Below are 113,167 nucleotides of genomic sequence, written 5' to 3' on the forward strand. Positions count from 1 at the left end.
AGCGCTGCGAGTCACACAGAGTTTGGGGAAGACACCGGCCGAGCGTGTCAGCGTCAAGTGTGTCAGCCTAAAGAAGTGCCGCGCCCGGTAGGTGTGGGGCGCGGCCGGCGGCTGTAACTGCTCTGGGGAGAGACAGTGGATCGTCATCCTGGCGAACGCGCCGCCGGCTGTACTCAGGGAAACCGGTGGAAACCCTGGACGACGAACCCTTACGCTTCAGGGAGTTAGCTCTGCCGCTGATTCGTAGCCAGCATGTTCAAGGCACCCATGCACAGGTTGGAGTGCGCGCCTATGGCCCGGCCGCCCAATGACGATGCCTCACCGGTATGAACCCGCATCCAGCACCGGATACGAATCGCGGAACGGGGCTGGCCCTGCGGCAAAGTAACACCGCAGGGCAACCCACCTCTCCATAGCGGGCCTCCCAATAACGCGGCGGTAACGCCGTGGGCGTCTACTGGAAACACTGCATGAGCCCATCCGAGTGAGGCGATATGACCTGCGTGAGCGCTTGGCGCGTCCCACTTCCTGAACCGGGCGATTCGAACCTCCGGACCGGGCCGGACCCACTTAACCCCCGCTGCTCGAGGCTGCTTACCGCCTCGAAGCCGGCCCCGAGCGCTGCCGGCGTTGTTGGAAAACCAAGCAAATGAGACAGGAAATCCAATGACTGAAACCACGCCTACGCTGAACCTTCTGGATCGACCGGAGATTCCCGAGGACGTCAAGATGCTGCTCAGGGTGATTCCGGGACAAGAACAGACCGAACAGGGTCCCCCTGAAACGGCGCCTGATGAAGGGCAAACGACGGAGCCGTACTGTCCACCGTGGGCTACCGTCACCGACCCGGCTTCTGATGAGTCATTCTCGGTGGAGGGGCAGCGGTTCATCGCGCCTGCGGTGCACGAAGAGCCTAATCCCATGCTGTACCCGATGTGCACTGTCGGAATCGTCTATAACAGCAACGGCCGCCGGGGGAGTGGCGTACTCGTGGGACCGAATCTGCTGTTGACGGCCGGTCACGTTGCGCCGCGGGGAGCCGCCAGTTGGAGCATGGAGTTCGTTCCCGCCTACCGAAACGGCGCCCGGCCCTTCGGCAGCTCATTCGTTCAGACCTATCACGGCTATAACACGAACGGAAGCGTCACCGGGTACGACTACATCATCTGCAAGCTGTTCAACCCGCTGGGCAGGGCTTTGGGGTGGATGGGGGCGGCGTCGTTCGGCAACGAAGACGAGTACTACAATAAGCGGTTCGTCTCTTCCGGTTACCCTGGCACCTACGGTGATAGGCCCGCGGTGGAACTCGACATGGGTGTTCGCGACATCGACAACGACAGCCCCGGCAAAGAGATTGAATTCGCCCTGCGTGCTGATCTCGGTCCAGGTTGGTCCGGTGGTCCGTTGTGGCACCACACCGCTAACCCCTACTGCGTCGGGGTTCTGAGCGGTCAGGAAAAGGACGGCTTGGACCCTACGCGCCTGGTTTACGCGGGCGGTGGAGCGCTCGTGGACCTGGTCCGACACGGCCAAAGCAACTGGCCCGGGTGACCCATTATTGGAAGGAACGTGTTCGCATATCTGAGGAGTCCCGCACGTGGATGAAGATGCGATCCTGGACACCATCCGTCATCATGCGGCAGAGGCGGCCGGCGCCCTCCTCGCGGTCCAGTCCGGAGACAGCCCGCTGACTGTCGAGGCGATCAATGTCGTGGCTGCCCGCGTGAACAAGGATCCAGCCAAGTTCTGGCTGGAACAACTTGAGGCCATGGGACTCGTGGCGTCATTCGTCGGTGCCCTTCGCGCCCGGGGCCTTCAGCTCGAAGACACCGTCCTGGACGATCCCGTCGGCGTCATACCCACTGAGGAGCTGCGTCGGTTCCTCGCCCAGGCCCAGGCCTTCCGCTGCAGGGTACTTAAGAATAATCGTGTGGCCGGTAGCGGCGTGCTCGTTGGACCGAGCCTGGTCCTTACGTCCTGGCATGTCATCGCCGTCGCTGGACCGGGGAAACCGCAGGAGCCCGCACCGAACTTGGAGGTCCTGCTTGCCGACAACATGAAGTTCGCCATTAAGGTCCCCACAATATTTCAGTCAGAATGCGGCGATGCTGAGTATGAGAGCCGCGCACCCCTCAAGGACTCGGATGTCAATGACCGCTACGATGTAGCCCTGCTGAAGATGGTTCTGCCTGCTGCGACCCACCTCGGGCACGTAAGACTCATGTCGCCCCCGCCCCTGCCCAGAAACAGGGGCCGCGTTGTCCTGATCCACTTCCCGGGTGGGACGGACCATGTCATCGACTTCGGCTTCGCGGCCAAGATCAGTAACGTCACAGCCCGATGGCGTCACAACGTCCCTACGGCAGGTGGCTCGTCGGGCGGAGCGTGCTTTGACAAAGACCTCCAGTTCATTGGGATCCATCAAGGTGAGTTCGACGCCAGGGCACGATTTATCCCCGCCGGGAGCTTCATCAATTCGATTGTGGACCACATCCGTAACGATGTAGCACCACCGACGCTCTGGTCGCTGGATGGGACGGTCAGCGGACCTCTCGTCATCGGCCGCAACCAGTTCTTCCAAGCCATCGCCGAGGCCGGCCACGCCGCCGGTCGCGTCCGCGGCGTGCGGATCAAGCGGGCCGTCATCGAATCCACCTCGACGGGTCTCGGATTCAGCCACGACATCCTTCAACAACTCCTCGTCCGCCGAGGCCCCGAGCATTGCCTGGTCCGCATCATGCAGGATCAGATCGTGGATGACCTGGTGGCCGACATCCGCCGCAGAGTGCGGCTCGGAGGACTGGACCTTCCCGAACCCCTTCCCGAACAAGCCAGCGCGGCAGCAGGTCAGGCGCCACCGGAAGCGGCTGCCAGGGAACGGGCAGAGAATCTTGCTGCAGCAATAGAAGCGGCAGCGGCCAAGGCAGGAAGGACAGTGTGGTTATTTATCGACAATCCCACGGTGCCATTGACGGAAGCTGCCCGCGTCACAATCGAAGGCCTCGTCGGCGCATCCCTCACCAAACCCCGGCTGCGGCTCGTCATCGCAGGACTCGAGACGCTTACCCTTCCAGGTCCCGAATTCGCAGGTTTGCCGGCCACTGAGACCGACCGTTCGCCCGGCCTCGTCGTCGAGTTCATCGGAGACTTCCGCCGCGCCGACATCCTCGATCTGCTCACCGTCGCATCGATGGATTTGACCGGCGCCGTCGAGGAGGGCCGGGTCGCGTACGCGACCGATCGTGCATTGTTTGACCTCCCTCACGTCAACGGTCTCTACGCTCAGGAACTGCTCGCTACCGTCAGCGAACGCCTTAGGGCCGACCTGCGACTCATCGCGGGCGGCGGCGGATGAGCATCGAAGAGGGCCGCCCATTCATCGAACGCGCCCGGAGGCTTGCTGCGCTCTCCGGTCCCTTCGATCCGGGAGCGCTGCTGAACATGCTCGGTGATGTCTCAGCAGACGCCGCCCTGGCTGTCACCGTCAACCTGGCCAACGCGTGTGACACGAGCAAACCGAGCGGGTGGTTGATGCGCGGCACCGTGCGCCGTCGCGAACTTGCGGCGTTGGAAGCCGGAGGGACCCTCGACTCGGAGATCCGTTTGCGGCGCCAATATCCGCGGGATCCCGCTACCGAGGCACTACTCGACGCCCTCGCGGGAGTCTCCCCCTACACTGGAGCAGGAATCACACACCTGCTGGAGCCACCGCTGGACCGTGACTCGCTCGCGCGTGTGGCCACGGCGCTTGATCGCGCTGGCCCGCAGGCGGCCGCCCACCAGGCCCTGGCATCCGTCCGCTCTGCGCTGGGGCGTTTTGATGCGGACGCCCGTGCGCAGCTGATGCAGGACAGAGGTTTCTACGGCCGGCACGCCGAGATTGCGCAGGCCGAACGCTGGCTCAGCCGACCGTTCACAGATGGGCCGGTAGCCGCCCTTTACATCACCGGACTTCCCGGAATCGGGAAATCGACGCTCATCGACGAGACGGCCCGCCGCGCAGGCATCCAGGCCCCGCCGTGGCTGGTCGTCCGGCTCGACTTCGACCGTGGGGGACTGGACATTCAGGACCAGGTCGGTCTCACTGTAGAGATAAGCCGCCAAGTCGCGCTTGAGTCGGGTCCGACCACGTCGCCGCTTCGTCAAGCCCGCTTGGCAGCGGCGGGAGCCGGGTCGTCTCCGGACGGAAACATCAAGGGTTCCGGGCGCCAGCACATTCCCCAGGAACTGTCGCGGGTGCTCGGCGAGACCGTCCGCGCCGTCGGCCGCCCGGTCCTGCTGATCCTCGACACGGTTGAGGTGCTTGGGGGCCGGGGAGAGACGCACCCGCTTCGCCTATTCGAGACTATCGACGAATTGTGCAGACAAGGGCTGCGCCCGCTGGCGGTCATCGCGGCCGGCCGGGGGCCAGCACTCGAGAGTGTGCCGGAACGAGTGGGCGAACGGATCGAGCTGGGCGGACTCGACGACGAGAACGCCGACCGCCTGCTCAGCCGCTACGACGCGGGGTCCGACATGTTCCAGCGCATACGTGAAGTATCCGATGGAATCCCGCTCCTGCTCCGGCTGGCTGCCTTGGCTGTCCGCCAGTCCGGACCGATGGCGCTAGAGGGCGTCTCCGGACAAGGAGACCTCGCGGCCGTCTATCTCTACCGCTTCCTGCTGTCCCGAACCGGTGATGAGAACCTGCGCCTACTCGCGCAGCCCGGCCTCCTGATACGCAGGCTCAACCCCGACGTCATCGCCGAGGTGCTGGCGCCGCACGTAGGGCTGGATGACATGCGGGCGCCCGATGCAGTCGCCGCTTTCGAGGCGCTGGCCACTCAGCACTGGCTGGTTGAGCCTGACGCCGTGCCAGGCTGGGTCCGCCACCGGCCGGACGTGCGGGCCTCCTTGCTCGAACTGCTGTACAACGCCGGGGAACCTTCCACAACGGCCGGCCTGAACCTGAGGGCCGCGAGATGGTTTGAGCGACGCCCCGAACCGTTCGCGCAGCTCGAGGCCGCCTACCACCGCCTTCAAGCGATGCGCTCGGGCGGACGGCCTCCTCGTATCGCACCGGAGATTCTTCAACAGCTGGACCGCCAATCCGTCTCGGAACTGCCCGCGGCCGCACAGGACCTCGTACGGGACTCCATCGGCCTGCGAACGTCGAAGTTCCGGCGCGGCTCGAAATCTGCTCTCTCTGTGGACCACGAGGGTGCCGCCCGCGAACTCGAAGCGACCCTTGAGCGTGGGGATGTCCGGGAAGCCGCCTATGTTTACGGGAGGTCCTTCGGCCAAAGCCCTGGTGCCCCTCACTCACCGGCCTTAGACGTGGCCCGCTCCTTCTTGTGGCGCGCGGGCCGCTGGTCAGATGCCCTGCACGGGTTCGATCCGCACCGGTACTTCGATGGCCGCTTTCGCGAGAGGGCGCCGACAACTACCCTTGCCCACCTCGAGATGTGGGCCGAGTCGGGATTCGCAGCCCTCGAGAGTGCATTCACGGCGGACCCGGGGCTGGCTGAACTCGCCACCGAGCTGCGTGAACGGGGGTTCAACGGTTCGCTGGCCAACGGAGCCCTCGGGTTCGCACTGGTGCATACCGGCGCACCAGAACTGCGATCTTCATGGGGTGTGAGCGATCCCGTCGATGCCGCGGCCGTGGTTTGGTCGCCGACGACGACGTGGGTGTCCGGCGTGCAGTCACCGCAAGTGCTCGATTCGCTGGCGGTGCAGGCCAGCCGGTTCGCGGCGAACGTGTCTTCACCGACCACCACGGTCAGGGAGACGAACTTGCCGGTCCCAAGGGCACCCGACCTTGCCACGCCGGCCGGGGCAGCACGTGTCCTCGCCAGTGCGACGCCCTACGGTCCGGTCACAGAGACGATGCAGCAGTTGGATCCGGGCGATGCCATGCTCCGTCATCTCGCGCGCACGGACTTTGAGCTGGCCGAGGCCGGCGGCCTGCCGCCCAGGGGTGCGGGGGACTGGAGTATCTCTCCTGCGGCTTCCCCGGGCGGGTCAATCCAGAACCTTGCCGCGCTCGGTCTGCTCGCCGAGTGGCTAGGGGCAGCCGCCGTCGCGCTCCGTCGTCCAGACCTCCGGCTGCTCGCTCGAAGTTCCGAACGATGGCGACGCACGTCAGCGGGCCAATGGGCCTATCCATCACGGCTGACCAGCCACCCTCCGTCTTGGACGCGACGCCCGGACGAAACAATGGTGGACCGTATCGCCCAGCTCGACTCGGAAGAGGCCTGCCTCGAACAAATCCGGATCTGGTCAGGCGCAGTGAACCCTGGGAAAGCCTGGGAAGAGTTCCAACGCCTGCGCCGGCGCTACCCGGCCGCCGATCGAGAAGCGCGACGCTCGGCGCCGGACGATGCCGCGGCGGCTCTGCTCGCGCGCCATGTCCCCTCTGCATTCGTGCCACCCATGGCGGTTCTCTATTCGTTCGAAAGGAAATGGTCACTATGACAACGGCGCAACAGCGGCTGCAGGAATCCCCAATGCTGAGGGCCGCCCTCGAAAAACAGGTCGCCGGCGGCCTCCTCGCACGAATGGGGCTCTCTAGCCTCGCCGTAACCGGCCTTGGCAGCCACCCGGCCAGAAGCACGGCCGACCAACTCGAAAACGTCAGCTCAATGGACGACCTCGAAGCGATTGTGCAGCGCGTGGGCCGTCCACCCCTGCTGATCAAGAACAACCAAGTGGTCCTCGGCGCGGGGCAGGACGACAGCCTGGACGATTTCCCGCCCGGAACGGACGCCCGGATCCGCGGCACGGAGAAGACCATCCCATCGGTCGGCCGGGTTGAGTTCGCCAATTTCCGCTTGGCCTGGGGCGGAACAGGTTGGGTCATTGCGGCGGAAGGCGCCGATCGGATCGTGGTCACCAACCGTCATGTGGCCGCGCTTGTGGCACGTCGCACGGCCGACGGGCAGGGGATCTTCATGCGCGACCCATCCCAGATTCGCTATGGAGCGTCGCTCGACTTCAACGAAGAGTTCGGCAGCCTCGCCAGCGAGGCGACGCCCTTCACTGTTGTCGACGTCCCCTACCTCGCCGACACAACGTCTCCCGATGTGGCGTTCCTGCGGATCACGGGGAAGAACCTGCCATCACCGTTGGCGCTCGCGGACAGTGATGCCGCCGTCGGCGATCTCGTTGCACTTGTTGGCTACCCTGCGTATGACGACCGCAATGACGCCTCTGACATGGCGAGGTATTTCCGCGATCTGTACGACGTTACGCGATATGCACCCGGGAAGATCCTGCAGGCCCTGGCGCCCGGGGTTGCCTTGCGTTACGACTGCACCAGCCTCGGGGGCAACTCAGGCTCGCCGCTGATCCGTCTGGTGGATGGCAAGGTGGTGGGCCTGCACTACTCCGGAATTTATGGGCGCTTCAACAGCGCGGTGGGGGTTGGGACGCTGCGGGACCTGCTCGACGGCAGGCGTCCCATTTCGATCACTGCCGCCGACGCGGGGACTGCCGAGGCACGCCGGGACGGAATCCATAACCCAACAGACCTTGCGGGTCGCGCCGGCTACGATCCCCATTTCCTGGGTACGGGTGACCTCGCGGCTCCGTGGCCGGTCATATCGAGTACCCTCGCCGCCGATCTGGCAACGCCGAGCGACGAACTCCCGAGCCAGCCGTCCGAGATCCGTTACACACACTTCGGGGTGAAGTTCTCCCGCAGCCGCAGCCAGCCGGCAATGACGGCGGTCAACATCGACGGACAGCATCACGTTGCCATCAAGCGCGGGGACGATAGATGGTTCCAGGACGGGCGGATCCCCCTCACCATCCAGCTTCGCAAGGAGGATTACGCCCACCCGGACATTGACCGCGGTCATCTGGTCCGGCGCGAGGATCCGAACTGGGACGACACACCGCCGGCCGGTGGCCCCGGGGAGGAAGCGAACGGGCTCGCCCGGAGGGCCAACGACGACACTTTCCACTATACGAACGCCGCCGTCCAGCACGGTGACTTCAATTCCAGTTCCCAGCTTTGGCTCGGACTTGAAAATTACATCCTGACGAGCATCAAGACGCACGGCTTCAAGGCGTGCGTCTTCACAGGGCCGGTGATGCGGGAAGACGACCAACAGATCGCACCGGGCGTGATCGCGCCACGGGAGTTCTGGAAGCTTGTGGTCATGGAGGCCTCCGGGACGCGCGCGCTGCATGCGACGGCCTACGTGATCAGCCAAGGAGAAATGATTCGGGAGTTGCTCGAACGTCGCGCGCGGACGGAGGCCGTGGAGGGATTCGTCCTTGGCGCGTACCGCACGTTCCAAATCGCGATCGCCGACCTCGCCGAATCGACCGGACACGACTTCTCCCGGTATGTGCCGTTTGATCCGTTAGGAGCGGTGGCCGCCCAAGAAGAAGCAGCCCACGTCGAGCCGCGCTACCTCCCGCTCGACGCAGTCCACCAAATAGTGCTGTGACCCTGCTCAGTCGGCGACTGCCGAGTGGGCTGTAAGGAGTTCTACGAGCCGATCGTTGAACACGGAAGCGGAGTTACGCTGGCTTTCCGAATTGACGATCTCCAGTCCACGGAGCGACTGCTCAGCCATCTTGGCTACCTCTTCGGCGGCCTCCGGGTAGAGCAAATGAAGCCCTCGTTTGTCGCCCGCCGACAGATCATTCCCGGGGCCAGCGGGAGCGCACGCGCTGGGACTCGACTTGTAGAAGAACGGAGCGAAGCGATAGAGCATCACCGAAGAGGAATCGAATTCGCCCATCACCGAATTTGGGTCATTCGTTGTGCGAAGGTTGTGGTCCACCTTGGCCTTCGACCACCTGTTGGGCGGTCCGGCGAGGTAGGTGTAGATACCTGGCCTTTTGCCTGCAACATCGGGGACGAACACGCCCCTTGGGTCGGTCGTCGGTACGTATCCGGGGTCGTTTTCCCAGCGGAAGTCCGCCTCGCAGGGGCCGCGGAAGTTCTGGTGTTCGTGCTTGAACGCCAGAGCGTGCATGAACTCGTGCCGGACGGTTCCCTCCCAGCCCTGGGGCTTGGACACCTTATAGCCGCCCAGGTTCAGGCTTCGCTGATTCGGCATGCCGCCGATCGGCCCACCGGACGGGTCTATCGTGCTGTCAGTGCTGTCGGTGCCCACCAGCGACCAGTAGCCGTTCGTGTCGAAGCTCACTCTGATCTCAGCCTTCAGCTGGGTATCGCTCAGCGTCCATCGTCTGTACGTTCCGGCGTCGAACCCGAAATCGAGTGTGAGATTCATGGCGGCGGAAAGTTGTTCTGTCGCTGTTGCGACATCGGCGTGGAGTGCGGAGTCTCCGTCGAGGAACGCGACCCGCACCACCGATCCCACCGGCCACCTCTGCAGATCTGCAACTATGAACTCAAGAGCTTCGATGTTCTCTGCCAATTCCCGACGCCAGGCATCCCGGACTTCAAGGGCAGCCACCACCCCGTCCGGAAGCGCTTCGAGCGTCTCGCCCAGCCTGCGAGTGTCAATGTCGAGGCCCTCGCTGAGGCGGTCTGCTACGCCATCTTTGGCTACCGCTGTGCGTCCGTCCCGTGGTCCAGCCATCATGCACCATCCGTTTCCTGGTTGAGTCTTCGCATCATTAAGGGCGATGAATCGTATCCGCCTTCGGCCGCAGTATGGTCCGGGAGGCGTTACGGAGCCGTTACTGCGTCGTGGTGCTTCTCAACCATCAGCTCACGCTCGTCCCGCCAACGCGCCGGGCGTAAGGGGTAGTCGCGGGGGCGGATGACCATCGATGAGGGAGCGTCTTCCTCGTGGCAGTTCAGCCAGATACCGGTGATTTCAGCTGAAGGACCGGTCATGGCTCTCACCGCCCGGCTGGAGTCATCATCCACCCGTAGTGTTGACGCTGTCACCGTTGAGCGCGGCCCGGATGTCATCCAGCATCAACATCGCGTTGTGTTTGTCTTGGCGGAGCCGTTCGACCGTGCCGGAGACGGAGCAACTCCCTTTCCCCGTGGGGCTTAGGCGAAGCAGCCGCGGCCCGGCAGCCAGTTCCGGCGTGGAAGGGTGCGGGGACGGCGTTACTGTGGGGGCCGCCGTGGTTGATGCGGGAGCAGGCCCTGTTCCGGCGCGCGTCAGCGCGAAGGCCGGTGCGGCCAGGAAGGAAGCCCGGGCACGCTCCATGCATGCGTCCATCCGCCTCGACTGGCCCTTGGTGAACATCAACATGGCAACGTCGTCGGGGTAGTCCATGTAGTTCAAGAACCCAACGCATGAAGCATTCGCCGTCGGCTGCTCCGTCCTCAATCTCGGGCATCGCGCGTTACCCGGGCGTTACTGCTGTCCCGAAGTGGCAGGTAGGCGCCCCGTCGCAGGGGACTGCTGATCCGCCGTCGGACTTTCAAGAGGGTGCGGTAATAATAGACCGCTAACGCATCGGCCGGCGTTCGCGAACCTATTTGCGTGAGCGGATTAGGCGTCGCCTGCATTGGATGTATATATCCAGAACGGATTCCCAGCCGTTAGGCCCCTTGGCGACCGCGGGACATCATCCATTTCCGTTGACTGGCTTGAAGATGGTTTTTTCGGATAGTCAGCTCTCGACAATAAAAATTGGAAGCCAAGCATATTGACATTATCCAGCGTTTTGGGGATCCTCGTTTTACCTGCTCTAAACACTTCAGACCGAACCGGAATCAGGCTTCCATGGGCGACGACGGCTATGGAGAATTGAAATTGGATCTACTTGGGTCGTGGCGGCTTCGCCGGGGCGCGGTGGTCCTCCATGTTGCAACACGTCAGCAACGCCTTATCGCGGCGCTGGCCATCCGGGGTCCGAGCCTCCGCAGTTATCTCGTTGGTCAGTTGTGGCCGGAGTATCCTGATGCCCGGGCGCTGGAGAGTCTGCGTGTGACTGTTCACCTGATTTCACGGCAGGTGCCCGGTTTGATGGTCAATGCGGGCGCGATGCTGTCCCTGACCGATCACGTTGAGGTGGACCTGCATCGGATCCGCGCCCGGATCCGTGCCCTGGGCCAGGCCGGGTTTGACGGCGACGTTGCCTCCTCGTTGCATGAGTTGCGTGATGCGGAGGTGCTTCCGGGCTGGTATGAGGACTGGGTGATTTTTGAACAGAGCAGGCTGCGGCAAGATCGGCTTCGCGCTTTCACGGCAATTTCGCGTCTGTCACTCGCCCGGGGTAATTCTGAGGTGGCAGGGGCAGCTGCAGAAGCCGCGTTGGAAATTGAGCCGCTATATGAGAAAGCGGTAGGGCTTCTCATCGCTGCGGAGATGCGGCAGGGCAATCCCGCCGCTGCGCTTAGCGCCTACGAACGGTACCGGGGGAAACTTGAGGAGGACATGGGTCTCCTGCCTTCCGATTCCGTCAAAAGTCTCATAGCTGGCGCCCTTGACCGCCAAGCCCGGGCAAGGGAGGAGCGCCTACCGGCCAGCGTTTCCTGGCTGACCGGCGAGCCAGCCTTGCACCACTCGTAGGACCTCGTCGGGGTCAGCGGTGGACACCGCGCTTTGGGCAATACCCGGAGTTTCTCTGTAAGTTATTCTCGCCCGGAAACTCTTAGTGTGACCGGACTCAAGCCATTTGCTGATGATCATCGTTTGTACTTCCGGCATATCGGGGTAGGGGTCACCAGCTTCATCAGCGGAGCCTGACCATCGGTCGTCTTTGATCATGATAGCCATCCACTCCCCGTCTTTACCCTCATCCATTTGGAGCGTCCGGACTTTCAGGCACCCAAACCAATCCCTACCAGCCTGCGAGATGCCTGACCGGTTCAAAGTAGTGCACTTCTTCTGGTTGTTACGATCCTGCTGCAGAAGTATCAGGAGTTGGCCCACCTTTACGAAATAATGGCTCAAGATTCAGCTGAGCTCACCCTTGAACCCAGTACAGCGTGACCTCGTTATTGCTGCGTTACGACCCTGAGCTGGAGACACGTCTTGTGGCAGGGTTCACGGTTCATTAACGCTGCCCCCAAGGTCTGCCGGTAACGCCGCCGTAACGCCTCCATGATCGACTCACCACATAAGCGTGCACCTCAGTGCTTCCTGGCAGGTGCATCCGTTTTTGGATAAGGAATACAAGATGGGCTACCCGGGCGACGACGGCAGGCTCCCAGTGATTTATGTCCGGGGCTTCGCAGGCAGCGGATCGGCTATAAACAGCGCCGTGGACGATCCCTTTTATGGCTTCAGCCAGGGATCGGTACACGTCCGTGCTGACAGCAACGGAAGGGCGAAATTCCACCAGTTTGAATCCCCGATGCTGCGGCTGGTAACGGACCACAAATATGAGGTACCCGTTCACGGGGATCAGTGGGCTTTCCTGAACAGCGTGGAAGCCGGCACTGTGAATTCGGCGTCCGTGTGGATCCATCGTTTTTATGATGGATCCGCCGATTCGTTTTCTGAAGAGCCGGAGAGTTTTTCATTCGAGAACGCCGCCCGCAGCCTGTTCAACCTGATCAAACTCGTGTTGGAGAAGACGGGTGCGCCAAAGGTCTTTCTTGTTGCGCACTCCATGGGTGGGCTGATCTGCCGCTCACTCCTGCAGCGGGTCATCCCAGAAGCCCTCGTAGACGTAGGCGGGGAGATCGACCCCGCCGCAGGGAACAGGTATGTGGCAAGGGTGTTCACGTACGCCACGCCGCATGGGGGAATCCGCTTCGCAATAGGTTTCGGGATTTTTGAGCGCATCCGCGACGCCACAGGAATCCAGGGGACAGACGTCTTCGGCCCCGACCGGATGTATGACTACCTCACACCGGCAGCATTGAGACTGGCGCGGACGCGCGACGACTTCAAACCGACTGAGCTCCCAGATGACGGGTTTCCGGTGGACGAACTGTTCTGTCTGGTCGGTTCGAATCCAGAGGACTATGACGTGGCGTTCGGTCTGTCCTCTAAGGCGGTAGGAGCCCGCAGCGACGGCCTCGTCCAGATCGACAACGCCGCCGTTCGCGGGGCACCGCTGGCCGTGGTGCATCGCAGCCACAGCGGACGCTACGGCATCGTTAACTCAGAGGAGGGCTACCAGAACCTTCAGCGGTTCCTCTTCGGGGACCTCAAAATCCAGGTGGAGCTCGTGGGCTTTACTGTCGGCAGGGCCGCCCCACCCGAGGTCGAGTTCCAGCTCGACGTCGGACTGGCCATAAGGGGTCTACCCGTCCTGGTCCATGAGCAAAGCGCCGCCCACTTCTGTCCCGTCCAGATCGAGCACTGGAAAGAAGGGGACCCCATAGACTCACCCGTGCCGCTGCTGACGACCTTCCTTTCGTCGAAAGCACCCCGTCCGCGCGTGGGAGGCAAGGAAGTGCCCCGGTTGCGTCATGCGCTCAAACTCCGGCTGATGTCCATCACCGAAAAGGAAGGACGCTTCTTCTTTGACGACCATATGGAACAGACCGAGGACTGGCAGGACACCCTGCTAGTTGACATCGAAGCGCCCTCGGCAGGCCGGCCGCTGCCCAAAGCATGGGCCGCGTGGAACAGTACCATTCCTACCGCTCTCCGTGACTGGGACCCCGGCCACGATGATCAGCTGAAGGACACCGACAGCACACCCGAACGCTGGCAAGGACGCATCGACGTCCCGGAATTCGCTAAAGCCCTGCTTGGAGTCCACGCAGGCATCCGCCTCACCGTTACCCCACGGAAGCTCATCCTCTCAAAGTAGCTGGCGAGTTTGAGTGGGTGGCGGGTTCAAAACCCCGGGGGTTGGTCAGCGGCTAAAAGCCGATGCCTGCCTAATGTCGCGGAGTTCCGTTTGCATGGCGTCGATCGCCGCGCCCGCCGCTTTGCGCCAATCTTCGATTTGTTGGGATGTTGTCCCCTGGGGTGGACTATCGGAGCTGCCGGATGGGGCAAGAATGTTCATCAGTTCATACAACCTGTCCAGAGGCCGGCTGCGGCGGTCCGGCGTCATTGTCGATGTGTAGCTCGACAGCCGCCCAAGAGTGTCCTTCACCTGCACAGCGGTATCGCGGGCGCTTGCAGAGCCGAATATCAGGCCAGAGTCGAGGTCTCTGACATGCGCTCTTAGTAATCCGACGTCGCGCATTGCATCAGTAATCCACGGCGCAGTACTCCTGGTTGTTTCCATCAACGACAGGTAGCGTCCTAAATCGGGTGTATCCGACAGAGTCTGCGCCTCGCCGGACCGAAGGAAACTAGAGAATTCATGGGGTAATACTCCGACGTCGGGCCAGATGTCTTCGAAAGCGGTATCCTCACCTGATCGGAACCTCTTCAGCGTGTCGACAAATACATCTGGTTCAGCCAGTACCACCTCTTCATAGATCTGCTCCCAGTCGCCGCGGAAGTCAATTGTCTGAAGTGCGAGCATCGTGTCGGGCTCCAGATCCGGGCGGACCATTCGGTTGAGCGTGTAGGCATTGATGTAGCGCTTGACTTCTCGGGGATTGATTCGACCTTCTGTGGCTACATACCTCAGATATTTGCGTACCCGTACGTTGAGGTCGATCTGTTGCTCAGGAGCCAGCTTGCCGTGAACGATGAGCCACTGCAGAAGGTCGTCCAGCTGGCCAGCCATCAAAGGGGGAAGTGTGTATGGGACTTGGAACATTTTCTTCAGGTAGTCCCGCTCCAGCTGTCGATCAATGTTCAGTCCTCCAGGTTGCCCTGCGAACTTTGTCCTGACCGCCGATTCGACCACGCGTTCATCAAGCCCAACGACAAAGATGAAGCCTGGCATGTCGAAGAATAGCTTCATCGACTCCAAGACAGTTAGTGATTGCTGCGGGAGGCAGCGGTCGAGGTCATCGACAAACACGACAATCCGCGACAGCCCAGCTTCCCGCACTTCAGAAAAAGCCGACGTCAGCTGTTGAAAGGCTCCAAAGTAGAGGGACTGTGCGGTGGCGCCAATATCGTCAGGATGAGTCACGAACTCGTCTAGGGCTTTTCCCGGATCAAGGGAGAACGTGGGTCCACTGGGAACGCCAATTTCAATTCTTGTTGAGCGAACGAGGGCCCTCACAACCTGCCCGATCTGCCGCGTAATTTCCCTCATTTTGGTTTGCTGCGCTGCGTGCTCCACCTGGGTTGCCCATTCAGCGAGAGATGACCTTATCGTGTCGAGGAGCGGAACGATGAGATGCGATTCGCGTTCATATCGCCAGGCGTTGAATCGGACGATGATCGCAGTCTCATCTTGCGCAATGAGCTGTTCGATCTCATCCATAAGCGTGCTCTTACCAGAACCCCAGCCGCCGAAGATGCCAACGGCGAAACGAGGCTCACTGGTTTGAACGATCTGGGAAAGTGCCTGCGCAATCTGAGTGAATCCGAGGGATGGATTCTTCGCGGGCACATCGAGGAGGATGTGGCCGACGTATGTCATCGCGACTCCATTGGTCAAGTGGAAGCGGAAATCGTCGGGGCCACGAAATTCAGCAGCGATTCTGAAATCGCAGCGACCCCAGCACTATCCCGATCACTCCATCTTTGGGATAGGGGTCCTGCCACGTTGGCCGTCCAGCCTCCGTTGTCGATAGCCCCAGGGCCAGAAGCGAGAGCGACGTCCCGCCTGAAGCGACGGAGCCGCGCGGTGGACCGGACGGCCCAGACGCGCCTGTTGTCCTGAGCATGACGACCGCGGTTCTCATACTGACGAAGGCTCCTGAGCTTACTTTCTACAGTGTTTGCTGACTCGATTCTGCTACCGCAGCGTTATCAGCGCGTTACAGGGCCACGAGGCTGGCTGGACTGGCGATGTGACCAATACCTCCCGATCGCGGTGACAACACCGAACTGATCTTCGTCCGGCATGCCTGGACGCCGGTGGCCGTCCCACTGGCGGCCACCGGTCGATCACGCCGGAGGGTCGTGGAGGTCGTTGGCTGCAAAGGAAACCGTTCCGGAATGATGAGTTACATAGCTGCTGCTACGGCATCCATTTCAATGCGCTTTTCCCCACGGAACCGCGAAACCTCCACGGTGGTGCGTGGCGGGAGCGTGCAATCGCCGAAACGTTCCAGATAGGCCGCGTTGTATTCATCAAATTCGTCCAAATCCGCAAGGAAGACTGTGATCTTCAGGATGCTGGACAGATTGGCCCCGGCATCGGCGAGGACCCTTTCCAAGTTGTCGAACACTACGTTCACTTGGTCACGCAGGGACTCGGGAGTAGATCCGTCGGCCTTGGTGGGGACCTGTCCGCAGGCCCAGACGATTCCTCCGTAGGTTGCGGTTGCCGTGTAGGGGCGTGGTTTTCCGTCTTCGTGCCAACGACGCTGTATCCCGCTCATGCGTCGGCCACCAGGTAGGCTGCCGCCACGGTGCGGACTTCTGCCCAGGTTTTGGCGTTTACGTGTATCCCGTCCCGGGCCGTTTCGGTCCTCTTCAGGGTCCGTTCGGATGCTGTCGACACGATAAATACGCCCTCGGGCGCGTTATTGGCCGTGTAGAAGCGCGAACCATACCCGGTCGCCGGTGCTGTGTGGGGCGCGGATTGGCCGGGCGTGCTGAATCCGATGCCCAGGTCTCCTGCGGGCGTGGCAAACGTGGTCTGGTTCCGGTCCCCAGCGGTACGGTGCACCACGGTGAGGCCGGAGCCCAGGGCGGCGTTGAGCAGGGCCTCGTCAAGCAGGTGGGATTCGTTTTCCACGGCGTTGCACAACACTTCGCTGCCGGCTCCGGTGCTGGCGACGTCGACCAGCAGGACCCCGTGTACCAGAGCATTGCAGGGTGCACCGGGGCCTACCAGATAGCTCAGCCCGGCCGGAGTGGTGGACTTGGTGTAGTCGAGGGGTTTCGGCGCCCAGGACTTGTCACGCAGCCACGAGGACAGGGCTTGCAGCCCGGTGCCATGGTGCATCTCGGCGAAAAGCACCTGCCTGGCGGCGGCTTGGGCCTCGGAATTACTTGCTCCGCGGGCCATCAGTGCGCGGTATGCGGCCTCACGCACTTCCCGCATAGCCAGACGCACCACGGGCGTCGAACCCCTGCTTTCCATGTTTGCTACTTTCTCGGTGATAACGGTCATCAGATTTTCCTTCCGGGGAATACATCGTCGAAGAGGCTCAGCCAGTTCTCGCCGAGCACACCGCGGATGGTTTTTTCGTCGAGTCCTACCTTGACCAGGCCATCGGTCAAGCGGGGGAAGTCCTCGGGTCCCACAAACCACTCGGGCCACTCGGGCCAAGCGGCCTTGTGCTCCCCCGGTGGTTGCCAGCGGCCGTTGCGTAACCAGCCAACATACTCGTTGTCCCAGTTGCGCGTGCAGTCACTGCCCAAACCAACCCGCCCGGGTCCGAGGTCATCAACCAGGCGCGCGATCATCTGGCAGAACTGTTCCAGGGTCGTCTTCTTCCCGCCGATGACCAGCGGGTAAAGGCAGCAGCCCAGCATCCCGCCCTTGTCGGTAACCGCACGGATAACCTCGTCGGGCTTGTTGCGCGGATTCTCCACAAACCAGGTGGGGTTCGAGTGGGTGATTGCCACTGGGGCAATCGAAGCCTCGACCGCGTCCAGGGAGGTCCGGTTACCCACGTGTGAGAGGTCGATGAGCATGCCCACACGGTTCATTTCGGACACGATGGTTCGACCGAACCGAGTCAGCCCGGAATCCTCGGGTTCATAGCAGGCTCCACCGACCAGGTTCTGGATGTTGTAGGTCAGTTGGGCAACCTTCACTCCCAGCTTGTGGAAGACCTCCACCAGGCGGAAGTCGTCCCCGAAGGAGCTCGTGTTCTGGAATCCCAGCAGCACCGCGACACGCTGGTCCAGTTTCGCCTGGCGGATATCCTGGCTGTTCTGCGCCAGCACCATCAGGTCGGGATTCTGTACGGCAAGCTGATACCAGTCCCCGATGGCCTTCAGGGTATCGGCCGGCCCTTCCCAGACCGCGCAGGTGGCGTTGACGCCGCTGATCCCGCCAGCGCGCAATTCCTCCAGGACGCCTCGGTCCCAATTGTTAATCTGTAGGCCGTCGACGATGGTGGCCGCGGCATGGAGTTCAGCAACGTTCTGCCCGCTCCCCGGGTTCAACGCCGAAGAGCTCTGAACCGTTTCGATTTGTGGCCCGTCAACGACAGTGGCCGGACCTTGGAAGCTAGACATGATCTGCCGCCCCCCGAGGACGACGGGTGAACATCCACGAATCATCGGCAGTCCCGGAAGCCAGGTCTGCGATGCGCGGAGCCCCGGCCATCAATGTCACGCGCAGCCAGTCGGTGGACTGGGGGGTGTAATTCTCCATGCCGTAGACCGCCAGCTGGAATCGCTGGAGATTCAGCGGCAGGAATTCGGCGGCCAACAGGTTGTCCCGCACCTCACCATAGGTCAGCTTGCCGACCTTCTGCACGCGAGCCACGGTGGCACGATGCCAAGGATGGGACAGCAGGAACTCGCCCACGCTGATGGTTCCATCGGCACCGGCCAAATCCGCGCGCAGTTTGGCGACGGCCCGGGCAATATCCACGGGGTGTTGGACGTTTTCTCCCGGGGCCGCTCCCAGCCGTGCGCGCCGGGGCTCCTCGTTGTCCGCTGAGGAGAACCAGAAGTGCTGCTGCGCCGAAGGGTCTGAGAAGTCGAACGAACCGGTCCAGGAGTATTCGTCCTCCATCCTCTCGATCAGGCGGGCGCAGGTGTCACCCGCGGCGATGCAGCGGGACTCATCGCAGCGCAGCAGCGCTTCTACTGTTTCATCCAGGTCCTCGCTGAGTTCGGTAAGCACGGAGGCCACCATGCCGCGGCACCCCGGTCCACGCAGGGCCGCCGCATCATGCAGATCTCTCCAAATGTGGCTGGTTTTGTTCCCCGCGAAGCGCCCTGTCAGGGCCCATGAGCGCAGCTCAACCAGCAGTTCCTCAAGCTGTACGGCCAACTCGGGGCCGGCCGCGAAGGGCGCGCTCTGAATGTCTGCCTGCTCGGCCAGATAGTCGATTGACTCGCGCAGTAGGTCCACGACGCGCTGTACCGCCGCCTCGGCGGGTGCCACGGTCCGGGAGATGACCGAAGCCAACGGGAGCTCCCGCAGCAGCGCCCAGGAGTTGATGACCTCGGGGTGATTGATGGCGTAGGGCACCATGCCCAGTCCGGTGGCATTGCCCATGCCCAGGTAGCGGCGCCAGGGTCCGCTGAGCCTTGCCGCCTTCGGGTTGCGGGCCGCGGCGCAGGCCTCCACCAAGTCATAGCTGAATTCGCGCATCAGCCAGGCCGTGAGCATGTGTGCCCGGTAGGGAACCGCCAGCGGGTGGCCGTCCGCAAAACCTTCGTAGTCGGCCAGTCCGCATTTACCGTTGCTGTAGAACGCCGTGCTGCGAATGATGTAAGGCGATCCGCCGAACTTTTCGCTCTCGGGTTGCTCTCCCCGGGCCAAGCGGTCCGTGACGTATTCAAAGAAACGTTCGCTCCGGTTGGCGCGCGTCCAGATCAGGGATCCCTGCTCGGCGCGGCCGGCTTCCTGCAGCGGCACCTGGGTCCGCATCCGGGCCAGACGATCCGCATCCACGCTGCCTTCGACCAGTGCAGCGGTGATGTCCCAGGCCTTCGCGATCACCCGGTCGGTGCGCTCTGCCTCGCTCAGACGCTGCGAGAATGCCACAAAGCTCCACAGGTGGGTTTCTGCACGGACCTCATAGATTGCCTCGCCGCGGCCTTGGACGTCGACATCAAAGTAGGTGCGCTCGATCTGCCAGCCGGCACGCACCGCACGGCGGATCATCGAACGGATGAAGCTGTGCCGGGTTGCCCGGGCACCGCCCATGTCCGCCGGATCCATCACGGTGTTTGGCGGGCGCAACATCGATTGCGTGGTCATCTCAATGCCTTTGGTCATTGCAGGTGCGCTCACGAGACACGCCCCTGCGGTGCGACGCGTACGTAGGCGGTCTTGGTCTCGGTAAAGAAGTCCGCGACAACATCGCTGTTTTGTTCGCGCGGGGCCGGGAAGGAGGAATCGCGAAGTCCGCCAAACGGCGCATGGACCTCTGAACCGGTGGAAGGTGCGTTGACCTTGATCAATCCGGCGACCACTTCGTTGAGGCAGCGGCGGATGGCGTGCTCGTCGCGGGTGAAGACCGATGCGGTCAGGCCGAAGTCGGTGGCATTGGCCAAAGTGATGGCCTCATCGAGGTCCGCGACGCGCATCAGCGTCACGATCGGACCGAACACTTCTTCGTGGGTGATGGTCAAGGCATCGGTTCCGGCGAGCAGCGTGGGCAGGACGTAGTGCCCCGGAGCGTCCGACTTTGATCCTTGCGCCAAAACCGTTGCACCCTCGGCTTGGGCCTGGGACAGTGCGGCTTCGATGTCGCTTCGGGCGCGGTCTGAGACAACCGGGCCCATGTCCGATGTTGCTTCGGTTCCCGGGCCGGCGACCAGGGCGTTGACCAGCGGCACCAGGGCTTCGACCAGACGGTCGTGGACGTCCCCGACGGCGATGATGCGGCGGGTGGCAGTGCATTTCTGGCCGGTGCTGCTCATGGCGGCCGCCACAATGGCGGCCGCGGCACTGGCGACGTCCGCATCCGGCATGACGATGGCGGCATTGTGCCCGCCCAGTTCCATCTGCAGCTTCGCGCCACGAAGCACCACTCGTTCGCGGATCTGGTGGCCCACCGGAACGGAGCCCGTAAAGGTCACTGCGGCGATTCCCTCGTGTTCGACCAGACTCGATCCCAAGGAGCCCGGGCCCAGGACCAGGTTCAGGACACCGGCGGGAACGCCGGCTTCAACAAGGATCTCGGCGAAGGCCAGGGCGACGGCGGGGGTATCGCTGGCCGGCTTCCACACGACTGTGTTGCCCCAGAGCAGCGCCGGTGCGATTTTCCAGGCCGGAATCTGCAGCGGGAAGTTCCAGGGGGTGATGACCCCGACCACGCCTACCGGGCGGCGGATGGTACGGACGAGTTCATCGGCATTGCCCGACGGGTAGGTGACGCCGTCGGCGCGGCGGGCCGAGCCGGCCTGGTAGTACAGGGTCTCCACGGTGGCACCGACTTCGCCTCGGGAGTCGGCCAGGGTCTTGCCCTGTTCGCGGGTCATCAGCACAGCAATGTCTTCGCCGCGCTCCTCCAGGAGCTGTGCAGCACGCCGCAGCACGCGTCCGCGGCCCAGGATTCCCACCCGGTCCCAGCCGGCCAGCGCGGCACGGCCGGCGGCGATGGCTGCTTCCAGCGTTTGAGTGGTGGCTGTGGCGTAGCGGGCAACCACTTCGCCGGGGTCGGCCGGGTTGAAACTTTGGGCTTCGGCTCCGGTTGCGCTGTCCCACTGGCCGTTGATGAGCTGTTTGAGTTCCAGGGTTTGGGTGGTTGTGGTGTTCACGGTGTGGTTCCTGCTTTCTAGCTGCGGTGTATCGAATCTGTGATCCACGATACGGGGGTCGCTTATCATAGAGAAGTATTTATTGCCTATTGATTCATAAGCAGAGACACTTAGTATTTATGGAACTGAGACAGCTTCGCTACTTCATCGCGGTCGCCGAGGAAATGCATTTCAACCGGGCCGCTGCGCGCCTGCACATCGCCCAACCGGCGCTGAGCCAGCAGATCCAGCGCCTGGAAAGAAACCTGAAAACCCAGCTCTTCGTCCGCACCACCCGATCGGTGGAGATCACGGACACAGGCCGCGTGCTCCTCGAGGCAGCCCGTCGGGTCATCTCCGAAGCGGAGCGCGCAGAAAGCCAAGTGGAACTGGCCACCCGTGGCAGCACGGGGCTTCTCAGGGTTGGATTTGTCAGCTCCGCTGCCCTGTTCTTGTTGCCGGGCATGGTCAACAGCATGCATGAGCAGTGGCCGCAGGTGCAGTTCCAGCTCCAGGAAAACACCACCGAACGGCAAATCCAGGGGGTACTCGAGGGCCAGCTGGATGTCGGCATCGTTCGGGAAATCGAGCCCATCGAAGGAATTCATGTCACCGCGCTGAGGCGTGAACCGCTGATCGTTGCGGTGCCGCATTCCCATCCTCTGGCCCAGCGGGCAAGCGTCCCGTTGAAGGAACTCGCGGGGCAGGATTTCGTGGTTTTCCCGCGCCATCAGGTCTCGCGGCTTTACGACCTGATTTCCGCCCTGTGCATCCAGGCGGGGTTTCATATCAGGGTCGCCCAGGAAGCCATTCAGTTCCCCACCATCCTGGGGCTCGTGGCGGCCCGCACAGGGATCGCTATCGTCCCGGAGTCGCTGCGCGCGCTGCAGATCCCCGGCGTGGCCTATCTCGACCTAACCGACGCCGCTGCCTATTCACGGGTATCGCTGATTTGTGCCGAGGGCCGGCAGGATTCGGCGCTCGTGGAACGATTCATGGAAGCCGGCGGCGTGTGAGACTGCCACGCGCCGAGACAGGCGATGGGGCCCCGGCACCGATGCCGGGGCCCCATCGCCTGCTCACAGGAAAGGGCGTGTCGGGTACCGCCTTTAGGGCCTCACTCCACGGGGCTTCCGGTCGAGGACTCCCTGCTCCAGCGCCATGCGCCGGACGAACACCGGGGCCGCGAACAAGGACGGCAGGATGATGAAGCCCACGGGAACCGCAGTGATGACAATGAATGATTGCAGCGCGCTGATTCCACCGTCGCCAATGGAGATCAGCACCGCGGCTGCCACGCCCATGGTCACAGCCCAGGCGGCACGCAGCTTCGTCGAAGGCTCGCCCTCAATGGTGCACGATTGGGCAATGCTGAAGGACATCGAGTCCGCCGTGGTCGCCACAAACATGATGGTCAGGACCAGGAACGCTGTGGCAATGATTCCGGAGAAGGGCAACTGCTCGGCGATGGTCATCACCACGGCCGGCAGGCCGTCACTGGCCAGAGGCCCGGAAATGGAGCCAGGATTCTGCTGCTCGAACATAATGCCGGTGCCACCGAGCACGGTAAACCAGAAGCAAGTGACGATCGGCGGCAGGACCGCCGTAAACAGGATGAGTTCACGAACTGTGCGGCCGCGGGAAATGGTGGCCACGAAGATGGCCATCAACGGCGCGTAGCCCAGGAACCAGGCGAAGAAGAAGACCGTCCAGCCTGAGACCCACCCCTGGTCCCCCTGGTAGAGCGAGGTGCCCACAAAGTTCTGAAGGTACACGCCGAAACCGCCGACGAAGGACTTGAATATGTAGGCGGCCGAGCCCAATACCAACACGGCGGCCATGAGACCCAGGGCCAGCCAGACATTGAGCCGGCTCATCAGCTGGATGCCCTTGCTCAAGCCGGAGGAGACCGAAAGGGCGGCAAGTCCGGTGAGCACCGCGATGATGATCAGCTGCGTGCCGTAGTTGTTGGGAACCCCGAAGAGCCTGGAAAGTCCGTAGGAGACCTGGAGCCCCAGGAAGCCGATCGGACCAACCGTCCCGGCCACCACGGCGATGATGCAGACCACGTCGGCCACGGTGCCGATCCAGCTTTTGAGTACCCTGCGCCCCATGACGGGGTAGAGCAGCGTTCGCGGCCGCAGCGGCATGCCTTTGGATACGGCATGGGTCATAACAATGGCCCCAAGCGAACCCAAAATGGCCCAGGCCAGGAAGCCCCAGTGCACAAAAGTCTGTCCCAGCGCGATGTGTGCCGCTTCGGTCGGATCTCCACTGGGCTCACCGTAATACGGTGGACTGGCGATGTAGTGGGAGATCGGCTCCGCAGCGGCCCAGAAGACGCCGCCGCCGGCCAGGAGGGTGCACATGATCATCGCAACCCACTTGAAGCGACCGTAGTCCGGAGAAACGTGTCCTCCAAGCCTGGCCTTTGCATAAGGCGTCAACGCCAGCGCAATGGAACACACGAAGGTTGCCAGCAAAAGCGCTTGCCAGTAGAAGCCCACCCATTTCGCGGAGAAGGAAAATCCCTCGCTGATTGCGTCGGATGACTGCTTCGGGAAGATGAGGGTGGCGAGCACGAAGACGGCCAGTATCCCGAGGCTGGCAATCGTGACCTTTCGATCTGCGACGGGCTTGAATTGTTCGCCGACTGCGCGGCTGGGGGTTTCCTCGGAAGCCATGGGGAGGCGTTCTTCCTGCTCCAGAGATTGGATTCGGTTCTTCATCGTGTGCTCGACAACTTTCCTGTTAGCCGGATCACGCAGACTGCGTAGAAATGAGATTAGCCTCACATCATTCACGGGGTCCAAGACTTAGTTGATCATTATTGATAACCTGTTGATATAGATGCTCGCGATGAACTACATACTCTGACCGGCCTGTCTCGAGCCGCGGCCCACGCGGGGGAGACCGGCACCGGCTAACTCGCGGATCATCTCTTGTGTGTTCCGGATCGCAGAACCCGGACGAGCATCGCACCTAGAGTCGTGGGGACAACGGTTTCACCACGAAAGGGTCGCCCTCATGAAGGCAGTACTTAACGGCACCGTGCTTGCGGAAGCACCGCGGGACGAGCTGATCAAGATCGAAGGGAACTGGTACTTCCCGCCCCAGAGCGTCGACTCCGCACTGCTTATTGCCAGTGCAACACCGTATACCTGCGGGTGGAAGGGCCGGTGCCAGTACTTCAGTGTCAAGGACAGCGGCGGGAACCTGCTGCCGGACCGCGCTTTCAGTTACCCAGACCCGTATCCCACGTCGCTGGAGCGGGTAGGCCGGGATTACAGCAACTACGTCGCCTTCTGGAGAGAAATCCACATCACCGAATAGCAATGGCCGAGGTCCTCCGCCGGTATGGTCCCCTCCTCTGAGGGGATCCCGGCCAGAGGCCGGGCTGCGCGCCCGCTTGGGAGGTAGCGGTCAGATCTGGCCTACCGGTGAGCGTCCACCCGGCCGGAGGCACAGGGTCCCAGCGCTCCCGGGCCTGGCAGGGGCCAGACTTTTCAGAAGGATCGGATTGATGATGGTAAGGAGATTTCGTGGCTGAAGAAGTTGATGTTGTTGTTATTGGGATGGGTCCGGGAGGTGAGGCCGCCGCCGGCGAGCTCGCCGAAGGGGGTCTCTCGGTCGTGGGAATCGAAGGGCGCCTGGTCGGTGGGGAGTGTCCCTACTACGGCTGCATTCCGAGCAAGATGATGATCCGGGCCGGTAACTCCCTGGCGGAGGGCCGAAGGATCCACGGCCTCGCCGGAGATGCCGATGTCCGCCCGGACTGGGCGCCGGTGGCGGACCGGATCCGCTCGGAAGCCACCGATGACTGGGACGACACCGTCGCCGTGGACCGTTTCACCGGCAAAGGCGGCCGCTTTGTCCGTGGCCGGGGCAGAATTACGGGGCCGCGGACGGTCAGCGCCGCCGGCCGGGAGTTCACCGCCCGCCGCGCCATCGTGATCAATACCGGGACGGAACCAATGCTTCCCCCGATCCCGGGTCTGGCCGACGTGCCGTACTGGACCAACAGGGAGGCCATAGCCGCGACCGAGGTCCCGGAATCCCTGATTATCATCGGGGGAGGTGCGATCGGCGCGGAACTGGCGCAGGCCTTCGCGCGCTTCGGCACCCGGGTTACCGTACTGGAAGCGGCGCCGGGCCTGCTGCCTCCGGAAGAGCCGGAGGCCGGCAGGCTCCTTGAGAGCGTGCTGCGCGGAGAGGGCATTGACGTCCACGCCGGGGCACGAATTGAAAGGATCCAGCACTCCATGGGCACCTTCACGGTAGACCTCGGCGGTTCAACCCTTCGTGCCGGACGGCTTCTGGTCGCGGCGGGACGAACCACCAACCTCGAGCCTCTCGGCGTTGCCGCCCTGGGCCTGGATCCTGCCGCCCGCTTCCTGGACCCCGATGGGCACATGCGGATCGCCGACGGCGTCTACGCCGTCGGCGATATCACCGGCAAGGGCGCCTTTACCCACGTGTCCATGTACCAGGCATCCATCGCCGCCGCGCACATCCTGGGCCAGGACCCGGCCCCGGCCGAATACCATGCGGTTCCGCGGGTGACGTTCACCGACCCCGAGATCGGTTCCGTCGGCATCACCGAGGCCCAGGCCCGTGGGAAAGGCCTGAACGTGCGTGTCGGTCTCACCGACCTGGCCACGTCCGCCCGCGGCTGGCTCCACAAGTCCGGCAATCAGGGATTCATCAAACTCGTCGAAGACGCCGATCAAGGGGTGCTGGTCGGTGCGACATCCGCCGGGCCCGCCGGGGGAGAGGTGCTCTCTGCCCTGGCTCTTGCCGTCCACGCCAGGATTCCGGTCAGCACACTGCGGCGGATGATCTACGCTTATCCGACGTTCCACCGCGCCATTGAAGACGCACTGGACCGTCTTGAGTGAATCAGGCAGGTGTCCCGATGACCAGTGAGCCCATCGCCAACTACGCCATGCTCTCCGATTGCCGCTCAGCCGCGCTCGTGAGCGCCGCAGGTTCCGTGGACTGGCTGTGTTTCCCCCGTTTTGATAGCCCCTCGGTGTTCGGACGGATCCTGGGCGAGGACGCGGGTTATTGGTCGATCCGGCCCGCGGGCCCGCACACTTCGAAGCGGAGGTACCTCGGGCCGACGATGGTGTTGGAAACACTCCACACCACAGCCGGCGGGACCGTGAAAGTCACCGACGCCCTGGTGTTGGGAGACGGGAACCGGGGCCACGAACTCGGCGCCGGGGCTCCAGGCACGCTGCTGCGGCAGGTGGACTGTGTCGACGGCGAAGTCGAGATGGAGGTGGTCTTCGCGCCGCGGCCGGACTACGGCCTCGTCCTGCCGCTCCTTGAGGACACCGCCGGCGGAGTCCTCGTCCACGGCGGGGCCGACATGCTGGCCTTCTCCACCCCGGTCCCCTTCGAATTCGAGGATGGCGAAGCGCGTGCGAAGCCGGTTCTCCAGGCCGGAGACGTTCTGGGATTCGCGCTTCACCACCGCAACGCCGGGCCGGTACCGCCAGCGTTCTGGAGCCAGGCGGACATCGCGCGCCGGCTTGAGGACACGCTGGAGGGCTGGGGCAGCTGGTCCCGGATGCATCAAAGCTACGACGGACCCTGGCAGGAGCTGGTCGCTTCCAGCGGCAGGATCCTGCAGGCGTTGACTTTCTATCCGACCGGCGCGATCGTCGCCGCCCCGACGACCTCCCTGCCCGAGGTCGCCGGCGGCACCCGGAACTGGGACTACCGGTACACCTGGATCCGGGACGCCAGCATGACCCTACAGGCCCTGTGGGTGGCCGCCTGCCCGGATGAGGCCGGAAAGTTTTTCCAGTTCCTCGCCTCGGCAGCCGCTGGCCGGCTGAGCAGCGGCGACGAACTGCAGATCATGTACGGCGTCGGCGGGGAACGCGACCTGTCCGAACGCGAACTGGCCCACCTTCCGGGCTGGCGCGACAGCGCCCCGGTCCGGGTGGGCAACGGCGCTTGGGACCAGCGCCAGCTCGATGTCTACGGCGAACTCCTCGACGCCGCCGCCACCCTCCCGGAGTATCTGAACGATCTGGAGCCCGGGACGCGGCAGTTCCTTGCCGACGCGGCCGACGCGGCAGCATCACGCTGGCAGTCCACGGACCAGGGCATCTGGGAGGTCCGCGGTGCTCCCCGGCACTACCTTCACTCAAAGCTGATGTGCTGGGTGGCCGTGGATCGGGCCATCGGCCTCGCCGGGGTCCTGAACGCCGAAGACCGGGTTCCCCGCTGGGAACAGACCCGGGCACAGCTCGCCAACTCGATCCGGATGAACGGTTGGAACGAAACAGTCAACGCCTACACCCAGGCCTACGGCTCCGAAGACCTCGACGCGTCGGTCCTGGTGCTTTCCATCGTGGGGTTCGTGCCCGCCGATGATCCCCGGATGCTCGCGACGATCGATGCCATCGAAGAAAGGCTCACCGACAGCCGGGGCCTGGTGTACCGGTACCTGGCCGACGACGGGCTCTCGGGTGAGGAAGGGACCTTCCTGCTGTGCACGTTCTGGCTGGCCCACGCCCTGGCCCTGGCCGGGCGGACTGAGCGCGCCCGCGCTGTCTTCGAGCATGCCGCAGGCTACGCCACGGACCTGGGACTGCTGGCCGAAGAGGTTGCCCCGGACAGCAACGAGCTGCTCGGCAACTTTCCGCAGGCCTTCAGCCACATCGGCCTCGTCAATGCCGCCTGGGCCATCCGCACCGCCGAGGACAAAACCCGGGCCACTGCCGCCGTCGGGGGTAACGCCCCGTGACGGGTTCTGTCCCGGGCAGCAGACGCAGGGCCGTGATTCGGCTCGGAATCCTGCTGGTTCTCGTCGTCGCCGCCGCCGTGGTGGCGCTGGTTTTTCCGCTTCCGCCGGTCGAGGACATCCGGAGCTATTTCGGAACCGCCGGCGGGTGGGGGCTGGCGGCCTTCATCCTGGGCTACGCCGTGCTGACGCTGGCGCCGGTGCCCAAAAACGTCCTCTCAGTAGCCGCGGGGCTGGTCTTTGGGTTCGCCGGCGGCATCGCCGTCGTCTTTATCGCCGCGATCCTGGGGTCTGTCGCCGCGTTCTGGCTGGGCCGCTGGCTGGGCCGGGAGGCGGTGGAGAAATTCACCGGGGCGCGGGTGGAGAAAGTCGATGAGCTGCTGCGGCGCCGCGGCCTGGCGGCCATGATCGGTGTCCGGCTGGTACCCGTGCTGCCGTTTACGGCCATCAACTATACCGCCGGGCTGACCTCCATCCGGTGGTGGCCCTACTTCCTCGGGACCGCCATCGGCATCCTTCCGGGAACGGTGAGTTTCGTGACCCTGGGTGCGTTCGGCCTGCAGCCGGGATGGCAGCTCAACCTTGCCCTCGTGGCACTCGGCATTCTCACGGTGGCCGGGCTGGCGGTCGCGGTCCGGCGACGCCGGAAGGGCAGGGCCACCGATGTTTGATGCCCGGTTGCGGCGGGTCATGGAGCCAGCTCTGGGGCGGACCGCCGGCTGGCTGGACCGGCCGTGGATCACTCCGGACCGGCTGACGGGCCTGAACCTGGTTCTTGGCCTTGCCAGCGCGGTCCTTGCGGCGGTGCAATGGTGGCTGCCGGCCCTGGCCGCGTGGCTGCTCTGCCGGGTGGCCGACGGCCTCGACGGCCCCCTGGCCCGGCGCCGGAACGCCCGCGCGGGGACTGAAGACAACGGGCGGGGCGGATTCTGGGACATCTGCGCCGATTTCATCGTCTACGGCGCCACGGTGGTCGGCGTCGGGATCGGCGCGACCGCGGGCTTCAGTGCCCCGTGGCTGCCGTTCCTGCTGGTCCTTTTCGCCTACTACATCAACGGTACGGCGTTCCTGGCCTTCTCCTCCATCGCCGAAAAGACCGGCCGCCAGCTCCGGGACGGCCGGTCCTTGTCGTTCCTGGGCGGCCTGACCGAAGGCGCCGAGACCGTGGCCGTGCACAGCCTCTGGCTGGTCTTGCCGGGTGCCGCCTGGGAAATCGCGGCTGTCTGGGCGCTTTTCGTGACCGCCAGCGGCGTCCAGCGGATCATCGCCGGCTACCGGTCCCTAGGCGAGGTACGGGCCGGTCCAGCCAGCGGCGCCGGAACCAGACCAGCCCCGCCATTGCCCCGCGCATGATTGGCGAGGCCAGACGCTCCCTGACGTCGGCGACGGCGGCATTCCACACCCCGTCCGAAAAGGTCGGATAGGGGTGGGTCGTTCCGGCAATGTCAGACGTCGTCATCCCCCTTTGGACGGCCAGGGTCAGTTCAGCAAGGGATTCCCCCGCCCGCGGGCCGACGATCGTGCCGCCCAGGATTTTTCCCCGCCGGTCCACGATCAGCCGGGTGAACCCGCCCGTCGAGTCCTCCGTGACGGCCCGGTCGACATGGGTATGGCGGACAGTCCGGGCGCGGTGCTGCAGACCGCCGTCGGGGGTGGTGAGCCCGACGGCGGCCACCTCCGGGGAGGTGAACGTCACCCGGGGCACGGTGCTGCTGACCTGGCGTTTGAGCCCGAGCACCGCGTTCGACGCCGCCACAGACGCGTGGACTCCGGCCAGGTGGGTGAACTGGGGGTTCGCGGTTACATCTCCCGCGGCCCAGATGTGCGGGTTGGAGGTCATCATCCGGGTGTCCGTGATCACCTGGCCGTCCTTGTCCAGGCCTACCCCGATCCGTTCCAGGCCCAGACCCGCGGTGCGGGGCGCGCGTCCGGTTGCCAGCAGGACCGTGTCGGTGTCAACGGAAGCGCCGTCCGCCAGCAGGAGCCGGGATCCGCTGTCCGTGGTGACCGCGTTCTCGACGGTGGCGTTCTCCAGGATGCGGACACCGTCGGATGCCAGGCTCTCCCGGACGAGGTCGGCGGCGTCGGGATCTTCCTTGGAGAGGATCCGGGAGCGGACGATCATGGTGACCTCGGATCCGAGGCGGGCAAAGGCTTGTCCGAGTTCGCAGGCGATCGGGCCGCCGCCAACAATCGCCAGCCGCCCCGGAAGAGTGTCGAGTTCCCAGATCGTGTCCGAGGTCACGGCGGCCCCCGGGTCCAGGCCCGGGATGCCGGTGTTGACCGGGGCCCCGCCGGTGGCGATCAGTGCTTGCCGGAAGCGGATCATCCTGCCATCAACCTCGGCCACCCCGGGCGAGCGGAACGTCAGCGCGCCCTTGAGGACTTCAACGCCGGCGGCTTCGAGTGCCTCCGGGGAGTCGACAGGTTCGATGGTGTTGATCGCGGCAAAGATGCGCTTGCGCACCGCGGCGAATTCCGGGGGGCGGCCGGTCAGTGCGCGGGCTGTCGTGGCGTGTTCGGCTGCCGAGAGGAGGGTCTTGGACGGCACACATCCGGTCCACAGGCAGTCACCGCCGGTGCGGGCCTGTTCGACCAGCAGGGTTTGCGCTCCGAACCCGGCCGCCGTTTTGGCGCCCACGATTCCCGCGGTTCCCCCGCCCACGACCAGGAGGTCAACGATCGTGTTCTCGACTGCCATGATGGACTCCTCGTAAGTGATGTTCAATGCCGAACAAAAGCGCCCGGCGGTGCGGTCTACCGGGACCGTGCCGGCGGATCGAACCAGAAGGAGCCCGCCATCCGCGATAAATACACGCTGTTCGCCCCGTTTTATGATCTGTTCTCGGGCGAATACCCTGTCTATCATGCCGGACGGGTGCTGGGCATCGACGCCCTGGCCCCCACAACGGGCCAGCAGGTGCTGGACATCGGCTGCGGAACCGGGTTGAATTTTTCCCTGCTGCAGGAGCGCGTTGGTTCTTCCGGGACCATCGTCGGCATCGACCGCAGCGCCGAAATGCTCCACCAGGCGCGGCGCCGCGCCCAGGCCCGCGGCTGGGAGAACGTGATCCTGCTCCAGGCCGACATGGTGCTGCTCGATCCCGGGACCATCGCTGCCCGCATTGAAGAAGGCGGGGGAGCCGAGGTTTCGGATGCAGCCCTGGCGACCTATTCGTTGTCCCTGATGGGGGACTGGGAGCAGGCGTGGACGAACATGACAAGGCTGCTGGCCACACACGCGCGCGTCGGTGTTGTGGACCTGCAGGAACCGGAGGGATGGGCGCGGTGGTTGACTCCGCTGGCGCGGCTGGCGTGCGCGGTCGGCGGATCCGACATCACCGCCGCCCCCTGGCAGGCCGTGGAGGAACGGTGCGTCGACGTCGTGCGCGCCTCCGCCCGGGGCGGACACCTCCAGATCCGGGCAGGGAAGACGACACGCGACAAATAAGGGCAGCTGCCGCCCACGATCCCATCCCGGCTTTGCAGGGCGCAATGCACCGCTGCCGCCATTAGTTTCTGCTGTGTAGTTCAGATTACTGAACGGTGTCCCGGCCCGGGCCTACCTTGAAGACGTCAGCAAAACCTCTTCCATGGAAGGTCGCCGTCATGGCTTCTGCATCAGCTATTTCCCGTCCCACCTCAGCTACCGGCATTGGACGGCGCGTCCTCGCCGGGGTCGCCGGAGGCATCGCCGGCGGTATCGTCTTCGGCATGCTCATGGCCGTGATGGGCATGCTGCCCGTCATCGCGTCCATGGTCGGCTCCACCTCCGCGGTGATCGGGTTCGGCGTCCATCTGATGATTTCGGTGATGATCGGCCTCGGCCTGACGGTGCTCTTCGGCAACCGGTTTCTCACCGGGTACGGCCGCGGCGCCCTCGTCGGACTCGGCTACGGGGCCATCTGGTGGGTCCTGGGCCCGCTGATGATCATGCCGGCCATGATGGGCATGCCCCTTTTTGCTATTGATCTCACCGCCCTGATGAGTCTCATGGGCCACATGATTTATGGCGTTATTCTGGGAGTGGTGGCGGTCCGCGTCCTCAAGAGCCGGGCATGACCGATTCCTGCCGGGTCGATGTGGGGGCCACCGTCTCCGGAGACCTGCGACCGTGGGCCCCGCGGCAACGAGAGGCCGACCCCCTCATGGCAGGACCCACTGACCCGTTCAGTTGTTTGAATGAAGTTGATCTGTTCGCTGACCTCAGTGCACAGGAGATCGAGGCCATGGACCTTATGGCCCCGGCCCGGCTGTTCCGCCGCGGCGAGTTGTTGTTCAGCCAAAGTCAGCCCGTCACGGCCCTGTTCATCCTCAAGTCCGGCCGGGTGCGTGTTTTCCGGGTGGCCGAGGATGGCAAGGCCCTGACCATGGCCATCCTGGAGCCGGGCGCGGTGTTCGGGGAAATGATGCTCGTGGGCCAGCGGATGTATGACAACTACGCCGAGGCCATCGAAGACGCAGCGATCTGCCAGCTCAGCGTGGACGAGGTGGAACGGTTCCTGCTCTCGGATCCGCGCATCGCTATCCGGATCTCGCGGCTCCTGGGCGAACAGGTCGCCCGCCTTGAAGAACGCCTCACCGACCTGGCATTGCGGCCGCTCTCGGCCCAAGTGGCGTCCACCCTGCTCAAACTCGGTGACGCCGCGGGGCCGCCGCGCTTCGGGCAGGCCCGGACCATCCACCTGACCCACGAACAGCTCGCCGGCCTCCTCGGCGCCTCACGGGAGGCCACCAGCAAGATCATGGGTGACCTCACAGCTAAAAAAGCCATCCGCCAGGGCCGCGGACGCATCGTCATCCAGGACCGCGACGTCCTGCGCACACTGGCCCGGAGCTCCTCATGATCACCGCCACGTTTTACGGCCAGGTGATCGCCCGCTCCGGCCAGACGGTGTATCTGGAGGGCAACCATTACTTCCCCCGGGAGTCGCTGGTGCCGGGCACGCTGGAAAACAGCTGGGTCCGCACCCTGTGCTTCTGGAAGGGGGTTGCCCGCTACCACCACGTCCGCGCGGGGGACCACCGGGCACCGAACGCCGCCTGGTCCTACCCGCGGCCGACGCCCCTGGCCCGGATGATCAAAGGCCATGTGGCCTTCGCCCCCGGCGGGGGCGTCATCGTCAGCGGCGCCCGGCCCTGACCGGTCGCCTCTGCCGCTTCCTCCGCCCTGCATTTTTGTCCTGTCAGTCCCAATAGATAAGAGAGTTTCCGCATGCCACGCATTCCCGCCCACACCGTTGCCACGGCCCCCGAAGCGTCCCAAGGCAACGCCCGGAAACTGGAGCAGAAGATGGGCAAACTGCTCAACATCCACGCCGGGATGGCCCACTCACCGGCCGTGATCGCCTCCTACATGGGGATGTCCGCCGCTATCGCCGAACACGGCAGCTATGACGCCCGCACCCGCGAAGCGATTGCCCTGGCCGTCGGAAACCAGAACGGCTGCGACTACTGCCAGGCCGCCCACACCCTCGCGGCACGCCGGGCAGGGCTGGACGATGAGCAAATCATCGCGATCCGCGCCGGCGAAGTGAACTTCGACGACAAACTCGAAGCGATCTCCTCGGTCGCCCGCGAAGCCGCGGCCAGGACCGGGAACGTCTCCGACGCGACCTGGCAGGCCGCCCTAAACGCCGGCTGGAGCGCCGAGGAACTCTCGGAGGCGTTCGCCCACATCGCGGCCAATCTGTTCACCAACTATTTCAACCACTACGCCGGAACCGAACTGGACCTGCCAGCCGTCCCGGAACTGACCGCCTAAGACACCTCACACCAGCACAGCAGGAGAACCATGAAGATCGCAGCCCTCCTCCGGAGCGTCGAGCTCCTCACACGCCCGGTCCACCCGGAGAGCAGGGCCGCGATGGATCAGCGCTGGGCCGGGCTCCCCGGACACGTGAAGACACCGGCGCAGCTGCTGGGACGAAGCGCCGTCGGGTGCGAAGGCACCCACGGCGTGTTTCCCAAATGCAATCTGACCTGCTCACCGTGCTACCACTCAGCGGACGCGAACAAAGTCCGGATCGACGGCGAACACACCATCACAGCCGTCACACAACAAATGGAGTTCCTGCGCCGGGTCCGCGGCCCCCGCGCCCACGCCCAGCTGATCGGCGGAGAAGTCAGCCTGCTCCCGGCCAACGACCACGCCGCAGCACTGCAAGCCATGCACGCTAACGGCCGCGAACCCATGTCCATGACCCACGGCGATTTCGACTACGACTACCTCCTGGACGTCGTCCTGGACGACGAGGGCCGCCCCCGGTTCCGGAAAGTGTCCTTTGCCGCCCACTTCGATTCCCTGATGCGGGGACGTCGCGGGGCCGTACGCCCCCGTAATGAAGCCGAACTGAACCCGTTCCGTGCCCGGTTCGCGGAAATGTTCGTTGCCCTTAAACACGACCACGGCGTCAGCTCCTATATTGCCCACAACATGACCGTTACCCCCGCCAATGTCGACCAGGTCGCCGAGGTGACCCACGCGGTGCTGGGCATGCCGTACGACATGCTCTCCTTCCAGCCGGCTGCTTACATCGGGGATGACCGGAGATGGTCCGAGGACTTCGAGGAGATCACCATCGACGCCGTCTGGTCCCGCATCGAAGCAGGCGCCGGCCAACCCATTCCCTGGCAGGGAACCCAGTTCGGGGACACCCGGTGCAACCGGACCGCCGTCGCCCTCAGCACCGGATCCGTGCTCACCCCACTGCTGGACCCGGACGATCCCCGGGACCTCGCCGCGCGCGACAGGCTCCTGAATCACCACGGCGGCATGTATTTCGGCGGCACCCCTGCGTGGATCGTCGGCACCAAAATCCTCCGGGCACTCCTGGCCCACCCGGACGACCTTCCCGTCATCGTGTCCTTTGCCCGCCGCCTCGTGCGCCGGGCCGGCGGCCTGGGTGCGGTGGCGTCCGCTGCCTGGAGCCGCCGGCTGTCGTTCAAAACGTTCGTGGTGCACAACTTCATGGACGCCGCAGACGTCGCACCGGCATGGGCGCTAATGGAGCGCGGCGTGACCAGCGCTGACCCGAAGATCCGGGAAACCCAGGAACGCCTCGGCTCCTGCATGTACGCGATGAGCCACCCCGAAACCGGGCGCCTCGTCCCGGCCTGCGTCCAGCATTCGAGCCTGGACGCGGCAGAAAACGCCGGGCTGCGAAAAATGCTCCCTCTCCGCCCCGTCACACCGGCGGCCGCGGAGCCGCAGCCGTGAGAACAGCCAACACCCGGCGAAGAGGCCCCGCCGTAGCCGATCACCACCCTGACAGGACCGTCACACCGCCCATGACTTTTACCCTCCGCGCCAGAAATATGCTCACCGGTGCGGCCGCGATCGCGGTCGCTGCGCTGGCCCTGGCCGGCTGCGCCGCCCCACCGGCGGCGCAGACCGACTTCACAGGCTGGGACCAGGTCACCGCAGCTGCCCAGGGCCAGACCGTGCGCCTTTGGATGTATGGCGGCGACGAGCAGGCCAATTCCTACGTCGATAACACCCTGACACCCGCGGCGGCGAAAGAAGGGGTCACGCTTCAACGCGTCCCGGTCGCCGACACGAAAGATGCCCTGAACCGTGTCCTGACCGAAGTGCAGGCCGGAACAAGAGAGGGCGGCGTCGACCTTGTCTGGGTCAACGGCGATAACTTCGGCACCGGCAAGCAGGCCGGGGCATGGTGGTGCGGCTGGACCCCGATGCTGCCCAATATGAAACTCACCGCGCCGTCGGATCCGCTGCTGGCCAACGATTTCGGGACACCGGTTGAGGGCTGCGAAGCGCCGTGGAGCAAGGCCCAGTTCAGCTTCGCGTACAACTCCGCCACCGTCACCGACCCGCCGAAGACCCTGGCAGGGCTGCTGGACTGGGCCCGGACGCACCCGGGCCGCTTCACGTACCCGGCACCGCCGGACTTCACCGGCTCCGTCTTCACCCGGCAGGTGCTTTACAGCGTCTCCGGCGGATACACCAACGTGCCGCTGGGCTTCGACCGGGCCTCATTCGACAGGCTCACCCCGGCCCTGTTCGACACGCTCACCGGCCTTGCCCCGTCGCTGTGGCGCGAAGGGAAGACATACCCGAAAACATCCGGGGAACTGAACGCCCTGTTCGCCGGCGGACAGGTCGATTTCACCATGACCTACGGCCCGGCCACCCTGACCAAACTCGTCGCCGACGGCACCTACCCGGCGGCCACGAAAGTCCTCACCCTGGACGAAGGTACGGTGGGGAACGCGAGCTTCCTGGCGATCCCGTCAACCTCCGGGCACCAGGCGGGGGCAATGGTCGTCGCGAACCTGGCGCTCTCCCCGGAACAGCAGGCCGCCAAAGCGGACCCGCGAGTCTGGGGGCAGTTCCCGGTTCTTGACCCGGCCGCGCTCAGCGCTCCTCAGCGGGCCATGTTCGATGCCCTGCCGCCATCGCCGGTGGTTCCCGCCTACGATGTGCTGTCGAAAAGCGCCAACCCGGAACTTTCGGCCGCATGGGTGCCGGAACTCGACGAGGCCTGGCGGCGTCAGATCCTCACGGGCCGGTGACGCAGTGGTCTCCAGCCGTGCCCCGCTGAGCCCGCGCAGACCCCTGCCGCCGGCGCTGATGACTGCCCCGGCGGTGCTGATGGCATCCTTCGTCGTTTTGGGCGGGCTGCTGACCGCAGCCGCCCAAAGCCTGGGCCTGCTGCCCCTGGCCGGCAGCCCGTCACTGACCCTCGGGGCATACACCGCGGTGGCCCCGGACCTTCCAGCCGCTATCGGCCTGTCCCTGGCCATCGCGTCGGCGTCAACCATCGCCGCTTCCGTCGTGGGGTTCACGGCGGCCCTGGTCATGGTCCAGGGCCGCTGGTGCGGCCGGGTCGTTGCCGCCGTCAGTACCCTCACGATCCCTTTTCCGCACATCGTCGGGGCCGCGTCCGTCGGGTTGCTGCTCTCGGACTCCGGCCTGCTGTCCCGGCTGACCGGGGCGGGGGAGGCCTGGCCGCGGCTGGTCGGAGGCCCCTGGTGGATCGCGGTCATTGCCGACTACAGCTGGAAGGAATCAGCCTTCGTCGCCCTGGTCGTCACCGGCGCCCTGATCACCCGCTCAACGGGCTATGACGAAACGGCGGCCCTCCTGGGAGCCGGCCGCATCCGGCGCATCCGGCACGTCTTGGTGCCGCTGAGCCTTCCGGCGCTGACTGTTTCCGCAACGATCGTCTTCGTTTACACCTTCGGCTCCTACGAGGTCGCCTGGCTCCTCGGCCGGCCCTATCCCGAACCTCTTCCGGTGATGGCGCTGCGGGTTTTCGGCTCCGCGTCGTTGACGTCCCGGCCCGAGGCCGCAGCCCTCGCGATGGTGACCACGATCGTGTCCTTCGGGGCCGCCACCGCAGCGTTCGCCCTCCTGAGGAGGATTCCGCTATGGCGGTGACGCTTCCTGCGGGCCCGCGGACACCCTGGACGCCGCCGCGCGGGGACGGCTCGGCCCTGAGGGCCTCCCGCGCCCCGGGCCGGGCGGGACGCACAGTGCTGACCCTGGCGCTGGCGTCGTGGTTCCTCCTTCCCCTGGCACCGCTGGGACTGTGGCTCTTCGCGGACCGCTGGTCCTATCCGGCCGCCATGCCCGATGTCTGGGGCTTCGACGGCGTCCGGTCGGCCTTGGCCCAGGGCGCGGTCCCGGCCTGCGCCCGTTCCCTGGGCCTGGGACTGGCGGTCAGCGCCGTCGCCACCCCGCTCGGCGCGCTGGCCGCCCGGGCCCTGGCCTACCACCGGGTCCCCTTCCCCGCGGCCGTCAACGCCGTGCTGTTTGCACCGTTGGCGCTCCCGGCGTTCGCGGCGGCCTTCGGGCTCAACGTGCTGCTCCTGAGGCTGCAGGTCCCGCCCCTGGCCGGGGTGATCCTCATCCTCAGCGCCTACGCCCTGCCGTACACGACGTACACCATGCGTGTGGCCTACGGGGCGCATGACCGTGGCTTTGAAGACGAGGCCCGCACCCTGGGAGCCACCCGGTGGCAGGTCCTTACCCGGGTGCAGGTGCCGCTGCTGGCCCCGGCACTGGCACGCAGTGCGTTCCTGGCCTTCCTGGTCGGCTGGAGCGACTACCTCATCACGCTTCTGGTCGGCGGCGGCGCATTTACCACCGTTCCGCTTCTCGTCGCTTCGGCCGCCTCGGGCACGGGCAACGATTCCGTCGTTGCGGTGCTGTCAGCGACGGCAGTCCTTCCACCGCTGATCGTGCTGCTGGGTCTTGGCTTCTTCGCACGCAAACCCCCGGGAGATCTATCATGAGCGACACGTTGGTTATCGAAGGACTTTCGAAGTCTTTCAGTAGCTCATCAGCGCAGGTCCTGAAGGACGTGCACCTCACTCTGGAGGGCGGTTCATGCACTGCCGTCCTGGGGCCGTCCGGGTCAGGGAAAAGTACGCTGCTGCGCGCCGTGGCCGGACTCGAAGCCACGGACGCCGGACGGATCGTTCTTCGTGGCACCGATCTGGCCCGGGTCAGCCCCGAACACCGCGGCATGGCCCTGGTCTCCCAGCGCCCGCTGCTGTTCCCCCACCTGAGCGTCCTGGACAATGTGGCCTTCGCTGCTGCCGTCCGCGGTGTCCGCCGCCGGGCCGCCCGCGCCGATGCCGCCCATTTCCTGGACCTGGTGCAGCTTGAAGGGTACGGCAGCCGTCCCGTGACGGCCCTCTCCGGCGGGCAAGCCCAGCGGGTGGCCATCGCACGGGCCCTGGCCGCCCGGCCTGCCATCCTGCTCCTGGACGAGCCGTTCAGCGCCCTTGACCAGGAACTGCGCTCCACCATGCACGAGCTGCTGGCACAGCTGCGGGAGCGGCTGGCCCCCACCATCCTCATGGTCACCCATGACCGCGACGAAGCGGCCGCCGTCGCCGACCACATCGCGCTCCTCAGCCGCGGCAGGCTGCTCCAGCACGACCGCGTCGACCTCGTATACTCCCGGCCCGCGTCCCTGGAAGTCCACCGGCTCATGGGCGGCACAAACGAAGTTACAGGAACTGTCCGGGACGGAGTCCACTACTCGGCCCTGGGCGACCTTGACCTGCCGGCGGACACCGACTGGCCCGACGGCCCTGGCGTGATGGTCATCCGCCAGGAAAGCATCGGCATCCAGGAGAATGCCCGGGGCCCCGCAGGGCACGGCGTGCCCGCGATCGTGACGGACATCCGGGTGCTGGGACCCCGCCGGCTGGTCACCGTCGATGTGTCCGGTATCGCCCTCCAGGCAGAGGCGCCCTGGGGCCGTCTGCTGGGCGTCGGTGATGCCATTCGTCTCACGATCCCGATCTCCGCGCGGGCGTTCATCCCCGACCCGCCGGGCACCAACGGACCCACCACGGGCGACACCGCCGCCGCAGTCATGGCCACCGGGAGAACCTGACGGTCCGGCGCCCACGGTCGACGTCTCCGAACATCCCGCCCGGGAACTGCCGGGGTAAGAAAACGAACATGACCATGAGACCTCCCCTGACACGGACCGTTGCCCCGGCAGCAGGGACCCTACTCACGCTCGGGCTGGCCGCCCGCGGCGCCGGCGCGGACCCCGCTGAACAACCCTCTGCCCTCCGGCCAGCCCAGCTCCGGAGGCGCCCTGGTCATCGGCTCGGCCTGCTTCCCCGAGCGCGAGACGCTGGCCGAGATCCGAGCCGGCAGGGGAGGCAGCAGCGTCCACGCCAGGCCGCACGAACGGCGAACACACAATAGAGGGACAGGTCCTGAGCAGATTCATCTTTATCAAGAGGGGCCGGCCATTCCTTCGTGGCAGCCGAGGACCTCACTGCGGCTCAAGCCCTGGACTACGGCACCGGTTCCTGTCCGACGAGGACGGGAAGTTCACCCTCCCGGATGTGCATCGACTTGAGCTCGCGGCAGAGCGTACGTCGATGCCCATATGGTCCTGATGCTCGGCGTGCCAGCAGCGCAAGGTCTCCGGGGCCAGTGCGTTATGCGGTGGAGGGGGAATGGGAAGTCCTGGGGGCCTCTCGAAAAGGTCGTCGGTGTATAACCTGCTGAGTATTATAGATACCCCAGTGGGTATGCGAAACACCCGAGGGGGTATATAGTGAATGGCAACATGCTCACGTTATTGGAGACTTCATGCAACTCGATTCGACTGAACTGACCCCAGTGGTCAACCGCCTCAAGCGCGCCCAGGGCCAGCTCGCTGCTGTCACGCGCATGCTGGAGGAGGGGAAGGACTGCAAGGACATCGTCACGCAACTGGCTGCCGTCTCGAAGGCCCTGGACAGGGCCGGCTTCGCGATCATCGCCAGCGGGCTGGAGCAGTGCATCGTCCGCGAAGACACCACCATGGACAAAAAAGAACTGGAAAAGCTCTTCCTCTCCCTCGCCTGACAGGCAGGACCCCAAGACCCCGGTGCCGGGGAGTTCCCCCAAACTGTCACGGCCACGGACTGGCCCGGACCCGAACATGTCACGACACATTAGGAGCAAACCGATGAGCTACACGCATACCGTTACCGTCCCGCTGTCCTGGGAGGACGCAGTCCAGCGCACGCGTGCGGTGCTCGGTGAACAGGGCTTTGGCATCCTTACCGAAATTGATGTCCGCTCCACTTTTGAGTCCAAACTCGGGATCGACGCCGGGGATGCCGTCGGTGACTACATAATCCTCGGGGCCTGCAACCCCATGCTGGCGAGCCGTGCCCTCGCAGCCGATCCGGCGCTCGGAGCATTGCTGCCGTGCAATGTCGTTGTCCGGCGAGGCAAGGACGCGCGCGAAACCACCGTCGAAGCCATAGACCCACAAACCATGGTCCAGCTCAGCGACAGCCTCGTCGTCCGCGCCGTCGCCGACGAAGCCGACGCCAAACTCCGCGAAGCCCTCCACAGGCTGGCCGATGCCGCGGGCGCAAGGCCAGCGACCCTCTAAAACCGCCCCGACACCGTCCGCGCCGGAAAATCACTGTTCCCGCCGCTGCACGTCGAAGCGGCGGCGAAATCTTACGGTACGGGTCTAGTAGTACTTAGTTTGGTCGGCGTGGCGGCTTTTAATCCTGATCGATCCTCATATTTTTCGAGGCATGAAACCCGATGAGTTTGCCGAGACCAGGACTGAGACTGCCCCGTGCTGCCAACCACAAGGCACGACCTAATTAAGTCCTACTAGGTCCGGGCTGCCCGGTTGTTCCCGGTCCCGGCACGGCCTGCGGCTGGCTGTGACGGTGGCGGGACTGGCTTCTCAGCTGGAGGATCCGCGCTTCTCCGGCAACGGCCACCAGAATCCCGCCAGCCACCGCGGCGATGAACAGCGACATGCCCACGGAAAGCTCCCCGGCCACGCCAAGGTAGTGTACGGTCACTCGGTCCTGGTTCTGCAGGATGAAGATGATCAGCAATATCAGAAGGATCAGCCCGGTGCTGACCGCAACCCAGATCGTCCCGGCCCGCGCCTCGGACCCGGGCCGAGGACGGGGAATGGACTCCGAGGGGCACGCTTCGGCTTGGAAGGTACGGATCTGTTGATCGCGTGCGGGAGGTGGTCTGGGCCGGTTGAAGGATTCGACGCTGGGTTAGCAGCCACGGCTTCATCCCCTTAAATCCGGAGTAGTCCGTCCCGTACCTGACGGATATCTCACACCGTACTCCTTCCGCAGACACTCGTCCTCTATGCCGGCACTCTCACGGCCAGCGGGTATGCGGGTATAAAAGCGTTGGTGGCCGCGGCGCGGTCCCGGGTACGGCCGGTCCCTACATGGTTCCCGTATACCGTTGGAGGCCGGCCAAGGTCCAGTGTGCGTCAGTGACCATTACAAAATGTGTAGACTTACTGGAGGTGAGCCGGGAAGTCTGGTCGGCACGTTCTTTGTCGCCCCAAAGTTTAGGACACCTTCATGAGTAAAAACCCTTCTGCTCCTCCGCGTTCCTCCGTTTTGGGACGGGGGAGCTACGGCGAAGTGCTGCGAATCGGTGAAATCCTGCGGAAGGAAACCGTTGGCGGGATCTTACTGGTCGCCGCAGCAGTCATTGCCCTGATCTGGGCCAATTCCCCGGTCTCCGATAGCTATTTCGCGTTGCGGGACTTCCGCGTCGGGTTCGAGCCCTGGCATCTGGAACTCAGCTTGGGGGCCTGGGCTTCAGACGGGTTGTTGGCGATCTTTTTCTTTCTTGTGGGGCTGGAACTCAAACGTGAGTTCGTGGCCGGAGACCTTCGCCAGTTCAGTAAATCCGTGGTGCCCATCGCAGCGGCTGTCGGCGGTGTAGCAGTTCCTGCCGTTATTTATGCGCTGATCAATCTGGCCAGTCCTGAGACCCTGCGGGGCTGGGCCATCCCTACGGCAACCGACATTGCTTTCGCAGTGGCTGTGCTGGCGATCATCGGGTCGCACCTGCCCAGTGCGCTGCGGATCTTCCTGCTGACTTTGGCCGTGGTCGATGACCTTCTGGCCATCAGCATCATCGCGGTGTTCTACTCCTCCGATATCCAGGTCGGGCCGCTGCTGCTGGCCCTCCTTCCGCTGGCGGTTTACACGTTCCTGGCTCAGAAGTACCGCCGGTTCTTTGGCACCAGACCCGCCGCGGCGTGGGTAATCCTTCTCCCTCTGGGCGTAATCACCTGGGCGTTGGTGCATGCCTCCGGTATCCACGCCACCGTCGCCGGTGTACTCCTGGGGTTCGCTATCCCTGTCATCCGGTCCCAGGCCAGCGGCGGCCCCGCTGCCGGACCTGGCCTCTCTGAGATCTTCGAACACCGGTTCCGGCCTATTTCCGCCGGCATCGCAGTCCCGGTTTTCGCTTTCTTCGCCGCCGGTGTCGCCGTGGGTGGCTGGGACGGTCTGATCTCGGCTCTGACCGATCCTGTAGCCATCGGCATCATCGTGGCGTTGGTGCTGGGCAAACCAATCGGAATCCTGGGCACCACCTGGCTCCTCACCAAGGCCACCCGCGCGTCTCTGGACAAGTCCCTGAAGTGGATCGATGTATTCGGAGTCTCGCTTTTGGCTGGGATCGGCTTCACGGTTTCACTCCTCGTGGCCGAGCTGAGCTTCGGACAGGGCAGCGCCCACGATGACCACGCCAAGGTCGGAATCCTAGCCGCGTCGCTGCTGGCCGCCCTCCTGGCGGCGGCAGTACTGGTCACGCGGAACCGTCAGTACCGAGCCGTGCAGGCCGAGGAAGCCATCGATACAGACCAAGACGGCATCCCGGACGTTTACCAGGAAGACAGCCACCGGTGACCTGACCCGATCCACGCACCTGAAGGGTCCCCTACCGGCTATGCGGTAGGGGACCCTGCACGTAAGGGCGGCCGTGAGGGGTCAGTGGCCGCCGAGTTTGCCTCCGAGGCGTTCACGCATCAGGATGCTGGCATCGTTGAGTCCGATGATTTTCACGTCAATAGCGTGGTGGCGGTACTTCTCGGTGATCGCGTCCAGGGCCGCAATCGTGGACGCGTCCCAGAGATGGGAGGCGTGCATATCGATGATCACGTGTGCCGGGTCCAGAGCGTATTCGAACTGAGTGTAGAGGTCGTTCGAGGAGGCAAAGAACAGCTCCCCGTCCACCACATAGGTCGCGGTTTCGTGCCCGCCAACGGAGCTGACGGTGCGCTCGACTGTGACGAGGTGTGCGACCCTGCGGGCGAAGAGCACCATCGCCACAAGGACACCGACGCCGACGCCGATGGCTAGGTTGTGGGTGGCGACGACCACGATGACAGTGGCGACCATGACCAGGGTTTCGCTCTTGGGCATCATCTTTAGGGTCCGGGGGTGGATGCTGTGCCAGTCGAAGGTGGCCCAGGAAACGAAGATCATGACCGCGACGAGGGCGGCCATCGGTATTACGGAGACGAAATCCCCGAGGGCGACGACGAGGATGAGCAGGAAAACGCCGGCGAGGAAGGTGGAGATCCGGGTACGGGCGCCGGAGGCTTTGACGTTGATCATGGTCTGGCCGATCATCGCGCAGCCGCCCATGCCGCCGGTGAACCCGGTGACGATGTTTGCCACGCCCTGGCCCCAGGCCTCGCGGGTCTTGTGCGAGCGGGTATCGGTTACGTCGTCAACCAGTTTGGCGGTCATCAGGGATTCGAGCAGGCCCACGAAGGCCATGGCGAGGGCGAAGGGGAAGATGATCTGTAGGGTCTCCAGGTTGATCGGCACGTTCGGGATGAACAGGGTCGGCAACGACTCGGGGAGTTCTCCCTTATCTCCCACGGTCGGGACACCCACGGAGACGAAAACCGTGATGAGTGTCAGCACGACGATGGCGACCAACGGGGCCGGCACAGCCTTGGTCAGCTTCGGCAGGCCGAACACGATCACGAGCGCCAACACAACGAGGGGGTAGACCAGCCACGGAACATTGATGAGTTCGGGAACCTGGGACATGAAGATCAGGATGGCCAGGGCGTTGACGAAGCCCACCATCACCGAGCGGGGAATAAAGCGCATCAGCTTCGCCACACCTGATAGACCGAGAATGATCTGGAAGACTCCGGCCAGGATGACGGCGGCGACGAAATAGTCCAGGCCGTGGGACTTCACCAGCGGCGCGATCACCAAAGCAATCGCTCCGGTCGCCGCCGAGATCATGGCCGGACGGCCGCCGACGAAGGCAATCGTCACGGCCATGGTGAAGGAGGCAAAGAGCCCGATCCGCGGATCGACGCCGGCGATGATCGAGAAGGCGATCGCTTCAGGGATCAGCGCGAGGGCGACGACCAGTCCGGCGAGGACTTCGGTCTTTAGCCGGCGCGGAGACTTGAGGGTTTCCCGGACAGACTGCAGTTGTTCAGGGGTAAAGGCCGGGTTATCCCCGGCGGTCTTGACGGCCATTGCTGGCTCCGTTCATGGTCAGGAAGACGCGCGCATGCGGCTTCGCTTTGTCGAAGAATGTAGGGGCGCAACGCCGCGCCGGGAAGAGCGGGAACTGCCCTTGCAGGTCTCACCACTCACCAGAAACTCTACCCTAACGTGATGGTAGGGTTTGAAATCAGAACAGGACGGAGGCCCCTGATGACGGCAAAAACAAGCACGGGCACGATGCACATTGGTGAACTGGCAGAACGGACGGGTCTGTCCCTGCGGACCATTCGCCACTACGACGACGTCGGTCTGTTGCCGGCCACTGCGCGGACCGACGGGGGCTTCCGGGTCTATTCGGAGGCTGATTTCGAGCGCCTCATGGTCATCAAGCAGATGAAGCCGCTGGGGTTTTCGCTGGAGGAAATGGCCGGGATCCTCGGCATCCTGGCCCCGGACGAGGCCATGGGCGCCACGGAGGAGGCGCACGCCCGACTCTGCGGGTTCTTGGAGAAAGCGGTCCATCAACGGGCCAAGATAGCCCGGAACCTGGCCCAAGCGGACGAGTTCATCCAGAGGCTCAGCGCACGGCCCTAGACAATATGAAGTGTGGTGCTGAACTTGCCCGTCCGGGCCGGCCATTATCGCCGGGCGGTCCCTCAGCGCCGGCTTGGTGTGATCCGTTTCCTGTCTCAGGAATGCGGCGCTGCGGGGCCTGATCCCCGGCGGTGATGTCCTTTATCCCGGACGGGCAGGTGACGTCAGGGAGAAGTGTGAGGGGGGCGGGGCCTTCTGTTTCACAGAGGTCCGTGGGTTGCCATTGACGGTTCCCTTGGCTCGACGGCTCGTCGGGGGTGCAATGGTAGTGCCACATGTGAAGTTTGGGAGGTCCCGGCTATGTATCAGCATACTTTCATCGGTCTGGATGTTCACGCGGTCAACGTCGTGGGCCCTCCACTGAACCCGGCCACCGGCGAAATCAGCAACTGCACCATGCCCGCTGACCCGGCCATGGTGCTGGAGTGGGTCCGCCGGTTTAAGCCGCCGGTCACGGTCGTCTACGAATCCGGTCCCACCGGGTTCGTCCTGGCCCGATACCTGCAGACCGCAGGTATCAACTGCGTGATCACGGCGTCCTCGAAACTGCTCCGCGCACCCGGGGACCGGATTAAAACCGACCGGCGCGACGCCCGGGTGCTGGCCGAAATGCTCGCGGTCGGCACGGTCACCGAGGTGCGGATCCCTGACCCCGAGGAAGAAGCCCTCCGGGACCTGTCCCGGCTGCGTTCCGGCACGGCCAGGGACCTCGCGCACGCCCGCCGGCACCTGAACGCCATCTTGCTGCGCCACGGCATCCGCTACCCCAAAGAGACCAGATGGACGAAAGAACACAGCCTGTGGCTGCACCGCCAGCGCTTTGAAGAACCGGCGCTGCAGTTCACCCATCAGGCCGATCTCGAGCAGGCCGAACTGCTCGCCGGGCACCTTAAGCGGATCGACAAGCAGGTCGCCGCCAAAGAAGTCCATCATGTAGCCATCGGGGCGCGGAGCGGCCGATTTCTCGAGGAGCTCGACATCCCAACCGGCCACGCCGAGCTGGCGGGCAGCGACCAGGCCCGCAATGCCTGCCCCGGCAACCACCGCCTTCATGTCCTGCCTCCACCGATCAGATATGGCAGGCTGAAGAGGGCCGGGAGCAAGCTCAGGAGCACCGCCAACACCCGGCGGATCATTCCTTACTCCTTCCCCGCGGGCGGTCCCGCCCGAACGTCACACCATCAGCGACCGGGCAGGAGCCTCCTGCAACCATGGCCGCTGAACACCGGCCCGGTCAGTCCCGCCGTTGATCGAATCTAAACCCGCACACGCACCTGTACGTCAGCAGGCCGCCGTCATTCCTTCCTGGGGACCCAATAGGCAGGCCCGGGTCCACGGTTACCGGCTGCATGGGCTCACCGCAGTGGATGTGTGTGATCAGCATCCGGCGCAGTTGCGGATCCTCTGAGAGCCCGCCCCGCGCTGCGGTGCTTGGCCGCGCCTTCTGCCGGGCACCACGATCCGCCCGGGAAATCTGTGAATGTGTCATTATTACCCCCTCAGCCCAAAGAGGTGAGCAGATCAGCGCACGCCTGCTCGCAGCGGCGACAGACTTCGGCGCACACCTCGCAGTGGCGGTGCATCGACGCATGCTGCCCGCATTCATCGGCGCACGCCTTGCAGACGGTACGGCACGCTTCCAGCACTGCGCGGGTGATGTCAGCGTCGTAGCTGCCGTGGCGCGAGAGAATCTTCCCGGTCGCCACGCAGATATCGACGCAGTCAAGATTGGTGCGGATGCACATGGTCAGCTCGGCGACCATCTCTTCACTGAGGCAGGCGTCGGCGCACGCGGTGCACGTCTGAGCGCACTCAAAGCACGCCTGGATGCATTCCACGAGCTTGGCTTTATCAATGTTTCCGAGGTCCTCAGGATGGGCGTCCAGCATGGACTGTACATGTGTCATTGGTTTCTCTTTCCGGATCTGAACAGCGGGTCGTGACGGAGTGGAACAGCGAACCGTTTCTACGTCCTGCTGATGGAAAGCTTGACCACCGTCAGCGCCGGCAAAGCCGGTTCCGAAGGTACAACGCTATAAAGAATTCCGTCACCGGGCTCCTGGTGCGTCAAGGACGGCGGGTCCACTGCGCCAGTCCTCACCGGTGCCGGTTCGCTCCGGGGAGCCAGACGCCGTTCACAGCATTCCTGATCCAGATCCTCAGGCTCAACGGACGGGCCGGCCTCGAGGACGACGCTGACGGGCTGGGACGCCGATGCCGAAGCGCCGGCATGGCTGGCTGCGGTTTCCGGCGGCATTGCCTCAACGTCCCGTTTCTCCATTGACTGTAAGGAACTGTGACCCGGGACGATGGCGTACCGGCTGCCGTGAGTGTAGGAGGCAGCCCCCGCGAGGAGGAGGGCCAGAAGGAACCACACGAATACGCCCCGCACCGGGAACGGGCAGCGAAGCATTCCTCGTGAAGACCAACTCAGCGCGGCCATTTCCACTTCCTGGTGGACACCATCTGTCCAGACTAATCTCCGGCCACCGTTCAAACCATCACACGTGCATTACTTTTTGCGTCGGCTTGGAAGGCCACGCTGCGGGACGCGCCTTGCCAGCATGCCAAGGCTGCGACGAGTACCGCTGCCGCCTTCGCAATCTCAAGCGCAGGGCACCAAGCCCCGGCCGGGCACTGATTGTCCCGTTCCGGGCCGGGAATCTCACGGGCTCTCCTTTTTGCCGGGGTGCAGGTTCTCTGTCTGCAAGAGGTTTATGGAGTCTGCCTGCTCCAGCAGGCTCCGCCGTTCTCCCGGCGAATAGTCAGCGGCACCGATCGCGTTGCGCATTCGGCCCAGATGCTCTCGGATAGCCATCCGGTATTTGTCCTTCCGGTCGCACCAGGTGAGTTCCCGAAGCAAGCCCAGGAGCCGGCCTGCAACGGCCGGATCTGCCGCTCCGTATTGCCTGGGCTGGTTCATCGCCATGTCGAGAAGGTCCTCGAGTTCCGGAAGCGAAACCACAACCCTCACCCGCCCGTCGTCGTCACTGAGATGCTCAGGGCCAGGGTTTCGCTCCGCCAGCCGGCACAGGAGAACGGAAAGGTGCCCGATGACGTGCACTGCGGTGGTGGGGTCGTTGATACCTGGGGAGAGTGCACGGGCAGCGACGTCGACCAGCTGGCGGAATCCGAATCCGACGTCCTGGACGTTGGTGCGTTCAAACCCGGTGGCCACAGCGGCGTTAACCGCCTCAGTCAGCCTTTCCCGGGCTGAGGATGTGAGCGTTGCGCCCGGTTGAACGGGCCAGGCAGTGGCGAAGGGAACACCAGCCACCAGGGAACTGCCAGGTTCCCGGTCAATCCTTATCACTGCCCCCGCATCTTCGGCGGCCCGCTTCAGTGCGCCCTTGTCAACGGAGGTCAGGAATCCGGAACTGGTGGAGTTGATAAGGATCTTCCCCTCTGCCGGGACCGGATCCGGTGCCGGCAGGGAGCGGTCCGCCGGGAAGACACGGTCGATGGTCTCCTGGGTTTCCACGTTGACCCTGCGCATCATGGTTTCCACCCGGATCTCCCGGGTGAGATGCGCCAAAAAGAGCACCAGCCCGATAACACTGCCTATGGCGAGAACGAACGCGACAGTGACGGAAATTTCAGGTACGAACGGGCTGCTTCCGCTGCCTTCGCCGCGGACGCTTCGAAGGACGGTCAACGCGAAAGCAAAGGCAGCCAGAAAGAGGGCCAGCGTCCCGTGGACGAACCGATCCGAGGTAAAAGTCCGCAGCAGCCGCGGGGAAAACTGGCTGCTGGCCAGCTGCAACGTGACCACGGTGAGTGAAAACGTCAGGGACGTCACCGTGATCAGGGAACCCGAGATCGCCTGCAATACAGACCTGGCCGCCTCCGGCCCTCCACTGAAGAGAACAACTGTGACACTTTCTGGCAACTTGCCGTCAACTGCAGCATCCAGGGCAGGCACCGCCGTCCCGAGACCCACAGCCAGCGCAACCGCTAACACCGGAAGAGGCCACAGCTGTGTCCGCAACGCATCCATCCAATGATCGACACGCCCAGTCATCGGGAACATGCCCCCAGCCTTACAGGTGCTTCAGTCATTGTCTTCACTCCCATCAGAGGATCAGATACGGAGAGTCCTTTTCTTCGTTACCAGTACCCTGGGTACTGGCTCGAAGCTCGCCGAACCGTAAATATTAAGCGTACTGTCCGCTACGTCCCGGTGTCCGTATAAAGCACCCCAAAACCCTCCAACGCCACAGGAGTACCCATGCCATTAGAAGCCCGAACAGTGCTGGAGACCGGGCAGGAAGCGCATGTGGCTTGACTCCCGGGCGGAGATCTTGCGGGTCATGATCATCGGCTCGGTGTAGTACGGGGCCTTGGTGGCCCTCCTGGGGGCCTCGGGCAAGAGGACCCTGGGGCAGCTGAACGCTTTCGACTTCATCGTCACCGTCGCCTTCTTTGAAGGGTCGGCGGCGCATAACCAGCTGCGCAGGAACCGCCTCAGCGAGTCCGAGGTGCTGCAGGCCACGGCACCACCGGCACGGTCCCGAAGCGTCGCTACGTGCCAAATGTATCCAAACATCGCAGCAGCGATTTCCCGCCGCGAACCTTCCTGACTATGTGTTGCGGCCGAAACCCTCCAGTAGGCGCGTCGGGTCAGGTCACGGGTGGCGGTCTTCCCGGTAAACATCCGGGATGCCAGATTGATCAGCGCATACATAACGGCAGGAACTGCTACGCCGCCGACAGACGCTTCGATGGGCACCATAGATTTACTGAACTGCCACATCCGCGCCCATCCGGTCCGCGTGTTGCTCCGAAGTACCCGTGCCCCCTTCTTCGGGGGCACCAACATCACACTCGCGTGTATGAGGAGATCTTCCAATGAATAAGACACTTCGCTTTATGGCCGTCCCCACCCTGGCTTTGGCCGCACTGGCCCTTTCCAGTTCCCCCGCGATGGCAGCGGACCAGTCCTACCAGTCGACCCTGGGCCAGATCAACGGCAGCACAGGTTCGGGCACCGTCACGGTTGATGTCACCGGCAATCAGGCCCACGTTGTCCTGAACGTTTCGGGCCTGGCCTCGACGTTTATGGACGCACCGTACCCGCACGTCCAGCATATCCACGGCGGAGCCCAGGGCACCTGCCCGGCACCGTCGGCGGATAAGGACGGCGACCAGGTCATCTCCACCACCGAAGGTGCCCCGTTCTACGGCGGTATCGTGACCACTCTCTCCACCAGCGGGGACACCAGCCCGGCAGCGGGCTTGGACCTTAAGGTCGCCGGGCAGGGCGCCTCCTACACTGTTGACCGCACGTTCGAGCTGAACGCCGAGACCAAGACCGCCCTGGCTGCCGGTACGGCCGTTGTTGTGGTCCACGGCCTTGACCCCGCCACCCTCAGCGCGGCCGGCCAGGCTGCCAAGTCAGACCTGGCACCGACCCTGCCGCTGGCCGCGACGTCCCCTGCCCTGTGCGGGACCTTGACGGCCGGGCAGATGAAGATGCCCGCCGGCGGCGCTGACACCGGTGTCAGCCAGGAGACAGGGAACGACGCCGGAGCCCTCGCCCTGGGCGGTGGCCTGGTCCTGGTCGCTCTCGCCGGCGGAGCCTACGCAGTGCGCCGCCGCAACGCCAACGCAGCAGCCTAAGCCCAGGCTGAGCGGATCAATACTGTGAGAACCACGGACCACGGCCGCCGCGGGGGCTTCCTGGCCCCCGCGGCGGCCGGGGTTCTGCTCCTGCTGGCCCTGGCCGGCTGCGCCGCCGGAACATCGGGAACTCCCGACGCCGGCGCCATGCCTTCGGCCTCTGCCTCGTCTTCGGTGCCGGCCAGCCCGCCGTCGGCCCCGTCCCCACCCACCGCGCCTCCAGCGGCTGCCCCGGCGGCGGCCGCCCAACAGCTTCCGGTGTTGGGTGCGTCAGCTCCGGTCACCCTGAGCATTGCCTCGATCGGGGTCCGGACCGACCTGCTCCACCTGGGCCTGCGGGAGAACGGCTCCCTGGAAGTCCCGCAGGACACCGGCAGCGGCGCACCAGCGAGCTGGTACAACGGCTCACCAACCCCCGGGGAACGCGGGCCCTCCGTGATGCTGGGCCACGTCAACGCGCTCGGCAGCAACCAGGGTGTTTTCGCGGACCTCCGCAAACTCACACCCGGTACCGAGATCAACGTCTCCCGAACCGACGGCAGCACAGCCGTGTTCACCGTTGACCGCGGAGCCCTCTACAGCAAAAACGGGTTCCCCACCCTCGAGGTCTACGGCAACACCCCAGGCGCCGAACTCCGCCTGATCACCTGCGACGGCTACGACCCCGCCACCGGGCTCTTCGACGACAACTACGTCATCTACGCCAAACTCAAAGCCTGAAATAGACCTCTCCTACGGAGCGGAAAACAATCAAGGATGGACAAAAAATGAAACACCGAGCCCACGCGCTGGCAGCCTTGGCCATCGCATCCGTGCTGCTCTCCGGCTGCGCTGCTGCGGCGGGATCGGTGGACGCGGTGTCCGCCCCGCCGTCGGACGTTTCAGCGCCGGCCTCACCGGGAACTACGCCGAGCGTTGGACATTCCGGCAGCGCCAACGGACACCATGGCGGCGCAACGGCAACGTCCGGCGCAAGCCCGGCCGGACCCAGCGACGCCGCCCTGATGGTGTGCGGGGATCAGCCGATGGCCAGGCTCACCTCCATCCTTGACCTGAAGGAGGACCCGCACACCGTCAACCACTGGGCGGACAGCACCTTCACCTGCACCTACCACCTGCAGGAAGGTGGGCTGGACATTTCCGTGCAGGAAGCTACAGACCCAGCGTCCGCACGCAAATACTTCGACGCCATGCAGGCCCTCGCAAAGGACGCCACCCCCATCAAAGGCCTGGCCAACCTGGGATTCCCCGCTTATGAAACCGCAGACGGCTCGGCCGTGTTCCAGAAAGACAACTTCGTCCTGCACGTCGATGCCTCGGACCTGCCGGATACCTTGGGCCCGGAAAGCATCAGCCGAAACGCCTTGGCCTACCAGCTCTCCACCACCATCCTCGCCTGCTGGGTCGAGCACCCATGACATAACGCATTTCTTGTTGCTGTCGCTATCGTTCGTCGTGGCGGAAACAGCCATGTGGCCGCGTTTCCAAGCCATGAAGGTCCCACCACCTCAGCCCGTGGAACGCCGTTGTCTCACGACTGTGGCAACCACAATAAGTGCGACGGCGGCGCCCAGTCCCAGCCGGGCCACCAGCTGGCCGTATGGTTCGGCGCCCGTAAAATACATCATTGCCAGCACGGGGGCGATGGCGGTGAACTCGTAGCGCCGGCTGAGGACCACGAACGGCAGGAGCAGCAAGGCGTACCAGGGGTAGCTGGGCGAGACGAGCAGCAGCGTCCCGCCGACCATGAAAACCTGCCCGTCCCACGGCCGGGCGGCGTTGGTGGTCCGCCAGACATACACGGCCAAACCCAGCAGCAGCACCAGGGCCGCCGGCATCGCCCAGCTGGCCGGGAGCACCAGCTTCAACAGTGTGAAGCGCGGGCTGTCCTGCCCGTCGTACCCCTCCGATTTGAGGTAGGTGGGCAGATAGCCCAGTACCGTCCAGCCGCTGGCGAGGACATACGGAACGTACGCCGCGGCGAAAGTGGCAGCTGCCGCAGCGACGAAGCGGACCGGCTGGCGGTAGAGCAGTGCCGGGGCGCTGATGGCGGGAATAAGCTTGGTGGCCACCGCCGCCCCGAAGGCCATCCCGGAACCCAGCGTGCGCTGGCCCACCAGCAGCAGCGCAGCGGCCAGCGCCAACGCCGCGCAGAGGGTGTCCACGTGGGCGCCGTTGATGGCTTCGAAGGCCACCAGCGGGGACCACGCCCACCACACTGCCTGGTGTGCCGGACGGCCTGTGCGGCGCAGGAACGTCAGCAACAGCACCGTCACGGCCAGGCTCAGCAGCAGCCCGACCAGCTGAAAGGCAATGAACCCAACGTCTGCGCCGGGAATGAGCCGGACGGCGAGGAAATACAGCTCCGCCACTGCCGGATAGACAGTGGGAACGGAGGGCCGGTTGATGGCCGTGCACAGGGTGCCGCCGCCGGGAATGCTGGTGGTGGTCTCCGTACCGGACGAAAAGGGGTTGGTGTGGCAGGTTCCGTCCGGTCCGGCGTCCTGGAACAGCCATTCCGGTCGCAGCTGCCGAAGCGCCTCATCGGCCGGCACATATCGGTAGGGGCTAATTCCCTCCTTCTGGACGATGCCGTCCCAGGCGTAACGGGCGGAGTCATTGCTCGTGGCAGGCGCTGCAGAAATTGCCGCGGTGCCCAGCAGTAAGGAGCCCAGCAGCACGACGGCGGCCGCATGCCGGGCGGGCATCCGGCGCGCCATCAGGGCGGCCGGGAGAAAGAATACCCATGCCGCCAGCGCGCCAAGGGGGGACACCCACTCCGCTGACGGATCGGTGGTGACGGTCCACCAGACGGAGCCGGCCAACAATGCCACCAGAGCCAACGCCGCCATGGTGGCGCCAGCGTGCCGCGGCCCGCTTCCCGCCGAGCTGTTCCCCGCTGGCCCGGGCGCCTGGCCGGCCCGCGCGCGGCGGGGGGTTAATTCATTCACCCCTTGATCCTGCACCGCGTGCAGGCCCGCTGGCCATGGAACCAAAGGAGCGTTCGAGTTTTGTAAGGTCTGGCCCGGGACTGGGTACGGGCCTCAGTGGTCTGATGTGAGTATGGACAGATTGACCACCCTCCTCCAGCAGCGGATGGATGCGGTGAACGGACGGTTTTCCTCCCGCTTGCGGAGCAAACGCCTGACGGTGGTGCTGGGCCGCTGGCTCGGCATGGCGTTCACGGTCTGCTTCTTGACCGGACTCTTCAGCCACCTCCTGCAGGATCCGCCCGGCTGGATGTTATTCCCGACCCGTCCAGTGTGGGTGTACGCTGCCACGCAGGGCATTCACGTCACCACCGGGATTGCTTCCATCCCGCTGCTGGCAGCCAAGCTTTGGTCCGCATTTCCAGAACTCTTGCGTTGGCCGCCGCTGAAATCCGTGGTGCACGCCCTCGAGCGGGCCTCGATTGCGCTCTTCGTGTCCGCCTCCCTGGTGGAAGTCACCATCGGATTGCTCAACACCTTCCAGTGGTATCCCTGGCCGTTTTCCTTCAAGGACGTCCACTACTGGCTGGGCTGGGTGATCATTGGGTCGCTGGCCTTGCACATCGCAGTCAAGCTGCCGCTCATCCGGGCGCACTGGAGCCGCCGGTCGGAGGCTTCCGCCATCGCGGGTGAGGCTGCTGAAGCAGCGCCGGAGCGCGAAACGGTTCCGGCTGCCATGGCGCCTGCCACCAGGCCCGGGTGGAGCCGCAGGGGGTTCCTGGCGGCAATGACCGCCGGCACCGGCGTCGTCGTTCTGACGACGGCGGGCCAGTCGTTCGCGTGGCTGGCGGGCCTGAACCTCTTCGCACCGCGCCGGATGGACGCGGGGCCGCAGGGGGTACCGATCAACCGGACAGCGGCCCAGGCCGGTGTCGAGGGCGCTGCGCTGGCCCCCGACTGGGTGCTGACCGTGGCCTCGGGATCGGTGCACAAGACGTTGACGCTGTCCCAGCTGACCGCCCTGCCCCAGCACAGCTACGGACTTCCCATCGCCTGCGTGGAGGGGTGGAGCCAGGGCGCCCAATGGCGCGGTGTCCGGATCCGGGACCTGATGGCCCTGGTGGGCGCGCCAGCGGATGCCGGTCTGCAGATTTCCAGTCTGGAGCAGGGCGGCGTCTACGGGCGCTCCTTCATGCCCGCCGCGTACAGCCAGGACGAGAAGACATTGCTAGCGCTCGAACTCAACGGCGCGCCGCTGGACCTTGACCACGGTTATCCGGCACGGATCATCGCTCCCGGCCGGCCGGGGGTACTGCAGACCAAATGGGTCCACAGGGTGGAGGTGATCTGATGCGGCTGCCATTGATGGGTCCCCCGGTTACCGTGGAGCGCGGACCGTTTTGGTGGATGCGGGCAGCTCTGGGGGCCCTGGGCACGGCGGCCCTCGGCTATGCCGTCTTCGGATTCCTGGCCAATGTGCCGCTGGCCCAGTTGATCGGCGTGGCAGCCTGGCTTGCGGCAGCACTGGTGGTGCACGACGGCGTGCTGGTCCCCTTGACAACGCTGGCCGGCGGCGGACTGTCGCGGCTTACGTACGGGCTGCGCCCCGTCCAGCAGGGGATAGTGCGCGGCGCCCTGCTGGTAGGGGCGGTGGTGACCTTGCTGGCAGCCCCGCTGATTCGCGCCCAGCAGGTGCTCCAGCCAAGCGGCCCGGGAAGCGGGGCCAACCATACAGTCCTGCAGGGGGACTATGTGCAGGCCTTGGGCATCCTCTGGCTGGTTCTGGTGGTGGCCGCTGCGGGGTTCGTGGCCGCCGTCGGACTTTACACCCGACGTTCCAGCGTCAAAAAGACCCGGCCCTGAACAGTCCGGGTGGCGACGGAGACCAGCCCCGCCCGGGCCGCATGGGCGGCCAGCGCTTTCGCACCGGCGCGGGCCCAGGGAAAGGCAGCGCTGGCCCGTCCGGCCGAATCCTCCAACACGGCCAGATACGCCACATCAAGGGAATCGGAGATTTCGGCCTCTGCCAACGCCTGCCCGCACGGCGCCAGCAGTGCGGCAACACGCTCCAGCAGCACCCGTATGTTCCCGCCGATGCCGATGTTCCCATCCAGCAGCAGCGCCGACGCCCAACCGCCCTCGTGCGGCACCGGGTCGAAGATGGAGCTATGAATCGCGACTGCGCCACGGCTGGTGGCCGCCCGCACCGCGGGAGCGCTCGCGTCAACGCCCATTGCCACCAAGCCCAGTTCACCGGCAGCGGCAAGCATCCGGCCAGGGCCGCAGCCCACATCAAGAACCGGTCCGCGAAGGGTCCGCAGCAGCTCGCGTTCGCAGGCGGTGGCCGGTGCGGACCAGCCTTGCATGCTGAAGTGGACCGGCCCGATGGGTTCCGGGCGGGCGGATTCCGGGCGGAGGGTCAGGTGCCCCAGGCCGAGGGACAGGCTGCCTGCGTACGGCTCGTGTCCTCCTTGGCCAAATAAGGCGACCGGGATGCTGCCGCCAGCAGATCCGCCGCCTGCCCAGGGGCCGGTATTGGTGGAGGCTGTCTGGGTGCTCATCGCTGGGCCGCCCCGCCGGTTGCTGCGCCGGTCGGCACCGGAACGGGCACCTTTGCCGTCGGCAGCCCCAGGGCCAGGCGGTCAACCGCGCGGGCAAACGGTGTGCCGGAACAAGCGCGGGCGACGGCCAGGGCATCGGCAAAGTGGTCCACGTCCGTCAATGTGGGCAACAGCCCCACCGCCAGGCCGGCGCTGGCCAGCCGGGCCAACTGGTGCGCCCCGGTCTGCGGGGTGGACATTTCCACGCCCCGGACCAGGCTGCCGTAGGGCCGGTGCAGGCCCAGGGCCCAAAAGCCGCCGTCCGTTGCCGGTCCGATCCAGGCGTCGTGGCGGGGCGTCGGGGCGGACCAGTCCGCCACCAGCCTTGCGAGTGGTGCAAGGGAAAACTGGGGCGTGTCCATGCCCAGAATCAGCAGCGGGCCGGTGACCAACGAACAGATGACCGCCAGCCGTTCGTCCAGCCGGCCGCCACCCTGGGCAACCACGTCAAAACCCGCAGCGTCCCTGCGGTGCGGCGTCCCCTCAAACACCAGCAACCGCCTGGCCGCGGGGAAGGACCGCACCGTCTCCAGCGTCTGGCTGAGGCTGGTTTGGGCCAGGGCTGCGGCCTGCGCAGGCGTGAGCGGTGGCGTGAGGCGCGTCTTGGCTTTGCCTGGGATGCATTCTTTGGCGATGACCGCGATGGTGAGGGTCACGGCGTCGCTCCCCGGGCCTCGGGCGGGGGTCCGCCCGCAGTCGGTCTACCGGCGCCTGTCGCTGGCGTCCACCGCGATGCGGCGGCCAGCTGCGCCCTCATGTCCTTGAGTGCTGTCAGGGTTCCACGCACCGTGCCGGTCACCTTGGACTTGCCCAGGCGCGGCGCATAAGCGACCGGGATCTCGGCCACGCGCCAGCCGTCGCGGTGGGCTTTGAGGAACATCTCCAGCGGATAACCGCTGCGCCGGTCGGTGAGGTCCAGCCCGAGCAACGCAGTTCGCCGGGCAAGGCGAAGCGGGCCCAAGTCCGTGACGGGGATTCCCGTCAACCGGCGCAGCCGCCTGCTCAGGACGATGTTGGCCAGCCGGGCATGGACCGGCCAGGCGCCGCGGGCTGGCCGCCGGGCACCCAGGACCAGATCGGCACGCCCGGCGCGCACCAGCTCCAGCATCGGGGCCAGTTGTGCAGGATCCAGCGAACCGTCGCAATCGCAGAAGGCCACAAACTCCGCCGTGGCAGCCACCAGGCCAGCATGGGCTGCCGCACCAAAGCCGCGCCGCGGTTCATGAACGACGGCGGCCCCCAGACTGGCGGCGAGCTTTCCGGAGCCATCGGTACAGCCGTTGTCCACCACTATTGCCCGGTATCCGGGCGGCAGGGCCGCCAGTACGTGGGGGAGGGCCGAAAGCTCGTTGAGGCAGGGCAGCACGACATCCACCAGCACGGCGGGTGCGCCGCCGGCGTCGTCGTCCGCTGTGCAGGGGGCGCTGGCCGTGCCGGTTCCATCGTGCGAACTGCTCTGTCTTTTCTCCACCCTTCGACCGTAGAATCCGCGGGCCCGGCGCGGCAGGTGGAAATCCTTACGGAACCGGGACGCTTGCCCTCCGGCAGCCCTCTACAGACCCAAAGTGGCGTCCACGAACCTATGCTGGGAACGTGAATAGTGTCCAGCCCGACGCGGACGCCCGGGACGTTGGCAACCGGCGCATCCTGCTCGTTGAAGACGAGGCCACCATCGCCCAGGTGGTGCACGACTATTTGGTGCTGGCTGGTTTCCAGGTGGATATGGCAGGTGACGGATTCAGTGCCCTGCACCTGGCCCGGACGCACAAACCGGACCTGATCATCCTGGACCGTATGCTGCCTGGTTTGGACGGGGCGGAGGTATGCCGGCGGATCCGGCTCACCCAGTCCATGCCCATCATCATGCTCACCGCGCTGGGCACCGAGGACGACCGCATCCTGGGCCTGGAAATGGGCGCTGATGACTACGTCACCAAGCCCTTCTCGCCCCGAGAGCTGGTGCTCCGGGTGAAGTCCGTGCTGCGCCGCAGCGTCAAGGAATTCACCCCGGAACCGCCCGTGGAGCTGGCCGGCTTTGCCCTCAACCCGGCCTCGCGCATCGTCAGATACCGCGATACGAACCTCACACTGACAGCTAGGGAATTCGATCTTCTGGCGTTCTTTTTGCGCCGCCCCAACCAGGTCTTCAGCCGCGACGTACTCATCAAGGCCGTTTGGGGCTGGGACTTTGGCGATCTGTCAACGGTGACAGTGCACGTGCGCCGGCTGCGCGAAAAAATCGAGGCCAACCCCACCACGCCCGTGCTGCTGAAAACGGTGTGGGGCGTGGGGTACAGGTTCGACGACGGCACGGAGCCGGCCAGCCATGACTAGCGGCGATCTGTTCATCATTGTCACGGTTGTGCTGTCATGGGCATTGGCCATCGGCGCTGTGACTGTGGTGCTGCAGCGGCTGCTCGGCAGGACCTCCATTGTGGTGCAAATCCTGCTCGTGGTCCTGGCCACCATCGCCATCCTGGTGGCAGGGATGGTGAGCGCCTTCAACGCCATGTTCATCTCGGAGGCGGATCTTCAGGTGATGTGGTTCATCCTGGCGATCGCCTCGGTCGTTGCCACGGTGGTCGCAGTGCTCCTGGGAGTAGGGCTGGCAAGGAACACCAACCGCCTGGCCGGGGACGCGGCCAGAATCGGCCGCGGAGAGCCCGTGGCACCGCAAAGGAAAATGACCTCGGAACTGTCCGCGTTGGCCGCCGAGCTTGCTGCCACCAGCCACAAACTCGAAGAATCCAGACAACGGGAACAGGCAGTGGAGGCTGCACGGCGCGAACTGGTGGCCTGGGTTTCCCACGATTTGCGCACCCCGCTGGCCAGTATGCGCGCCATGGCCGAGGCGCTGGAGGATGGCATTGCCGAGGATGTTTCCGGCTACCACCAGCGAATAATCGGCCAGACCGACCAGATGGCCGTGCTGGTGAATGACCTGCTCGAGCTCTCCAAGATCCAGGCCGGAACCTTGGTGCTGGACCACCGGCCCTTGGACCTGTACGACGTCGTCAGCGACGCAATTGCCGACCTCGCCCCTGTCGCGGCAGGCCGGGCCATTGCCATCAACGGCGACGCTGTCGCCCCCACCTTGGTGGCTGCCGACGGCGCGTCGTTGTCCCGGGCCATCCGCAATGTGGTCCTCAACGGCATTCTGTACAGCGCTCATGGCAGCACCGTGTCCATTGCCGTGACCTCCGCCGCCGGCGAGGCGGTAGTAGAGGTGCGAGACGGCTGCGGCGGGATCCCGGCGGAGGACCTGCCCCGGATGCTCACCGCGGGCTGGCAGAAGGACGCCGGTCGCACCAAATCGCGCTACAGCGGCGCAGGGGTAGGCCTAAGCATTGTCCACGGCATCCTCCAGGCCCACGGTGGCGCCCTGGAGGTTGCCAACGTTGAGGGAGGGTGCCGGTTTCGGTTGCGGATCCCCACCGGCCAGGAGGGTCTGGGACCGGCCGTCTAGGGCAGTTCCCCACGCAGCGGGGCGGTGGCGAACTCGCGCATGCCGTCCTCGAAACTGCGCCGCGGAGCCCAACCCAGTTCGGCTTTGGCCCGTGCAGAGCTCGCGGTGATGTGCCGGACGTCGCCCAACCGGAATTCGCCTGTGAACACAGGGACCGGGCCGCCGCCAACAGTGCTCAGGACCCCCGCCACCTGACCAATAGTATGGACCTCCGAGGCTCCCACGTTGTAAGCCCTCATACTGCCTGCCGCCATGACCCCGCCTGCCGCCAGCGCCTCAACGGCGCACAGGTTTGCCTCCGCCACATCCGCCACATGGATGAAGCTGCGGCGTTGGCCGCCGTCCTCGAACACCCGCGGCGCCGCCCCGCGGGCCAGGGCCGAGCGGAACAGGCTGGCCACGCCCGCATAGGGTGTGTCTTTGGGCATCCATGGCCCATACACGTTGTGGTACCGCAGGGCGGCGGCAGTGCCTCCCGTTGTACGGGCCCACGCCGATGCCAGGTTTTCCTGGGCCAGTTTGGAGGCAGCATAGACGTTCCGCGGGTCCAGCACCGCGCCTTCGGTGACCAGTGTGGGCAGCAGGAGCTCGCCGGTGACAGGGTCCCGGGGGTCAAAGATTCCGTGCTCCATGTCCTCCGCCCGGCGCGGGCCTGGTCGCACCAGCCGGCCGGATGAGTCCGTATACGCGCCCTCGCCGTAGACCACCATGGAAGAGGCCAGCACCAGCTTGTCCCTGCCGGCCGAGGCCATGCCTGCCAGGAGTACGGCCGTGGCCAGGTCATTGTTGCGGACATAGTCCGGCGCATCGGAGAAGTCGACGCCGAGGCCCACCTTGGCGCTCTGATGGACAACGACGTCGATCCCCTCCAAAGCCGCAGCAACGGTGGATGCATCGCCAACGTCGCCCACCAGCAAGGACGCGCCGGGATTTACTGCCGGCCTGACCGGATGCACAACCGGATCCAGCGAATCCAGGGTCCGGACCTCCCAGCCGCGGGCCAGGGCGACCTCGACGATGTGGCCGCCAATGAAACCGGCTCCGCCCGTGACCAGAATCCTCACGGCGCGCTCCTTCCAGTACCGGGGCGGACTGGGCTGGCGGCGCCCATCACAGTGGCCACGGCGTCGGCGGGCATAAGGGCCATCCGAGGGAATCCGCCGCCGTCCGCCGTTTCCACGCAGGCCAGCCCCGCGGATACCCTCCTCACCGCATCGGATAGCACGGCCAGAATCCGCGGCTGCGCGGCCGCCAGGCGGCCGAGTACCAGCTCCGCGGTTACGGGCCTGGAACCGTCATGGCCGGTGTCGGCGTCAGTGATGAACGCCAGCGCCGCGAAATGCATGTTCAGCTCCGCCGCCAGCACCGGCTCGGGGTATTGGGTCATGCTGACCAGATGCGCACCTGCCCGGACCAGGGCTGCCGACTCGGCCTTGGTGGAAAAGCGTGGCCCGTTGATGACAGCCATGGTTGCAGCCGGTGCGAAGTGCTCGCGCTGCAACTCCAGAGCGGCGATGAGTGCGGCGCGAAGCGGGGCACTGTAGGGCTCGGCGGCGGGCAGGTGCTGCACGCCGGTGGGCAGCGAGCCGTCGTAGAAAGTGTCCGCCCGGCCCCAGGTCCTGTCCAGAAACTGGTCGGGTACGGCAAAGGTTCCGGTTCCGTGGCTCGGAACCAGTCCGCCCACTGCCGCGGACGAGATGACAGCCTCCACACCCATGCTCTTGAGTGCCCAGAAGTTGGCACGGTGGTTGATCTGCTGCGGGGCAATGCTGTGTCCGCGGCCGTGCCGGCTCAGGAACACGACCACCGGGCCGTCCGCACCTCCGGGACCGTCCCCTGCAGCCAGCCGGGCAACGGTGACTGGGCTGGACGGCGGGCCAAAAGGCGTCGCGGCATCCAGCGTCTCCAGCACGGCGGCGCCGGGCAGCTGGTACAGGCCGGTGCCGCCAATGATGCCGACGCGGGCCCGGGGTTCCGAGGGATAGTCCATGACCCCATCATGCCAACCCCTGCAGCAGCCGACGCGGGTCGAATCCTTACAAGTCCCGAACGAGCTGCACCGCAGTTCCCCCTTCGGGGGCGGCCTGAATACTAGCAATATCTACTGATTGCCTCAGTCAGATTTGGTTGGCCCCGGTAATACGGTTGTAAGTTCCGTCGCGGCCGTAAAGTCCACAAACATGGTGCCCCGCAGTCCTGTTGTTGTTGGCTCATGGCTGTACACGTGGTCCAGGAATCGACAAAGGTCGCGGGCCATTTTCGATCGTCGGGCCTTGCTTAATACGTTAGCCACAACTAACGTATTAAGTGTGTTGGATGCCTTGGAGATCGCTGCGGAGCCGAACCGGCGGCTGCTGCTGCGCCTCCTGGCACGTCAGGAACAGTCCGTGGGGGAGTTGGCCGCCCACTTCACAGTCAGCCGCTCGGCTGTCTCCCAGCACCTGCTGCTACTGGAACAGGCAGGCCTGGTAATTGCGCGCAAGGAAGGGCGGAACAGGTATTACCGGCTCGACCCCGAGGGCATGGGCCGTCTCCGTGGGCTGGTCGAGCAGTTCTGGACCGACGAGCTGGATCTGCTGGCCGCGGACGCGGCAGCGTTGGCAGCAGGCCGGCACGGTCCAGGCAAGTCGGCACCACCCCGCTAGTTACTTCGCTCCAAGACAAAGGACCGCTCTCATGAGCTTCGACAAAACCATCCACCTGCCCGTCGACGCTGACGAGGCCTTCGCCCTGATCACGCAGCCGGAACGCCTTCGCCGCTGGAAGACGGTGGCCGCCCGTGTGGACCTTCGCGTAGGCGGCGAATACCGCTGGACCATCATCCCTGGCCACCACGCCGCCGGCACGTTCCAGGAAATCGAGCCGGGCAAGCGCATCGTGTTCACCTGGGGCTGGGAGTCGGCCACGGACCTGCCGCCGGGAGCGTCCACGGTCACCATTACGCTGGAGCCCGTCGACGGCGGCACGTCGCTTCGCCTGGTGCATGAGGGCCTTACGCCCGAGCAGTCCACGGCACACGCCGAGGGCTGGAACCACTTTCTGGGACGCCTGGTCGCGGAGGCGTCGTCAGATTCGGGTGCCGGCCCGGACGAATGGTCGGCCGCCCCGGACCCCATCGACCACCTCATCTCCGCCGACGCGTCGCTGGCAGTCCTGCTGGGTGTCCTGCGGAAGCTCACCCCGGAAGACCGTGAGAAGCCGACGCCGTGCGAGGACTTCACTGCCCATGAACTCCTCGAGCACCTGGCTGGGTCGCTGAAGAACATCGGCACTGCCTTGGGCGCCGACGTCACGAACCGCGCCGATGCGGCTCCCGAGGTCCGCATCGCCGAACTCGCCCAGCCCACGCTGGAAGCGTTCGCCCGCCGCGGCCTTGATGGCACGATCGACATGGGCTTCGCCAAACTTCCCGCCACCATGGTGGCCAGCATCCTGAACCTGGAGCTGATGGTCCATGCGTGGGACTTCGCGAAGGCGAGTGGCCAGGACCTGACCGTGTCCGACGTCGTCACGGACTACGTGGAGGGCCTTGCCCTGGTGACCATCTCCGAGCAGGTCCGCTCCGGCGGCAGCTTCGCGCCGGCCCAGCCCGTCGCGGAGACCGCAGGCAGCCTTGAACGCCTCATTGCGTTTACCGGCCGGACCGTCACCGTCTGACCGTTTCGCCCCGCACAACAAAAACAATAATCACGAAAGAAGGAACGAAAATGTCCAAGTTTCTCTTTATCTATCACTCTCCGATGACACCCGCCGAGGCCGCGCCGCCGGCGCCGGAAGACATGGAAGCTGCTATGGGGGAGTGGAACGCCTGGGGTGCCAAAGTGGGCGACGGGCTGATCGACTTCGGAACCCCTTTGGCCAACGGCGTCCGCGTTTCGCCGGGTGGAGCCACAGCGCCGAGCCAGCTCGAGGTCTCCGGATATAGCCTCATCGAAGCCGAGACGTCTGAGGCAGCCCTGGAACTCGCTAAGCAGCACCCGCACCTGAATATGCCGGGCAGCGAACTCGAGGTCCACGAGGCCCAGCAGATTCCCGGAATGTAGCTGAGGACCTTCTCGTCATATCCTGCCGGGGTCGCCGCGCCACCAGGGCGGCGGCCCCGGCACCCCTCTGAATCAGGAATTCCCATGCCGCGTGGAAACCAGCCCGGCCTCCGGACGCAACCGGTTCAAATCCCTGGCCGAGCACAGTCACCTCACCGTCCGGGCGTGAACGTCGGCCCTCGGGTCCACAAACCGGACCTGCGGTGGTTTCTGGAAGTCGAATTGCCGAGTTTTTGACAATACGCGAATAAATGAACTTCTTTCCATGGATTTCTCTGGAAAGCCTCTTGGAAGTACTGAAAAGTAGTGTCCAAGGAAAGATTTACCGCATCGGGACAGCCGGTCGGGACTGCAGCGAGGCATTCCGGCAGCGTGTGGTGGCCTGACTCTGGTTCGAGTTTGGTCCGTTCCATGGCTCCGCACGCGGAGTCTCGGTGCTGAGAATTACTGCCCTCAAGTCAGCGCCAGACATCGCAGGGCCGCGAGACGGGTCCTCCGGGACCGCGGCCCCGTAACCCGAGATGCCCGACGGTCAACGTCTGCAGGCCCCCCGGGGATTATTCACAAGTCGGCACGCCCGGGCGGCGGATTCCCCGTCCCGGGCATATTCATGATGAAAGAGAGCAGCAAATGACGCGTATTGGGATCGTGGCCGAGTTAGGCCGAGAGACGAGGGTGGCGGCGACGCCCACCACGGTGAAGCAGATATTGGATTTGGGCTACGAGGTTGTGGTCGAGAAGGGTGCGGGGGAGTCCGCTTCCTTCAGGGACGAAGACTACGCTGCGGCGGGTGCCCTGATTGTTGGGGCCGACGAGGCGTGGGGCAGTGAGGTGGTGCTGCGGATCAATCCGCCCACCGAGGATGAGATCGGCCGTTTGGCCGAGGGGGCGACGTTGATCGGTTCGCTGAGCCCGGGGCTGCGGCCGGAGCTGGTGGAGGCTTTGGCGGCGCGGCCGATCACGGCGTTGGCCCTGGATGCGGTGCCTAGGATTTCGCGGGCGCAGTCGATGGATGTGCTCAGTTCGATGGCGAACATTGCCGGGTACCGGGGAGTGATTGAAGCGGCGCATGAGTTTGGCAGGTTTTTCACCGGTCAGGTGACGGCGGCGGGCAAGGTCCCGCCGGCTAAGGTTCTGGTTGCCGGTGCCGGTGTGGCGGGGTTGGCGGCGATCGGGGCGGCGAGCAGCCTGGGTGCGATTGTGCGTGCGACGGACCCGCGGCCTGAGGTCGCTGACCAGGTGAAGTCGATCGGCGGGACCTACCTCAAGGTTGAGGTGTCCGAGGAGATGCAGTCCTCGGACGGGTACGCGAAGGCCACGTCTGAGGCGTATAACGCCCGCGCCGCGGAGATCTACTCCGAACAGGCACGGGATGTGGACATCATCATCACCACGGCGCTGATTCCGGGGCGTCCGGCGCCGAGGCTGCTTACGGCAGAGGATGTGGCCGGTATGAAGCCGGGCAGCGTGATCGTGGATATGGCTGCCGGGCAGGGCGGGAACGTCGAAGGCTCGGTGGCCGGGCAACGCATCGTCACCGATAACGGTGTGGTGATCCTGGGTTACACGGATCTCCCGGCGCGGCTGCCGGCCCAGGCCTCCCAGCTGTACGGGACGAACATGCTGAACCTGCTCAAGCTCCTGACCAAGGACAAGGACGGCCAGCTCAGGATCGATTTCGACGACGTGGTGCAGCGCTCGGTAACGGTGGTGCGGGACGGGGAGAAGACGTGGCCGCCACCCCCGGTCCAGGTCTCCGCCGCACCCGCCGCCAAAACCCAGACCGACGTCGCCAGCCGCGCCGGGGAACGCTCCGCCGATAAGGCGTCGAAGAAGAAGCAGGGGCTCAGTCCCGCCGGTAAGGCCGGGCTCTTTGCCGCGGGCGTCGCGGTGTTGTTCGGAGTCAACGCGGTTGCCCCCGCGCCGCTGCCCCAGCATTTCACGGTCCTGATGCTTTCGGTCGTGGTCGGCTTCTACGTGATCGGGAAAGTCCATCACGCCCTGCACACCCCGCTGATGTCCGTCACGAACGCGATCTCCGGGATCATCGTCGTCGGGGCTCTGCTGCAGGTCACCTCTGACAACATCGTCATGCAGGTGCTCGCCGCCGTCGCGGTCCTGCTGGCCAGCATCAACATCTTCGGCGGCTTCGCCGTCACCCGGCGCATGCTCGCGATGTTCTCCCGCGAAGAACGGGCACGTTCATGAGCGCCATCACCGAAGCAACGCAAATCATTATCAGGAGCTCAACTGTGTCTGACACCGTCTCCGGTCCGTTGACCGCCGATTCCATCGCCGGCGCGGCCTATATCGTCGCGGCCCTGCTGTTCATCCTCAGCCTCGCCGGGCTGAGTAAGCACGAGAAAGCCCGGGCAGGGGTCATCTACGGCATCACCGGGATGATCATCGCCCTCGCTGCTACCATCTGGCTGACACTCCAGGACGCCTGGGGCACCGGGGCGGGACTCACCGGCCTGGTGCTGCTCGTGGCCGCCGTGCTGGTCGGCGGGGCCATCGGGCTCTGGCGTGCCCGGGTCGTGGAAATGACGGGTATGCCGGAGCTGATCGCGTTGCTGCACAGCTTCGTTGGCCTCGCCGCCGTGCTGGTGGGCTGGAACGGGCACTTGGAAGCCCCGGACCTGTCCCCGGACCTGATGGCTGTCCACCATGCCGAGGTCTTCATCGGCGTCTTCATCGGCGCGGTGACCTTCACCGGCTCGATCGTGGCGTTCCTGAAACTCTCCGCAAGGATGAAGTCCTCACCGCTGATGCTGCCGGGTAAGAACGCGATCAACCTTGGCGCCCTTGCCGGGTTCGTTGCCCTGACCGTCTGGTACGTCAACGACTCCCAGCTCTGGCTCCTCGTTGTGGTGACCGTCCTGGCCCTGGGGTTGGGCTGGCACCTCGTGGCCTCCATCGGCGGCGGCGACATGCCCGTCGTCGTGTCCATGCTCAACAGCTACTCCGGCTGGGCCGCAGCCGCCGCTGGTTTCCTGCTGAACAACGACCTGCTCATCATCACCGGCGCCCTCGTCGGTTCCTCCGGTGCGTACCTGTCCTACATCATGTGCAAGGCCATGAACCGGTCCTTCATTTCCGTGATCGCCGGCGGCTTCGGCATCGCCGCCCCCGCCGCGGCGGACGCGGAGTATGGTGAGCACCGCGAAATCACCGCCCAGGCCACCGCGGACATGCTGACCAACGCCTCCAGCGTTGTCATCACCCCGGGCTATGGCATGGCCGTGGCACAGGCCCAATACCCCGTCGCCGAACTCGCCCACCAGCTCCGCGAACGCGGCGTGAACGTCCGGTTCGGCATCCACCCCGTCGCCGGGCGCCTGCCCGGACACATGAACGTGCTCCTCGCCGAAGCCAAGGTCCCCTACGACATCGTCCTGGAAATGGACGAAATCAACGAAGACCTCGGCGACACCTCGGTAGTCCTCGTCATCGGCGCGAACGACACCGTGAACCCCTCCGCGGCCGAAGACCCGGGAAGCCCGATCGCCGGGATGCCCGTCCTGCGGGTCTGGGAAGCAGAGAACGTCGTGGTGTTCAAACGCTCCATGGCCGCCGGCTACGCAGGAGTCCAAAACCCCTTGTTCTACCGGGACAACTCCCAAATGCTCTTCGGCGACGCCAAACAACGCGTCGAAGACATCCTCAAAGCGTTCTAGACGAAAACCTCTCCTCCTGACGTACCCCGTTAGCTGATACGTAGAAGCTGAGATCCGCCCGTTCGGTGCGCTGCAGGCTGAAACTGCTCAAGAACGAGAAGCCGACCAGCAGCCTGCAGCGCAGGGGTCCTATGACGAATCACTGGTGTGGCGGTCCGCCTGTTTCGCGAGGAACACCGATCGCAGACCACCCCCGTGGTCGAGGTGAGGGCCGGGGCAGCAGGTCTCACCGGTCTTGCACTTCCAGCAGCCCGGGTACTTACTAGTGGGAGGAGGCGTAGCCTCCCAAGTCTGCCGCCAACAGCTCGTGTGGCTTGGAGGCCTAACCAACGGCTATCAGAGGACGAAACGCAATGTTCGCTCGCGTCAGCACGTACCGACCCGCTCCTGACAGTACGGGAGCGCCTTCAGGAGAAACCGTCAACCAGGTGCTTGCCCTGCCGGGATGCAGGGGGATCTATTACCTTCTGGGAAAAGCAAACACGTCACTCTCGATAACGCTGTGGGATGACGAGGAGGCGCTTGCGGGCAGCCGTCAGGAAGCGGATCGGATCCGCTCCGAGACCAGCGCGGAGCAACACATGGAGGTCCTTGGAGTGGACGAATTTGATGTGCTCGTCCAGCACCTCAAGGAATAGTTCAAGGCGGAGTTCCCATGCTGAGACAAGCTGTCGTAAATTTCAGCCCGAGTTCACCGCCCAGCCCGTTCAAACCTGTCACTGCCGGCGGCCACGCCACGGCGTGAGCCGCGGCCACCACCCCGGGACATCGGATTGCGCACGAACCGGTAGATACCTGTCACGACGAGAGCCTGGGTCGGAGCGATCGGCACGACGACCCACGCCGCGCCGCCCCCGTCGTACCGCTGCCAGCCGGAAAAGAGCCACGGGATGAGGCCCGCGACGACGCCGGGCGCGAGGAAAAGGAAAATGATCGTCCCGATCCACGCGCGTGCGTGCGAGGCTGCCTTGGCCATGTTCGTCAGGCTACCCCAGATTATCGTTGGTCCAACACATCGAAATCAGGAGGGCGCATGCCGTACGTTGTCGACTTCAAGGACGTTTCCATTGTTGGCCTGGAATCGTCTCCGGTCGCCGAGGCGATCGCTGGGTTGCGCGCCAACGAGGGGCGCTACTACCGCAATAAATACGACCACGTCTTCACCGTCAGTCCTGCAAGCGAGGTTCCGGACGTGGTCGAGCGGGTGAGCCGGATCCTAGCGGACGAGCGCGATATCGTGATCGGCTCCCGCCCCCTCGAAGCTACGGCCTTCGAAGTTGACGGTTTGCGGATGGACTACGTGTTCTACGAGTCGGGGCTGTCGATCAACGTCATGTACAGCATCGGGGACGGCGGGAAGCGGGCGGTCGGATTCAAACTGGCTGAAGGCATGGAGATTCCGGAGGAACTCGCATCACGTTTCAAGTTTGCTCGCCAGAAATCAAAGCTGGCAGGCGTTATCCGCGGTTCCTACTTCGTGATTAAGGGCGAGTACTGATCAGCTGACTTCCGCGCCCGGGAGCATGCCGAGTGCGGCTCCCGCCGTCTCGATTGAGAGTGGATGCCTGCCGGGGATGTTTAGGGCAGACTGTTGGCGTGAGCGGAATCCGGTGGGTGCTGCACGTCGATCTTGACCAGTTCATCGCGGCGGTCGAAGTGCTGCGGCGGCCGGAGCTTGCGGGCAAGCCCATCATTGTGGGCGGTCGCGGCGATCCCACGGAACGGGCTGTGGTGTCGACTGCATCCTATGAAGCCAGGGCGTTCGGTGTGGGTTCCGGGATGCCCTTGCGCGTTGCGGCCCGGAAAGTGCCCGACGCTGTGATCCTGCCCGTCGATCATGAGGCTTACCTCGCGGCGTCTAAAACGGTGATGGCTACCCTGCGCGCGCTGCCCGGCGCCACCGTGCAGGTGCTGGGTTGGGATGAAGCCTTTGTAGGCACCGAGGCGGAGGTTCCGGAAGCCTACGCCCGGCAGGTGCAGGCAGCTGTCCTGGAGCGAACGCAGCTGCATTGCAGCGTGGGCATCGGCGACACATTGGTCCGGGCCAAGGTCGCCACCGGTTTCGGCAAGCCGGCCGGTGTCTTCCGTCTTACTGCCGGGAACTGGCTCGACGTCATGGGCAGCCGGCCCACCAAGGACCTGTGGGGCGTCGGAACCAAAGTGTCGGGCCGGCTGGCCAAGCTCAGCATCAACACAGTGGCCGAGCTCGCCGCGTCCGACCCGCAGGACCTGGTCCCGGAGTTCGGCCCCAGGATGGGTCCGTGGTATGCGGAGCTCGGGCGCGGGGACGGCACCAGCGTTGTGGACGACACCCCGTGGGTTGCCCGCGGGCATAGCCGGGAGACCACCTTCCAGCGGGACCTGACCGGGCCCGCCCAGGTGGACGAGGCCGTGCGGGAGCTGACAGCGCGTGTCCTTGAGGATGTTGTGGCCGAAGGGCGGCCCGTCGTTGGGCTGACCCTGAAGGTTCGGTACGCACCGTTCGTCACCAAGACCCACGCGAAGAAGATTCCTGAAACCTTCGACCGGAACGACATCCTCGCGCGGGCCTTGGACCTCGCAGCCGGAATCGAAGCGGGCCGTCCGATCCGGCTCCTGGGCCTGCGGGCCGAGATGGCAATGCCCGACGAGGCCCGAAAGGGACATACGCCTACGCGCGGCGGTTGGTAACGGCGTCGCTCCCGTTCTCACCAGCGCGGAAGAATCGCTTCGATGACTGTGGTGCCGCCGACCTGCACGATCACCCACGTGACTCCGGGTCAGCCCAGTGCCAGGCGCATCGACACCTGGTACCGGTCCGAGCGGTACGTGGAGATGGCGTACTCAATGGGAGTTCCCGGTTCTTCGGTCCCGGTGAAGGACCGGCGCTTGAAGAGCAGGACGGGTGCTCCCGGCGCGATGCCCAGCAGGGCAGCCGTTTCCACCGACGCCGCGGCGGCCTCCACGGTCTGCTCCGCCTGCTCGACCGGGTGCCCGGCGGCTCCCAAAGCCCGGTACAGGGAACCGGTCAGATCTGACGAGAGCAGGTCCGGCAGCAGGTGCGGCGGCAGCCACGACTCATCGACGCTGACTGGTGCTCCGTTGGCCAGGCGGGGCCGCCTCGTTACCGGCCACCCAGGTGGCGCAGTCATTGACGACGGCACCGTGGTGATGGCCGGGGGAACCATCCAGTGGTGCGGCCCGACGTCGGACCTGCCGGCAGGACTCGACACCGAGGTCCGGCAGGTGCCGCTGATCCTGCCCGGGCTCGTGGACGTGCACTGCCACGGTGCCGTGGGGCACACCTTCTCCGCCGACGCTGACGGGGCCAGACTGACCGCCGCCCATCACGCCTCGGAAGGCACGACGTCGGTACTCGCCTCGCTCGTTTCGGCGCCGTCGCACGTGCTGCTGGAGCAGATCGCGGCGCTGCGGGACGTGGTGGCAGACGGCGCCCTGGCCGGCTTGCACCTGGAAGGGCCGTTCATCACCAAGAGCATGTGCGGGGCCCAGGACCCTGCAGCCATCATCGACGGCGATCCGGCGCTCCTGAAGCAGTGGCTTGAAACGGGGCGAGGGACCGTGCGGTCACTGACCCTGGCCCCCGAAACCCCGCACTTTGCTGAGCTGGTGCAGCTCTGCCGGGAACACGGCGTCGTGCCTTCCCTTGGCCACACCGCCGCAACGGCTTCCCGCACCCGGGAAGTCCTGGGCGCTGATGGCGGTGCTGGGGGCGTTGACCGCCAGTGGTCGGCCACGCACCTGTCCCCCCGCTCCGTTGCCCTCATCACGGATGCGATGGCCGCGGCGGGAATGTCCGATGGGCACTACACCCTCGGCAGCCTGGACGTCCTGGTCCAGGACCGGGTGGCGCGGCTGGCGCCGGCGGGCAGGACCCAATCCGGGGAAGGGCAGGAAACCGGAGCGATCGCCGGGGCCACGAGTTTCCTGCTGGAAAACGAGCGCCGCTGCGTCGAATGGGGGATTCCGCTCGCCGACGCCGTGGCGGCGGCTTCGTCCACTCCGGCCCGGCTGATGGGCCTTGACCGGGGCCCCACCAGGGTTGGCGCCATCGCCGCGGGATACCGCGCGGACGTACTGGTGGCCACCGGCGAACTTGAACTCGTGCAGGCCTATCGTGCCGGCACATCACAAACGCAGGAAAGGAAAGACCGTGCAGATAGTTCTGTGTGAGTCCGTCGATCACGTAGGAGCCCGGGCGGCAGACATCATCGAGGCCAGGGTGCGGAGGGGACCGGCGGTCCTGGGCCTGGCCACCGGAGGCTCCCCGAGTTCCACCTACCAGGAGCTCATCCGGCGGCACCGCGAGGAACAGCTCAGCTTCGGCCAAGTCACCGGCTTCACGCTCGACGAGTACGCAGGACTGCCGAAGGAACATGGGCAGTCGTACTACTCCACCATCCGGCGCGAGTTCGTTGACCAGGTTGGCCTGCCCCTGGAACGGCTCTTCACCCCGCAGGGCGACGCGGCGGACCTCGTGGCCGAGGCAGAACGCTACGACGCAGCGATTGCGGCGGCCGGGGGAGTGGACATCCAGATCCTGGGCATCGGCGCGAACGGCCACATCGGGTTCAACGAGCCGACGTCGTCACTTGCCTCGCGGACCCGGGTAAAGACCCTGGCGGGGGCCACCCGCACTGACAACGCCCGGTTCTTCCCGGACGGCAGCGTTCCGCGGTTGTGCCTGACCCAGGGGCTGGGGACCATCCTCGAGGCGAAGCTGGCCGTCCTCGTGGCGATGGGGGAGAACAAGGCCGCCGCCGTCCAGGCGATGGTGGAGGGCCCGGTCAGCGCCAACTGTCCGGCGTCGGTGCTGCAGCTTCACCGGAGAGCCGTGGTCCTCCTTGACCCGGCGGCCGCGTCCCGGCTCTCCATGCTCGAGTACTACCGGGACGCGCAGGAGTTCAACGACCAGCTCGGCCAGACCCCTACCAGACCGTGGCTGATCAGCTCTTCAACCTGAAGACGGATGCCGAGGCTGGCGTTCGCCACTCATGGTGCGAGCACTCCGTGGCGGGAGCATTCGGCGGTCCAGCCCAGCGGCGTCACCTGGACTTTCATGCGCCGCCGGCAGGCGGCGCAGTAACGCGGCGGCTCCATTGCGAGGCGTTCGCCGCAGCGGTGGTGAACGTCCGACGCCGGGCTGTCGCCGCCGTCGGACGGTACGCCGCAGTGCCCACAGAACGCAGCGGTGGAGCCGGTGGTTGAGCCCGTCGAGCCTGGGGAGTTGGGGATCATAATGTCTTCTGGAGTTCCTTGATAGGCATGTTCAGCTCGACGAGCAGGTTCAGGTCGGCGTCTGCCGGGCGGCCCAGTGTGGTCAAGTAGTTGCCCACGATGACGGCGTTGATGCCGCCCATGAGGCCTTGGCGGGTGCCGAGGTCGCCGAGGGTCAGCTCGCGTCCGCCGGCGTAGCGGAGCACGGTGCGTGGCATCGCCAGCCGGAACGCGGCGATGGCGCGGAGGGCGTCCTTGCCATCCATGATGCCCTGGTTTTCCAGCGGGGTCCCGGGGCGGGGGTTGAGGAAGTTCAGCGGGACTTCGTGGGGTTCCAGGGCCGCGAGCTGGGCTGCGAGTTCCGCTCGCTGTTCCAGGGATTCGCCCATGCCGATCAGGGCGCCGCAGCACAGTTCCATGCCTGCGGCCTTGACCATGTTGCAGGTGTCCAGGCGCTCCTCGTAGCTGTGCGTGGTGACGACCTCGGGGAAGTAGCTGCGCGCGGTTTCGAGGTTGTGGTTGTAGCGGTGGACGCCCCATGCGGCGAGCTGGTCCACCTGGCGCTGGGTCAGCATGCCCAATGAGCAGGCGATGTTGATGTCTACTGCCTCGTTGATCCTGTCGATGGCGAACTTGATCTGGTTCATGAGCTTGATGTCCGGGCCGCGGACGGCGGCGACGATGCAGAATTCGGTGGCTCCCGTCGCAGCGGTCTCTTTCGCGGTCTTGACCAGCTCGGGGATGTCCAGCCAGACGCCGCGGACGGGGGAGTCGAACAGGCCGGACTGGCTGCAGAAATGGCAGTCTTCGGGGCAGCCGCCGGTCTTGATGGAAATGATGCCCTCCACCTCGACGTCCTCACCGCAGTGCCGCAGCCGGACCTCGTGGGCGAGCTGCAGGGCGGCGGGCAGATCCCGGTCCGGCAGCCTCAGGATTTCCACCAGCTGGCTTTCGGAGAGGCCGATCCCCTGCTCCAGGACCTGTGTCCTGGCGGTTCCGAGGATAGTGCCGGGGTTGGCCTGGAGGTCTGGCTGTATCGTCATCAATAGTCCTTTTTGGGGGTGCTTAGCTGCGGATATTGCCTCGGAACAAACGCTAGTTCTCAGTTCGGTGCGGGATTTTGTCGGGTTTCGACAAAGCGATGAAGCTGAAATTGGACCCCGGATTCTGGTGTGCGGCCCTTGTGGTGGCCACCACAATGGGGCGCCGCATGGACCAGCAGCCCGAGAACTACACCCTGGCCAACTTCCGCCAGTGGGTGGACCGGTCGCGTAAGAACCTGGGCACGGACCGTGATTATGGCAGTTTGATTGGAGACCACTTCTGCAGTTTGGTTGGAGCCCACTTGGCGGCTCGCCGGTCGATGAATCGCAGTTTGACTTGAGCCCACCCCAGCGTTGATTTCATCAGGGTTGTTTTTCCGACGGTGGAAGGCAGTGATGGAGTTGAGGGTGGAGCTATTTGCGAGGATCCGGCGGGACGCCCGGGTCCATGGATCATCAATCCGTGCCCTGGCAAAGGAGTACCGGGTTTCCCGCAGGACTGTCCGTCAGGCCCTCGCTGCAGCTGAACCACCAGCCCGAAGAGTCTCTGCCCGCGCGGCTCCGAAGCTGGACCGTTTCAGGTCCGTCATTGATGACATGCTCGTCGTGGATCTTGATGCTCCACGGAAGCAACGCCATACCGCGCAGCGTGTTTTCGATCGTCTGGTTGATGGGCATCAGGCTGTGATCTCGTACTCGACGGTCCGTCAGTATGTGAAGGCCCGCCGTGCAGAGGTTGCGTTCGAGGCCGGGAAAGCAGCGGTTGAAGTGTTCATCTCTCAGGAACACGCGCCCGGCGCTGAAGCCGAGGTCGATTTTGGGGACGTGTGGGTGGATCTGGGCGGGGTTAGGACCCGGTGCTACATGTTCGCGTTCCGGCTTTCGAACTCGGGTAAATCTGTCCATGGTGTCTGCCCCACCTGCGGGCAGGAAGCATTGCTGGAAGGCCATATCGAAGCGTTTAGCGCTATCGGCGGGATCCCGAGGAAGCATATCCGGTACGACAACCTGACCAGCGCGGTCACGAAAGTCATCTATGGTGCCGGCCGTCAACGTATCGAGAACGAACGCTGGGTGCTATTCAAATCTCACTTCGGGCTCGATGCTTTCTACTGCGAGCCAGGACTGCACGGCGTTCATGAAAAGGGCGGGGTTGAAGGTGAAGTGGGAAAGTTCCGGCGGAATTTCCTGACCCCCGTCCCGGCCGTGGATAGCCTAGTGAAGCTCAATGACCGGATCCGGGTCTGGGACGAGAATGGGAACCGCCGCCGGATTTCCCAGCGTCTGCGCACTATTGGGCAGGACTTCGCTGTTGAACAGCCCTTGCTGGCTCCGTTGCCGGCAGAAGACTTCGATCCGGGCCTGATTCTCACGCCCAGGGTGGAACGTTCCGCGTTGGTGACGGTCCGTTCAGCGAAGTATTCGGTGCCGGTGCGGTTCATCAACCGTAAAGTTCGGGTGTCCCTGCGCGCTACCGAGGTGCGGATCTTCGATGGCAGGGCCCTGATCGCGGCCCATCCCAGGACTGTTGCCCGGGGCGGGCAAAGCGTGAAGCTGGACCACTACCTGGAAGTCCTCAGGATAAAACCGGGTGCGTTGCCCGGGTCCACGGCACTGGCCCAGGCCCGGGAATCCGGAAGGTTCACCCCCGCCCACGACGCTTTCTGGGCTGCGGCCAGAAAGACCGATGGCGATGCCGAAGCCACCCGGCAACTCATCGACGTCCTTCTCCTGCACCGGGCCATGGAAGCCGAAGACGTCATCGCCGGGATCACCGCAGCCTTGCATGTCGGGGCCGTCCGTGCGGACGTCGTCGCCGTTGAAGCCAGGCGCATGGCCACCGAAAGGCAAACAGGGCGGGTCCGGCCAGATTGCCATTCCGGTGCAAAAGAGAATGTTCCCGAGCACCGCTGTGACTGTTACTTCGTTATGGACTGTGGATGCTTTTTGTTGTGCAGTATTGGGTCAGTGGTGTTCGACCCAGCAGGCGAGGATGGTGGTGGACAGCTGGTAGGCCAGGGCGTTGCGGGTGATGTTCTCCGGTCCCAGACTCGCGGGGAGGTCCGTAGCGTCCACATGAAGGACGAAGCTGTCTTTTTGGAAAACTGCTGACCCGTCCGCGGTTTCGTAGGCCGGGAACCCCAGGTTGGCGAGTCCCTGAATGGGCGTAGCGTTTTCAGCCAGGGCCTGCAGGGCGTCAAAGTAGGTCAGTGCCGTGGCCTGGTCCTTCGCTTCCATAACCGAAATAACCAGGTCGCCTTCGTCCAGGTGGTAGGTGCAGGTGAAGGTGCTGTCGGCCCAATTGTTGACTGTGTGGGTGTCCTCTTTCAGGTCCAGGATGGAGGTGAGCCGGTCCATGGGCTGGTCCCCGCAGACCATTTTCGCGGCCTCGCTCGGTCCCTCGACGGTGGGGTCGGGGGAGGAGTCCCCTTCGTTGTGGTGCCCGCCGCCGTGGCTGCCGGCTGCGGCCGTGTCACCTGATGGTGAAGTATCCGTTGGCGAGGAGACGGTTGAGGTAGGTGCCGGCGCTGTTCCTGATGATCCGGTTGCAGCGGTGCAGCCGGTGAGCAGGAGGGTGGACAGGGCCAGGGAGGCCAGCAGGGGGTTGGGGTGTTTCATTCCTCGTCCGTCCTTGCCGCCGTCCAGATAAGGGGGACCGGCGGAGGGGTTGTCAGGCTTTGAGTTTGGCGTAGATGACGTAGTTGTCATCGAAGAGTCCGGTGGCGGGGTCGTACCCGTCGCAGGTGATGAGCCGGAGCTCGGGGCCTGGTGTGTTGCCATAGACCTCGAAGGTGGGGAAGCTGTTCTTGCTGTAGAGGGCCCCGCGGTCAACGGTGAACACAGCCGTGCTGCCATCGGTGCGGGAAACGCTGATCTCGTCACCGGTTTTGAGCTTTTGGAGGTCCGCGAAGACACCTTTGTTTCCGCCCAAAGCGTTGACGTGGCCCAGTATTACGGAGGGTCCGCGCTCACCAGGGGTGGGGGAGCCGCCGTACCAGGACGCCGGGGTGCCGTCGCCGGTATCCTCGGGGACTTCCAATGACCCGTTCTCCCGCAACCCCAGATGCAGCAGGTCAGTGCGCACATCGATCACGGGGATACTCAGCGTGACCGGAGGCGATGCAGGCATCACCGGACCGGCCGGGGCCGCCGGGGTTCTCACCGGCAGGGAAGGCTGGGCGGTGGCGGCTGCTGCCGACGGCGGTGCAGGAGCAGTGGCCCGTTGTGTGCCGGTGCTGCAGCCGGTCAGGGCCAGGGCGAGCAGAAGCCCGGCTGCCGTGGTGGCCTTCAGACCTCCACGGCGGCCGGGCTTCATGTGTCTCACAGTGTTTAACCGATCAGCGGTGTTTAGGCGGTTGATTCTGCGGTGCGACGACGGACAACGTAAGCGCCGCCGGCCAAAGCGATGAGGGCCAGCCCCCCGCCGATGGCGAGTGCTCCGGTGTCGGTGCCGGTTTCCTGGGCGATGCCGGTTTCAGCGCCACCTGCGGGCATCTTCATCTGTCCGGCCGTCAGGGTTCCGCACAGTGCCGGCGACGTTGCTGCCAGGGGCAGTTCGGGGATGAGGTCGGACTTGGCTGCCGCGCCGGCCGGGCTGAGGGTGGCCGGGTCAAGGCCATGGACGACGACGACGGCGGTGCCGGCTTCGAGGGCTGCCTTGGTCTCAGCATTCAGTTCGAACGTACGGTCAATCGTGTAAGCGGCGCCCTGGCCGGCGGCTTTGATGTCAAGGCCAGCTGCGGGGCTGGTGTCACCGCTGGTGGAGAGGGTGGTGACGATGCCGCCATAGCTGGGTGCGCCTTCGGTCGTGGAGATAACCTGGTCACCATCCTTGTCGGCCGAAGGATCCGGACAGGTACCCTGCGCTCCACCGTGGATGTGCTGGACGTGCGGGTAGGGCATGTCCATGAACGTCGCGGGCATACCCGAAACGTTCAGCAGGACATGAGCCTGGTTGCCCGTGACGTGAAGTTCGATGGTGGCTGAACCGGAGCTGCCGTTGAGCTGGCCCAGGGTGGACTGGTAGGACTGGTCAGCGGCCATGGCCGGCGATCCAGATAGGGCAAGTGCGGCCAAAGCGAGGGTAGGTACTGCCATAAAGCGGAGTGTCTTGTTCACTAGAAAATCTCCTCATACACGCGCGAGTGACGGTGACTCCCCAAGGAAGGGACACCAGTACTTCGAAGCAGACCATCCCACCGCTGAATGAGGATGTGTCTTATACCACAGTGTAGGGGCGTAAGGCCGGTGCGTAACCTTGAAAGGGTTCTTTATTTCGGGACTACTTTCGGGACGGTTGCGACCGTCATAGTGCTGATGGGCGCCTGCCCCGGGGTTGTATCCACGGTCCACGGCGGGTCTTTCGCTGCAGCAAAGCGAGGCCTGTCAGTGCCAGTCCGCCGGCTATGGCTTCGGCGACCGCTGTCGCCGGTCGATCCACGCAGTATCAAGGCCGTCATCCGTGACGTCTGGCGGCGTTTGAGCTCAGAGGAATCCGGACCGGTCGTCAAGCCTCAGGTGCTGGGCTGCGGGCTCGAGCGCTACTGAGGGTCTCCCGCAGCGTCTGGCTCCTCGGCGTACTCGTCGCGCGCGCTGATCAGCAGACCCAGCGCCGCGCCCACCACACACACGATCGCGGTGATCGAGAAGATCTCGCCGTACTGCAGGGCGTACGCCTCGCGGACCCGGCCGGCCTCGGCTGACAACCGTTCCGCGAGTGTGTCGCCGCCCGTACTGGCGGGCAGGCTGGCCAGATGCTGGTTGAACCGGTAGAGGCCCCATGCGCTCAGCGCCGCGATGCCGAGCAGCATGCCGATCATGCGGGCGAGCACAACCGCTGCCGACCCGATCCCGTGCTGGGCGGCGGGAACCACCCGAAGTGTCGCCGACGTCAGCGGGCCGATCACCAGGCCGAGACCGAGTCCGGCGATCGCCAGGTCGGTGTCCAGTGTCGGCAGGGTGAACAGTCCGAGATCATGTCGTGCCGTCAGCACATCCACGGGCCATTTCGAGATCAGCAGATAGCCCACGGCGGCGACGAACAGGCCGGTGAACGCGACGATCCGGTCGCCGATCCGGGTGGCCAGCCATCCGCCGAGTAGCGCCGCAACCGGCAGCGCGACGAGGAAGCGCAGCAGCAGGAATGCGGCCTGGTTCTGGTCCTGACCCAGGACACCCTGACCGAACAGCTCGACGTTGACCAGCGTCACCATGAGCGCTGCGCCGGCGGCCATCGACGCGCCAATTGCCGCCAGGAACGGTCTGACGTGCACTCCCGCCGGTTCCAGCAGGCGGGTGCGGGCGAACCTCTCCCAGACGAAGAACGCGACGGTCGCCACGGCGGCGGCGATCAGCGTCGGCATTCCCCAGCTGGGCAGCACCAGCTTGCCGTCGGGCTTGGGGTTGTAAAGCCCGATCACGGTCAGGCCCAGGGCGATGGCCAGCAGCAGACCGCCGAGCACGTCGACCTTCTGGGGATCATCGGTTCTCTGCCGGCCGGGCAGGCTGAAGTGGATCATCACCATCGCGATCACCGCAAGCGGCACGTTGACCCAGAAAACGGCCTGCCAATGCTGGAACAGCCCGACCAGGGCGATGCCGTACACCGGGCCGAGCACGCTGCCCAGTTCCTGTGCGGCACCGACACCGCCGAGCACAGCTGCGCGCTTGCGCGCAGCCCACAGTCCGGCGGCCAAGGCCATCGTCACCGGCAGCAGCGCGCCACTGGCGGCGCCCTGGAGAGTACGGCCGAGGACCAACACGGTGAGATCAGTCGACAGTGCCGTGACCACCGATCCGAGCGCGAAGCCGGCCAAACTGACCTGGATGAGCATCTTCCGCCCGAACCGGTCCGACGCCCGACCCAGTAGCGGCATCGCCGCGATGTAGCCGAGCAGGTAGCCGGTGATGATCGGGGTGACCCGTTGGAGCTGATTCACTCCGATGCCGACGTCGCGCATGATGTCGGTCATGATCGTGACGACGACGTAGGTGTCGAGCGCGCCCAGCGCTACTGCGAGACTGGCCGCGCTGATCGCGATGCGGCGGTTGGTCGACACCCGCCCGGTGGCAGGGGGCGGGCCCAGGATCACATTGCCGGTTTGTCGACGGTAACCGGTTCGCCCCACTTGGACAGGGTCATTGTGACGCTGTTACCAGGGCTGGGCTCCAACCGGGCCTGCATCAGCTCGCGGTTGCCGCCCTCAGAGATCCAGACGGTGCCAGGCACGGGTCCCGTCGCCCCGATCTGCGGGGAGATTTTGTTGACCGCGTCCGCGGTGACGTTGCCCGTGATGCGTACAGAGTCCACGCCCTCGACGGTCTCGCGGCCGTCGATCTTGGCATCGGAGAAGTTGGCGAGCACGTTGGCCAGCCCCACGTCGGGGTCCAGGATCGTCGCGACGTCGTAGATGTTGGATGCCGGCCCGAAGTTCGACAGGCGGCCTCCCGACGTGATCGCGGCCCAGAGGTTGCCGTCGGAGACCACGAACTCGACCCCTTTGAGCCGCTGGCCAAGGTGCATCATGTCGAGTGTGCCCTTGGCGGCGACCGCGGGAGTCTGTGTGAGATCGCCCTCGATGAACTCGACCGGCAATCCGGCGATCTGGCCCTCAACCGCGAGCTTGAGATGCGCGCTGGTCTGCCCCTTGGTGGTCTCACTCGACTCTTTCAACAGGGCAACGGGGTCGGGAGAGGCCTCCGGCGATGGGGAGGGGGAGGGGGCGGTGCACCCTGCAACGAGGGCGACGACGACGATGAGGGGCGCGAAGATCGCCCCAAGGCGGGCCTGCAGGGCTGCATTATACATGGATGCATCATACATGGCTGCATCATAGTGGGGGACCCCTAAGAGAGTGTTGCACTGAACCTTCCCCGTAAGGACACGTAGTGGGCCGTGCAGACGACTTCGGAAAATGACATAAAAAATTCCATACACACTCGATTTTTGTAGCGAAACTCAGTGCCGGTTTCTACGTGCCGGTTCTTCTGATGGTTGACGGGTATTGGTACATTTGCGCGCATGGGACATCTGTTGGTGTCACTTTCCGAACTCGTCTGCACAAATTTCCATACTCGCTGCACAGCTGCGAAAGACATGGTCGACGACCTCACGCTCCGTGAAGTGGAGCTCAGTATTGGCGGTTCCGTTGACGACCCGACTGACCCGGTCGGCAGGCTGCTGTTCAATTTGTTGGCGATAGTCGCTGAGTTCGAGGCGGACTTGATCCGTTCACGAACTCGCGAAGGGATGCAGGTCGCGAAAGCGGCCGGTCGGCTCCCGGTAAGCAGCCCAACCTGTCCAAGGCGCAGGAGAAGCACCTGGTCGAGGTCTACCAGCGGGGCGAACACACCACTGCGCAGATCGCTGAACTCTTCAGCGTAGCGAGGTCCACGCTCTACCGGGCAATCGAGCGCTCCGGTGACACTGCCGCCTAAGTGTTCATTGTGCAGAGGAGTACGGAACAAATGGGCGCCTTGTGCAGAGGAGTACGGAAAAGCCAGTGTTCACACTCAGCTGCACAACCCCGAAAACTCAAGGACCGTTGTGCAGACGACTTCGGAAAATGACAAGACAAAACGTTAGTCAGTGCGGCTCTATGACTAGACGTATCATTTTTCGAAGTCGTCTGCACGGAATTTCATAAGTCCTCTGCACTCGTCTCCGGTTGGAGTGATTTTCAACGTGGTCAGCGTCCTTGGACCTGTAAATAAGTGCTTGTTCTTTACCCGCAGTAGGCGCCTGTGCTGGCGCTGTGGACCAGTTTGGCGTACTTGGCGAGCACGCCCTTGGTGAACTTGGCAGGGAGGGGCTCCCAGCCAATCTTGCGGGATTCGAGTTCGGCGTCGTCGACCAGCAGGTCGAAGCTTCGGGCGGCGATGTCGACCCGGATCCGGTCGCCGTCCTTGACGAAGGCGATGGGGCCGCCGTCGACAGCTTCCGGTGCCACGTGGCCAATGCACAGGCCTGTGGTTCCACCGGAAAAGCGGCCGTCGGTGAGGAGCAGGACGTCCTTGCCCAGCCCGGCGCCCTTGATGGCGCCGGTGATGGCGAGCATCTCGCGCATGCCCGGGCCGCCCTTGGGGCCCTCGTAACGGATGACCACAACGTCGCCGGCCTTGATCAGGCCCAGGTCCAGTGCGGCCAGGGCGCCCTGCTCACGCTCGAACACACGGGCGGTGCCTTCGAAGACGTCGGCGTCGAAGCCGGCGCTCTTCACGACCGCACCTTCAGGCGCCATGGAGCCGTGCAGGATGGTGATGCCGCCGGTCTTGTGGATCGGGTTGTCCATGGCACGCAGGATCTTGCCGTCCAGGTCCGGCGGGTTGATCGCGGCGAGGTTCTCGGCAACGGTCTTGCCGGTGACCGTGAGGCAGTCGCCGTGCAGCAGCCCGGCGTCGAGCAGTGCCCGCATGATGACCGGCACACCGCCGATCTTGTCAACGTCAGTCATGACGTAGCGGCCGAACGGCTTCAGGTCACCCAGGTGCGGGATCTTGTCGCCGATGCGGTTGAAGTCCTCCAGGTTCAGCTCGACTTCTGCTTCGCGGGCGATGGCCAGCAGGTGCAGGACGGCGTTGGTGGAGCCACCGAAGGCCATGGTGACGGCGATGGCGTTTTCGAACGCCTTCTTGGTCATGATGTCCCGGGCGGTGATGCCGAGGCGGAGCAGGTTCACCACCGCTTCGCCGGACTTGCGCGCAAATTCATCACGACGGCGGTCTGCCGAGGGCGGGGCGGCCGAGCCGGGGAGGGACATGCCCAGGGCTTCGCCGATGCACGCCATGGTGTTGGCGGTGTACATACCGCCGCAGGCGCCTTCGCCGGGGCAGATGGCCTTTTCAATGCGGGTCAGGTCTTCGAGGCTCATCTTGCCGGCGGCGCAGGCGCCCACGGCTTCGAAGGCGTCAATCAGGGTGACTTCTTTTTCGGAGCCGTCCTCGAGCTTGACCCAGCCCGGCATGATGGAGCCGGCGTACAGGAAGACGCTGGCGAGGTCCAGGCGGGCGGCAGCCATGAGCATGCCCGGCAGGGACTTGTCACAGCCGGCGAGCAGGACGGAGCCGTCGATGCGCTCGGCCTGCATCACGGTTTCCACGGAGTCGGCAATGACTTCACGGGAAACCAGGGAGAAGTGCATGCCTTCGTGGCCCATGGAGATGCCGTCGGAGACGGAGATGGTGCCGAACTGCATCGGGAAACCGCCGCCTGCGTGGACGCCTTCCTTGGCTCCCTGGGCCAGCCGGTTCAGGGAGAGGTTGCAGGGAGTGATTTCATTCCAGGAACTGGCAACGCCGATCTGGGGCTTGGCGAAGTCATCGTCCCCCATACCGACAGCCCGGAACATACCGCGCGCGGGGGCAGCATGGATCCCGTCGGTGACAGCCCGACTCCGCGGCTTGAGGTCCACTGATTGTGATGGTTGCATATCTTTCCTCCGGTGTTGATTTGAAGCTACGTATCGCCCTGAACGCGTTGGGCAATGGGACGCGTCCAGGTTTGGGCAGGGTCAAGGGTTGCAATATCCGCAAAAACGCGGGTCAGCGCGTGGTGGGTCGGTTACGTAGCGGGTGGAGCGGTGCCCGCAGGTGAGGCATCCATGAATCTCGGCGCGGGTCTCGCTCGTTGGCTCGCCGCAGCCCGTGCACGGGAGTCCTGCCACCCGCTCCACTTTCCAGAATCCCGGGGTGTCGCAGGACGGACATCTGGAGCGAAGTTTCTGTGCGAGGTTTTCGGCCGCGAGACGGATTGTTTCCATGCGCGTCGGATTGGCGTTGGCGCGCATGTCGGTCTCGAGAAAAACCTTGCCGTTGGCCAATCGGGCCAGCGCCCTCGAAAAGGCGAGCTCCAGCTCGGGCCAGGCGGCGATTCCTTTATGCATGCGGGGGTCGTGCTCGCCGTCCGGGCGAACGACCAGGTGGTGTTCGGGGAACTTCGATTCGCGGGCGAACGTTTGGGCCTCCGCCCAGTCCGCGGTCAGTAGGTGGAAGAAGTTCGTCTTGCCTTCGGCTGTTCCAACGACCTCCAGTTCGCGCTCACTGTCGATCCAGATCATGAGTTCGATGTTCCAGGGGAACATCCCCATGGCCGGATCCGGGCCAAACGAGCCCTCGTTGGCGATACCCAGCGGCAAACCCGACAATTCCATGCCCACCTGCGCCTTCTTGCGCGCAGCCTCGAGCTGTGAGCCGGCGCGGGGGACCTCGCGGGTGAAAGTACCGAGCAGATCCGTGTCGTAGCCCGTGACGTGTTCGAGCCGGCAGCCGAGCGCACGCTCGAGCACCGGGACGATCACCCGCTCCTTGCCATGCTGGGTAAGCAGAGAAATCCGTTCACCGGAATAGACGGAAGGCGGGGTTGAATTGCCGGACTCAGTGCTGATCACAACTGACCTTTCACTCCAGGGGGAACGACTGGGAACCGCAGGTTTGCGGGATGAGTGGCACATCCGGTGACGGCTGCTGCTCCTGCAATTCTCCTCACCCCTTGCCGACGTTTTCACAGCACACCTGTCATGTGCACGCGATGAGGTGGAAAAGTCCCTGTGGCCGTCCCGCAACCGCAGATGTTACGTACCAGAATACATGAAGTTTGTCTCATGAATCATATAGCGTGTATTAATGGGACTGTCGGCCTACCGGTGGCGTCGAAGGGATTACAGCCAAACGATGCAGGTATGGGCCGTTGACCGCGCTCCGGTTTCACAACAGCCGGAAACGAACAAGAGAGTCACCGCATGATCGATCCCATCATCCTTTTCTTCCTGCTCGGTGCCACGGCGGGCCTGCTGCGTTCGGAGCTGCGTCTGCCGGCTGCGATCTACGAGTTCGTCAGCATTGTGCTGTTGCTGGCCATCGGCCTCAAGGGCGGTATCGAACTGGCCAGGCAGCCTTTCGGCAGCCTGCTGCCGCAAATGCTGGCCGTGGTGGCACTGGGGTTCTTCCTCTCACTGGCCGCCTTCCCCGTGCTGCGCTACCTGGGCCGTTTCAAACGCGCGGATGCCGCTTCCATCGCCGCCCACTACGGATCGGTGAGCGTAGGCACCTACGCGGTGGCCATCGCGTATCTTGGCAGCCGTCAGATCGCCTTCGAAGAACACATGCCGCTGCTCCTGGTACTCCTAGAAGTGCCGGCCATCATCGTGGGAGTTGTCCTCGCCCGGGGCCTCTCACGCGAAACCCGGTGGAGGTCGGTCGCCCACGAAGTGTTCCTGGGCAAAAGCATTGTGCTGCTACTGGGCGGGCTGCTCATCGGCTGGGCAGCCGGGCCGGACGGTTTATCGTCGATCGAGCCGCTGTTCTTCGATCTGTTCAAGGGGATCCTGGCCCTGTTCCTGCTGGAGATGGGGCTGATCACCGCGACCCAGATCGGAAGCCTGCGCCGGTACGGACCATTCCTGATGGCCTTTGGAATTGGCATGCCGCTTTTTTCCGCCCTGGTAGGGACCGGACTGGGCTGGGCCCTTGGACTATCCATCGGCGGCACCGCGGTTCTTGCGACACTGGCGGCGAGTGCCTCATACATCGCGGTCCCGGCGGCCATGCGCATCTCCGTACCCGAGGCCAACCCCACCCTGTCGCTGGCAGCCTCGCTGGGGATCACTTTCCCGTTCAATGTACTGTTTGGTATCCCGATCTACCATGCACTGGCCGTGTGGGCACACACATTCGCGAAAGGATAGGGCAGATGCAAAGCCATACGCGCAAGCTATTGACAGTCATCACCGAAGCAGCACTCGAGGCCACCCTCACCCGTGACATCGACAGGCTCAATGCCCACGGATACACCATTACCGATGCCCGCGGAAAAGGCCACCGCGGCGTCCGGAGTGCGGGCTGGGACGCGAACAGCAACATCCGCATCGAGGTGGTGTGCGACGACCAGACAGCCGGCGCGATTGCCGACTACCTCCGGGAGCACTACTACCAGGACTACGCCATGATCCTGTTCGTGAGCGACATCGAAGTCCTGCGCCCGGAGAAATTCTAGACCCCGACCGCACCGGGCCCGCACAGGATCCAGCGAAAGGCCTGAGCGCAGGGGCTTCAGCTGCGGGGACGCACCACCAGGACCGGACAGACCGCATGCCGGACACACTGGTCACTTACGGAGCCGAGCAACATCCCGGCAAGCCCGCCACGACCCCGCGATCCGACAACCAGCATGCGGGCGTCCCGTGAGATATCGATGAGGCTCTTGGCCGTGCCGGAGTGAACTGCCCTGTAGCTAATGGCGACCCTGGGATATTGGTCCATGATCATGCGTGCATCCCGCACGAGTTCCCCATGCACCGCCGCAGCGTACTCATCAAAGGACGACACGTATCCGAACTTCCACCCGGGTGGCTGCGGGGCGGTAGCGATGGACCAGGCCCGCACGATGACGATGACAGCGGCTGCCCGCAGCTGATCAGCAAGTCCAAGCGCCGTGTCCAAGGCATAATCTGCGCAGTAAGATCCATCATGCCCGACCACAATGCTGTTGCCTGGCGCCGGTTCCAACCCGTGACCCGGGCTTTCCCGGGTCACCGATGGTTCTCCTTGCCGAGGGACGCAACTGCACCGGGGGTCGGCCACCGGACGGCACCACGGCCGCGGCACAGGCGATCCAATGCTGCGGCCACACGGCGGGCCTGCCCCGATGCAGAGCCGCCGCCCCGGTAGGTCATCAGGACAGTTTCAAACGTGACCCCGGTATCGCCCAAGACCCGGCGCCCAAGACGGTCCAACCGGAGTACCTCCTGCGTCCTGTGCGCACTGACGGACCGAACCAGGGCGGCGTCGGTCGTGAAGCCCAAACGGGGCCGGACAAGAGCGATCAGCAAGTGGGCCCCAACGGCGCGCGCCTGCGGGGCCGCAGCTAACAGAACATCGGCACCGTCCGACTCAGCGGCGATGACGATGAGATAGACCGGCACCGCGGAACCAGCTACGCCGGCGGGAACACCGCCCGGAGGCCTGGGCCCGGAACGAGCCTCTCGATTATTCAAGAGCGGGCTCCTTCCAAACCGCCGCCCGGCCGTGCCGCAGACACTCCAGCCAGCCAACCCCATCACCCCGTGCGGTAGCGTATGATTCAACCAATGAAATTAGATTAGCGAATTTCAGTTCAGGTGTCTATGATGCGGGAGGTGGGTTCAGGGACGAGGACCGCGAGGAGCTCGTCCAGTTCGTGACCGGCATCAACGGGATGGCGGAAGGGGCGGCCGGTGGCGACGGTGTAGCTGTTGCGCCGCCCGGTACGCGTCCTGGTGATATAGCCGGCCTCGACAAGTTCAGCTGCGATCTTCTGCGCCGCGCGCTCCGTCACACCCACCCGGGCGGCGACGTCGCGCATGCGGATCTGCGGGTCACGGGCGATGGTAAGAAGGACGTGGGCGTGGTTGGTGAGGAACGTCCACCGCGTCTCGCCGGCGGGCACGGCGGGTGTCCCTGAGTCAAAATCATTGGTTGCCATTTCAAGGACAATAGTCGATCGGGCCCGCAGACGCCCGGTCGGCGGCAGGGAGCGCAGGGAAAGCAATCAGTCAGTTTCAGATGATGACAAGAAAGGCCACCAATGCTCGAAGTCAGTGCACTTCGCTGGATGCTCACCATCGGACTTATTCTCGGGCTGCTCGCCCTGGACCTTGGACTGGCTGCCGCTCGGCCGCACGCTGTCAAGTTCCTCGAGGCCGTAATTTCATCCGTGCTGTAAATTGCCGTGGCCGTTGCGTTCGGACTGGTCTTCGCAATACAGGTGGGCTGGGACTACGGCGCGGAATACTTCGCCGGCTACATCGTCGAAAAAAGCCTCTCCATCGATAACCTCTTCGTCTTCGTGATCATCATGTCGACCTTCGCCGTGCCCGAGAAGTACCAGCAGAAGGTCCTGATCTTCGGAATAGCAATGGCCCTGGTCCTGCGGGCGACCTTCATCGCCCTGGGCGCAGCACTGCTCCAGCTGTTCTCCTTCATGTTCCTGATCTTCGGCCTGGTCCTGATTGTGACGGCTGTGCAGCTTTACCGGCACCGCAACGCCGACCCGGATGTCCATGACAACGTGCTGGTCCGTGTGGCCCGCCGCGCGCTCACCGTCACAAAGGACTACGAGGGTGGCAGGATGTTCACGCGCAGCGCCGGACGCCGGGCAGTGACGCCCCTGTTCATTGTGCTGCTCGCAATCGGCAGCACAGACCTGCTGTTCGCGCTCGACTCAATCCCGGCCATTTTCGGCATCACCGCCGAACCCTACAATGTCTTCACCGCGAACGCCTTCGCCCTGCTCGGGCTGCGGGCACTGTTCTTCCTCGTCAAGGGGCTCCTGGACCGCCTGGTCTACCTCTCCACCGGCCTGGCGCTCATCCTGGCATTCATCGGCGTGAAACTCGTCCTGCACTGGGGCCATGGCCTCGACGGCCGGGTACCGGAAATCAGCACCAACACCAGCCTCATCGTCATCGCAGCCGCCCTGACAGTGACCACCATCGCAAGCCTGATCAAAGTCCACAGAGACCCCACAGCCCGTGCCCACGCAGGATCTCTCACAGCGGAGGATACTTCCGACTCGGGGCCTGAGCAACATTGGAACGGTCAGTGGCGGCAGCGAGGGTTAGTGGCCCGCTTGGCGATCAGGCTGAGGACTTCGACCGTCTCCGCTCGATGGTGACGAATATCCTGGGAACAGACGTCGGGGTGCACGATCCACGATGGCTCTCGCGCTTCGGCAGCTACGAATGCGTTGCCTCCCATGGTTGGGCCCCCGTTAGCAGTCCAGCGTCTATGCGATAGCTAATGTGGTTTTTTCGGTCCACGTTTCCCAGTAGCGTTTCGGCGTCATGCCGTTCAGGGATCCGTGGGGCCGTTCATGATTGTAGATAGCTTTCCATTCGTCGGCCAAATACTTCGCTTCGGCCATGGTGTCCATGATTTCTCCGGAGAGTTGTTCCTTCTGAATTGGGCGTTGAAGGATTCGATGAAGCCGTTCTGCCAGGGTGATCCCGGGTCGATGAATGCGGTGTCGACCCCGGCGGTGTTGCACCAGTCGATCAGGGCGGCCGCGGTGAATTCGGGCCCGTTGTCGCACCGGATGTAGGTCGGGGCGGTGCCGGTTTCGGCGATGATGTTCTCCAGTACCGCGACGACGTCGGTGGCTTTGAATGACCGCCGCGGGATGATGGCCAGCGCGGTGCGGGTGTATTCGTCGATGACGTTGAAGAACCGGATGTGCCGGCCGCAGGAGGTCACGTCGGACTGGAAGTCGAAGCTGACCACGTGCATCGGGTACTCGGCCGTGAGCCGTTTCTGCTCCCCGGCGCCGGGCCCGGTGCGGCGCTTCTTCCGCGCCCTGGGTTTACAGGTCAGCCCTTCGTCGCGCCAGAGCCGTTGCACCCGCTTCCTGTTCAGCGCCACGCCGTCCCAGTCCGGCTGGGCCAGCAGGTGCCAGCGGGCCTTCCGCCAGCCCCAAGCGGGGTGCTTCCCGGCGACGGCGCGCAGGGCTGCCCGGAGCTGGGCTTCCTCGAAGCCCATGTCGGGTTTCTTCTTGCGGAACGCGGACCGGTTCTGGCCCAGGAGCGCGCAGGCGAAGCGTTCGGATGCCCCGAACTTCTCCACCGCCATGCGCACGGCACGGCGGCGGGGTTCGGGGCTCAGAATTTTCCCTTGGCCACCTCATTGAGGATGTCGATGGCCAGTTCCTTCTCTGCCAGGAGGCGCTTGAGTCGGGCGTTCTCCTTCTCCAGCTCCTTGGTCCGTTTGGACGCCTCGGCGTTCTTTTCGGAGCCGTACTGGTTCAGCCAGCGGTACCAGGTCGCCTCGGTGACCTGGAGCTCCTTGATGACTTCGACCATCGGGCGCCCGTCATTGAGCATTTTCTGGCCCTGCCGGACTTTGGCGATGACCTGATCGGGGGTGTGTCTGCGTGCCATGATTCGTGAATTTCCTCCTGTGTCCATTCTCGGACACGAAACTCACACAGACACTGGACTTCTACCTGGGGACCCAACCAGTCGCCTTGTCGGACGGGTCGGGGGAAAGTTGCGGTCCAGTACCACACGTCCCGGTTCCGGCTTGTGCCCTCGTTGGCGAAGGCTTTGAGTGTTCCGACATTGCCGGCTCGCCGGCCGGGGTCGGTTTGGGTCGAGTTGCCGCGCCCGGTCGCAGCCGATGCCGCGCCGGCGGGGCATGTGCGCATCGGGTATGCCCGTGCCTCGACCGTGCGGCAGTCGCTGGACGCCCAGCTCGACTCGCTCAAGCGGGCCGGGGTTGCCCGGGTGTTTTCGGAGAAGATCTCGACCAGGGCGACGAAGCGGCCCGAGCTCGAGCGTGCGGTGGCCCTGGCTGGGGAAATGCGGGTTTCCGGTGTGGCAGCCACCATCGTGGTACACGAGCACAAGCGGCTCGGCCGCGGCCTGGAACTGGCGATGCTCGCCGAGCGGTTGAAGGCGTCCGGTATCGGCTTGGAGTTCCTCTCCGGGGAGTTGCAGGGCCTGCACGACCCGTCGGGGGTCGTGTTCACGGTGCTTGCGGCGTTGTCGGGAATGGAACGTGAGTACATTCGTACCCGCACCTTGGAGGGGCACGAGTCTGCCCGGGCGCGGGGCAAGACGATTGGCGGGGCATCGGTGACCGACGAGGCGATGCTCGCCCTCGCGTTGTACTTGCGCGAGCAGCAGCATAGTCTGCGCGATATCGCAGGCCGGCTGGTCATTGCAACGGGCAGGAGGAAGGGTGGGCACCCATCGCCGGCGACGGTGCTGCGTATGTTCCGTGAGCACGGCGAGAAGGCCGTGCCATCGGAGGAATGAGCCACCACGCCCGCTCATTCGTCGTCTTCGTCGGTGGCGTCCGGGTCCCGCAGTTCGCGGATGGTTCCTGGTTCCATGTCGGGCAGAACAAAGCTGTAGGTTCCATGCACGCTCAAATGGGTTCGGACGAACGGGGACAATCGGGCCATGTCCTCCTCACGTACGGGGTAGCCCTGGGCTTTGAGTTGTCGCACGGCGGCGTCGAGATAGACGCTCGTCCACAGCACGACGCAATTCAGGACCAGGCCCAGGGCCCCGAGCTGGTTCTCCAGACCGCGTTCGTACCGGTGGTACAGCTCGCCTTTGCGTCCGTGGCAGATCCTGCGGGCCAGATCGTGGCGGCCTTCCTGGAGGTTGCGCACGCCTTTGATGTCGCGGCGGTAAGACTCGTCGACGTCGATATAGGCCAGGATGTGCAGGGATTTGAAGATCCGGCCATAGGAGGCGATCGCCTCACCCAGGGCGGTAGGATGCCCGTCTCGCTGAAGCATCGTCACCACGTCGTAGGCGCGCACGGTGCCGGTATAGATCGAGGCGACCACGCGCAGGATGTCGTCCCAGTTCCGACGGACCTTCTCCAGATCGATGCGGCCCCTCGCGAAGGTGTTCAGCGGGCCGTAGTCGGCCTCGGGACGGATGCGCCAGCCTTTCTGGTCGGGCAGGTCAGCCAGAGCCGGCCGGTAGGAGATACCGAGCAGTTCGAGCAACCCGAACACCAGATCCGAGTAGGACCCGGTATCGGAAACGACGATCTCGGGCAGACTGCCGCCGTCCATACCGAAGATGACATCGACCATGTGCAGGGAGTCCCGCACGGTCCCCGCCACGATTTTCGCGCCGCGGCCCATGCCCCGCTCGCTCATCGCATTCAGCCACGTCATGCCACGTTTGGGACCGAAGTACTTACGGTTGGGGCGGGCGAACACGGCCGGCACCGGGACCACGAAACGCATCCCGTCGACCGCGGCGACCATGCCGCCACCCCACGCCTGGGCAAGCTCAAGACCGGCCTGCCGGGCGAGCAGCGGGACGTTCGCGGCCGCAAGAGTTTCAGGGCGCACGTAGTTCTGGAACACGTGCGATAGGCGCGAGCGTTCCAGTGCCGGCACGCCTTTCTTCGCGATCGGCCGGTACCCGACGTTCATCGAGTGGGCTGCCAGGCACGCGGCCAGCGACGTCGGTAAGTCCTCCAGCCGGGACCGTCCCCCGGAGACGGCCGTGAAGGCCGCGGGCAGCTCAGGGACCCACGTCATGACCTCCAGAATGGCTTCCGGAAGATCGATGCGCGGAAGCATCGCCGTGCTTCTGGTACGCAGGTCAACCAGCGACGGCGGTTCCTCGAGCGCCTTCAGGCCGGTCAGGTGGATCTTCCCGTCATCGTCGATACGGACCTCGCTGTTGACGATGAGGCGGCCGCCGACCTCCCGGTAAGCTTCCTCCAGCGCCTGGGCGTGCCCGGCCAGGAGCACGTCCGGGTCCTCGGGCAGACTCAAGGTGGTCAGCACATCGGCACGGATCGCCGCCCACCGGGCACCCTCGAGCAGCTGCGCCTGCGGGTTGCGCCACTTCGTCGAGGCCTCGGCGTAGATCTCGCGGCGCTTCAAGTGCCGCCAGAACTGCTCCAACACGCAAAAAGCGTAGGCATGGCGGTTCACCGCACCGTCCTCGTGGGCCCCGAATACCAGGTGCCGCCACGGCCCGTTCACTACCTCGGCGTTGATCAACCGTCCGGGGATCAATGGTGCAGGCAGGCGGCCCCTGTACGCCAACACTTCGGGCAGGGCCTGCATCGCGTCCAACACGGGCGTACCCTCAGCATTCGCCGCGAACTCGATCGTCTGCGGCAGCATCTTCACAAACCCCGAAATGCTGGCGTACCGCCCCGTCAACTCCGCCCGCCAGTCATCGGGGTCCGGGCCGTTGACCGGCGGAACATCCTCACCCACCACGACAAGGGCCGCGCGCAGTTCGGCCCGGGAAACAACCGATTCGATGGCCTCCCACACCTTCGACACCCGCGGCGGCTCCGATTCCGAGACGGCCCACTGATCGGATTCAAACAACGCCTGCACTGCTACCGCCAAACGGGCTGAAGCCCTCGCCAGGCGCGGGTGCTTACGGACCTTCGCCCTGTCCGAAGCACTATGAGCCTTGTTCAACAGCTCGGCTGTCATCAACAAATCCAGCAGCTCCAGGGCGTTATCGACCGACGCGCCCTCCAGATGCCGGACCGTGGCCAACAATGTCGCCAGCCGACGCCCCGGCGGGTGCCTGCGGATCAGCGAGGCATCCGCGCTCATCCCGTACCTGGCAAGCCCTCCCAGACGACGCGGCGGCACCAGCTTCTCAGCGTCGATGTCCGCCAGTCCCAGTCCCATGATCTCGGACACCTGATCCAAAGCCTTGATGATCACCAGCCCGCTCCCGCGCGGCGGCGGACCCTTACGCCAACGCTCCAGATCCGAAACCCGCGCTCCCGGCCTGACCTCCAGCAGCCGGTCCAGGGCAAGCCGCTGACCGGGCGTGAGCAGGAGTTCGAGCTCGTTCCACAGCCGCTGGTTCGTGTCCTCGCGGACCTTCGCAACCAGCCGCGTCAGCGTCGTCACCCCGGGCAGCAGCACCTTGCGTTCCCTCAGCCACGACACACCGTCGTGGAAGATCGCCTTCGGCCCGTCCCCGGACGTCCACGACCGGGCCGCGATCCACTCAACGAACTGTTCCTCGACGTCCGCGAAGTCCTTCCACCCGAACGCCTGCCGGATCTCCCACTGGTGCTCGAACCGGGTTTTCTCCCGCTCTACATACCTTTTAAGGCACGACGGATCGGCCACGCCAACCTGCCCGGCAACGAAATCGACGACAGCGGTTGGAACATCCAGGGGATCTTCCAGGAAAGCACCCAAATGACGAACAGTCGCAAGCTGGAGTCCAAACCCGAGCCTCATATGCTCGCCTCGACGCCGTCCTATCAGCACCAGGTCCGCGTCGTCGAGGAAGAACACCCGATCCAGATCCGCCTGCGCCACCGTCGCAGCGTACCGACCATAGGCCCCAGCTTCAGCATCACTCAGAAACTCCACCGGCATGAAGTGAGGGTATCCCACGACACCGTCCACAACCCCGAAAAACCCACCAACATTGGCACGGTCAGTGGCGCCAAGCAGGCGACTAAACCCTCACTACCGCCACTGACCGTTCCGATGTTGCTCAAGCCCCGACTCCGACCGGTCCGGCTGACCAGACATTTCTAGGCTTTAAGCAGCTTTGCGCCGTCAGGGCGTAGTTCCCCGTTGGGTGATACGTGCCGGTACAGGGTCTGGCGGGTGACGCCGAGTTCGGCGCAGAGATCGCTCACTTTTGTATCGTCCTTCCCCATGGAGGCCATAGCGAGCCGGAGCTTTGCGGGGGTCATCTTGAACGGGCGTCCACCCTTCCGGCCACGCGCATGCGCGGAAGCTAGGCCGGCCAGGGTGCGTTTGGAGATCAGCTCACGTTCGAACTCGGCTAGGGCTGCGAAGATCCCGAAGACGAGCTTCCCGGAAGCGGTGGTTGTATCAATTGCGGCCCCTTGGCCGGTGAGGACCTTCAGCCCGATGCCGCGTTCGGTCAGATCGTGGACGATGTTGACCAGATGGCGGAGGTCCCGGCCGAGCCGGTCGAGTTTCCAGACGAGCAGGGTATCCCCGCGGCGCAGCGCTTTGAGGCAGGCGGCCAGCTGCGGCCGGTCATCCTTCTTCCCCGAGGCCCTGTCCTCGTAGAGGGAATCCGCATCTATTCCGGCGGCCAGGAGCGCGTCGCACTGCAGGTCCGTGGTCTGGGAGCCGTCTGCCTTTGAGACGCGCATGTATTCGCCCCTGAAACACTCAACCTGGCGACGAAAACACCAACACCGCGCACGGTATTGGCATTACAAAGCCCGCGGACACACCCCATAAACGCGACTGTAGTACTAGGACACCGCTGCCGGGCCGGCAAGCCTCTAACGACTATCATTGAATGGAAGAGAAGGCGACAGTACGGGGGAGTCGATCGTGGCCAATTCAGGATCCGGTGATTCTGTGGTGGACCGTGTGGTCCGGGTCATCGCGGCCTTCCCGGAGAGGGTCACCGGTCTGCAGCTGTCCGAACTCGCGGAGCGGGCGGAGCTGCCCCTGAGCAGTGCGCATCGGCTGGTCCGGCAGCTCGCGGACCACGGATTCCTGGACCTCGGTGCCGGCGGGAACGTGCGCCTGGGGCTGCGGCTGTGGGAGCTCGTCAACCGTAATGCGCCCACACTGGCGCTCCGTCAGGCTGCCCTGCCGTTTATGGAGGACATCCAGCAGGTCCTGAAGCAGAACGTGAATCTGGCCGTGCTGGATGGCTGGGAAGCGCTCTTTGTGGAGCGGCTCTCGCGTCGTGGTTCTGTGGCCAACCGGGCCCGGGTTGCCGGGCGCATGCCGGTCCATATCTCTTCCGCCGGCCTGGCGTTGATGTCCCATCAATCGCGTGAGCTGCAGGCCGAGTACCTCGGGCAGTTCAGCGACCAGCGCGGCAAGGTGAGCGTCGGCGTCGTACGCCAACTGCTTGCTGAAACCGCGCAGCAGGGCTACGCGCAACTCGCCGGCGTGGTGGACCCTGATACCTGGGGCATCGCGGTGCCGGTCATGGACGGCAAGCGCCGCACGGTGGCTGCACTGGGGGTTGTGGTCCCCTTGGCAGAGATGCGGCTTCAGGCCCTGGTGCCCGCAATTCAGACGGCGGCGCGGGGGATCGGGCGCCAACTCAGCGCCATGCCGACCGACTGAACCCGGCTTCCATTCAACGGGATTCTTGTAACGCCTTTCGTTCGGCGCGGGTGACACTGATGGTAGAAGCCCACCGCAACCGCGGCGCCGACGCCGCCGGGCCCGCAACGAAGCGAGGAACACCATGGCACGCACCACCATCACCACCCAAGTCGCCATCATGGGCGCAGGCCCTGCCGGCCTCATGCTCTCTCACCTGCTCGCCACGCAGGGCCTTGAATCGATTGTGGTGGAGATCCGCAGTCGCCAGGAAATCCAGGAAACCGTCCGCGCAGGCATCCTGGAACACGGCACGGTGAACCTGCTGGTGGACTCCGGCGTTTCGGACCGTGTGCTGCGCGAAGGCGACCGCCACGATGGCATCGAGCTGCGCTTCAACGGGGAGAGCCACCGGATCGACTTCAAGGACCTCGTGGGCGAGTCCGTCTGGCTCTATCCGCAGACGGACGTGTTCGCAGATCTCGCCGCGCGTCGGGCCGCCGACGGCGGCGACGTCCGCTACAGCGTCACGGACACCTCCGTTCAGGACCTCGAAGGCAAGCCGAAGGTCTGGTTCGCCGATGCCGATGGCGAGGAATTCGAGATCCAGGCGGACTTCCTTGTGGGTGCCGACGGTTCCCGAAGTTACTGCCGGCGCCAGGTGCCGGAGGCCTTACGGACCCAGTATTTCCATGAGTACCCGTTCGCCTGGTTCGGCATTCTGGCTGAGGCTCCGCGGAGCTCGGATGAGCTGATCTACGCCAACTCCGCGCACGGCTTCGCCCTGATCAGCCAGCGCACCGAGAAGGTCCAGCGGATGTACTTCCAGTGCGACCCCAAGGAAAACGTGGCTGAGTGGGAGGACGAGCGCATCTGGTCCGAGTTCGGCAAGCGTGTCAACGGGAACGGCTTCGAACTCAAGGAAGGCCCGGTCCTGGAAAAGATGGTCCTGCCGTTCCGCAGCTCCGTGCACACGCCCATGCGCCACGGCAACCTTTTCCTGGCCGGCGACGCCGCCCACACCGTTCCGCCCACCGGTGCCAAGGGCCTCAACCTCGCCATCCACGACGTCAAGGTCCTATTCGAAGGCCTCGACTCGTTCTACTCCACCAGCTCCACCGCGCTGCTTGACTCCTACAGCGACCGTGCCCTGGAACGGGTGTGGAAGGCCCAGCATTTCTCTTACTGGATGACGTCCATGCTTCATACGGTGCCTGGCGCCGACGACTTCGACCGCGCCCGCCAACTCGGCGAGCTGCACTCCGTGGTCTCCTCCCGGCACGCCAGAGCATACCTGGCAGAGTCCTACACCGGCTGGCCGGGCGCGCTCTGAGCCGCGCGGACCGCTTCGTGGGTCTCCTATGGGAATTCCTGCTGGACAAGCCCTGCTCTCCTTCACCGCATAACGGCGGCCACCGCGCCGATCTCGACGAGTGCGCCGGGCACGCCCAGCCCGGCGACAAGTGCCGCGGTCACCAAGGCCGGTTCGTCGGACGCGAGTTCGGATGCGACCGCCCCGTACCCTGCTGCGAGGTCGACGCCATCGACGAAGAGCACAGTCCACTGCACGACGTCGGCGAGGGTCGCGCCGGCCGCGGCGAGAGCGGTCCGCGCGTTCTCGAGGGCGCGGACAGACTGGACGGCCACGTCGCCCTCTCCAACGAGTGCGCCGTTGGCGTCGACGGCGTTCTGTCCGCCGACGTAGATGGTGGTGGCGCCTGGTGGCACGATGGCGACGTGGCTGAAGGCCGGGCTCGAGACGAGGCCTTGGGGGCGGATGCGCTGTATGGATGCCATGCCTGTATGGTCTCACCGACCGTCGGCGAGGGGGAGGCCTCTCCGATGGACGTATCGGCTGTGAAAGGAAAGAACATGACGGAGCATTTTTTGATCTCACCCCCCAGCGCCTGCGGCACGCCCCTGGCCACTTTGCGCCCGGGCTGACGGTGATCACCGCGCTATCAAATGGGGTACTCGGAGGCGGGCCGGCGCCCGCTCGCTGCACCACTGCTACCGGTAAAAGCACATAGACGCAGAGTACGACGGCGGGGATCCTCCGCCGTCGTACTCTGCTGTCAGGCGCCGATGCAGCCCGGCCGCAACCTCCGGATCAGTAGCATCGGGCCAGGACGAAGACGTCCATATAGGCAGCAAGGAGTATTGAATGACGAGAATGCTGATTATGGGTCCGCCCGGCTCGGGCAAGGGGACGCAGGCGGAACGGATTTCGGAACGCCTCGGCGTTGTGGCCATTTCAACCGGCGATATCTTCCGCGCCAACGTCAAAGGCGGAACGCCACTGGGTTTGGAGGCCCGGAAGTACATGGATAACGGAGACTTCGTGCCGGACAGCGTCACGAATGAGATGGTGCGCAACCGGCTCAGCCAGGACGACGCCAAGGAGGGATTTCTGCTGGACGGCTACCCTCGCACGGTCGCGCAGGTGGACTACCTCGACGGAATCCTCGCTGCCGGCGAACAGAAACTCGGCGTGGTCCTGCAGTTGACCGCGGTCGACGAGGAACTTGTCTCGCGCCTTTTGGGCCGGGCCAGGGAAACGGGCCGGAGCGATGACAACGAGAGCGTCATCCGTCACCGGCTGGACCTTTACCACCAGCAGACGGAGGCCGTGGTGGCCAGGTATGCCGGCCGCGGGATCCTTGCCGAGGTAGACGGGATGGGCGGGATCGAGGACGTCACGGACAGTGTCATGGGCAGGATCGACGACGTGCTGAGCGCGCCCGCCCGCGGAGTGTAGGAGGCGCAACAGCGTGTGAACGACGGCGGTCCCTCCCGCCGTCGTTCGCCCGTGGGCGACTCCGAATGATGCGTCCCGGCCCGTCTGGACCTGATTGGACGTCCGCCCGGTACTGGCCCGGCCTGAGGTCGACGGCGGGTCCCGGCGATCGAGTTGGTCGAGATCCTGGCCATGTTCAGTAGCTCGCGGGGGTTTCGCCGGCACCAGCCGGGATGTATTCGACGGCGAGTGCCTCGGAGCCGCGGGCCAGGAGGGCGACGTCGGCGCCCACCAGGACAAAGGCGGCGCCTGCCGCCAGGTAGTGGCGGGCTGTGTCGGGGTTGAAGGCGTTGACACCCGCGGGCTTCGCGGCTGCCTTGGCGGCGGCGAGGCAGTGTTCGACGGCGGCGCGTACCTTGGGGTGTTCCTGCTGTCCCAGCAGGCCCATGGAGGCGGCGAGGTCGGATGGTCCCAGGAAGATGGCGTCCACACCGTCCACGGCCAGGATCTCCTCGACGGTCTCAACTGCCGCCTTCGATTCGATCTGCACCGTGAGGCTGATGGTTTCTGACGCGCGGGCGAGATAGTCCGGGATACGGTTCCAGCGTGAGGCCCGGGCGAGGGCGGACCCTACGCCGCGGACGCCGTGCGGCGGGTAGCGGGTGGCGTCGACGGCGGCCTCCGCTTCGGCAACAGAGTTGACCATGGGAATCAGCAGGTTCTGCACTCCAATGTCGAGGTATTGCTTGATCAGCACGGTGTCGTTGACCGGCGGCCGGACCAGCACCTGGACCGGGTAGCCGCTAACGGCCTGCAGCTGCGCCAGGATGGATTCGAGGCTGTTGGGGCTGTGTTCGGCGTCGACCAGGAGCCAGTCCAGGCCGGATCCGGCGCACAGTTCGGCGATGAGCGGGCTGCCGGAGCAGACCCACATCCCGGCCAGTGGACGGCCGGCAGCGCCGGTGTGGTTGCGCAGCGCATCGCGGAAAGTGTTGTCCGGTTCTATTCGAAGCGGCATGTGATGGCTCCCAGGGGTCCGTAGTCGGCGTGGACGGTGTCGCCCTTGGACACCCACAGTGGGCGGGTGAAGGACCCGGCGAGGATGATGTCCCCGGCTTTCATACTGTCCCCGTGGGCGGCTATTTTGTTGGCGAGCCAGTGCACCCCGTTGGCGGGGTGGTCCAGGACGCCGGCGGCCACGCCGGTCTCTTCGACGGTCTGGTTTTTGTAGAGGATTGCCGAGACCCAGCGGAGGTCGACGGCGTCGGGCTTGACCGGGTTGCCGCCGATCACCATGGCGCCCATCGCGGCGTTGTCCGCGATGGTGTCCACGATGGTCCGGCCCTCCATTTCGATGCGGGAGTCCAGGATCTCCAGGGCCGGGACCACGTAGTCGGTCGCGTCCAGGACGTCGAAGATGGTGCAGCCGGGTCCGGCCAGGTCCTTTTTCAGCACGAAAGCCAGCTCCACTTCCACCCGTGGATGGGTGTACTGGTCCCCCTGAACCGAGCAGCCGGTCCCTAGCACCATGTCATCGAAGATGGCGCCGTAGTCCGGTTCGGTGATGCCAGTGGCGGCCTGCATGGCCTTGGACGTCAGGCCGATCTTGCGGCCCACCAGCTTGCGGCCGGCGTCCTCGTTGCGCCGCCGCCACAGCTGCTGCACCGCGTAGGAGTCCTCCACGGTCATGTCCGGGTAGCGGGCCGTGAGGCGGGGGACAGGGGTCCGGGTCCGGGCGGCCGCCAGGAGTTCATCGGCGATGGCCTCAATCGTCTTCGCGTCCAGCATGGCTACAACTGCGCCCCGAGCTTGAAGCCCTTTTTCTGTTCAACGGCGCCGGCGCCTTCTCCTTCTGTTTTTCGCGTGTAGGAGAAGCCGTCGGCGCCGACGGTGACGGCCATTTCGGAGGCGTCGGTGCGTTCGATGACGGGCTGGGGGTTGCCGTCCAGGTCCAGGACCAGGGAGGCCTCGGTGTACCAGGACGGGACGACGGGGTTGCCCCACCAGTCGCGGCGCTGGTTGTCGTGGACGTCCCAGGTGATGGTGGGGTTGTCCGGGTCGCCGGTGTAGTAGTCCTGGGTGTAGATCTCGATGCGGTGCCCGTCGGGGTCCAGGATGTAGAGGTAGAAGGCGTTGGAGACGCCGTGCCGGCCGGGGCCGCGTTCGATCCGGTCGCTGATGCGCAGGGCGCCCATCTTGTCGCAGATTTGGATGATGTTGTGTTTTTCGTGGGTGGCGAAGGCGACGTGGTGCATGCGCGGGCCGTTGCCGCCGGTCAGGGCGGTGTCGTGGACGGTCTGTTTGCGGTGCATCCACGCAGCGTACGTGACGCCGTCGGAGTCCTTGATGTCCTCGGAGACGCGGAAGCCGAGGTCTTCGAGGTATTTGCGGCCCTTGGGGACGTCGGGGGTGACCTGGTTGAAGTGGTCCAGGCGGACCAGTTCACCGGCGGAGTAGAGGTCGTAGCGCTGGGTGAGGCGTTCGACGTGCTCGGTCTCGTAGAAGAATTCGTAGGGGAAGCCCAGGGGGTCTTCGACGCGGACGGAGTCGCCGATGCCCTTGGTGAAGCCTTCCTTGCGGCGCTCAACCCGGCAGCCCAGTTCCTTGTAGTAGGCCTCGGCGGCGTCCACTTCGGCGGGGGACTTCACCCGGTAGGCGAAGGCGGCGACGGCGGCGATGGGTCCCTTGCGGAGCACCAGGTTGTGGTGGATGAACTCCTCGAAGGAGCGCAGGTAGATGTTGGTCTCGTCTTCTTCGGTGACGTGCAGGCCGAGGAGATCAACGTAGAACGCGCGGGACGTGGCGAGGTCGGTGACCACAATTTCCATGTAGGCGCAGCGGACAATGTCCGGGGCCGGGACCGTGGGGGTGGGAACGAATTTTGTCATCGGGTTCTCTCTTCTTTGAAAGGGTTTTAGGGGAAGGGTTAGCTGTCGCCGGCTGCCGCGGCGTCGTCAATGCTGCCGAATTTTGGTGTGTGGACCGTGCCGAGGCTGATGTGCACGGCTTGCTGGTCGGTGTAGAAATCGATGGAGCGGTAGCCGCCCTCGTGGCCAAGGCCGGAGGCTTTCACACCGCCGAACGGGGTGCGGAGGTCGCGGACGTTGTGGCTGTTCAGCCACACCATGCCGGCCTCGACGTTCTGGGAGAAGTTGTGCGCCCGGGTCAGGTTCTGGGTCCAGATGTAGGCGGCCAGCCCGTAGCGGGTGTTGTTCGCCAAGACGAGGGCTTCCTCGTCCGAGTCGAAGGGGGTGATGGCGACGACGGGGCCGAAGATCTCCTCCTGGAAGATCCGCGCGTCAGGGGCGACGTCGGCGAATACGGTGGGTGCGATGTAGTTGCCTTCGGGGAGGTGGTCAGGCCGTCCGCCGCCGGCGAGGAGCCGGCCTTCGGACTTGCCGATCTCCACGTAGGAGGCGACCTTGTCGTAGTGCTCGGGGTGGACCAGGGCGCCGACTTCGGTTTTGGGGTCGTGCGGGTCCCCGACCACGATCTTCTTGGCCCGGGCGGCGTACTTTTCGCAGAACGCGTCATAGATGGCACGTTCGACGAGGATGCGGGAGCCGGCGGTGCAGCGTTCGCCGTTGAGCGAGAAGACCCCGAACAGGGCGGAGTCGATCGCGGCGTCGAGGTCGGCGTCGGCGAACACCACGCACGGGGACTTGCCGCCGAGTTCCATGGACAGGCCCTTAAGGTTGGCGGCGGCGTTGCGGAAGATCGTCTGCCCGGTGGTGGTCTCGCCGGTGAAGGAGATCAGCGGGACGTCCGGGTGCTTGACGAGGGCATCACCGGCTTCCTCGCCGAGGCCGTTGACCAGGTTGAAGACACCGTCCGGCAGGCCGGCGTCCTTGAAGATCTGCGCCCACAGCGAGGCCGAGAGCGGGGTGAACTCGGCCGGCTTCAGGACCACGGTGTTGCCGGTGGCCAGGGCCGGGGCGAGCTTCCAGGACTCGAGCATAAACGGGGTGTTCCACGGGGTGATGAGGCCGGCGACACCGATCGGCTTGCGGTTGACGTAGTTGATCTGGGCGCCGGGGACCTTCATGGCGTCATCGAACTGGGCCACGATCAGGTCCGCGAAGAAGCGGAAGTTCTCCGCCGCGCGCAGCGCCTGGCCCTTGGCCTGGGTGATGGGCAGTCCCGTGTCAAAGGTCTCGAGTTCCGCAAGCCGTGCTTCCTGGGCCTCGACGGCATCGGCAATCCTGTTCAGGACGCGGGCACGTTCGCGCGGCTTCATCTTCGGCCACGGGCCGTTGGTGAACGCTTCACGGGCGGCGGCGACAGCGAGGTCGATGTCCTCTTTCTGGCCGGCCGCGGCAGTGGCGTAATTCCGGTTGGAAACTGGGTCCAGGACATCAAAGGTCCCGCCACCCACGGAGTCAACGAACCGGCCGTTGATGTAGTGCTGGATGTGCGTGGGAAGGTCCTGCGGAACATAGTGGGTGGTGGTAACAGGAGCAGTGAACGTCATTGTTGTCTTCCTTACTGATCTTGCAACGCGGGGTCACTTACGGCCCATGCGGCGGCTGCTAACGGGCGCTAAGTGACCCCGCGTTGCGTTGTGGGAGGGGCTGAGCCTGGGCGAGGTAGGCGTCCAGGGTGGCGGAGCGGTGCCGGCGGGCGGACTTCTCGATCACGTCCGCGTCTGCGCCGGCTTCGAGGAGCCGCAGCAGTGCTTCGTGTTCGTCCACCGATTCGTGGGCGCGGCCGGGAACGAACCGGAACGTCGAAGACCGCAGTGAGGCGAGCCGGTTCCAGCCCCGGTGGACCAGGTCCAGGATGTGCGGGTTGGGGCAGTGCTCAAAGAGGATGCTGTGGAAGTCCTGGTTCAGCCGCGTGAAGCGGACGGGATCGAAGTGCTCCAGGCATTCGCGCATGTCCTCGTTCACGGCCCGGGCGCGGGCGATCGCCACGGAATCGATCAGCGGCGCGGACAACGCGGTGGCGGCGCCTTCGACGATGCTCAGGGTCTGCATGGTGTACAGGTACTCGGTGGGGTCGATGCCGGAGACGGTGGCGCCGACGTTCCGCTCGAACGTCACCAGCCCTTCGGCTTCGAGGCGCCGGATTGCTTCACGGACCGGGACCACGCTGACGCCCAGGTATTTGGCGATGGCGGCCAGGACCAGCCGGTAGCCGGGGGAGTACGTCCCGTCCACGATCCGGGCCTTGACGGCCGCGTAGGCCTGTTCGGACTTGCTGGCCGTCGCCCCGCTCTCGGACGCGATTCCGGCTGCGGTGGCCGTTTCAGTCATTGGCTGTGCCCATGGCTTCCCAGGCCTCGTACCTGAGGCGCCATTCGGTGTTCAGCGGGTAGAGGCCGTCCACGCTGTGGCCCTGTGCCACCATTTCCGCGATGAACGTCTCCTCGCGCTCCTGGCTGATGGAGTCGTCCGCGAGCTCCCCGGCGAGGGCCGGCGGGATCACCAGGATGCCGTCGGCGTCAGCCACGATGATGTCCCCGGGCTGCACGGTGGTGCCGCCGCAGGCGATGGTGATGTCCGTGTCCCAGGGGATGTGACGGCGGCCCAGGACGGCGGGGTGCGGACTGGCGTAATAGGTCGGCATGTCCATGGCGGCCACGGCGGCGAAGTCCCGGACGCCGCCGTCGGTGATGATCGCCGCAGCACCCCGGACCTGGGCGCGCAGGGCCAGGATGTCACCGATGGTGCCCGTGCCTTTCTCGCCGCGCGCTTCCATGACCAGGATCTCGCCCTCGTTCACGGAATCGATAGCCTTCTTCTGGGCATTGAAGCCGCCGCCGTGGGTTTTGAACAGGTCCTCGCGGTTGGGCACATACCGCAGTGTCCGGGCCAGGCCCACGATCCGCTTTTCCGGGTGGGTGGAGGTCAGGCCGTCGATGCTGACGTTGTTCAGGCCGCGCTTGCGCAGCTGGGAGGACAGCGTGGCGGTGCAGACGCTTTCCAGCTTCGCTTTCAGCTCCAGAGTCAGGACATGCCCGACGGCGGCGCTTTCGTCAGGTGAAAGGCCCGCCGCTTCCCGCGAACCATACGCTTCCTCCCGCTGAAAATCATCAGCCTTGGGCCGGGCACCGAAATCAGCGAACGCCGTCGTGCCTTCCTCCACCCGCGTGACCAGCCGCCCGGTAGAGAGTGCAGCGCTGCCGGCGGCGCCCGTCCTCGTACTCACTTCAACCTCGACGACGTCGCCCGGCTTGGCCACGGAGGCGCCGGCCGGGGTGCCGGTCAGGATGATGTCGCCCTCCTCGAGGGTGAGCAGTTGGGACAGATCCGCCACCAGCCGCGCGAACGGGAAAAGCAGGTCCTCCGTATTGTCGTCCTGGACGAGTTCGCTGTTGTGCCAGGTACGGATCCGCAGTTTGGCGGGGTCCACGGCGTCTGCGGGGATCAGGTGGGGGCCGATCGGGGTGAAGCCATCGCCGCCTTTGGACCGGAGGTTGGAACCCTTGTCTGCGTAGCGGAGATCGTGGACGCCGAGGTCATTGCTCGCGGTCACCCATTCGATGTGGCTCCAGGCGTCCTCCAGCCCGACCCGCCGGGCGGGCTTGCCGATGACCAGCGCGATCTCGCCCTCAAAACCGAGCAGTTCACAGCCGGCCGGACGCTCCACAACGGAAGGGGCATCTGCCGAACCGAACGCCAGGGAGGACGGCGGCTTCAGGAAGTAGGAAGGCTGCTCCGGCGTGCGGCCGCGCTGCGCTGCCCGGCTGGGGTAGTTAATGTGCACCGCGATGACCTTGCGGGCCGCGGCCAGGGTGTGGTCGGTGACCTGTTCCAAAAATTACTCCTCATCGAGTACGAAATCGTATATGAAGCAATATTCCAGATAACTCGGGCGGCGTCAATGGGCGTGTCCCTTGCAGGGTTTTGCCGGTCGGTGGAGGCGCGCGGTACGGCACGCTCGCCGCGGAGCTGCTGCGGCAAGGATTCGGCCTGCACAATCTGGCCACCGCCGTCAACGGTTTGAAGCTGGTGACGGCCGACGGCGGCGTCCTCACCGCCGGGCGCGGGGAGACGGCGGACTTCGACGGCATGCTGGTGGGGCTAGGCGCCCTGGGAATCGTCAGCAGCGTGACGCTGGAAATCGAGCCCGCTTTCCAGGTTGCCCAGCACGTTTTGAGGACCTGGACTGGGGGCAGGTTCTGGAGAACCTCAACGACGTCACTTCCCCGGCGTGCAGCGTCAGTCTTATTCACCGACTGGAGCGGCAGCAACGTCCCACTCATCCAACGGCGCAGGTCCGGCCCGCAGATAGGGGTGCGGGCACACGCCGTAAGGGGTTGTTCCTCGAGGTTACGCCGGACCGGCTGCTGCCGGTCACCACACGGACGGTGCACGGCCATCAGTTCGATTTCCGTGCGCCGCGGGCAATCGGCGCCACGCAGATCGACCACGCCTTCACGGACCTTGAGTTCGACGACGGCGGCCGCACGCAGCTGATTGCCAGGGACCCCGGCGGAACCGGAGTAGGCATGGCCTGGGACCGGGCCTGCCCTTGGCTGCAGGTACACGCCGCAGACAAGCCTGCTCCCGCGGCCAACCGGCTGGGCCTGGCGGTTGAGCCGATGACCTGTCCACCGGATGCCTTCAACAGCGGCCAGGACCTCGTGCAGCTGGGGCCGGGCAGCAGCCACCAGGCCGGCTGGAGCATCTTCGTCGCCTGATGTCTGATGCCTCGTGGTTGTGGCGTTGACACGCGCTCAAGCGGCTGCCCCGGCGTGTGCCGGTGTCCTGAGGGTGGACGGAATCTCCCACAACGAACTTCCAGGGTGTGGAGGACCCCGCGCAGATCGTGATCCTGGAGCGCAGGACCATCCAAACCCTCGAGGTTACGGCGGGCGCCTGGGTTCTCAGCCCTGGGCTGTAGCCACTACGCGTTCACCGTTGAAGTATTCGAGGTGCCAGCCCTCGGTGGCATGGTGGTGGGCCAGATTCAGCACCGCGTTGTCGATCCTGTGCAGGGTGCGGCCGATAGCGCGGTTGAGGGCGACCCGAAGGAGCGTGCCGTGGGCGACCACCAGGACGCGGCGGCCGGGGAATTCATGGGCCAGTGCTTCCAGTGCCCCCAACCCGCGAGCGGCCGCGTCATCCTCGGTTTCGGCGCCGCGGTAACCGCCGGGGATGCGCACGGCCTCCAACTCGAGGCCGGCCTGCAGGCCCTCGGCGTGTCCGAAGCTGCGTTCGGCGAGCGACGGAATATGCCGGGTAACGCTCAGCCCCAACCCGTCTGCTATCACCTTGGCCGTTTCCGCGGCACGGCTAAGCGGCGAGGACACGATCGCGTCCCACTCATAGTCAGACAGGACGCCAACGGCGTCGCGCGCCTGGCCACGGCCGACGTCGTTCAGCGGAATGTCGGTGGCCCCCTGGAGCCGACGCTGCGCATTCCAGTCTGTCTGGCCGTGACGGATCAGGGCGAATGTCGTAAGGGTCATGCTGTCTATTCTCCCTGACGGCGGGCACGGACCGGGCAGCCGGATGGGCGGGATCAATGAGGTGCCCACCCGGGACCAGACAATGCAATAGCCCTGCGGTGGTGAGGAAGCTGGGCGTTCCATGCCTTGTCCTGGCTGCACGGCGAGGTGGCACGGGGCCCTGCTGATAGCCGGGCAGCTGCTTCCGTGTCAGGATCAGGTATGCCACACCGCCTGATGCTGCTTGATACCGCGTCCCTGTACTTTCGCGCGTTTTATGGCTTGCCGGACACGATCCGACGCGCTGACGGAACGCCGGTGAACGCGGTTCGCGGCCTCCTGGACATGATCGCCCGCCTCACCACGGATTACGGGGCAACGCACCTGATTGCTTGCTGGGACGACGACTGGCGTCCACAGTGGCGCGTGGACCTGATCCCGACCTACAAGTCGCACCGGGTCGCCGAACGTGTAAAGGATGCCCCCGACGTTGAAGTGGTCCCGGACGCGCTTGAGGCGCAGCTTCCGATGATCCGCCGCGTCCTTGAACTCGCCGGCATCGCAATCGTGGGGGCCGCGGAACACGAAGCTGACGACGTCGTCGGCACCTACGCCAGCCACGCGGACCTTCCCGTCGATGTGGTCACGGGCGACCGCGATCTTTTCCAGACAGTCGATGATGACCGCCAGGTGCGGGTGATCTACACAGCGCGCGGCATGAGGAACCTCGAAGTCGTGACGGACGCCGTCGTCGTCGGGAAGTACCGCGTGCTGCCCGAACAATATGCCGATTACGCGACCCTCCGCGGGGATGCCTCCGACGGGCTGCCAGGTGTTGCCGGCATCGGTGAGAAGACCGCTGCGTCGCTCCTGGGCGAGTACGGCACCCTGGAGAATTTGCTCGCCGCCGCCTCGGACGGGGGAGGCGGGGTTTCCGCGCCCGTGCGGTCCAAGCTCGCCGCGGCCGCGGACTACCTGACAGTCGCGCCAACAGTGGTGAAAATCGTGCGCGACCTCAAGCTTCCCACCCTCGAGGAAGCGGGAGCACAGCTGCACCCGGTCGACGGCGGATCGCGCGCCGAACTGGAGCGTCTCGCCCTCGAATGGAACCTTGGAGGCTCGGTCAAACGGCTGCTTGACGCGTTTGACCAACAATAGCGGTCACTGCGCATTCGCCCTGCTAGACCGGCTGGGGGACGCTCCACTCCGGCCATGGTTCGTCGACGGGTGCCTGTTGCCGGATCCAAGCCGGAAAGGGATCTTGAGGCATGGCCGGGCCAAGACCTTGTTCCAGGTCGTCAGGCGGGAGTTCGTCCAGGTCAGGATCGTCGGTCGGCCACTGCAGCCAGGCCCACTCCGGCAAGGGATCTACCGGGCACAGATCCTCAGGCGGCGGTTCGCCGGGCAGGATGTCTTCGGGCACGGCCGGGCCAAGTTCCCGGTGTCTTAGTTGGTTCATGATTTGGGGTGGCCAGTGGGGTTGTTCCCAATCCTGTTGTTCGCTGGTGTACTGGCGGCCGGAGGGGGAGATCCAGCCGGGAGGCTTGCCGGCGCTCGCCTCGGTGGGTTTCCATGCGGTGGTGTGTTTCAGCCTGTGGTGTTTGTGGCATGGCTGGCCTAGGTTGCTGACGCCTGTGGTGCCGCCGTCTGCCCATGAGAGAAGGTGGTCGGCTTCGTTGTCCAGGGATTGGTTGGTGCAGCCGGGGAACGGGCATTTCCCGTCCCGCAGACGGAGCCACTGCCGCATGCTGACGGGGATCCGGTAGCTGGTCCGCCCGATCTCCAGCGGTGCCCCGTCGCGGGGATCAGTCAAGACCCGGTGGAACGAGTTGGAACTTTCGGCCACGAGCCGGCTGGCGACGGATGCCGGGATGGGCCCGTATCCGTCGAGCATGGCGGGTTCGTCGGTGAGGCCCATGAGGGCGAACACCGGCACGGTCACGAGGACCTGCGCGGACGGTGAGGGCACGTGCTCGGCGCTACCGCCCAGGAGCCAGGCCGCGGCGGTGTCGGCGCGGAGTTGGCTCAGCGTCCGGTCCTCATCGGGGCCTTGGAGGGCGCGCGCTGCGGTGGTGGTGCGATCCCAGATCCCGGCGGCCTGGTCCGCGGGCAGGTACGCGCTCAGCCAGGCCATGCCGTCCCGGTGCGGGGCGAACTCCACCCGGCGATCCGCAATGCTGCGAGTGTGGCGTTTTTCGATACTGTCCGGGTGATGGCGTTCGCACAAGGTCCGGGCTTTGGCGCGGAACCGTGACGGGGTCATCTCCCCGGCCGGGCAGCCCCGTGCCGGGTTCGGTGCGTCGGGATCCAGGAAGTGCGCCTCCAACGCCGCCGCACCGGTGGGATCCAGATTGACCGTTTCGTCGACCATGGCCCGGGCATGCTGCCACGAGATGTCTCCGGCCTGCAGGGCGGCCAGCGTCAGCGGCAGGGTGGTGGTCAGTTCGTGGGCCTCGGATAGGAGCACACCGGCCGTCCGCTCGCTGACCGTCAGCACGCACGCTACTTCTGCGACCACGGACATGTCCTGGGCCAGGCGGTCCTGCGGCAGTGCTTTCGGGGAGGCCATCGCCCGTGTGGTGTCTGTGAATCCCGCGGCGGCCTGGACCACCAGGGCAGCCGTCGCAGCTTGCAGCCGTGCAGCCTCCGCGAGGGTGTCCAGCCAGCCGTCAGACTGCTGCCGCAGCGGATCCTGATCCCCTGGACCGGTGAAGCCTGCGCCAGGGATCATCGCAGCAAGCGCAGAGACAGACGCATTGATGGCCTCCAAAGCCTCCACCGCCGTTGTCCTTTTCATATTTACATCATCTTGCGAGGCACTGACATTTAAGGGTTCCCGCGGGCCTGTCCCGAGGAACCCGGCGAAAGAACTTCGGCTACCCGCTGGCTGGGGGCCGATCCGCCATGCTGTGGCGGGCCTGGAACGGCGCCGCCATGCAACGACGCGCTTGCTGCTCAGTCAGGGGCCGTGAGGAACCGGCCGTTCCTGATCCGCGACGGGCCAAAGGCGACAGTAAGCGGGGAAATGGTCCGCGGTCCGCGTTCCCGCGACAGTGGACGGCCGACGGCGACATGGGGGACCCAGTGCGCGTAGCGGTAGCCCAGCGCCGGTGAGCTGAGGATGAAGTCGTCCACATTGTCCACGAGGAGCCGTTCCAGCAGATCATGCAGGCCCTGCACCAGGGACACCTGGTAGTCGTGCACCCGACCGGGTACGTCCACTTCGAGTCCGGAGATTCCTCCGCCGCCCAGCACGATCAGTTGTTCCGAGGTCCCCGTAAACCCGTCCAGCACGGGCAGCTCTTGCAACCAGCCCGCGGTGTGCCGGACGGCGTCACCGGCAGTGGTGGTCCCCTTGGTCCAGTCCGCGACGTCCTGTGCAAAATCCGCCAGGATGCCTATATGCAGCAGCGTCAGGTGCAGCCCCTGCGGACTGCGCAGGGCGTTGACATACCTGCCCAGGCCCTCATAGTCAGAGGGTGCTGATCCCACGGCCAGGACCGGAACCTCCACGGTGATGCGCGGCAGCGGCTGCACGAGGACCTCCTCACAGTGGCACTTTGGGCTCTGGCTGCAATTGTCCACCCAGTGGCCGTCGCGTCCGGTGGTTGCTCTTGCCCTTGCGCCCGCTAGGGTGTCGAATCAAAGAACACGATTAGGCCCGGTGCATGGCAAAGATGCCAGGAGGTTCCCATGTCAGTGAAAGGCGCAAAGGAAACGGCGCGGACACCGGGGCGTGGAGGGCCGGAAGTGCGCCGGGCTGATGCTGCCAACGGCATCGCGGCAACGGATTCCAAGCAGGTACGCAACGTGGCGCTGGTGGGGCATTCGGGCGCCGGCAAAACCCTGCTGATCGAGGCGTTGCTGGCCGCCCACGGCATGATTACGCGCAAAGGCTCCATCGCGGAGGGCACCACCGTGAGCGACTCCGACCCGTCAGCGGTGCGGCAGCAGCGGTCGGTCACGCTGTCCCTGGTTCCGCTGCTCATCAACGGCGTTAAGGTGAACCTCCTGGATACGCCGGGGTATCCGGACTTTATCGGCGAACTTCGGGCGGGGCTGCGTGCTGCGGACTCCGCCCTCTTTGTTGTCTCCGGCGTGGACGGTATCGACGCCACCACTACGGCGCTCTGGGGCGAATGCGAACGCCTCGGCACGCCGCGGGCCGTGGTCATCTCCCGCCTTGACCACCCCCGGGCAGATTACGACGGCGTCCTGGCCGCCTGCCAGGAGGCGTTCGGCGAATCGGTGCTCCCGCTGTACGTCCCGGTCAGGTCCGGTGGCGAAACCACCGGGCTGCTGGGATTGCTGACGGGCACGGTCTCGGACTACTCCGCCGGCGAGGCGGACGCCGGTTCCCGGGACGCTGACCCCGGCGAGCGCGCGGGTTCCGAGGGCGGCGCCCGCGGCCGCCTTATCGAGGGGATCATCGCCGAAAGCGAGGACGAGACCCTGATGGACCGGTATCTGGGTGGTGAGGACGTCGATACTGATGTCCTCATCGCCGACCTGGAAACCGCCGTCGCCCGTGGTTCCTTCTTTCCGGTCCTGCCCACCTCGGCTGTCACCGGGCTCGGCACGGCGGAACTCCTGGAAATCCTGACCAGGGGCTTCCCATCGCCGGTGGAAGGCGGCCTCCCGGCGGTGACTGACCTGGCCGGCGCTCCCGCGGCGGCTCTGGCCTGTGACCCGGACGGGCCGCTGGCGGCTGAGGTGGTCCGCACCACCATTGATCCGTTCCTGGGCCGGGTCTGCCTGACGCGGGTGTTTTCCGGCACGTTGCGTGCGGACACTTCCGTGCACGTCGGCGGGCACGGGCTCGCGGACCGCGGCCACCAGGACCATGACACCGACGATCGCCTCACCCACCTGTATTCGCCGCTGGGCCCCAACCTGCGTCCTGTGGCGCACTGTGTGGCCGGCGACATCTGCGCGGTGGCGAAACTGGGGAGCGCCGAAACCGGGGACACCATCTCGGCCAAGGACCAGCCACTGCTGCTGGACACCTGGGAGATGCCGGAACCGCTGATGCCGGTGGCAGTCGAGGCGGACTCGCGCAGTGACGAGGATGCGCTGGCCCGGAGCCTGGCGAAGGTGGCCGCCGGCGATCCCACCCTGAGTGTGGAGCGGAACGCGGAAACACACCAGCTGATCCTCTGGTGCATGGGGGAGGCGCATGCCGAGGTGGTGCTGGACAGGCTGCGCGACCAGGGCGTGAAGCTGCACACTGTTGGCGTGGTGACGCCGCTGCGGGAAACGTTCGCCGCCCCGGCAACGGGCCACGGCCGGCATGTCAAACAATCCGGCGGACACGGGCAGTATGCCGTCTGCGACATCGACGTGGAGCCGCTGGACCGTGGCGGCGGGTTCGAATTCGTCGACAAAACGGTGGGCGGAGTGATCCCCGGAACATTTATCTCCTCGGTGGAGAAGGGGGTGCGGGCGCAGATGCAGAAAGGGCTGGCCGCCGGGTTCCCCGTGGTGGACCTGCGCGTCACCCTGGTGGGCGGCAAGGCCCACAGCGTTGACTCATCCGACGCCGCTTTCCAGGCTGCCGGCGCGCTGGCGCTCCGGGAGGCCGCCGCGGCCGGTCGCATCCAGCTGCTCGAGCCGGTTTCCTCGGTCAGCATCACAGTGTCCGAGGCGCACGTGGGTGCCGTGATGAGTGACCTCTCGGCACGCCGCGGCAGGCTCACGGGTACGGCCACCTCCGGGAGCGAGCTGACCGAGATCAGCGCGGAAGTCCCTGACCAGGAACTGCTGAAGTACGCCGTGGAACTTCGTGCGCTGACTGCTGGGACCGGCCGGTTCCGGCGCCGGTACCTCCGGCATGACCCGGTACCCAGCGGTTCATGAGCGCCATGTCATGAACGCCGCCGCGCGGAAGATCCAGCGCATCTATCTCACCCTAACGCTGGGCAATACCCTTGCGGCCTCCTTCATCTGGGGAATCAATACGCTTTTTCTGTTGGATGCCGGGCTGAGCAACCTCGAAGCCTTCGCGGCCAACGCCTTCTTCACGGCCGGCATGGTCCTCTTCGAAGTGCCCACCGGGGTCATCGCGGACGGATGGGGTCGCCGGGTCTCATTCCTGCTCGGTACGGTGACGCTGGCGGCCTCCACCTACCTGTACTACCTGCTCTGGCAGTTGTCCGCTCCCTTCTGGGCCTGGGCGGCGGTGTCCGTCCTGCTGGGCCTGGGATTCACGTTCTTCTCCGGGGCCGTGGAGGCCTGGCTGGTGGATGCGTTGCGTTTCTCCGGCTACGACGGTGAGCTGGAAGCAGTGTTCGGGCGGGCACTGATGGTCTCGGGCGTCGCAATGCTTGTGGGTTCGACGGCCGGCGGCGTGATTGCCCAGGCCACTGACCTGGGCGTACCGTTCCTGTTGCGTGTGGGCGTGCTCTTGGCCATGTTCGGGGTGGCCTTCTGGCTGATGCGTGATGTGGGTTTCACCCCGGAGCGGTCTCCCCATCCGCTCAAGGCGAGCCGGGACGTGCTGTCCGCCTCCATCGACAACGGCCTGAAAAACCCGCCCGTGCGGT

General features: G+C 65.0%; 104 protein-coding genes and 4 pseudogenes (1 of these 108 only partly in view). 60 read left to right on the forward strand and 48 right to left on the reverse strand.

Annotated features, from left to right (window positions below; translation table 11 throughout):
- Window positions 1–666 precede the first annotated feature (666 nt).
- The 4 genes from FYJ92_RS08400 to FYJ92_RS08415 are packed head-to-tail and all read left to right on the forward strand — an operon-like array spanning window position 667 to window position 8,438.
- Entirely contained in the window at window positions 667–1,551 is an 885-nt protein-coding gene (locus tag FYJ92_RS08400) for a serine protease (protein WP_185263433.1), read from the forward strand.
- Between the two features lie 46 nt (window positions 1,552–1,597).
- Complete coding sequence (locus FYJ92_RS08405; protein WP_185263434.1) at window positions 1,598–3,355, forward strand: serine protease; 1,758 nt, start codon at window positions 1,598–1,600, stop codon at window positions 3,353–3,355.
- Entirely contained in the window at window positions 3,352–6,456 is a 3,105-nt protein-coding gene (locus tag FYJ92_RS08410; RefSeq protein WP_185263435.1) for an ATP-binding protein, read from the forward strand. The genes FYJ92_RS08405 and FYJ92_RS08410 overlap by 4 nt, the downstream gene beginning before the upstream one ends.
- Window positions 6,453–8,438 carry a DNA/RNA non-specific endonuclease gene (locus FYJ92_RS08415; RefSeq protein ID WP_185263436.1) on the forward strand — a complete coding sequence of 662 codons (1,986 nt, stop codon included), beginning with the start codon at window positions 6,453–6,455 and terminating at the stop codon, window positions 8,436–8,438. Before FYJ92_RS08410 ends, FYJ92_RS08415 begins: the two co-directional genes overlap by 4 nt.
- Window positions 8,439–8,444: 6 nt before the next feature.
- Here the strand turns inward: FYJ92_RS08415 and FYJ92_RS08420 are convergent, their stop codons facing one another.
- From FYJ92_RS08420 to FYJ92_RS08430, 3 genes are all read right to left on the reverse strand, one after another.
- Window positions 8,445–9,548, reverse strand: coding sequence for a hypothetical protein (locus FYJ92_RS08420; protein ID WP_185263437.1), 1,104 nt, complete (start codon window positions 9,546–9,548; stop codon window positions 8,445–8,447).
- Between the two features lie 86 nt (window positions 9,549–9,634).
- Entirely contained in the window at window positions 9,635–9,805 is a 171-nt protein-coding gene (locus FYJ92_RS08425) for a hypothetical protein (protein WP_185263438.1), read from the reverse strand.
- A gap of 25 nt (window positions 9,806–9,830) precedes the next feature.
- Complete coding sequence (locus FYJ92_RS08430; RefSeq protein WP_185263439.1) at window positions 9,831–10,208, reverse strand: hypothetical protein; 378 nt, start codon at window positions 10,206–10,208, stop codon at window positions 9,831–9,833.
- Between the two features lie 351 nt (window positions 10,209–10,559).
- Between FYJ92_RS08430 and FYJ92_RS08435 the strand changes: the two genes are divergently transcribed.
- The gene (locus tag FYJ92_RS08435; protein ID WP_255482350.1) at window positions 10,560–11,441 is read left to right on the forward strand and encodes a BTAD domain-containing putative transcriptional regulator; all 882 of its coding nucleotides are present in this window, start codon (window positions 10,560–10,562) and stop codon (window positions 11,439–11,441) included.
- 592 nt (window positions 11,442–12,033) lie between these two features.
- Window positions 12,034–13,641 carry a triacylglycerol lipase gene (locus tag FYJ92_RS08440; RefSeq protein ID WP_255482351.1) on the forward strand — a complete coding sequence of 536 codons (1,608 nt, stop codon included), beginning with the start codon at window positions 12,034–12,036 and terminating at the stop codon, window positions 13,639–13,641.
- Between the two features lie 45 nt (window positions 13,642–13,686).
- Here FYJ92_RS08440 and FYJ92_RS08445 read toward each other — a convergent pair whose 3' ends face one another.
- From FYJ92_RS08445 to FYJ92_RS08470, 6 genes are all read right to left on the reverse strand, one after another.
- Window positions 13,687–15,327, reverse strand: a complete 1,641-nt coding sequence (locus FYJ92_RS08445) for a P-loop NTPase fold protein (protein WP_185263440.1) — start codon at window positions 15,325–15,327, stop codon at window positions 13,687–13,689.
- 529 nt (window positions 15,328–15,856) lie between these two features.
- Window positions 15,857–16,234 carry a RidA family protein gene (locus FYJ92_RS08450; protein WP_185263441.1) on the reverse strand — a complete coding sequence of 126 codons (378 nt, stop codon included), beginning with the start codon at window positions 16,232–16,234 and terminating at the stop codon, window positions 15,857–15,859.
- Complete coding sequence (locus FYJ92_RS08455) at window positions 16,231–16,971, reverse strand: hypothetical protein (protein WP_185263442.1); 741 nt, start codon at window positions 16,969–16,971, stop codon at window positions 16,231–16,233. The genes FYJ92_RS08450 and FYJ92_RS08455 overlap by 4 nt, the downstream gene beginning before the upstream one ends.
- Complete coding sequence (locus tag FYJ92_RS08460; RefSeq protein ID WP_185263443.1) at window positions 16,971–18,047, reverse strand: membrane dipeptidase; 1,077 nt, start codon at window positions 18,045–18,047, stop codon at window positions 16,971–16,973. Before FYJ92_RS08460 ends, FYJ92_RS08455 begins: the two co-directional genes overlap by 1 nt.
- Window positions 18,040–19,749, reverse strand: a complete 1,710-nt coding sequence (locus FYJ92_RS08465) for a hypothetical protein (protein WP_255482352.1) — start codon at window positions 19,747–19,749, stop codon at window positions 18,040–18,042. The genes FYJ92_RS08460 and FYJ92_RS08465 overlap by 8 nt, the downstream gene beginning before the upstream one ends.
- 29 nt (window positions 19,750–19,778) lie before the next feature.
- The gene (locus tag FYJ92_RS08470) at window positions 19,779–21,254 is read right to left on the reverse strand and encodes an aldehyde dehydrogenase (protein ID WP_219729691.1); all 1,476 of its coding nucleotides are present in this window, start codon (window positions 21,252–21,254) and stop codon (window positions 19,779–19,781) included.
- 119 nt (window positions 21,255–21,373) lie between these two features.
- Here FYJ92_RS08470 and FYJ92_RS08475 point away from each other — a divergent pair, with 119 nt between their 5' ends.
- The gene (locus FYJ92_RS08475; protein ID WP_185263445.1) at window positions 21,374–22,249 is read left to right on the forward strand and encodes a LysR family transcriptional regulator; all 876 of its coding nucleotides are present in this window, start codon (window positions 21,374–21,376) and stop codon (window positions 22,247–22,249) included.
- 93 nt (window positions 22,250–22,342) lie between these two features.
- On the opposite strand, the gene FYJ92_RS08480 is transcribed toward FYJ92_RS08475, so the two are convergent.
- Window positions 22,343–23,962, reverse strand: a complete 1,620-nt coding sequence (locus tag FYJ92_RS08480) for a BCCT family transporter (RefSeq protein ID WP_255482353.1) — start codon at window positions 23,960–23,962, stop codon at window positions 22,343–22,345.
- A gap of 298 nt (window positions 23,963–24,260) precedes the next feature.
- Between FYJ92_RS08480 and FYJ92_RS08485 the strand changes: the two genes are divergently transcribed.
- The 5 genes from FYJ92_RS08485 to FYJ92_RS08505 all read left to right on the forward strand — a co-directional run bounded on the left by FYJ92_RS08485 (window position 24,261) and on the right by FYJ92_RS08505 (window position 29,346).
- Complete coding sequence (locus FYJ92_RS08485; protein WP_185263446.1) at window positions 24,261–24,566, forward strand: DUF427 domain-containing protein; 306 nt, start codon at window positions 24,261–24,263, stop codon at window positions 24,564–24,566.
- Between the two features lie 209 nt (window positions 24,567–24,775).
- A complete protein-coding gene (locus tag FYJ92_RS08490; protein WP_185263447.1) occupies window positions 24,776–26,131 on the forward strand; it encodes an NAD(P)/FAD-dependent oxidoreductase in 1,356 nt (451 codons plus the stop codon).
- Window positions 26,132–26,148: 17 nt separating this feature from the next.
- Window positions 26,149–27,996 (forward strand): glycoside hydrolase family 15 protein, encoded by a 1,848-nt coding sequence (locus FYJ92_RS08495; RefSeq protein ID WP_185263448.1) that lies wholly within the window; start codon window positions 26,149–26,151, stop codon window positions 27,994–27,996.
- Window positions 27,997–28,028: 32 nt separating this feature from the next.
- Window positions 28,029–28,664, forward strand: a complete 636-nt coding sequence (locus FYJ92_RS08500) for a TVP38/TMEM64 family protein (RefSeq protein WP_185263449.1) — start codon at window positions 28,029–28,031, stop codon at window positions 28,662–28,664.
- Between the two features lie 19 nt (window positions 28,665–28,683).
- Window positions 28,684–29,346 (forward strand): CDP-alcohol phosphatidyltransferase family protein, encoded by a 663-nt coding sequence (locus FYJ92_RS08505; RefSeq protein WP_255482354.1) that lies wholly within the window; start codon window positions 28,684–28,686, stop codon window positions 29,344–29,346.
- Here the strand turns inward: FYJ92_RS08505 and FYJ92_RS08510 are convergent.
- Window positions 29,255–30,694 carry an NAD(P)/FAD-dependent oxidoreductase gene (locus FYJ92_RS08510; RefSeq protein ID WP_185263451.1) on the reverse strand — a complete coding sequence of 480 codons (1,440 nt, stop codon included), beginning with the start codon at window positions 30,692–30,694 and terminating at the stop codon, window positions 29,255–29,257. The two genes, FYJ92_RS08505 and FYJ92_RS08510, sit on opposite strands and share 92 nt — an antisense overlap.
- 177 nt (window positions 30,695–30,871) lie before the next feature.
- Between FYJ92_RS08510 and FYJ92_RS08515 the strand changes: the two genes are divergently transcribed.
- The 12 genes from FYJ92_RS08515 (at window position 30,872) to FYJ92_RS08570 (ending at window position 40,880) form a co-directional block, all read left to right on the forward strand.
- Entirely contained in the window at window positions 30,872–31,444 is a 573-nt protein-coding gene (locus FYJ92_RS08515; RefSeq protein WP_219729692.1) for a class I SAM-dependent methyltransferase, read from the forward strand.
- Window positions 31,445–31,602: 158 nt separating this feature from the next.
- The gene (locus tag FYJ92_RS08520) at window positions 31,603–32,055 is read left to right on the forward strand and encodes a hypothetical protein (RefSeq protein ID WP_185263452.1); all 453 of its coding nucleotides are present in this window, start codon (window positions 31,603–31,605) and stop codon (window positions 32,053–32,055) included.
- Window positions 32,056–32,171: 116 nt separating this feature from the next.
- A complete protein-coding gene (locus FYJ92_RS08525) occupies window positions 32,172–32,840 on the forward strand; it encodes a Crp/Fnr family transcriptional regulator (protein ID WP_255482355.1) in 669 nt (222 codons plus the stop codon).
- Entirely contained in the window at window positions 32,837–33,136 is a 300-nt protein-coding gene (locus FYJ92_RS08530) for a DUF427 domain-containing protein (RefSeq protein ID WP_185263453.1), read from the forward strand. The genes FYJ92_RS08525 and FYJ92_RS08530 overlap by 4 nt, the downstream gene beginning before the upstream one ends.
- Window positions 33,137–33,208: 72 nt before the next feature.
- On the forward strand, window positions 33,209–33,757 hold the full coding sequence (locus FYJ92_RS08535; RefSeq protein WP_185263454.1) for a carboxymuconolactone decarboxylase family protein: 549 nt from the start codon (window positions 33,209–33,211) through the stop codon (window positions 33,755–33,757).
- 30 nt (window positions 33,758–33,787) lie between these two features.
- Window positions 33,788–35,212, forward strand: coding sequence for a radical SAM domain-containing protein (locus tag FYJ92_RS08540; protein WP_185263455.1), 1,425 nt, complete (start codon window positions 33,788–33,790; stop codon window positions 35,210–35,212).
- A gap of 71 nt (window positions 35,213–35,283) precedes the next feature.
- Window positions 35,284–36,528, forward strand: coding sequence for an ABC transporter substrate-binding protein (locus FYJ92_RS08545; protein ID WP_219729694.1), 1,245 nt, complete (start codon window positions 35,284–35,286; stop codon window positions 36,526–36,528).
- Window positions 36,529–36,586: 58 nt separating this feature from the next.
- Complete coding sequence (locus FYJ92_RS08550) at window positions 36,587–37,396, forward strand: ABC transporter permease (RefSeq protein WP_185263456.1); 810 nt, start codon at window positions 36,587–36,589, stop codon at window positions 37,394–37,396.
- Window positions 37,387–38,253: an ABC transporter permease gene (locus FYJ92_RS08555; RefSeq protein WP_185263457.1), complete on the forward strand. Its 867-nt coding sequence runs from the start codon at window positions 37,387–37,389 to the stop codon at window positions 38,251–38,253. The genes FYJ92_RS08550 and FYJ92_RS08555 overlap by 10 nt, the downstream gene beginning before the upstream one ends.
- Window positions 38,250–39,368: an ABC transporter ATP-binding protein gene (locus FYJ92_RS08560; RefSeq protein ID WP_185263458.1), complete on the forward strand. Its 1,119-nt coding sequence runs from the start codon at window positions 38,250–38,252 to the stop codon at window positions 39,366–39,368. Before FYJ92_RS08555 ends, FYJ92_RS08560 begins: the two co-directional genes overlap by 4 nt.
- A 716-nt stretch (window positions 39,369–40,084) precedes the next feature.
- Window positions 40,085–40,342: a metal-sensitive transcriptional regulator gene (locus FYJ92_RS08565; RefSeq protein WP_144662938.1), complete on the forward strand. Its 258-nt coding sequence runs from the start codon at window positions 40,085–40,087 to the stop codon at window positions 40,340–40,342.
- Window positions 40,343–40,445: 103 nt separating this feature from the next.
- On the forward strand, window positions 40,446–40,880 hold the full coding sequence (locus FYJ92_RS08570) for a DUF302 domain-containing protein (RefSeq protein WP_185263459.1): 435 nt from the start codon (window positions 40,446–40,448) through the stop codon (window positions 40,878–40,880).
- A gap of 223 nt (window positions 40,881–41,103) precedes the next feature.
- Here the strand turns inward: FYJ92_RS08570 and FYJ92_RS08575 are convergent, their stop codons facing one another.
- Entirely contained in the window at window positions 41,104–41,346 is a 243-nt protein-coding gene (locus tag FYJ92_RS08575; protein WP_255482356.1) for a lipopolysaccharide assembly LapA domain-containing protein, read from the reverse strand.
- Window positions 41,347–41,841: 495 nt separating this feature from the next.
- On the opposite strand from FYJ92_RS08575, the gene nhaA reads away from it, so the two are divergent.
- A complete protein-coding gene (nhaA, locus tag FYJ92_RS08580; RefSeq protein ID WP_185263460.1) occupies window positions 41,842–43,185 on the forward strand; it encodes a Na+/H+ antiporter NhaA in 1,344 nt (447 codons plus the stop codon).
- Between the two features lie 81 nt (window positions 43,186–43,266).
- Here nhaA and FYJ92_RS08585 read toward each other — a convergent pair whose 3' ends face one another.
- Complete coding sequence (locus FYJ92_RS08585) at window positions 43,267–44,787, reverse strand: SulP family inorganic anion transporter (protein WP_185263461.1); 1,521 nt, start codon at window positions 44,785–44,787, stop codon at window positions 43,267–43,269.
- Window positions 44,788–44,967: 180 nt separating this feature from the next.
- On the opposite strand from FYJ92_RS08585, the gene FYJ92_RS08590 reads away from it, so the two are divergent.
- The gene (locus FYJ92_RS08590; protein WP_185263462.1) at window positions 44,968–45,351 is read left to right on the forward strand and encodes a MerR family transcriptional regulator; all 384 of its coding nucleotides are present in this window, start codon (window positions 44,968–44,970) and stop codon (window positions 45,349–45,351) included.
- A 300-nt stretch (window positions 45,352–45,651) separates the two neighbouring features.
- Window positions 45,652–46,611: a transposase gene (locus tag FYJ92_RS08595; RefSeq protein WP_185263463.1), complete on the forward strand. Its 960-nt coding sequence runs from the start codon at window positions 45,652–45,654 to the stop codon at window positions 46,609–46,611.
- A 239-nt stretch (window positions 46,612–46,850) separates the two neighbouring features.
- On the opposite strand, the gene FYJ92_RS08600 is transcribed toward FYJ92_RS08595, so the two are convergent.
- From FYJ92_RS08600 to FYJ92_RS08615, 4 genes are all read right to left on the reverse strand, one after another.
- Window positions 46,851–47,258, reverse strand: coding sequence for a four-helix bundle copper-binding protein (locus FYJ92_RS08600; protein WP_185263464.1), 408 nt, complete (start codon window positions 47,256–47,258; stop codon window positions 46,851–46,853).
- A 59-nt stretch (window positions 47,259–47,317) separates the two neighbouring features.
- Window positions 47,318–47,632, reverse strand: coding sequence for a hypothetical protein (locus tag FYJ92_RS08605; RefSeq protein ID WP_185263465.1), 315 nt, complete (start codon window positions 47,630–47,632; stop codon window positions 47,318–47,320).
- 384 nt (window positions 47,633–48,016) lie between these two features.
- On the reverse strand, window positions 48,017–49,381 hold the full coding sequence (locus tag FYJ92_RS08610) for a DUF2254 domain-containing protein (protein ID WP_370526227.1): 1,365 nt from the start codon (window positions 49,379–49,381) through the stop codon (window positions 48,017–48,019).
- A gap of 204 nt (window positions 49,382–49,585) precedes the next feature.
- Complete coding sequence (locus FYJ92_RS08615; RefSeq protein ID WP_185263466.1) at window positions 49,586–50,083, reverse strand: hypothetical protein; 498 nt, start codon at window positions 50,081–50,083, stop codon at window positions 49,586–49,588.
- Window positions 50,084–50,199: 116 nt separating this feature from the next.
- On the opposite strand from FYJ92_RS08615, the gene FYJ92_RS08620 reads away from it, so the two are divergent.
- From FYJ92_RS08620 to FYJ92_RS08630, 3 genes are read left to right on the forward strand one after another with little or no spacing between them, the layout of a single operon-like run.
- Window positions 50,200–50,970: a CHRD domain-containing protein gene (locus tag FYJ92_RS08620; protein ID WP_185263467.1), complete on the forward strand. Its 771-nt coding sequence runs from the start codon at window positions 50,200–50,202 to the stop codon at window positions 50,968–50,970.
- A gap of 24 nt (window positions 50,971–50,994) precedes the next feature.
- Window positions 50,995–51,690, forward strand: coding sequence for a sortase domain-bontaining protein (locus FYJ92_RS08625; protein WP_185263468.1), 696 nt, complete (start codon window positions 50,995–50,997; stop codon window positions 51,688–51,690).
- A gap of 47 nt (window positions 51,691–51,737) precedes the next feature.
- A complete protein-coding gene (locus tag FYJ92_RS08630) occupies window positions 51,738–52,388 on the forward strand; it encodes a hypothetical protein (protein WP_185263469.1) in 651 nt (216 codons plus the stop codon).
- A gap of 90 nt (window positions 52,389–52,478) precedes the next feature.
- Here FYJ92_RS08630 and FYJ92_RS08635 read toward each other — a convergent pair whose 3' ends face one another.
- A complete protein-coding gene (locus tag FYJ92_RS08635) occupies window positions 52,479–53,921 on the reverse strand; it encodes a glycosyltransferase 87 family protein (RefSeq protein WP_185263470.1) in 1,443 nt (480 codons plus the stop codon).
- 112 nt (window positions 53,922–54,033) lie between these two features.
- Between FYJ92_RS08635 and FYJ92_RS08640 the strand changes: the two genes are divergently transcribed.
- Both FYJ92_RS08640 and FYJ92_RS08645 read left to right on the forward strand, forming a co-directional pair.
- Window positions 54,034–55,251, forward strand: a complete 1,218-nt coding sequence (locus FYJ92_RS08640) for a molybdopterin-dependent oxidoreductase (RefSeq protein WP_255482357.1) — start codon at window positions 54,034–54,036, stop codon at window positions 55,249–55,251.
- The gene (locus FYJ92_RS08645; protein ID WP_185263471.1) at window positions 55,251–55,763 is read left to right on the forward strand and encodes a hypothetical protein; all 513 of its coding nucleotides are present in this window, start codon (window positions 55,251–55,253) and stop codon (window positions 55,761–55,763) included. The genes FYJ92_RS08640 and FYJ92_RS08645 overlap by 1 nt, the downstream gene beginning before the upstream one ends.
- Here the strand turns inward: FYJ92_RS08645 and FYJ92_RS08650 are convergent.
- From FYJ92_RS08650 to FYJ92_RS08660, 3 genes are read right to left on the reverse strand one after another with little or no spacing between them, the layout of a single operon-like run.
- A complete protein-coding gene (locus FYJ92_RS08650) occupies window positions 55,724–56,461 on the reverse strand; it encodes a class I SAM-dependent methyltransferase (protein WP_185263472.1) in 738 nt (245 codons plus the stop codon). The two genes, FYJ92_RS08645 and FYJ92_RS08650, sit on opposite strands and share 40 nt — an antisense overlap.
- Window positions 56,458–57,156, reverse strand: a complete 699-nt coding sequence (locus FYJ92_RS08655; RefSeq protein ID WP_185263473.1) for a DUF2064 domain-containing protein — start codon at window positions 57,154–57,156, stop codon at window positions 56,458–56,460. The genes FYJ92_RS08650 and FYJ92_RS08655 overlap by 4 nt, the downstream gene beginning before the upstream one ends.
- Complete coding sequence (locus FYJ92_RS08660; protein ID WP_370526229.1) at window positions 57,153–57,971, reverse strand: glycosyltransferase family 2 protein; 819 nt, start codon at window positions 57,969–57,971, stop codon at window positions 57,153–57,155. Before FYJ92_RS08660 ends, FYJ92_RS08655 begins: the two co-directional genes overlap by 4 nt.
- 122 nt (window positions 57,972–58,093) lie before the next feature.
- Between FYJ92_RS08660 and FYJ92_RS08665 the strand changes: the two genes are divergently transcribed.
- Window positions 58,094–58,834 carry a response regulator transcription factor gene (locus tag FYJ92_RS08665; protein WP_185263474.1) on the forward strand — a complete coding sequence of 247 codons (741 nt, stop codon included), beginning with the start codon at window positions 58,094–58,096 and terminating at the stop codon, window positions 58,832–58,834.
- Complete coding sequence (locus tag FYJ92_RS08670; protein WP_185263475.1) at window positions 58,827–59,966, forward strand: cell wall metabolism sensor histidine kinase WalK; 1,140 nt, start codon at window positions 58,827–58,829, stop codon at window positions 59,964–59,966. The genes FYJ92_RS08665 and FYJ92_RS08670 overlap by 8 nt, the downstream gene beginning before the upstream one ends.
- On the opposite strand, the gene FYJ92_RS08675 is transcribed toward FYJ92_RS08670, so the two are convergent.
- Window positions 59,963–61,030 carry an NAD(P)-dependent oxidoreductase gene (locus FYJ92_RS08675; protein ID WP_185263476.1) on the reverse strand — a complete coding sequence of 356 codons (1,068 nt, stop codon included), beginning with the start codon at window positions 61,028–61,030 and terminating at the stop codon, window positions 59,963–59,965. The genes FYJ92_RS08670 and FYJ92_RS08675 overlap by 4 nt on opposite strands.
- Window positions 61,027–61,956: an MTAP family purine nucleoside phosphorylase gene (locus FYJ92_RS08680; RefSeq protein ID WP_185263477.1), complete on the reverse strand. Its 930-nt coding sequence runs from the start codon at window positions 61,954–61,956 to the stop codon at window positions 61,027–61,029. The genes FYJ92_RS08675 and FYJ92_RS08680 overlap by 4 nt, the downstream gene beginning before the upstream one ends.
- 319 nt (window positions 61,957–62,275) lie before the next feature.
- Between FYJ92_RS08680 and FYJ92_RS08685 the strand changes: the two genes are divergently transcribed.
- The 6 genes from FYJ92_RS08685 (at window position 62,276) to FYJ92_RS08710 (ending at window position 68,324) form a co-directional block, all read left to right on the forward strand.
- Entirely contained in the window at window positions 62,276–62,611 is a 336-nt protein-coding gene (locus FYJ92_RS08685) for a helix-turn-helix transcriptional regulator (protein ID WP_219729695.1), read from the forward strand.
- A gap of 31 nt (window positions 62,612–62,642) precedes the next feature.
- Complete coding sequence (locus tag FYJ92_RS08690) at window positions 62,643–63,623, forward strand: TIGR03086 family metal-binding protein (RefSeq protein WP_185263479.1); 981 nt, start codon at window positions 62,643–62,645, stop codon at window positions 63,621–63,623.
- A gap of 50 nt (window positions 63,624–63,673) precedes the next feature.
- Entirely contained in the window at window positions 63,674–64,009 is a 336-nt protein-coding gene (locus FYJ92_RS08695; protein WP_185263480.1) for a hypothetical protein, read from the forward strand.
- Between the two features lie 630 nt (window positions 64,010–64,639).
- Window positions 64,640–66,217 (forward strand): Re/Si-specific NAD(P)(+) transhydrogenase subunit alpha, encoded by a 1,578-nt coding sequence (locus FYJ92_RS08700; protein ID WP_185263481.1) that lies wholly within the window; start codon window positions 64,640–64,642, stop codon window positions 66,215–66,217.
- Window positions 66,214–67,686 (forward strand): Re/Si-specific NAD(P)(+) transhydrogenase subunit beta, encoded by a 1,473-nt coding sequence (pntB, locus tag FYJ92_RS08705; protein ID WP_255482358.1) that lies wholly within the window; start codon window positions 66,214–66,216, stop codon window positions 67,684–67,686. The genes FYJ92_RS08700 and pntB overlap by 4 nt, the downstream gene beginning before the upstream one ends.
- Before the next feature lie 353 nt (window positions 67,687–68,039).
- On the forward strand, window positions 68,040–68,324 hold the full coding sequence (locus tag FYJ92_RS08710; protein ID WP_185263482.1) for a hypothetical protein: 285 nt from the start codon (window positions 68,040–68,042) through the stop codon (window positions 68,322–68,324).
- A 53-nt stretch (window positions 68,325–68,377) separates the two neighbouring features.
- On the opposite strand, the gene FYJ92_RS08715 is transcribed toward FYJ92_RS08710, so the two are convergent.
- Window positions 68,378–68,662, reverse strand: a complete 285-nt coding sequence (locus tag FYJ92_RS08715; RefSeq protein ID WP_185263483.1) for a methyltransferase — start codon at window positions 68,660–68,662, stop codon at window positions 68,378–68,380.
- A 57-nt stretch (window positions 68,663–68,719) separates the two neighbouring features.
- Here FYJ92_RS08715 and FYJ92_RS08720 point away from each other — a divergent pair, with 57 nt between their 5' ends.
- Window positions 68,720–69,184: a phage tail protein gene (locus FYJ92_RS08720; RefSeq protein WP_185263484.1), complete on the forward strand. Its 465-nt coding sequence runs from the start codon at window positions 68,720–68,722 to the stop codon at window positions 69,182–69,184.
- A 116-nt stretch (window positions 69,185–69,300) separates the two neighbouring features.
- Window positions 69,301–70,356 carry a DNA polymerase IV gene (locus tag FYJ92_RS08725; protein ID WP_185263738.1) on the forward strand — a complete coding sequence of 352 codons (1,056 nt, stop codon included), beginning with the start codon at window positions 69,301–69,303 and terminating at the stop codon, window positions 70,354–70,356.
- Window positions 70,357–70,445: 89 nt separating this feature from the next.
- Here the strand turns inward: FYJ92_RS08725 and FYJ92_RS08730 are convergent, their stop codons facing one another.
- Window positions 70,446–70,817, reverse strand: coding sequence for a UTRA domain-containing protein (locus FYJ92_RS08730; RefSeq protein ID WP_185263485.1), 372 nt, complete (start codon window positions 70,815–70,817; stop codon window positions 70,446–70,448).
- 19 nt (window positions 70,818–70,836) lie between these two features.
- Between FYJ92_RS08730 and FYJ92_RS08735 the strand changes: the two genes are divergently transcribed.
- Genes FYJ92_RS08735 through FYJ92_RS08745 form a run of 3 tightly spaced genes read left to right on the forward strand, consistent with a single transcriptional unit; the run spans window position 70,837 to window position 72,894 of the window.
- Window positions 70,837–71,859 carry an N-acetylglucosamine-6-phosphate deacetylase gene (locus tag FYJ92_RS08735; RefSeq protein WP_185263486.1) on the forward strand — a complete coding sequence of 341 codons (1,023 nt, stop codon included), beginning with the start codon at window positions 70,837–70,839 and terminating at the stop codon, window positions 71,857–71,859.
- Entirely contained in the window at window positions 71,840–72,649 is an 810-nt protein-coding gene (gene nagB, locus FYJ92_RS08740; protein ID WP_185263487.1) for a glucosamine-6-phosphate deaminase, read from the forward strand. Before FYJ92_RS08735 ends, nagB begins: the two co-directional genes overlap by 20 nt.
- Window positions 72,625–72,894, forward strand: coding sequence for a hypothetical protein (locus FYJ92_RS08745; RefSeq protein WP_185263488.1), 270 nt, complete (start codon window positions 72,625–72,627; stop codon window positions 72,892–72,894). Before nagB ends, FYJ92_RS08745 begins: the two co-directional genes overlap by 25 nt.
- Window positions 72,895–72,920: 26 nt before the next feature.
- Here FYJ92_RS08745 and bioB read toward each other — a convergent pair whose 3' ends face one another.
- The gene (gene bioB, locus FYJ92_RS08750) at window positions 72,921–73,946 is read right to left on the reverse strand and encodes a biotin synthase BioB (RefSeq protein WP_185263489.1); all 1,026 of its coding nucleotides are present in this window, start codon (window positions 73,944–73,946) and stop codon (window positions 72,921–72,923) included.
- A gap of 137 nt (window positions 73,947–74,083) precedes the next feature.
- Here bioB and FYJ92_RS18975 point away from each other — a divergent pair.
- Window positions 74,084–74,194, forward strand: a pseudogene (locus FYJ92_RS18975) (aldo/keto reductase); the annotation flags it as partial.
- A gap of 148 nt (window positions 74,195–74,342) precedes the next feature.
- Window positions 74,343–75,785, forward strand: a pseudogene (istA, locus tag FYJ92_RS18980) (IS21 family transposase); the annotation flags it as partial.
- Window positions 75,786–75,911: 126 nt separating this feature from the next.
- Here the strand turns inward: istA and FYJ92_RS08760 are convergent.
- The 5 genes from FYJ92_RS08760 to FYJ92_RS08780 all read right to left on the reverse strand — a co-directional run bounded on the left by FYJ92_RS08760 (window position 75,912) and on the right by FYJ92_RS08780 (window position 80,754).
- The gene (locus FYJ92_RS08760; protein WP_185263490.1) at window positions 75,912–76,565 is read right to left on the reverse strand and encodes a hypothetical protein; all 654 of its coding nucleotides are present in this window, start codon (window positions 76,563–76,565) and stop codon (window positions 75,912–75,914) included.
- Window positions 76,566–76,617: 52 nt separating this feature from the next.
- Complete coding sequence (locus tag FYJ92_RS08765; protein WP_185263491.1) at window positions 76,618–77,262, reverse strand: class F sortase; 645 nt, start codon at window positions 77,260–77,262, stop codon at window positions 76,618–76,620.
- A gap of 32 nt (window positions 77,263–77,294) precedes the next feature.
- Window positions 77,295–78,065 carry a CHRD domain-containing protein gene (locus FYJ92_RS08770; RefSeq protein WP_255482359.1) on the reverse strand — a complete coding sequence of 257 codons (771 nt, stop codon included), beginning with the start codon at window positions 78,063–78,065 and terminating at the stop codon, window positions 77,295–77,297.
- Between the two features lie 422 nt (window positions 78,066–78,487).
- A complete protein-coding gene (locus tag FYJ92_RS08775) occupies window positions 78,488–80,074 on the reverse strand; it encodes an MFS transporter (protein ID WP_304632774.1) in 1,587 nt (528 codons plus the stop codon).
- Complete coding sequence (locus tag FYJ92_RS08780; RefSeq protein WP_185263492.1) at window positions 80,035–80,754, reverse strand: LppX_LprAFG lipoprotein; 720 nt, start codon at window positions 80,752–80,754, stop codon at window positions 80,035–80,037. Before FYJ92_RS08780 ends, FYJ92_RS08775 begins: the two co-directional genes overlap by 40 nt.
- A 279-nt stretch (window positions 80,755–81,033) precedes the next feature.
- Here FYJ92_RS08780 and FYJ92_RS08785 point away from each other — a divergent pair.
- Window positions 81,034–81,383: pseudogene (locus tag FYJ92_RS08785) on the forward strand (recombinase family protein); the annotation flags it as partial.
- A gap of 287 nt (window positions 81,384–81,670) precedes the next feature.
- Here FYJ92_RS08785 and ilvD read toward each other — a convergent pair.
- The gene (gene ilvD, locus FYJ92_RS08790) at window positions 81,671–83,374 is read right to left on the reverse strand and encodes a dihydroxy-acid dehydratase (RefSeq protein WP_185263493.1); all 1,704 of its coding nucleotides are present in this window, start codon (window positions 83,372–83,374) and stop codon (window positions 81,671–81,673) included.
- 81 nt (window positions 83,375–83,455) lie between these two features.
- Window positions 83,456–84,331: a DUF6671 family protein gene (locus tag FYJ92_RS08795; RefSeq protein ID WP_185263494.1), complete on the reverse strand. Its 876-nt coding sequence runs from the start codon at window positions 84,329–84,331 to the stop codon at window positions 83,456–83,458.
- 351 nt (window positions 84,332–84,682) lie between these two features.
- On the opposite strand from FYJ92_RS08795, the gene FYJ92_RS08800 reads away from it, so the two are divergent.
- Window positions 84,683–85,627, forward strand: coding sequence for a sodium-dependent bicarbonate transport family permease (locus FYJ92_RS08800; RefSeq protein ID WP_185263495.1), 945 nt, complete (start codon window positions 84,683–84,685; stop codon window positions 85,625–85,627).
- 5 nt (window positions 85,628–85,632) lie between these two features.
- On the forward strand, window positions 85,633–85,935 hold the full coding sequence (locus FYJ92_RS08805) for a transcriptional regulator (RefSeq protein WP_185263496.1): 303 nt from the start codon (window positions 85,633–85,635) through the stop codon (window positions 85,933–85,935).
- Between the two features lie 56 nt (window positions 85,936–85,991).
- On the opposite strand, the gene FYJ92_RS08810 is transcribed toward FYJ92_RS08805, so the two are convergent.
- Together FYJ92_RS08810 and FYJ92_RS08815 are read right to left on the reverse strand one after the other, a co-directional pair.
- Window positions 85,992–86,381 carry a universal stress protein gene (locus FYJ92_RS08810; RefSeq protein ID WP_255482360.1) on the reverse strand — a complete coding sequence of 130 codons (390 nt, stop codon included), beginning with the start codon at window positions 86,379–86,381 and terminating at the stop codon, window positions 85,992–85,994.
- A 673-nt stretch (window positions 86,382–87,054) separates the two neighbouring features.
- Complete coding sequence (locus FYJ92_RS08815; RefSeq protein ID WP_185263498.1) at window positions 87,055–87,402, reverse strand: helix-turn-helix domain-containing protein; 348 nt, start codon at window positions 87,400–87,402, stop codon at window positions 87,055–87,057.
- Window positions 87,403–87,504: 102 nt separating this feature from the next.
- Between FYJ92_RS08815 and FYJ92_RS18985 the strand changes: the two genes are divergently transcribed.
- Window positions 87,505–87,642, forward strand: coding sequence for a hypothetical protein (locus FYJ92_RS18985; protein WP_255482361.1), 138 nt, complete (start codon window positions 87,505–87,507; stop codon window positions 87,640–87,642).
- Between the two features lie 6 nt (window positions 87,643–87,648).
- Complete coding sequence (locus FYJ92_RS08820; RefSeq protein WP_255482362.1) at window positions 87,649–88,593, forward strand: TerC/Alx family metal homeostasis membrane protein; 945 nt, start codon at window positions 87,649–87,651, stop codon at window positions 88,591–88,593.
- A gap of 111 nt (window positions 88,594–88,704) precedes the next feature.
- Here the strand turns inward: FYJ92_RS08820 and FYJ92_RS08825 are convergent.
- Window positions 88,705–89,851: pseudogene (locus FYJ92_RS08825) on the reverse strand (IS3 family transposase).
- 165 nt (window positions 89,852–90,016) lie between these two features.
- On the opposite strand from FYJ92_RS08825, the gene FYJ92_RS08830 reads away from it, so the two are divergent.
- A complete protein-coding gene (locus FYJ92_RS08830; RefSeq protein ID WP_219729697.1) occupies window positions 90,017–90,730 on the forward strand; it encodes a recombinase family protein in 714 nt (237 codons plus the stop codon).
- A gap of 14 nt (window positions 90,731–90,744) precedes the next feature.
- Here FYJ92_RS08830 and FYJ92_RS08835 read toward each other — a convergent pair whose 3' ends face one another.
- On the reverse strand, window positions 90,745–93,756 hold the full coding sequence (locus tag FYJ92_RS08835; RefSeq protein WP_219729698.1) for a Tn3 family transposase: 3,012 nt from the start codon (window positions 93,754–93,756) through the stop codon (window positions 90,745–90,747).
- A gap of 221 nt (window positions 93,757–93,977) precedes the next feature.
- Window positions 93,978–94,574, reverse strand: a complete 597-nt coding sequence (locus tag FYJ92_RS08840; protein WP_185263499.1) for a recombinase family protein — start codon at window positions 94,572–94,574, stop codon at window positions 93,978–93,980.
- A gap of 187 nt (window positions 94,575–94,761) precedes the next feature.
- On the opposite strand from FYJ92_RS08840, the gene FYJ92_RS08845 reads away from it, so the two are divergent.
- Entirely contained in the window at window positions 94,762–95,514 is a 753-nt protein-coding gene (locus tag FYJ92_RS08845; protein WP_185263500.1) for an IclR family transcriptional regulator, read from the forward strand.
- 124 nt (window positions 95,515–95,638) lie between these two features.
- A complete protein-coding gene (locus tag FYJ92_RS08850; protein ID WP_185263501.1) occupies window positions 95,639–96,826 on the forward strand; it encodes a 4-hydroxybenzoate 3-monooxygenase in 1,188 nt (395 codons plus the stop codon).
- Window positions 96,827–96,888: 62 nt separating this feature from the next.
- Here the strand turns inward: FYJ92_RS08850 and FYJ92_RS08855 are convergent, their stop codons facing one another.
- Window positions 96,889–97,290, reverse strand: coding sequence for a RidA family protein (locus FYJ92_RS08855; RefSeq protein WP_185263502.1), 402 nt, complete (start codon window positions 97,288–97,290; stop codon window positions 96,889–96,891).
- A gap of 367 nt (window positions 97,291–97,657) precedes the next feature.
- Here FYJ92_RS08855 and FYJ92_RS08860 point away from each other — a divergent pair, with 367 nt between their 5' ends.
- Window positions 97,658–98,251 (forward strand): adenylate kinase, encoded by a 594-nt coding sequence (locus FYJ92_RS08860; protein WP_370526232.1) that lies wholly within the window; start codon window positions 97,658–97,660, stop codon window positions 98,249–98,251.
- A 175-nt stretch (window positions 98,252–98,426) separates the two neighbouring features.
- On the opposite strand, the gene FYJ92_RS08865 is transcribed toward FYJ92_RS08860, so the two are convergent.
- The 6 genes from FYJ92_RS08865 to FYJ92_RS08890 are packed head-to-tail and all read right to left on the reverse strand — an operon-like array spanning window position 98,427 to window position 104,989.
- Window positions 98,427–99,248 (reverse strand): aldolase/citrate lyase family protein, encoded by an 822-nt coding sequence (locus tag FYJ92_RS08865; RefSeq protein WP_185263503.1) that lies wholly within the window; start codon window positions 99,246–99,248, stop codon window positions 98,427–98,429.
- The gene (gene hpaH / locus FYJ92_RS08870; protein WP_185263504.1) at window positions 99,233–100,018 is read right to left on the reverse strand and encodes a 2-oxo-hept-4-ene-1,7-dioate hydratase; all 786 of its coding nucleotides are present in this window, start codon (window positions 100,016–100,018) and stop codon (window positions 99,233–99,235) included. Before hpaH ends, FYJ92_RS08865 begins: the two co-directional genes overlap by 16 nt.
- Before the next feature lie 2 nt (window positions 100,019–100,020).
- Window positions 100,021–101,118 carry a 3,4-dihydroxyphenylacetate 2,3-dioxygenase gene (hpaD, locus tag FYJ92_RS08875; protein ID WP_185263505.1) on the reverse strand — a complete coding sequence of 366 codons (1,098 nt, stop codon included), beginning with the start codon at window positions 101,116–101,118 and terminating at the stop codon, window positions 100,021–100,023.
- Between the two features lie 38 nt (window positions 101,119–101,156).
- Window positions 101,157–102,701 carry a 5-carboxymethyl-2-hydroxymuconate semialdehyde dehydrogenase gene (hpaE, locus tag FYJ92_RS08880; RefSeq protein ID WP_185263506.1) on the reverse strand — a complete coding sequence of 515 codons (1,545 nt, stop codon included), beginning with the start codon at window positions 102,699–102,701 and terminating at the stop codon, window positions 101,157–101,159.
- 58 nt (window positions 102,702–102,759) lie between these two features.
- Window positions 102,760–103,485 (reverse strand): GntR family transcriptional regulator, encoded by a 726-nt coding sequence (locus FYJ92_RS08885; RefSeq protein ID WP_185263507.1) that lies wholly within the window; start codon window positions 103,483–103,485, stop codon window positions 102,760–102,762.
- The gene (locus FYJ92_RS08890) at window positions 103,478–104,989 is read right to left on the reverse strand and encodes a fumarylacetoacetate hydrolase family protein (protein WP_185263508.1); all 1,512 of its coding nucleotides are present in this window, start codon (window positions 104,987–104,989) and stop codon (window positions 103,478–103,480) included. Before FYJ92_RS08890 ends, FYJ92_RS08885 begins: the two co-directional genes overlap by 8 nt.
- 502 nt (window positions 104,990–105,491) lie before the next feature.
- Between FYJ92_RS08890 and FYJ92_RS08895 the strand changes: the two genes are divergently transcribed.
- Window positions 105,492–105,875: a hypothetical protein gene (locus FYJ92_RS08895; RefSeq protein WP_255482363.1), complete on the forward strand. Its 384-nt coding sequence runs from the start codon at window positions 105,492–105,494 to the stop codon at window positions 105,873–105,875.
- 186 nt (window positions 105,876–106,061) lie between these two features.
- Here the strand turns inward: FYJ92_RS08895 and FYJ92_RS08900 are convergent, their stop codons facing one another.
- Entirely contained in the window at window positions 106,062–106,646 is a 585-nt protein-coding gene (locus FYJ92_RS08900) for a histidine phosphatase family protein (protein WP_185263509.1), read from the reverse strand.
- A gap of 201 nt (window positions 106,647–106,847) precedes the next feature.
- Here FYJ92_RS08900 and FYJ92_RS08905 point away from each other — a divergent pair, with 201 nt between their 5' ends.
- Window positions 106,848–107,783 carry a 5'-3' exonuclease gene (locus tag FYJ92_RS08905; RefSeq protein WP_185263510.1) on the forward strand — a complete coding sequence of 312 codons (936 nt, stop codon included), beginning with the start codon at window positions 106,848–106,850 and terminating at the stop codon, window positions 107,781–107,783.
- Between the two features lie 22 nt (window positions 107,784–107,805).
- Here the strand turns inward: FYJ92_RS08905 and FYJ92_RS08910 are convergent, their stop codons facing one another.
- Both FYJ92_RS08910 and FYJ92_RS08915 read right to left on the reverse strand, forming a co-directional pair.
- Window positions 107,806–109,422, reverse strand: coding sequence for an HNH endonuclease signature motif containing protein (locus FYJ92_RS08910; protein WP_185263511.1), 1,617 nt, complete (start codon window positions 109,420–109,422; stop codon window positions 107,806–107,808).
- Between the two features lie 158 nt (window positions 109,423–109,580).
- Complete coding sequence (locus tag FYJ92_RS08915; RefSeq protein WP_185263512.1) at window positions 109,581–110,162, reverse strand: hypothetical protein; 582 nt, start codon at window positions 110,160–110,162, stop codon at window positions 109,581–109,583.
- 156 nt (window positions 110,163–110,318) lie between these two features.
- On the opposite strand from FYJ92_RS08915, the gene FYJ92_RS08920 reads away from it, so the two are divergent.
- Both FYJ92_RS08920 and FYJ92_RS08925 read left to right on the forward strand, forming a co-directional pair.
- Complete coding sequence (locus tag FYJ92_RS08920) at window positions 110,319–112,481, forward strand: elongation factor G-like protein EF-G2 (RefSeq protein WP_185263513.1); 2,163 nt, start codon at window positions 110,319–110,321, stop codon at window positions 112,479–112,481.
- A gap of 10 nt (window positions 112,482–112,491) precedes the next feature.
- Window positions 112,492–113,167, forward strand: the 5' portion of a protein-coding gene (locus FYJ92_RS08925) for an MFS transporter (RefSeq protein ID WP_185263745.1). It continues 581 nt past the right edge of the window; the window shows 676 of its 1,257 coding nt (coding positions 1–676); the start codon lies at window positions 112,492–112,494; its stop codon lies off the right edge, out of view.

Origin of the sequence: Pseudarthrobacter sp. NBSH8, from assembly GCF_014217545.1 — a bacterium.
Lineage (GTDB): Bacteria > Actinomycetota > Actinomycetes > Actinomycetales > Micrococcaceae > Arthrobacter.

What these genes read in the sequence shown, in the direction of transcription:
- FYJ92_RS08905 (WP_185263510.1), top strand. Translation starts at nt 106,848, where the DNA reads ATGCCACACCGCCTGATGCTGCTTGATACCGCGTCCCTGTACTTTCGC.
- FYJ92_RS08865 (WP_185263503.1), bottom strand. Translation starts at nt 99,248, where the DNA reads ATGCCGCTTCGAATAGAACCGGACAACACTTTCCGCGATGCGCTGCGC.
- ilvD (WP_185263493.1), bottom strand. Translation starts at nt 83,374, where the DNA reads ATGCAACCATCACAATCAGTGGACCTCAAGCCGCGGAGTCGGGCTGTC.
- FYJ92_RS08540 (WP_185263455.1), top strand. Translation starts at nt 33,788, where the DNA reads ATGAAGATCGCAGCCCTCCTCCGGAGCGTCGAGCTCCTCACACGCCCG.
- FYJ92_RS08840 (WP_185263499.1), bottom strand. Translation starts at nt 94,574, where the DNA reads ATGCGCGTCTCAAAGGCAGACGGCTCCCAGACCACGGACCTGCAGTGC.
- FYJ92_RS08550 (WP_185263456.1), top strand. Translation starts at nt 36,587, where the DNA reads ATGACTGCCCCGGCGGTGCTGATGGCATCCTTCGTCGTTTTGGGCGGG.
- FYJ92_RS08600 (WP_185263464.1), bottom strand. Translation starts at nt 47,258, where the DNA reads ATGACACATGTACAGTCCATGCTGGACGCCCATCCTGAGGACCTCGGA.
- FYJ92_RS08595 (WP_185263463.1), top strand. Translation starts at nt 45,652, where the DNA reads ATGTATCAGCATACTTTCATCGGTCTGGATGTTCACGCGGTCAACGTC.
- FYJ92_RS08445 (WP_185263440.1), bottom strand. Translation starts at nt 15,327, where the DNA reads ATGACATACGTCGGCCACATCCTCCTCGATGTGCCCGCGAAGAATCCA.
- FYJ92_RS08450 (WP_185263441.1), bottom strand. Translation starts at nt 16,234, where the DNA reads ATGAGCGGGATACAGCGTCGTTGGCACGAAGACGGAAAACCACGCCCC.
- FYJ92_RS08815 (WP_185263498.1), bottom strand. Translation starts at nt 87,402, where the DNA reads ATGGCAACCAATGATTTTGACTCAGGGACACCCGCCGTGCCCGCCGGC.
- FYJ92_RS08520 (WP_185263452.1), top strand. Translation starts at nt 31,603, where the DNA reads ATGGCTTCTGCATCAGCTATTTCCCGTCCCACCTCAGCTACCGGCATT.
- FYJ92_RS08885 (WP_185263507.1), bottom strand. Translation starts at nt 103,485, where the DNA reads ATGACTGAAACGGCCACCGCAGCCGGAATCGCGTCCGAGAGCGGGGCG.
- FYJ92_RS08910 (WP_185263511.1), bottom strand. Translation starts at nt 109,422, where the DNA reads ATGAAAAGGACAACGGCGGTGGAGGCTTTGGAGGCCATCAATGCGTCT.
- FYJ92_RS08590 (WP_185263462.1), top strand. Translation starts at nt 44,968, where the DNA reads ATGACGGCAAAAACAAGCACGGGCACGATGCACATTGGTGAACTGGCA.
- FYJ92_RS08615 (WP_185263466.1), bottom strand. Translation starts at nt 50,083, where the DNA reads ATGGTGCCCATCGAAGCGTCTGTCGGCGGCGTAGCAGTTCCTGCCGTT.
- FYJ92_RS08555 (WP_185263457.1), top strand. Translation starts at nt 37,387, where the DNA reads ATGGCGGTGACGCTTCCTGCGGGCCCGCGGACACCCTGGACGCCGCCG.
- FYJ92_RS08605 (WP_185263465.1), bottom strand. Translation starts at nt 47,632, where the DNA reads ATGGAGAAACGGGACGTTGAGGCAATGCCGCCGGAAACCGCAGCCAGC.
- FYJ92_RS08400 (WP_185263433.1), top strand. Translation starts at nt 667, where the DNA reads ATGACTGAAACCACGCCTACGCTGAACCTTCTGGATCGACCGGAGATT.
- pntB (WP_255482358.1), top strand. Translation starts at nt 66,214, where the DNA reads ATGAGCGCCATCACCGAAGCAACGCAAATCATTATCAGGAGCTCAACT.
- FYJ92_RS08530 (WP_185263453.1), top strand. Translation starts at nt 32,837, where the DNA reads ATGATCACCGCCACGTTTTACGGCCAGGTGATCGCCCGCTCCGGCCAG.
- FYJ92_RS08920 (WP_185263513.1), top strand. Translation starts at nt 110,319, where the DNA reads ATGTCAGTGAAAGGCGCAAAGGAAACGGCGCGGACACCGGGGCGTGGA.
- FYJ92_RS08545 (WP_219729694.1), top strand. Translation starts at nt 35,284, where the DNA reads ATGACTTTTACCCTCCGCGCCAGAAATATGCTCACCGGTGCGGCCGCG.
- FYJ92_RS08495 (WP_185263448.1), top strand. Translation starts at nt 26,149, where the DNA reads ATGACCAGTGAGCCCATCGCCAACTACGCCATGCTCTCCGATTGCCGC.
- FYJ92_RS08410 (WP_185263435.1), top strand. Translation starts at nt 3,352, where the DNA reads ATGAGCATCGAAGAGGGCCGCCCATTCATCGAACGCGCCCGGAGGCTT.
- FYJ92_RS08565 (WP_144662938.1), top strand. Translation starts at nt 40,085, where the DNA reads ATGCAACTCGATTCGACTGAACTGACCCCAGTGGTCAACCGCCTCAAG.
- FYJ92_RS08570 (WP_185263459.1), top strand. Translation starts at nt 40,446, where the DNA reads ATGAGCTACACGCATACCGTTACCGTCCCGCTGTCCTGGGAGGACGCA.
- hpaD (WP_185263505.1), bottom strand. Translation starts at nt 101,118, where the DNA reads ATGACAAAATTCGTTCCCACCCCCACGGTCCCGGCCCCGGACATTGTC.
- FYJ92_RS08630 (WP_185263469.1), top strand. Translation starts at nt 51,738, where the DNA reads ATGAAACACCGAGCCCACGCGCTGGCAGCCTTGGCCATCGCATCCGTG.
- FYJ92_RS08425 (WP_185263438.1), bottom strand. Translation starts at nt 9,805, where the DNA reads ATGACCGGTCCTTCAGCTGAAATCACCGGTATCTGGCTGAACTGCCAC.
- FYJ92_RS08735 (WP_185263486.1), top strand. Translation starts at nt 70,837, where the DNA reads ATGGCCGGGGGAACCATCCAGTGGTGCGGCCCGACGTCGGACCTGCCG.
- FYJ92_RS08900 (WP_185263509.1), bottom strand. Translation starts at nt 106,646, where the DNA reads ATGACCCTTACGACATTCGCCCTGATCCGTCACGGCCAGACAGACTGG.
- FYJ92_RS08485 (WP_185263446.1), top strand. Translation starts at nt 24,261, where the DNA reads ATGAAGGCAGTACTTAACGGCACCGTGCTTGCGGAAGCACCGCGGGAC.
- FYJ92_RS08765 (WP_185263491.1), bottom strand. Translation starts at nt 77,262, where the DNA reads ATGAAGCCCGGCCGCCGTGGAGGTCTGAAGGCCACCACGGCAGCCGGG.
- FYJ92_RS08415 (WP_185263436.1), top strand. Translation starts at nt 6,453, where the DNA reads ATGACAACGGCGCAACAGCGGCTGCAGGAATCCCCAATGCTGAGGGCC.
- FYJ92_RS08720 (WP_185263484.1), top strand. Translation starts at nt 68,720, where the DNA reads ATGCCGTACGTTGTCGACTTCAAGGACGTTTCCATTGTTGGCCTGGAA.
- FYJ92_RS08505 (WP_255482354.1), top strand. Translation starts at nt 28,684, where the DNA reads ATGGAGCCAGCTCTGGGGCGGACCGCCGGCTGGCTGGACCGGCCGTGG.
- FYJ92_RS08620 (WP_185263467.1), top strand. Translation starts at nt 50,200, where the DNA reads ATGAATAAGACACTTCGCTTTATGGCCGTCCCCACCCTGGCTTTGGCC.
- FYJ92_RS18985 (WP_255482361.1), top strand. Translation starts at nt 87,505, where the DNA reads ATGCTCGAAGTCAGTGCACTTCGCTGGATGCTCACCATCGGACTTATT.
- FYJ92_RS08760 (WP_185263490.1), bottom strand. Translation starts at nt 76,565, where the DNA reads ATGAAACACCCCAACCCCCTGCTGGCCTCCCTGGCCCTGTCCACCCTC.
- FYJ92_RS08780 (WP_185263492.1), bottom strand. Translation starts at nt 80,754, where the DNA reads ATGTATAATGCAGCCCTGCAGGCCCGCCTTGGGGCGATCTTCGCGCCC.
- FYJ92_RS08465 (WP_255482352.1), bottom strand. Translation starts at nt 19,749, where the DNA reads ATGACCACGCAATCGATGTTGCGCCCGCCAAACACCGTGATGGATCCG.
- FYJ92_RS08730 (WP_185263485.1), bottom strand. Translation starts at nt 70,817, where the DNA reads ATGACTGCGCCACCTGGGTGGCCGGTAACGAGGCGGCCCCGCCTGGCC.
- FYJ92_RS08855 (WP_185263502.1), bottom strand. Translation starts at nt 97,290, where the DNA reads ATGGCATCCATACAGCGCATCCGCCCCCAAGGCCTCGTCTCGAGCCCG.
- FYJ92_RS08805 (WP_185263496.1), top strand. Translation starts at nt 85,633, where the DNA reads ATGCAAAGCCATACGCGCAAGCTATTGACAGTCATCACCGAAGCAGCA.
- FYJ92_RS08715 (WP_185263483.1), bottom strand. Translation starts at nt 68,662, where the DNA reads ATGGCCAAGGCAGCCTCGCACGCACGCGCGTGGATCGGGACGATCATT.
- FYJ92_RS08645 (WP_185263471.1), top strand. Translation starts at nt 55,251, where the DNA reads ATGCGGCTGCCATTGATGGGTCCCCCGGTTACCGTGGAGCGCGGACCG.
- FYJ92_RS08695 (WP_185263480.1), top strand. Translation starts at nt 63,674, where the DNA reads ATGTCCAAGTTTCTCTTTATCTATCACTCTCCGATGACACCCGCCGAG.
- FYJ92_RS08640 (WP_255482357.1), top strand. Translation starts at nt 54,034, where the DNA reads ATGGACAGATTGACCACCCTCCTCCAGCAGCGGATGGATGCGGTGAAC.
- FYJ92_RS08700 (WP_185263481.1), top strand. Translation starts at nt 64,640, where the DNA reads ATGACGCGTATTGGGATCGTGGCCGAGTTAGGCCGAGAGACGAGGGTG.
- FYJ92_RS08610 (WP_370526227.1), bottom strand. Translation starts at nt 49,381, where the DNA reads ATGTTCCCGATGACTGGGCGTGTCGATCATTGGATGGATGCGTTGCGG.
- FYJ92_RS08535 (WP_185263454.1), top strand. Translation starts at nt 33,209, where the DNA reads ATGCCACGCATTCCCGCCCACACCGTTGCCACGGCCCCCGAAGCGTCC.
- FYJ92_RS08510 (WP_185263451.1), bottom strand. Translation starts at nt 30,694, where the DNA reads ATGGCAGTCGAGAACACGATCGTTGACCTCCTGGTCGTGGGCGGGGGA.
- FYJ92_RS08860 (WP_370526232.1), top strand. Translation starts at nt 97,658, where the DNA reads ATGACGAGAATGCTGATTATGGGTCCGCCCGGCTCGGGCAAGGGGACG.
- FYJ92_RS08480 (WP_255482353.1), bottom strand. Translation starts at nt 23,962, where the DNA reads ATGAAGAACCGAATCCAATCTCTGGAGCAGGAAGAACGCCTCCCCATG.
- FYJ92_RS08650 (WP_185263472.1), bottom strand. Translation starts at nt 56,461, where the DNA reads ATGAGCACCCAGACAGCCTCCACCAATACCGGCCCCTGGGCAGGCGGC.
- hpaE (WP_185263506.1), bottom strand. Translation starts at nt 102,701, where the DNA reads ATGACGTTCACTGCTCCTGTTACCACCACCCACTATGTTCCGCAGGAC.
- FYJ92_RS08420 (WP_185263437.1), bottom strand. Translation starts at nt 9,548, where the DNA reads ATGATGGCTGGACCACGGGACGGACGCACAGCGGTAGCCAAAGATGGC.
- hpaH (WP_185263504.1), bottom strand. Translation starts at nt 100,018, where the DNA reads ATGCTGGACGCGAAGACGATTGAGGCCATCGCCGATGAACTCCTGGCG.
- FYJ92_RS08850 (WP_185263501.1), top strand. Translation starts at nt 95,639, where the DNA reads ATGGCACGCACCACCATCACCACCCAAGTCGCCATCATGGGCGCAGGC.
- FYJ92_RS08475 (WP_185263445.1), top strand. Translation starts at nt 21,374, where the DNA reads ATGGAACTGAGACAGCTTCGCTACTTCATCGCGGTCGCCGAGGAAATG.
- FYJ92_RS08680 (WP_185263477.1), bottom strand. Translation starts at nt 61,956, where the DNA reads ATGGACTATCCCTCGGAACCCCGGGCCCGCGTCGGCATCATTGGCGGC.
- FYJ92_RS08585 (WP_185263461.1), bottom strand. Translation starts at nt 44,787, where the DNA reads ATGGCCGTCAAGACCGCCGGGGATAACCCGGCCTTTACCCCTGAACAA.
- FYJ92_RS08800 (WP_185263495.1), top strand. Translation starts at nt 84,683, where the DNA reads ATGATCGATCCCATCATCCTTTTCTTCCTGCTCGGTGCCACGGCGGGC.
- FYJ92_RS08455 (WP_185263442.1), bottom strand. Translation starts at nt 16,971, where the DNA reads ATGACCGTTATCACCGAGAAAGTAGCAAACATGGAAAGCAGGGGTTCG.
- FYJ92_RS08560 (WP_185263458.1), top strand. Translation starts at nt 38,250, where the DNA reads ATGAGCGACACGTTGGTTATCGAAGGACTTTCGAAGTCTTTCAGTAGC.
- FYJ92_RS08460 (WP_185263443.1), bottom strand. Translation starts at nt 18,047, where the DNA reads ATGTCTAGCTTCCAAGGTCCGGCCACTGTCGTTGACGGGCCACAAATC.
- FYJ92_RS08710 (WP_185263482.1), top strand. Translation starts at nt 68,040, where the DNA reads ATGTTCGCTCGCGTCAGCACGTACCGACCCGCTCCTGACAGTACGGGA.
- bioB (WP_185263489.1), bottom strand. Translation starts at nt 73,946, where the DNA reads ATGACGATACAGCCAGACCTCCAGGCCAACCCCGGCACTATCCTCGGA.
- FYJ92_RS08670 (WP_185263475.1), top strand. Translation starts at nt 58,827, where the DNA reads ATGACTAGCGGCGATCTGTTCATCATTGTCACGGTTGTGCTGTCATGG.
- nhaA (WP_185263460.1), top strand. Translation starts at nt 41,842, where the DNA reads ATGAGTAAAAACCCTTCTGCTCCTCCGCGTTCCTCCGTTTTGGGACGG.
- FYJ92_RS08690 (WP_185263479.1), top strand. Translation starts at nt 62,643, where the DNA reads ATGAGCTTCGACAAAACCATCCACCTGCCCGTCGACGCTGACGAGGCC.